At 57.5% G+C, this 100,017-nt stretch carries 88 protein-coding genes and 3 pseudogenes (1 of these 91 cut by a window edge); 36 read left to right on the top strand and 55 right to left on the bottom strand.

Annotation, left to right across the window (positions count from 1 at the left end; genetic code table 11):
- The 5 genes from PVA39_RS08655 to PVA39_RS08675 all read right to left on the bottom strand — a co-directional run.
- Positions 1–6,409: the 5' portion of a DUF3320 domain-containing protein gene (locus PVA39_RS08655; RefSeq protein ID WP_274123718.1), read on the bottom strand. It extends 218 nt beyond the left edge of the window; the window shows 6,409 of its 6,627 coding nt (coding positions 1–6,409); it begins with the start codon at positions 6,407–6,409; the stop codon falls past the left edge of the window.
- A gap of 716 nt (positions 6,410–7,125) precedes the next feature.
- Positions 7,126–7,455: a hypothetical protein gene (locus tag PVA39_RS08660; protein WP_274123719.1), complete on the bottom strand. Its 330-nt coding sequence runs from the start codon at positions 7,453–7,455 to the stop codon at positions 7,126–7,128.
- A 121-nt stretch (positions 7,456–7,576) separates the two neighbouring features.
- The gene (locus PVA39_RS08665; RefSeq protein ID WP_274123720.1) at positions 7,577–7,795 is read right to left on the bottom strand and encodes an AbrB/MazE/SpoVT family DNA-binding domain-containing protein; all 219 of its coding nucleotides are present in this window, start codon (positions 7,793–7,795) and stop codon (positions 7,577–7,579) included.
- A gap of 139 nt (positions 7,796–7,934) precedes the next feature.
- Positions 7,935–8,123: an AbrB/MazE/SpoVT family DNA-binding domain-containing protein gene (locus PVA39_RS08670; RefSeq protein WP_274123721.1), complete on the bottom strand. Its 189-nt coding sequence runs from the start codon at positions 8,121–8,123 to the stop codon at positions 7,935–7,937.
- A gap of 45 nt (positions 8,124–8,168) precedes the next feature.
- Complete coding sequence (locus tag PVA39_RS08675; RefSeq protein WP_274123722.1) at positions 8,169–8,663, bottom strand: hypothetical protein; 495 nt, start codon at positions 8,661–8,663, stop codon at positions 8,169–8,171.
- A gap of 289 nt (positions 8,664–8,952) precedes the next feature.
- Here PVA39_RS08675 and PVA39_RS08680 point away from each other — a divergent pair, with 289 nt between their 5' ends.
- Positions 8,953–9,417 (top strand): helix-turn-helix domain-containing protein, encoded by a 465-nt coding sequence (locus tag PVA39_RS08680; RefSeq protein ID WP_274123723.1) that lies wholly within the window; start codon positions 8,953–8,955, stop codon positions 9,415–9,417.
- 449 nt (positions 9,418–9,866) lie between these two features.
- Here the strand turns inward: PVA39_RS08680 and PVA39_RS08685 are convergent, their stop codons facing one another.
- On the bottom strand, positions 9,867–10,805 hold the full coding sequence (locus PVA39_RS08685) for a LysR family transcriptional regulator (RefSeq protein WP_274123724.1): 939 nt from the start codon (positions 10,803–10,805) through the stop codon (positions 9,867–9,869).
- A 132-nt stretch (positions 10,806–10,937) separates the two neighbouring features.
- On the opposite strand from PVA39_RS08685, the gene PVA39_RS08690 reads away from it, so the two are divergent.
- The 4 genes from PVA39_RS08690 to PVA39_RS08705 all read left to right on the top strand — a co-directional run bounded on the left by PVA39_RS08690 (position 10,938) and on the right by PVA39_RS08705 (position 15,222).
- Entirely contained in the window at positions 10,938–12,095 is a 1,158-nt protein-coding gene (locus PVA39_RS08690; protein ID WP_274123725.1) for a metallophosphoesterase, read from the top strand.
- Entirely contained in the window at positions 12,095–12,955 is an 861-nt protein-coding gene (locus PVA39_RS08695) for an SDR family NAD(P)-dependent oxidoreductase (protein ID WP_274123726.1), read from the top strand. The genes PVA39_RS08690 and PVA39_RS08695 overlap by 1 nt, the downstream gene beginning before the upstream one ends.
- A 126-nt stretch (positions 12,956–13,081) precedes the next feature.
- Positions 13,082–14,311 (top strand): MFS transporter, encoded by a 1,230-nt coding sequence (locus PVA39_RS08700; RefSeq protein WP_274123727.1) that lies wholly within the window; start codon positions 13,082–13,084, stop codon positions 14,309–14,311.
- 83 nt (positions 14,312–14,394) lie between these two features.
- The gene (locus PVA39_RS08705) at positions 14,395–15,222 is read left to right on the top strand and encodes an aldo/keto reductase (RefSeq protein WP_274123728.1); all 828 of its coding nucleotides are present in this window, start codon (positions 14,395–14,397) and stop codon (positions 15,220–15,222) included.
- A gap of 90 nt (positions 15,223–15,312) precedes the next feature.
- Here PVA39_RS08705 and PVA39_RS08710 read toward each other — a convergent pair whose 3' ends face one another.
- Positions 15,313–16,308, bottom strand: coding sequence for an aldo/keto reductase (locus PVA39_RS08710; RefSeq protein WP_274123729.1), 996 nt, complete (start codon positions 16,306–16,308; stop codon positions 15,313–15,315).
- 205 nt (positions 16,309–16,513) lie between these two features.
- Between PVA39_RS08710 and PVA39_RS08715 the strand changes: the two genes are divergently transcribed.
- Together PVA39_RS08715 and PVA39_RS08720 are read left to right on the top strand one after the other, a co-directional pair.
- A complete protein-coding gene (locus PVA39_RS08715; RefSeq protein WP_274123730.1) occupies positions 16,514–17,413 on the top strand; it encodes an NAD-dependent epimerase/dehydratase family protein in 900 nt (299 codons plus the stop codon).
- Between the two features lie 326 nt (positions 17,414–17,739).
- A complete protein-coding gene (locus PVA39_RS08720) occupies positions 17,740–19,080 on the top strand; it encodes an FG-GAP repeat domain-containing protein (protein WP_274123731.1) in 1,341 nt (446 codons plus the stop codon).
- 165 nt (positions 19,081–19,245) lie between these two features.
- On the opposite strand, the gene PVA39_RS08725 is transcribed toward PVA39_RS08720, so the two are convergent.
- Entirely contained in the window at positions 19,246–19,989 is a 744-nt protein-coding gene (locus tag PVA39_RS08725; RefSeq protein WP_274123732.1) for an SDR family oxidoreductase, read from the bottom strand.
- A gap of 193 nt (positions 19,990–20,182) precedes the next feature.
- Here PVA39_RS08725 and PVA39_RS08730 point away from each other — a divergent pair, with 193 nt between their 5' ends.
- On the top strand, positions 20,183–20,965 hold the full coding sequence (locus tag PVA39_RS08730) for an SDR family NAD(P)-dependent oxidoreductase (RefSeq protein WP_274123733.1): 783 nt from the start codon (positions 20,183–20,185) through the stop codon (positions 20,963–20,965).
- Between the two features lie 200 nt (positions 20,966–21,165).
- On the opposite strand, the gene PVA39_RS08735 is transcribed toward PVA39_RS08730, so the two are convergent.
- The 6 genes from PVA39_RS08735 to PVA39_RS08760 all read right to left on the bottom strand — a co-directional run bounded on the left by PVA39_RS08735 (position 21,166) and on the right by PVA39_RS08760 (position 28,556).
- Positions 21,166–21,987, bottom strand: a complete 822-nt coding sequence (locus tag PVA39_RS08735) for a hypothetical protein (RefSeq protein WP_274123734.1) — start codon at positions 21,985–21,987, stop codon at positions 21,166–21,168.
- Between the two features lie 657 nt (positions 21,988–22,644).
- The gene (locus PVA39_RS08740; RefSeq protein ID WP_274123735.1) at positions 22,645–23,103 is read right to left on the bottom strand and encodes a response regulator; all 459 of its coding nucleotides are present in this window, start codon (positions 23,101–23,103) and stop codon (positions 22,645–22,647) included.
- A 334-nt stretch (positions 23,104–23,437) separates the two neighbouring features.
- A complete protein-coding gene (locus tag PVA39_RS08745; protein ID WP_274123820.1) occupies positions 23,438–23,647 on the bottom strand; it encodes a hypothetical protein in 210 nt (69 codons plus the stop codon).
- Between the two features lie 289 nt (positions 23,648–23,936).
- Entirely contained in the window at positions 23,937–26,867 is a 2,931-nt protein-coding gene (locus tag PVA39_RS08750; RefSeq protein WP_443200948.1) for a PAS domain S-box protein, read from the bottom strand.
- A gap of 457 nt (positions 26,868–27,324) precedes the next feature.
- On the bottom strand, positions 27,325–27,735 hold the full coding sequence (locus PVA39_RS08755) for a VOC family protein (RefSeq protein ID WP_274123736.1): 411 nt from the start codon (positions 27,733–27,735) through the stop codon (positions 27,325–27,327).
- Positions 27,736–27,815: 80 nt separating this feature from the next.
- Positions 27,816–28,556, bottom strand: coding sequence for an SDR family NAD(P)-dependent oxidoreductase (locus PVA39_RS08760; RefSeq protein WP_274123737.1), 741 nt, complete (start codon positions 28,554–28,556; stop codon positions 27,816–27,818).
- A 159-nt stretch (positions 28,557–28,715) separates the two neighbouring features.
- On the opposite strand from PVA39_RS08760, the gene PVA39_RS08765 reads away from it, so the two are divergent.
- A complete protein-coding gene (locus PVA39_RS08765) occupies positions 28,716–29,315 on the top strand; it encodes a TetR/AcrR family transcriptional regulator (RefSeq protein ID WP_274123738.1) in 600 nt (199 codons plus the stop codon).
- Positions 29,316–29,346: 31 nt separating this feature from the next.
- On the opposite strand, the gene PVA39_RS08770 is transcribed toward PVA39_RS08765, so the two are convergent.
- From PVA39_RS08770 to PVA39_RS08780, 3 genes are read right to left on the bottom strand one after another with little or no spacing between them, the layout of a single operon-like run.
- A complete protein-coding gene (locus PVA39_RS08770) occupies positions 29,347–30,324 on the bottom strand; it encodes a saccharopine dehydrogenase family protein (RefSeq protein ID WP_274123739.1) in 978 nt (325 codons plus the stop codon).
- Positions 30,321–30,722, bottom strand: coding sequence for a VOC family protein (locus PVA39_RS08775; protein ID WP_274123740.1), 402 nt, complete (start codon positions 30,720–30,722; stop codon positions 30,321–30,323). The genes PVA39_RS08770 and PVA39_RS08775 overlap by 4 nt, the downstream gene beginning before the upstream one ends.
- Positions 30,723–30,739: 17 nt before the next feature.
- Positions 30,740–31,483 (bottom strand): SDR family NAD(P)-dependent oxidoreductase, encoded by a 744-nt coding sequence (locus tag PVA39_RS08780; protein ID WP_274123741.1) that lies wholly within the window; start codon positions 31,481–31,483, stop codon positions 30,740–30,742.
- Between the two features lie 138 nt (positions 31,484–31,621).
- On the opposite strand from PVA39_RS08780, the gene PVA39_RS08785 reads away from it, so the two are divergent.
- Together PVA39_RS08785 and PVA39_RS08790 are read left to right on the top strand one after the other, a co-directional pair.
- Entirely contained in the window at positions 31,622–32,512 is an 891-nt protein-coding gene (locus PVA39_RS08785; protein ID WP_274123742.1) for an AraC family transcriptional regulator, read from the top strand.
- 207 nt (positions 32,513–32,719) lie between these two features.
- Positions 32,720–33,013, top strand: a complete 294-nt coding sequence (locus PVA39_RS08790) for a hypothetical protein (protein ID WP_274123744.1) — start codon at positions 32,720–32,722, stop codon at positions 33,011–33,013.
- Between the two features lie 74 nt (positions 33,014–33,087).
- On the opposite strand, the gene PVA39_RS08795 is transcribed toward PVA39_RS08790, so the two are convergent.
- The 3 genes from PVA39_RS08795 to PVA39_RS08805 all read right to left on the bottom strand — a co-directional run bounded on the left by PVA39_RS08795 (position 33,088) and on the right by PVA39_RS08805 (position 35,692).
- On the bottom strand, positions 33,088–33,714 hold the full coding sequence (locus tag PVA39_RS08795) for an HAD family hydrolase (protein ID WP_274123746.1): 627 nt from the start codon (positions 33,712–33,714) through the stop codon (positions 33,088–33,090).
- A 57-nt stretch (positions 33,715–33,771) separates the two neighbouring features.
- Positions 33,772–34,578: a hypothetical protein gene (locus PVA39_RS08800; protein ID WP_274123747.1), complete on the bottom strand. Its 807-nt coding sequence runs from the start codon at positions 34,576–34,578 to the stop codon at positions 33,772–33,774.
- A 382-nt stretch (positions 34,579–34,960) separates the two neighbouring features.
- A complete protein-coding gene (locus tag PVA39_RS08805) occupies positions 34,961–35,692 on the bottom strand; it encodes a metallophosphoesterase (protein ID WP_274123748.1) in 732 nt (243 codons plus the stop codon).
- Between the two features lie 273 nt (positions 35,693–35,965).
- On the opposite strand from PVA39_RS08805, the gene PVA39_RS08810 reads away from it, so the two are divergent.
- Positions 35,966–36,325 (top strand): hypothetical protein, encoded by a 360-nt coding sequence (locus PVA39_RS08810; protein ID WP_274123749.1) that lies wholly within the window; start codon positions 35,966–35,968, stop codon positions 36,323–36,325.
- Between the two features lie 56 nt (positions 36,326–36,381).
- Here PVA39_RS08810 and PVA39_RS08815 read toward each other — a convergent pair whose 3' ends face one another.
- Positions 36,382–37,065: an SOS response-associated peptidase family protein gene (locus PVA39_RS08815; protein WP_274123750.1), complete on the bottom strand. Its 684-nt coding sequence runs from the start codon at positions 37,063–37,065 to the stop codon at positions 36,382–36,384.
- An 85-nt stretch (positions 37,066–37,150) separates the two neighbouring features.
- On the opposite strand from PVA39_RS08815, the gene PVA39_RS08820 reads away from it, so the two are divergent.
- Positions 37,151–40,240, top strand: a complete 3,090-nt coding sequence (locus tag PVA39_RS08820; protein WP_274123751.1) for an error-prone DNA polymerase — start codon at positions 37,151–37,153, stop codon at positions 40,238–40,240.
- A gap of 283 nt (positions 40,241–40,523) precedes the next feature.
- On the opposite strand, the gene PVA39_RS08825 is transcribed toward PVA39_RS08820, so the two are convergent.
- The 5 genes from PVA39_RS08825 to PVA39_RS08845 form a co-directional block, all read right to left on the bottom strand.
- Positions 40,524–41,531, bottom strand: a complete 1,008-nt coding sequence (locus PVA39_RS08825) for a DUF4365 domain-containing protein (RefSeq protein WP_274123752.1) — start codon at positions 41,529–41,531, stop codon at positions 40,524–40,526.
- A gap of 174 nt (positions 41,532–41,705) precedes the next feature.
- A complete protein-coding gene (locus PVA39_RS08830; RefSeq protein WP_274123753.1) occupies positions 41,706–42,674 on the bottom strand; it encodes a hypothetical protein in 969 nt (322 codons plus the stop codon).
- Between the two features lie 77 nt (positions 42,675–42,751).
- Entirely contained in the window at positions 42,752–45,172 is a 2,421-nt protein-coding gene (locus PVA39_RS08835) for an AAA family ATPase (RefSeq protein ID WP_274123754.1), read from the bottom strand.
- 527 nt (positions 45,173–45,699) lie between these two features.
- Positions 45,700–46,239, bottom strand: coding sequence for a DUF6630 family protein (locus PVA39_RS08840; RefSeq protein WP_274123755.1), 540 nt, complete (start codon positions 46,237–46,239; stop codon positions 45,700–45,702).
- An 807-nt stretch (positions 46,240–47,046) separates the two neighbouring features.
- The gene (locus PVA39_RS08845; RefSeq protein WP_274123757.1) at positions 47,047–48,021 is read right to left on the bottom strand and encodes an endonuclease; all 975 of its coding nucleotides are present in this window, start codon (positions 48,019–48,021) and stop codon (positions 47,047–47,049) included.
- Between the two features lie 162 nt (positions 48,022–48,183).
- Here PVA39_RS08845 and PVA39_RS08850 point away from each other — a divergent pair, with 162 nt between their 5' ends.
- From PVA39_RS08850 to PVA39_RS08860, 3 genes are all read left to right on the top strand, one after another.
- Positions 48,184–48,543, top strand: a complete 360-nt coding sequence (locus PVA39_RS08850) for a histone-like nucleoid-structuring protein, MvaT/MvaU family (protein WP_274123758.1) — start codon at positions 48,184–48,186, stop codon at positions 48,541–48,543.
- 537 nt (positions 48,544–49,080) lie between these two features.
- Entirely contained in the window at positions 49,081–49,314 is a 234-nt protein-coding gene (locus tag PVA39_RS08855; protein ID WP_274123759.1) for a DUF7706 family protein, read from the top strand.
- Positions 49,315–49,527: 213 nt separating this feature from the next.
- A complete protein-coding gene (locus PVA39_RS08860; RefSeq protein WP_274123760.1) occupies positions 49,528–49,962 on the top strand; it encodes a hypothetical protein in 435 nt (144 codons plus the stop codon).
- A gap of 641 nt (positions 49,963–50,603) precedes the next feature.
- Here PVA39_RS08860 and gmtX read toward each other — a convergent pair.
- The 3 genes from gmtX to PVA39_RS08875 form a co-directional block, all read right to left on the bottom strand.
- Positions 50,604–51,200: a gamma-mobile-trio protein GmtX gene (gmtX, locus tag PVA39_RS08865; protein WP_274123761.1), complete on the bottom strand. Its 597-nt coding sequence runs from the start codon at positions 51,198–51,200 to the stop codon at positions 50,604–50,606.
- Complete coding sequence (gene gmtZ / locus PVA39_RS08870; RefSeq protein ID WP_274123762.1) at positions 51,197–54,994, bottom strand: gamma-mobile-trio integrase GmtZ; 3,798 nt, start codon at positions 54,992–54,994, stop codon at positions 51,197–51,199. Before gmtZ ends, gmtX begins: the two co-directional genes overlap by 4 nt.
- A 1,091-nt stretch (positions 54,995–56,085) precedes the next feature.
- On the bottom strand, positions 56,086–57,597 hold the full coding sequence (locus PVA39_RS08875; RefSeq protein ID WP_274123763.1) for a site-specific integrase: 1,512 nt from the start codon (positions 57,595–57,597) through the stop codon (positions 56,086–56,088).
- Between the two features lie 175 nt (positions 57,598–57,772).
- Between PVA39_RS08875 and greB the strand changes: the two are divergent.
- Positions 57,773–58,102 (top strand): annotated as a pseudogene (gene greB / locus PVA39_RS08880) (transcription elongation factor GreB); the annotation flags it as partial.
- Between the two features lie 7 nt (positions 58,103–58,109).
- Here greB and PVA39_RS08885 read toward each other — a convergent pair.
- The 3 genes from PVA39_RS08885 to PVA39_RS08895 all read right to left on the bottom strand — a co-directional run bounded on the left by PVA39_RS08885 (position 58,110) and on the right by PVA39_RS08895 (position 60,572).
- Positions 58,110–58,409: a class I SAM-dependent methyltransferase gene (locus PVA39_RS08885; RefSeq protein ID WP_274123764.1), complete on the bottom strand. Its 300-nt coding sequence runs from the start codon at positions 58,407–58,409 to the stop codon at positions 58,110–58,112.
- 216 nt (positions 58,410–58,625) lie between these two features.
- Positions 58,626–59,060, bottom strand: coding sequence for a DoxX family protein (locus tag PVA39_RS08890; RefSeq protein ID WP_274123765.1), 435 nt, complete (start codon positions 59,058–59,060; stop codon positions 58,626–58,628).
- A 102-nt stretch (positions 59,061–59,162) separates the two neighbouring features.
- Positions 59,163–60,572, bottom strand: a complete 1,410-nt coding sequence (locus tag PVA39_RS08895) for a transglycosylase SLT domain-containing protein (protein ID WP_274123819.1) — start codon at positions 60,570–60,572, stop codon at positions 59,163–59,165.
- Positions 60,573–60,775: 203 nt separating this feature from the next.
- On the opposite strand from PVA39_RS08895, the gene PVA39_RS08900 reads away from it, so the two are divergent.
- From PVA39_RS08900 to PVA39_RS08910, 3 genes are all read left to right on the top strand, one after another.
- Positions 60,776–61,621: a TatD family hydrolase gene (locus tag PVA39_RS08900; protein WP_274123766.1), complete on the top strand. Its 846-nt coding sequence runs from the start codon at positions 60,776–60,778 to the stop codon at positions 61,619–61,621.
- A 138-nt stretch (positions 61,622–61,759) separates the two neighbouring features.
- Entirely contained in the window at positions 61,760–63,244 is a 1,485-nt protein-coding gene (locus tag PVA39_RS08905) for a methyl-accepting chemotaxis protein (protein ID WP_274123767.1), read from the top strand.
- A gap of 115 nt (positions 63,245–63,359) precedes the next feature.
- A complete protein-coding gene (locus tag PVA39_RS08910) occupies positions 63,360–63,578 on the top strand; it encodes a hypothetical protein (RefSeq protein WP_093504365.1) in 219 nt (72 codons plus the stop codon).
- On the opposite strand, the gene PVA39_RS08915 is transcribed toward PVA39_RS08910, so the two are convergent.
- The 9 genes and pseudogenes from PVA39_RS08915 to PVA39_RS08950 form a co-directional block, all read right to left on the bottom strand.
- Positions 63,554–64,351, bottom strand: coding sequence for an acyl-CoA thioesterase (locus tag PVA39_RS08915; protein WP_274123768.1), 798 nt, complete (start codon positions 64,349–64,351; stop codon positions 63,554–63,556). The genes PVA39_RS08910 and PVA39_RS08915 overlap by 25 nt on opposite strands.
- 95 nt (positions 64,352–64,446) lie before the next feature.
- Complete coding sequence (locus PVA39_RS08920; RefSeq protein ID WP_274123769.1) at positions 64,447–65,208, bottom strand: CHAD domain-containing protein; 762 nt, start codon at positions 65,206–65,208, stop codon at positions 64,447–64,449.
- 22 nt (positions 65,209–65,230) lie between these two features.
- Complete coding sequence (locus tag PVA39_RS08925; protein ID WP_274123770.1) at positions 65,231–67,225, bottom strand: transglutaminase TgpA family protein; 1,995 nt, start codon at positions 67,223–67,225, stop codon at positions 65,231–65,233.
- The gene (locus PVA39_RS08930) at positions 67,222–68,178 is read right to left on the bottom strand and encodes a DUF58 domain-containing protein (RefSeq protein ID WP_274123771.1); all 957 of its coding nucleotides are present in this window, start codon (positions 68,176–68,178) and stop codon (positions 67,222–67,224) included. Before PVA39_RS08930 ends, PVA39_RS08925 begins: the two co-directional genes overlap by 4 nt.
- A complete protein-coding gene (locus tag PVA39_RS08935) occupies positions 68,175–69,092 on the bottom strand; it encodes an AAA family ATPase (protein ID WP_274123772.1) in 918 nt (305 codons plus the stop codon). The genes PVA39_RS08930 and PVA39_RS08935 overlap by 4 nt, the downstream gene beginning before the upstream one ends.
- 137 nt (positions 69,093–69,229) lie before the next feature.
- A complete protein-coding gene (locus PVA39_RS23385) occupies positions 69,230–70,102 on the bottom strand; it encodes a methyl-accepting chemotaxis protein (protein ID WP_443200949.1) in 873 nt (290 codons plus the stop codon).
- A pseudogene (locus tag PVA39_RS23390) lies at positions 70,088–71,188 on the bottom strand (HAMP domain-containing protein); the annotation flags it as partial. The pseudogene PVA39_RS23390 and the gene PVA39_RS23385, both read right to left, overlap by 15 nt.
- A gap of 431 nt (positions 71,189–71,619) precedes the next feature.
- Positions 71,620–72,228 carry a flavin reductase family protein gene (locus PVA39_RS08945; RefSeq protein ID WP_274123774.1) on the bottom strand — a complete coding sequence of 203 codons (609 nt, stop codon included), beginning with the start codon at positions 72,226–72,228 and terminating at the stop codon, positions 71,620–71,622.
- Positions 72,229–72,276: 48 nt separating this feature from the next.
- On the bottom strand, positions 72,277–72,549 hold the full coding sequence (locus PVA39_RS08950; RefSeq protein ID WP_093504351.1) for a hypothetical protein: 273 nt from the start codon (positions 72,547–72,549) through the stop codon (positions 72,277–72,279).
- Positions 72,550–72,687: 138 nt separating this feature from the next.
- Between PVA39_RS08950 and PVA39_RS08955 the strand changes: the two genes are divergently transcribed.
- Positions 72,688–73,734: a patatin-like phospholipase family protein gene (locus PVA39_RS08955; RefSeq protein WP_274123776.1), complete on the top strand. Its 1,047-nt coding sequence runs from the start codon at positions 72,688–72,690 to the stop codon at positions 73,732–73,734.
- A 12-nt stretch (positions 73,735–73,746) separates the two neighbouring features.
- Here the strand turns inward: PVA39_RS08955 and PVA39_RS08960 are convergent, their stop codons facing one another.
- From PVA39_RS08960 to PVA39_RS08995, 8 genes and pseudogenes are all read right to left on the bottom strand, one after another.
- A complete protein-coding gene (locus PVA39_RS08960; protein ID WP_093504347.1) occupies positions 73,747–74,820 on the bottom strand; it encodes an AI-2E family transporter in 1,074 nt (357 codons plus the stop codon).
- Positions 74,821–74,867: 47 nt separating this feature from the next.
- Positions 74,868–75,668 (bottom strand): DUF4892 domain-containing protein, encoded by an 801-nt coding sequence (locus tag PVA39_RS08965; protein ID WP_093504345.1) that lies wholly within the window; start codon positions 75,666–75,668, stop codon positions 74,868–74,870.
- A gap of 136 nt (positions 75,669–75,804) precedes the next feature.
- Entirely contained in the window at positions 75,805–76,668 is an 864-nt protein-coding gene (locus PVA39_RS08970; RefSeq protein WP_274123778.1) for an alpha/beta fold hydrolase, read from the bottom strand.
- Positions 76,665–77,468 (bottom strand): alpha/beta fold hydrolase, encoded by an 804-nt coding sequence (locus PVA39_RS08975; RefSeq protein ID WP_093505084.1) that lies wholly within the window; start codon positions 77,466–77,468, stop codon positions 76,665–76,667. Before PVA39_RS08975 ends, PVA39_RS08970 begins: the two co-directional genes overlap by 4 nt.
- Positions 77,469–77,685: 217 nt before the next feature.
- A pseudogene (locus tag PVA39_RS08980) lies at positions 77,686–78,051 on the bottom strand (hotdog fold thioesterase); the annotation flags it as partial.
- Positions 78,052–78,084: 33 nt separating this feature from the next.
- Positions 78,085–78,546, bottom strand: a complete 462-nt coding sequence (gene sixA, locus PVA39_RS08985) for a phosphohistidine phosphatase SixA (RefSeq protein ID WP_274123779.1) — start codon at positions 78,544–78,546, stop codon at positions 78,085–78,087.
- Between the two features lie 10 nt (positions 78,547–78,556).
- Positions 78,557–78,895 carry a DUF4389 domain-containing protein gene (locus tag PVA39_RS08990; protein WP_274123780.1) on the bottom strand — a complete coding sequence of 113 codons (339 nt, stop codon included), beginning with the start codon at positions 78,893–78,895 and terminating at the stop codon, positions 78,557–78,559.
- Between the two features lie 10 nt (positions 78,896–78,905).
- Positions 78,906–79,928 (bottom strand): NAD(P)H-dependent glycerol-3-phosphate dehydrogenase, encoded by a 1,023-nt coding sequence (locus tag PVA39_RS08995; protein ID WP_093504335.1) that lies wholly within the window; start codon positions 79,926–79,928, stop codon positions 78,906–78,908.
- A 280-nt stretch (positions 79,929–80,208) separates the two neighbouring features.
- Between PVA39_RS08995 and PVA39_RS09000 the strand changes: the two genes are divergently transcribed.
- The 4 genes from PVA39_RS09000 to fabB all read left to right on the top strand — a co-directional run bounded on the left by PVA39_RS09000 (position 80,209) and on the right by fabB (position 85,069).
- A complete protein-coding gene (locus PVA39_RS09000; RefSeq protein WP_443200950.1) occupies positions 80,209–81,132 on the top strand; it encodes an ABC transporter substrate binding protein in 924 nt (307 codons plus the stop codon).
- Positions 81,129–83,036: an ATP-binding protein gene (locus PVA39_RS09005; RefSeq protein ID WP_274123782.1), complete on the top strand. Its 1,908-nt coding sequence runs from the start codon at positions 81,129–81,131 to the stop codon at positions 83,034–83,036. The genes PVA39_RS09000 and PVA39_RS09005 overlap by 4 nt, the downstream gene beginning before the upstream one ends.
- 287 nt (positions 83,037–83,323) lie before the next feature.
- Positions 83,324–83,839, top strand: a complete 516-nt coding sequence (gene fabA / locus PVA39_RS09010) for a 3-hydroxyacyl-[acyl-carrier-protein] dehydratase FabA (protein ID WP_013791679.1) — start codon at positions 83,324–83,326, stop codon at positions 83,837–83,839.
- A 12-nt stretch (positions 83,840–83,851) separates the two neighbouring features.
- Positions 83,852–85,069 carry a beta-ketoacyl-ACP synthase I gene (gene fabB / locus PVA39_RS09015; RefSeq protein WP_093504329.1) on the top strand — a complete coding sequence of 406 codons (1,218 nt, stop codon included), beginning with the start codon at positions 83,852–83,854 and terminating at the stop codon, positions 85,067–85,069.
- 60 nt (positions 85,070–85,129) lie between these two features.
- Here fabB and PVA39_RS09020 read toward each other — a convergent pair whose 3' ends face one another.
- Both PVA39_RS09020 and PVA39_RS09025 read right to left on the bottom strand, forming a co-directional pair.
- Positions 85,130–85,594, bottom strand: coding sequence for a DUF3859 domain-containing protein (locus PVA39_RS09020; RefSeq protein WP_147177547.1), 465 nt, complete (start codon positions 85,592–85,594; stop codon positions 85,130–85,132).
- A 61-nt stretch (positions 85,595–85,655) separates the two neighbouring features.
- Complete coding sequence (locus PVA39_RS09025) at positions 85,656–86,684, bottom strand: amidohydrolase family protein (protein ID WP_274123783.1); 1,029 nt, start codon at positions 86,682–86,684, stop codon at positions 85,656–85,658.
- Between the two features lie 182 nt (positions 86,685–86,866).
- Between PVA39_RS09025 and PVA39_RS09030 the strand changes: the two genes are divergently transcribed.
- The 3 genes from PVA39_RS09030 to PVA39_RS09040 all read left to right on the top strand — a co-directional run bounded on the left by PVA39_RS09030 (position 86,867) and on the right by PVA39_RS09040 (position 89,034).
- Positions 86,867–87,415, top strand: a complete 549-nt coding sequence (locus tag PVA39_RS09030; protein ID WP_274123784.1) for a sigma-70 family RNA polymerase sigma factor — start codon at positions 86,867–86,869, stop codon at positions 87,413–87,415.
- On the top strand, positions 87,412–88,122 hold the full coding sequence (locus PVA39_RS09035) for an anti-sigma factor (protein ID WP_274123785.1): 711 nt from the start codon (positions 87,412–87,414) through the stop codon (positions 88,120–88,122). Before PVA39_RS09030 ends, PVA39_RS09035 begins: the two co-directional genes overlap by 4 nt.
- Positions 88,123–88,248: 126 nt before the next feature.
- Entirely contained in the window at positions 88,249–89,034 is a 786-nt protein-coding gene (locus PVA39_RS09040; protein WP_274123786.1) for a DUF4394 domain-containing protein, read from the top strand.
- Positions 89,035–89,080: 46 nt separating this feature from the next.
- On the opposite strand, the gene PVA39_RS09045 is transcribed toward PVA39_RS09040, so the two are convergent.
- Both PVA39_RS09045 and PVA39_RS09050 read right to left on the bottom strand, forming a co-directional pair.
- Positions 89,081–89,860, bottom strand: coding sequence for a dienelactone hydrolase family protein (locus tag PVA39_RS09045; protein WP_274123787.1), 780 nt, complete (start codon positions 89,858–89,860; stop codon positions 89,081–89,083).
- A 112-nt stretch (positions 89,861–89,972) separates the two neighbouring features.
- On the bottom strand, positions 89,973–90,581 hold the full coding sequence (locus PVA39_RS09050; protein WP_274123789.1) for an FMN-dependent NADH-azoreductase: 609 nt from the start codon (positions 90,579–90,581) through the stop codon (positions 89,973–89,975).
- A 138-nt stretch (positions 90,582–90,719) separates the two neighbouring features.
- Between PVA39_RS09050 and PVA39_RS09055 the strand changes: the two genes are divergently transcribed.
- From PVA39_RS09055 to PVA39_RS09065, 3 genes are read left to right on the top strand one after another with little or no spacing between them, the layout of a single operon-like run.
- The gene (locus PVA39_RS09055) at positions 90,720–91,700 is read left to right on the top strand and encodes a LysR substrate-binding domain-containing protein (protein WP_274123790.1); all 981 of its coding nucleotides are present in this window, start codon (positions 90,720–90,722) and stop codon (positions 91,698–91,700) included.
- Positions 91,697–92,896 (top strand): MFS transporter, encoded by a 1,200-nt coding sequence (locus tag PVA39_RS09060; protein WP_274123792.1) that lies wholly within the window; start codon positions 91,697–91,699, stop codon positions 92,894–92,896. The genes PVA39_RS09055 and PVA39_RS09060 overlap by 4 nt, the downstream gene beginning before the upstream one ends.
- 11 nt (positions 92,897–92,907) lie before the next feature.
- On the top strand, positions 92,908–93,246 hold the full coding sequence (locus PVA39_RS09065; protein WP_443200951.1) for an MmcQ/YjbR family DNA-binding protein: 339 nt from the start codon (positions 92,908–92,910) through the stop codon (positions 93,244–93,246).
- On the opposite strand, the gene PVA39_RS09070 is transcribed toward PVA39_RS09065, so the two are convergent.
- Together PVA39_RS09070 and PVA39_RS09075 are read right to left on the bottom strand one after the other, a co-directional pair.
- The gene (locus tag PVA39_RS09070; protein WP_274123794.1) at positions 93,241–93,966 is read right to left on the bottom strand and encodes a cold shock and DUF1294 domain-containing protein; all 726 of its coding nucleotides are present in this window, start codon (positions 93,964–93,966) and stop codon (positions 93,241–93,243) included. The two genes, PVA39_RS09065 and PVA39_RS09070, sit on opposite strands and share 6 nt — an antisense overlap.
- A 23-nt stretch (positions 93,967–93,989) precedes the next feature.
- Positions 93,990–94,820, bottom strand: coding sequence for an undecaprenyl-diphosphate phosphatase (locus tag PVA39_RS09075; RefSeq protein WP_274123796.1), 831 nt, complete (start codon positions 94,818–94,820; stop codon positions 93,990–93,992).
- Positions 94,821–95,054: 234 nt separating this feature from the next.
- Between PVA39_RS09075 and pnuC the strand changes: the two genes are divergently transcribed.
- The 5 genes from pnuC to queD all read left to right on the top strand — a co-directional run bounded on the left by pnuC (position 95,055) and on the right by queD (position 99,718).
- Positions 95,055–95,621: a nicotinamide riboside transporter PnuC gene (gene pnuC, locus PVA39_RS09080; RefSeq protein WP_274123798.1), complete on the top strand. Its 567-nt coding sequence runs from the start codon at positions 95,055–95,057 to the stop codon at positions 95,619–95,621.
- Positions 95,618–96,148, top strand: a complete 531-nt coding sequence (locus PVA39_RS09085; RefSeq protein WP_274123799.1) for an AAA family ATPase — start codon at positions 95,618–95,620, stop codon at positions 96,146–96,148. Before pnuC ends, PVA39_RS09085 begins: the two co-directional genes overlap by 4 nt.
- A 102-nt stretch (positions 96,149–96,250) precedes the next feature.
- Entirely contained in the window at positions 96,251–98,161 is a 1,911-nt protein-coding gene (locus tag PVA39_RS09090; protein ID WP_274123801.1) for a di-heme-cytochrome C peroxidase, read from the top strand.
- On the top strand, positions 98,154–99,296 hold the full coding sequence (locus PVA39_RS09095) for a catalase family protein (protein WP_093504301.1): 1,143 nt from the start codon (positions 98,154–98,156) through the stop codon (positions 99,294–99,296). The genes PVA39_RS09090 and PVA39_RS09095 overlap by 8 nt, the downstream gene beginning before the upstream one ends.
- A gap of 65 nt (positions 99,297–99,361) precedes the next feature.
- Positions 99,362–99,718, top strand: a complete 357-nt coding sequence (queD, locus tag PVA39_RS09100) for a 6-carboxytetrahydropterin synthase QueD (protein WP_075961648.1) — start codon at positions 99,362–99,364, stop codon at positions 99,716–99,718.
- Positions 99,719–100,017 lie beyond the last annotated feature (299 nt).

Genomic DNA, 100,017 nt, shown 5'->3' on the forward strand with positions numbered 1-100,017 from the left:
TGTCAGATTCGATGTGGGCAGGCCAGAAGAATGTACCAGTCTGCTCCTCTTCGTGTGACCTGAAATGAGCACGGGCAATTTGGTCGACGCGATCACGGATGCGTGAGCCAGTTCTCACCCAGCCATGAGCTCGCGCAATACGACGTGAAAGCGCGGTATCGAGCACGGGCCCTTCTTCTGCCACCACATGAGCTACCATCTTCTGCAACGTTGCTGTGTAGCTCTCATCAAAGAACCGGTCAGGATCTACCCCCTCCACGGCCGAGGTAGGGTCTGCCTCTCTGTAAACCAGGTAGTGCGTTGGTGTATAGGCATCGTCCGTTCCATCAGCAGGTGGAGCAGATGCCGCTCTGGCGTACTTCAACTCAGGCAAGCCACCTGTAGGGTCATTGGCTTCGACAGCGTTCGCTGAGGCAACGAGAGAAACTTGATCCACCACATCAATCAACTCCGCCACAGCAGTATCGATCTTCAAGCGCTCAGACTCTTGCGACGCATCAATGACCGCTTGTTTGGCCCTGGAAGCATTAAGCAGCTCGGTAAGCTGCTGATGAACCTTCTCAGCAGTCCCAGCGGCGTCCACCCACCAGTCTGTCGACCAAATCCGGACGATATCCCACCCAAGCCCCCGCAGAACAAATTCCCTGAGCTTGTCGCGGTCTCGCGCGGTTGCGCTGCGGTGGTAGGTAGCACCATCACATTCAACGCCTGCAAGGAATCGCCCTGGAGCATCAGGGTGCACGACACCCAGATCTATTCGGAACGAAGAGACACCAATTTGGGTATGAACCTGCCAGCCCTTCTTGCTCAAAGCGGCAGCGACCGCTTCTTCGAACGGGCTATCGAATCCACCAACGCTACCGAGGTTCGCCTCTACCAATGCACGTGGCCCACGCTCGGCAAATTCGAGGAAGTGTTTAAGGTCACGAACGCCTACAGCTTGGGTACGGGCAAGATCGATGTGCTCTGGGCGCAGAGTCGAGAACAGCACCAACTCCTGACGAGCACGTGTGATGGCAACGTTAAGCCGGCGCTCGCCTCCCGGGCGGTTCATCGGCCCGAAGTTCATCGACATCACACCGGTAGCATCTTTACCGTATGTGGTCGAGAAATAGATGATGTCACGCTCATCCCCCTGGACGCTTTCCAGATTCTTGACGAACACAGGCTCAAGTTCAGACTCGGCGAAATACGGATCAAGCGACGGATCTTTCCGGCAAGCCTCATCAAGCATGTCCATGATGAGTTTCTGCTGTTCACCGTTGAACGTCACTACACCAACGGTACGGCCGCTTTGGCGGAAATCTGGTGATTGAAGGCGAGCCACAAGGTCAGCGACCAACGCTCTCGCCTCAATCAGATTGGTGCGTGAACCGCCCTTATCGTAGACACCCGCCACGGGGCACAAACGCACAGCTTTATCGGCGGTGAACGGCGATGGAAAAGTCACCAGTTTCGAGTGGTAGTAACGCTGATTCGAGAATGCGATTAGGCTTTCGTGCCGGCTACGATAGTGCCAATTCAGGTTACGCATCGGCAAATTCGCGCTGATGCATTCATCCAAAATGCTCTCAAGATCAGCCTCGACATCCTCATCGTCAGCCGTGGACTCAGCACGATCAAAGAACGAGGTAGGCGGTAGCTGTTTCGGGTCGCCCACCATCACGACTTGCCTGCCACGCGCCATTGCACCGATCGCGTCCCACACAGGAATCTGCGAAGCCTCATCGAAGATGACCAGGTCGAATGGCGTCGAGGCTGGTGGCAGGTATTGAGCGATCGAAAGAGGACTCATCAGCAAGCATGGCGTTAGTTTTGTCAGCGCCTCAGGTGCTCGGCTCATTAGCTCCCTCAAAGGGATGTGCTTGGTCTTCTTACCCATCTCATGACGCAGTAGCCCCCACTCAGATGAGCGGCTAACACTCTCCTGGCTTGGTAGGTCAGCGCACAGTCGAGCACGGAGCCAGTCCTTCGTAAGCTCGGTGAACTTGTCATCCAACGCCCGGAAGTCGCGAATACGCTGCTCATGCTCGACGCTGACGAAAGTACGAATCACTGCTTCGTTATCGACGGTGGTATTCAACCACCAGCGAGCGTAGTTCACCTCAAAGACACGACGGACTTTTCCAGAGGTGATTACTCCACTCTCCATGGCTTGCACAATCGGAGCAAGGCCGACCGCGAAGGCCTCATCTCTCACCTTGCGCCATGCACACCACGCTTTGAGCCTCGCTGCAGACGACACCACCGTTTCGCAGTTCTTCTTCAGGTCATTCAATGACAGGTGAGCAGTCTCAACAACACCCGTTTCGGTAAAGTTGCCTACCGACGTCAGATTCGACGAGCGCTCCTGAAGCAGCCTGAGCTTGTCACGCATTGCAGCGCCGGCCAGAGCGATGGCCCCTTCATGCTCCAGCAAAGCATTACCATCTCCCAGAAGCGTTTGTAGGGGCGCTTTGTAGGCAGCGATCTGCTCCGGATTCAGTGCAAGCTTGGCGATAGCAGTCGCTATCTGCCCTTGAAATGCCAGAGCCTTGCGTGCGAGCTCCAGGTTGGTTTTGAGATCACTCCAAACTGGCACCAACTCTCGCAAGTCAACTAGATCAGACAGATCACGCTCAACCGCCGCCCGCTGTTTAAGCAGAGCGAAATCGTCTTTCAGCGTTTTCCCGCAGCGCCCCTCTTCAATCTCCGGGTGGTCATCGGTGAGTCGACCGCGCTCTTCGATTGCTCGGCGTTCTGCTTGAAAGCGCAACGCCGCATTTAGGTTTTCAACGTTTGTGGCCTGCCCTCTCCAAAGATCATGGGTGCTTGCGCAAAGATCGGAAAGTGCCGCTATATCAGCATCGAGGCGCCTCAGCAAACGAAGCCGTTTCAGCTCTTCTTTCAAACCATCGCCAAGCAGGCCCTGCTCGACCAACTCCAGTCCATCATCCGCCCACTGCGATTCAGCTTTTTGAAGTCGAATTGCTTCCTGGAGCTTGATCGCTGTCGCAAGGTGTTCAGCTTCTGATTTCGGGCCCTGCCAAATAGCGAAGCACTCCTGCCCTGGCTCAAGCTCATCGACAGTACGGCGTATCGATCGGATCTGCGTCCACACCGCCAAGTCTTCACCACAATTTGCTTCACTCGGGTTCTCTTGAGAGGGAGCCAAGAGCGCTGCGATACGGCGCTTTGCGAACCACGATTTAGGCCAGAATGATTGCTCAGCCTCTTGCCACTCACGCAACAAAAGATCAACGTCTAGTGACTCAATCGCTTCACTGTAAGTGACGCTTAACTGTCGCTTGAGATCAGATATCTGCCCCAATAGCGCCACTGCGTGAGCCAGCACAACCGTGGCTCTTTCCGGCCAGGCTGGGCCAAGCTCAGAGTGCGTTGCACGGCGCTGCAGCAGCAGTTCGATACCCTGTTTCGCATCGGTAACTGCGCGCGAAGACCATAGGTCAGACAGCTTGGCATTGAGATCCCGATGCTTTTCGACCCATATGCAACCTTCACTCAGCCTAAGGGAGATGGCACGTGCATCTGGGCGAAGCGAGAATCGCCAGTCTTGTCCTGCTGCAGCTGAAAGCGCCAAGGAAAGAACGGATAAGCCCTCAAGGGCCGTTGGGCTGTATTCCGTAGCCGGAAGCCCTGCCAGCTCAACGAATCGATCTGCAGCTCGTTGCACCTCAAGAACCGCAGGCAAGACTTCACGTGCGGCCTGGACGAACTGTTGTTGCCAATGGGGTGACCATTCGGTCTGACCAACTGCATGTAGGGCATGGCCAGCAAGCTGGGCATAGTCCACAGCCTGGGCGTTCACTTCGAGACGGTCGCACAACTCACGAAGCTCGATTATCGCCTTCTGGTCGTGAGTGTCAGGCGCCCCCCAAGCAACAGGTGCGACCGCCTCTTCACCACCTGAGGTAACCGTACCGATTGCATCGTAAATAGTGTAGCCATTGCGATGGCGCCGATGGAGACGTTCAACGTAGATGTTCAGGCTGTCACGCAGGGTCGCGAGGCGCTGTGCCTCAACTTCCCATGCAGCGGAATCTACGTGCCCTTTGGCTTCCCAGGCTGATTGCAGCTGAGCAAGTACATCTGTTTTTCGAGCTTTGCTCGAATGCAGCTCCAAGCAGAACTCACCCAGACCGATCTCACGCAGTCGCCGGTAAACCACATCCAATGCCGCGATCTTTTCCGAGACGAACAGTACACGGCGCCCTTGGGCAATCGACTGAGCGATCATGTTGGAAATCGTCTGGCTCTTACCTGTGCCAGGCGGCCCAATGAGAACGAAATCCTTTCCTTTGGCTGCCGCCATCACCGCAGCAAGTTGGGATGAGTCAGATGGCAATGGACAGAAGACATCTGTCGGGCCATAGATACGATCCAGTGACTCTGGCTCCGGGAAAGGAGTATCTGAAACGAACGAGTCACGTGGCGTCTCCAGAAGGTGCTGGACTACCGGGCTTTTTCGAAGATGCTCGGCGTTCTCGGACAGATCCTTCCACATGAGGTACTTGGCAAACGAGAACATCGACAGCACGACGTCTTCGTTCAACTCCCAACTCGGGATGTCCTTGATGGCATGGCCGACTTTTTTCCAGATGCTGGCAATGTCCAGACCAGAATCGTCTCGGGGCAGATCGTGTTCAAGAGAGCCCAGGCCAAGCTCGAAGTCTTGGCGCAGCATTTCAATTAGCGTTGGATTGAAGCGCGGTTCGTCATCGTGTAGCACCATGGTGAACCCGGAGCGCGCGCTCCTGCGCTCTAGGGTGACCGGTACCAGCACTAGTGGTGCTTTGTACTTTTGCCCTGCTCTGTCCTCACGCGTCCAGCTCAGAAAACCTATGGCCAGGAACAGCGTATTAGACCCGCCTTCCTGAAGTGCAGTGCGGGCACCCCGATACAGTTCGGTCAGCCGAGCGTCCATCTCGTTGGAGGTTAAAGCGACGAAGACCTCTCTACGCCTCAACGCGTCCTCAGCGTGGCGGCGACGAACATCCTCACGTTCACGTTGCTCATAAAGAGCGCGCTCACGTGGATCAGCACCGTCCATGAGATCAGGCCGGGTCAGCAGCTTTAAGGACTGACCACTAGACAGAATGTCCTCAAGCGCACTTGGATCTGGAGACTCAAGCTTCAGTGCTCGCTTACCCATCTTGAAGTTGAGCAGGTTGTTACGAAGCGACAGGTCTAGAAGCTTGCGCTGCCAACGACCAAGGCGATCTTTGGGGTCAAGTTTCGAAAGATCTTCGACCTCCACCTCATGGGTTTCGTCAGGAATGTCGGCGCCGTCTTCAACCAGGATGAGGGGCACATCATCCAATACCTCAGCAGCGACCCGCGCAATTTGAGCCTCAGCGCTTGCTAGTGGTTTGATGCGCTGCAATCGAGCCCGACGAATATCCAGCAGCATTTCGAAGTCGCTCTCAGCGTCTTCAGCGATTTGCTTAGCACCTCGTTCAGCCGCATATGAGAATGGCGGAATCGGGTTTTGCGTGACGAGTGTGGTTTCAAAAAGCACCAATTCCTGCAGCTTCACCCGTTTGCGCACGGCTGTTACATCATCCACCAGCGCAGTCGTAAACTCTTCGGGCTTCAACCAAAGGCCCGCAAAAGCATGCCCTTTGGTGAACACAATTACAGGGTTTAGTCCGATCTGCTCCAGAGCAGCGCAGAAAAGCAGCGTGAGATCCATGCACGTGGCTAAGCCTGTATCAGCAATCTGGCTGGGGCTACGTACCTTTTGCCCGCAATACTCAAAGCTTGCGGGCGGCAACGCGTAATCTAGCTTCATCCGCGCCACAGCTCCCCAGACAGCAGAAGCTAATTGCCAAGCTCGCTTGGAGCCACCCTCATAGCCATCAAGCGACGACGATTTCTCGCTCAGACGGAGCAGCTCAGCGGTTTGCTTCAGCAAGCGCTCAACTGCCGGATCATTCGGCTGAACGAACGCTGCCGTCATGTCCGGGATGTGGCGTAGGCCACCCCATTGATTTCGAGGAAGAAGATCTACAACCTGCTCATGGCGGGCCAGCACTTTCCGGCCACCATCTGCGTCCCTGTCATCAGCCTCAAGGACGAAGGTGAAAGTCGACAGCTCAGCTTCGGTCAAGCGAGTCAACAAGGGGCCGTCTAGCACCAAGTCAAGCCCAGGAATGACCCGAAAGCTATCCGCAGCGATTTCATCGATCCGCCAGACCTTGGGCTTGAACACCTCGGGCACAGAGGACAGCGAAAGGGTTGCATTGACGAAGCGATCTTCGGTCTCGTTCGAGATGCGAAGCTCTCTAATTACAGGAATGGCGTTCTGAAAGTCCGCAAGATTCAGCTTCGCAACCAAGGTGGCGAGAATCTTCACTTCTTTAGGCGGGGTTTCTTCTTCAAGCGTGAGGGGCTGAACTTCGTCGTCCATGCGCAACCGTCCCTGTCGTAGCGCCCAAAGGAGTGCCGGAATTGGCCGGCGAGAAGGCCCCTTTTGAGCTGATGGCGAGATGATAGCTTTTCTGTCGCCACCCGTAATTAGCATTTGGTCGTTACAGGATATTGATCTTCAAAGTCGACGCCTGGATCTTCAGGGCGGAGCCAGTCGATGCTGCTCATACCCCAAAATCCGCACAGGCACCAACAGGTATCGTTATGCCCAAGCGCAGCCCGGATCGACTGCAAGGCAGGGCCGAGCATAGCCAAGCGCCATCGTGGCTAAAGCCGGCCTCCCTCGTTACGTGGTCAGCTTGGGGCCAATCCGAAAGAGCGCTTCTTCCAGCTATCGTCCACACGCTGCTGTGGACGCAGCTATCAGCAACACCCGTCCCTCAATACTCTCCGTCGCGCGGTGCAACATGATAATGCTGTTGCCATGTGACGCCGGAGGCTCTTGAAAGAGCTTGTGAGACAGTCCGTATAGCCCTAGCTGGAACCATCCTCCTTTACCTTGATGAATCAGACCGAACGAAGCCTCGGCGAACCGATCGGCTTAGCTACACAGGCAAACAATGTAGCTATGAAAAGATTGGCGAGTCATATCGCTTGTTGAATCGAAAGCCCCGAAATCGCTTAAGGTATAGGGGAAATCACCCCGAGCTCTGTAAGCGCCTTAACCCCCTCAACGCCTTCAACTCCAGCAACATCTCAATCTGTCCAGGTCGAAATCTCGCGCTTGAAGAACTCGCCTGCCTTGAACGGCATAGTTGTCACTGCCTCCAGCCCGCCGACACACCGGTTCTGAAAGCGGTCGATCTCATCCAGCCGCAGAAAGTAGCTATCGCTATAGGCCGAAAATACCATCGTCGCGGTCTCGCGCAGCTGCAGGTGCTCACGAAGCAACGCGAGCGCCATGCCCGGCCCACGCGCAGCCTCGACAGCCAAAATTAGACGATTTGGACACAGAGGCACGTCGTAGTGACCTGCTTGTTCGTCAACCTCGCGCGACGAATCAGGCTCGTCACAATCAACACTCATATGAGTCGTTTCCATCGTCTGAGTCGGCCAGTTTCACTAAGGCTCCCAAACCCCGGTAGATGTCTATCAACGACCTCATAGATCGCTCCCTGTGACCACGAGTAGCCCAGCGTGAGCACTGCTACTCCTCCCCGCATCTGTTCCAGTGCGAAACCAGCCCGTCAGTACGATCAGGGATCTCCGAAGTTTTGCTGAGCACAAGGCATTGGGCATTGCCGACGTACTCAACCAACACGTAGACGTTATCGCCAACAGCGACGTCCAGCTTTCGCATCGCTTCATCCGGAATGCGGATAGCACCCTCCCCATCCCAGTTTTCGATAGCCACTTTCCAGTTCATTTTCCTACCCTGCTCGACTAATACCACCCGACAACAACGCTAAATTTTGATCCCAACCCCCTCAAGACCCCTTTTAGTTGAAATCTGCTTAAGCGACGAACCGACATTCGCTTTAAAAACGTCCACATCTGGCCAACTCTCATGACTTCCTTTCGGCATCGCGCACTTTTTTGAGAACTATCAAATCATCAACTAGCTCAACACCTAATAAATCTCCGATGCCAACGCCCATAGCCGCAAGCATCTCTGGCGGAAGGTCAATTATGACATCACCGCTACCATCGCCAGGATCTTGGCATTTCGCTGTAGTGAGTACTTTGCGATTCATAGCTTCGTCACGTGCAAGCCTATCCGAATTGAACAGTCATAAGCGCTAAATTTTGATCCCAAATTCCTGAAAATCCCGCTGCAGAGTTTTATGGCTCAGCACGGCTGGAATCTTGAAAAAGAATCGGTAGGCATAAAAGAAAAAAACAGGCAATAGGAGAAGACCTAAGCCATAAGTTGCTATTGCAATAATTACAGACGCTGGCACCGCAGCAACAGCGAAGATTAACCCCTGCACCCTCGCTCCGCGAGTAACTTCCCGGAGCTCATCGGCATCAAAGAAAAACTCTCCCCTGCTGTTTTCAAAACCTACGACGACCGTAATCTTTTTAGAGGTCTCCTTCACGAACCAAGTCCGCGGAACGTCCTTATCATAGGCGCCTTTTTTTCTGATGTAGTCCGGGATCAGCAAAGCTTTAAAGTAAATAGTATTTCCCGATTCATCTTCGGCCCTTACTCGCTGGTAGAGCGTCGAAGAATTGCCAGTTTCGCTGTCTTTATGGTTTCTAACAGTCACGACGATTTTGCGCATTTGCGACATACAGCAATCCCTTTATCAATTTATCTGGATTCCGTGAGCAGGCAGTGACCAACTCGCCCCCTTCCGCCATAACGCCGACAGCCCTGGAATATGGAAAGGTTGCGCACCGCAGCTAGTCATCGACCACTGCCTCCGCTCGCCCATTTTTTGGAGCTGGTAGGAGGCACGCGAGCCATCCAGGCATGCGCCTGAAATCGGTGTGAAAATCGAAATCCCGCACACATGACTATATACATTTGTGAGGGCCATAACAAACACGGCATACCGTCTCCTTTTGCAGGACACGTGTATGTTGCTTCGCGATGCCTACGCCTTGACGCTCCGCTTGCTGCGGAAAAACAAGGGGTTCAAACAGCAGGATGTTTCGGCCGGCGTTGACGCGTCCTACGTCAGCCGATTGGAGCGAGGTGAGCGAGCGGTAACGATCGAAGCCAACGATTCTGTTGCGCGGGGCCTTCAGATTGCCCCGCTCACCCTCTTAGCTCTCGCACACGGCGCGCAGCGCGGGGGGTCAGCCAGAGAAGTGCTTGAAGAGGCCGTCCGAGAGCTCAGAGAGCTGGAGCTTTTCGATGTGCGATTGGACGCTGAACAGGCAGAGCTGACGCACCCACAAGCTGCCAAGGGAATTGAAACAACCAAGGCGGTTCTGACGCTCAAAGCTAAGGGCCTTAGCCAGTTGGAGGTTGCTCGCGCTCTAAATCTTTCGACCTCGACAGTGGGGCGTCACTGGTACAGACGAAATCCTCAGCAATAGGTATGTAGATCGACGGGGCAGTTGGAAACTTGCATCGCAATGGGTAGATTTGCGGGGATCACAGCCTGATCGGAGCCCCTGCCGTGCTAGTCGAATTTGACCTCAACCATAACGACCGCGACGCCCTTCTTCGTCACTGCCAGTCATTCCAACCGGCGACTGGAGATCCTAGAGAAGACGCGCGCCTGGCGGATGCGCTTGCGGCGCTTCAGGAGGCACTTGCGGAGTGCGACGCGACTAAGTCCAATATTTACGCCCCTGATTGATCTCGGTGACAACGATGAGCCTAGGCAAGGATCTGCTTGACCAGAATGGGGTTAGGCGCGGCCAATATTTGGCTTAAAAATAGTCAGTTATCCCAGCAGTTTGGCAAACTCACGCAAGCCTGCCACGCCTCTTCAGTGGCTAGCCTTGCAAGCCGAAGCCTTGCCGCCAGGCCCCTCTTCTCATCAAAGGCGTGAGGCCGATGATTCTCCAAGCCCTAACCGAAAAGAATCAACCAGCTCACGTAACCCGGGCGGCATCTGCCGACGACCTGGATAGTAGATATGAAAAGGAGGCTCAATCGGAGCCCAATCGGGAAGCACGATCTGTAGCTCGCCTCTGGCAATGTACCCCCCAACTCGTTCCTCCAGGCAGTACATGATTCCGCGATCAGCCAATGCCATCTCAATGCCGAAAGCTGTTTCGTTTACGCAAAGCTGTCCAGGTACTTCAATGCAGCGGTGCTCACCATCCTTCTCGAAATCCCAGCGGTAGATGACACCGTTGCCCATTCGAATCTGAATGCAGTTCTGGTGCTTTAAATCTTCGGGCTCGACGATCCTGGGATTGCTATTCAGGTACCTCGGAGAGGCAACCGCGACCCAACGAAGCTCCTCGCTGATCCTTACCGCGATGAAGTCCTCGGGAATCGTATCGCCGAAGCGAACGCCGGCATCGAACCCGGCAGCTACGATGTCCACCATACGATCATCTACCGCGACTTCTACGGAAACCTCAGGGTAGGCCTCCAAAAAGGGAGGCAGATATTTCGTAAACAGCAATCGAGCACCGTCACTCAAAACGTTCAGACGCAGCCTGCCCGAAGGCCTATCACGGTGGCGATCTAGCGCCGCCAGAGCCCCGCTGATTTCTGTGAATCCGATTGTGAGGCGCTTCGCCAAGGCCGCTCCGGCATCGGTAGGCGACACGGTGCGGCTGGTGCGATTAAGCAGCCTTACCCCAAGTCGCTCCTCAAGATTACGCACGGCATGGCTCAGCGCAGACGTGGTGATGCCAAGCTCCACTGCTGCCTGAGTGAAGCTCCTGAGCCTTTCCACTGCGAGAAACGAATTCAAGTCAGCCAAGTCCGCCCGAGAAAGGCGTGCTGTCGGTAATACAGGCATCTGCAGAAACTCACTGTTGATTTAGATTCAATGCTTGATGCAATGGCGCTCGACAATCATTGATAAATCATAAAGTACCATCAATTTAATTCAACAATTGATGGAAATTACACTTCTATAGGGTTCATCTGCGTGTTCCATATCTACCTCACGATTGCCTATCTATACGTGCTATGGCGCTTCGTCGTTCCGCTACCCATCACCCGAATCTGGCGTGCCGTGATCGGACTATCGCTACTCATCATTTCGAAGTACCACCTGATACTGATCGGCCTCTACGGCACGATGTTTTCGCCAGAGTTTCCGCGAGCAGCAGTGCTGTTAGCTGGCTGGCTGTTTTGCACGTTCGTGCTGCTGTTCGCTCTGGTGATCCTGGGTGACCTGGTTGGCGGGATCGTCGCGCTCGTCACCAGAAGGTCAATTGCGAAAGTCCTGGGAAGCAAGTTCAGGCTGGTCATTGCTTCGCTGGCGCTGACCCTGTCCGGCATTGGGGTTTACCAAGCGGCTCAGCTCCCGGATGTGCAGCGCCTTGACGTTGACGTGAAAGGCCTGCCCGCAGCTTTTGATGGCCTGCGGGTGGTACAGCTCACAGACCTGCATATCAGCAAAGCCTTTCAACGCGAATGGGTCGAGAAGGTGGTGGAGCGCACGAATGCGCTTAACCCCGACCTCATCCTCGTCACTGGAGACGTCATCGACGGGACGGTCGAGGCACGACGCGAAGACGTGGGCCCCCTCGCTAACCTGAAAGCCCCGCTGGGGATCATCGCGATCCCTGGCAACCACGAATATTACTTTGGAGCCGATCGCTGGATCGCCGAGCTTAACCGACTCGGAATGCGGGTTCTGGTTAACAGCCATGTCGCGCTTATGCGTGATCAAAGCTCGTTGCTGATTGCCGGCGTAACGGACGAGGCGGCTCCTGCCTTCGGCTTGGAAGGCCCAAACCTCGATCGAGCACTTAAGGGCGCTGACCGAGAGTCACCCGTCATTCTTCTAAAGCATCGCCCTGAAGGGGCGGCCCTCTCCGCAACTGAAGGAGTGAGTCTCCAGCTATCTGGGCACACCCACGGCGGAATGATCAAAGGGCTCGATCTAATCGCCCAATACGCCAACAGAGGGTTCGTGTCAGGCAAGTACGAGGTCGGGAGGTTGACGCTCTATGTCAGCAACGGCACAGCCCTCTGGAACGGCTTCCCTATTCGATTGGGCGTTCCAGCTGAAATCACTGAAATCGTGTTGCGAGCAAGCCCCGCTTCCCAACTGAAACCTAGCGAGGAGAATTCCTAATGAATCATCCAGCCATCTGCAAAAACTCGGTCGCCGTCGTCACCGGAGCAGCGTTGGGCATTGGCTACGCCATCGCCCATAAGGTTGCCAAAGAGGGAATGGATGTCGTGCTTTTCGACAAAAATTCTGTGGCGCTCAAATCTGCAGCTAGCTCGATTCGTAGAGATGCACCCGACGTGAATGTCCTCGCAATCGAAGGGGACGTCACGTCGCAAGCGGATCTACACGGACTCTACGAACAGGCATGTGAGTTCGGTCGCGTGTCCCTGCTGGTTAACAACGCGGCGATCATCACAGGGGCTGGCCCTTGGGATGGAATGTCTAAGTGGAGGACGCTCATGGAGGTTAATTTCTGGAGCGCTCTTACTCTCCAGCAGCTGTTCATAGAAACGATGTTCTCTCAGGAAGGGAATGCGGCAATCGTAAACGTCGGATCGAAGGAAGGGATAACTACACGACCTGGCAATGCGGCCTATTCAGTCTCGAAGGCCGCGATAAAGGTACTTACTGAGCAGTTAGCTCACGAGTTGCGTGAAAGGGTTGGTGACCGAATCACTGCGCACCTATTGATCCCGGGATACACCTTCACGCCGATGAATTTTCCCGACATGACCTCGTCCACCCACAAACCGGATGCCCCTTGGACTGCGGATCAAGTAGCCGATCGGCTGGTGGCGCAAATGGCTAAAGGAGAGTTCTACATTTTCTGTGAAGACAATGAGGCAAGTTGGGAGCTCGACCAGCGCCGCATGCAATGGGCTGCCGATGACCTCATCTTGAAGCGCCCTGCCCTGTCTCGCTGGCATGAGGATTACGCTGATCAATTCTCTGCCTATGTTGCAGACATAGCCCCGCAGTGAAATCCCTGTCCTGACACCTGTCTTGGTGAGATGCCACGGCATGCCTGGCATCTGCGCCCTTAAAGACAATCTCCTTTTGCTTCACCGGGCGGTGCTGTTGGCACCGTTTGGCTTAAGGCGTACTGAATGAAAAGCCACTCGAACACAGAAACATCTGCGACCCCTGCTCCAAAAATCGAAGTGCCTCATGGCGTCGGTATTGCTATCGCGATGTTGAGCCTAGGGGGCCTCTTCATTGGCACCGGCGAGTTCGCATCAATGAGCCTGCTGCCGGGGCTTGCGTCCAGCACCGGCGTATCAATTCCCGTGGCTGGGGGATACATCACAGCCTACGCACTGGGCGTGGTAATTGGCGCTCCGATGATCGCCATCCTCGCGGCACGCTGGCCTCGCAAGGCACTGTTGATCGCACTGCTTGCGCTGTTTGCAATAGGGTATGGTGCGAGTGCAGTCGCCTGGAACCATGCAAGCTTGCTCGGCGCCCGCTTCTTGGCCGGACTGCCGCATGGCGCTTACTACGGGGTAGCGTGCCTCGTTGCGGCCACGATGGTTGCTGATAACCGTAAGGCACAAGCTGCTGGGTACGTTATGGCAGGTTTGGCAGCAGCCAATGTTGTTGGGGTTCCAACTGCAACATGGATTGGTCAGTTGTTCGGATGGAGGGGCGCCTTTTCCGGCCTGGCTGCCGGTGGTGCACTAGCAATCGTACTGTTCTGGTGGCTCATTCCTTCGATTCCCAAGGATGAGAAAGCAAGCCCCAAATCTGAGCTGTCAGGCCTCAAAAGGCCTCAGCTTTGGCTCACATTAGCTACGGCATCTATCGGCTTCGGCGGGATGTTCTCGGTGTACAGCTACATCACACCGACACTTACTGAGGTAACTGGCTTCACATCCGGACAAGTGCCATTGGTTCTGGTGCTCTGGGGCGTGGGCATGATCGTGGGTAACTTGATTGGGGGCTGGTTAGCAGACCGTTCTCTGGTGCCGGCGATCTTCTACATCATGATTTGGAACGCTGTCTTCCTAGCTCTCTTCTCGATGCTGGCTTCTTCAAGCGTTGGTACCTTGGCCGTACTCTTTCTTGTAGGCTGCGGATTTGCCCTTGTACCTGCCCTGCAGGTACGCCTGATGGACGTCGCCGGTGAGGCGCAAACCTTGGCTGCAGCGCTCAATCACAGCGCGTTCAACATCTCTAACGCAGTTGGCGCGACGCTCGGTGGTCTCTCGATCGCAGGCGGCTTTGGTTGGGCGTCGACTGGCTGGGTGGGCGCTGCTCTTGCGGCGCTAGGCACCGTCTTCTTCGCCATCTCGATCAGCCTTGAGAAACGCGCCAAAGCTAAAGCAGTCGCAGCCTGAACGCATGAATCGCTCGGTAGGCGCAGTGACATTGCCCGCTCGCAGCCGGCCACAGAACAATCTCAGTGAGAGGAGATAGTGACATGGTAACGCCACAGCTGACCGTACAGCTTTCAGACGGGCATCGAATTCCACAGCTCGGCTTAGGCGTCTGGCAAGCTAGCCAGTACGAAGCGCGTCATGCCGTCGAACTAGCCATCGAGACAGGCTATCGCCACGTCGATACCGCATCGATCTACGGGAACGAGGAAGGCGTTGGTGAAGGCATCCGCAATGCGAGCGTGCCCCGCGAGCAGGTTTTTCTGACTACCAAGATCTGGAACGATGCCCAGGGCCGGGAGAATACGGCCAAAGCAATTGACGCTAGCCTGACCCGCCTCAAGGTCGATTACGTTGACCTGCTCCTCATACACTGGCCAGCACCTTCGAAGGACAAGTACGTTGAAACCTGGAAGGCGTTAATCGCAGCCCAGCAGGCAGGAAAAGCTCGATCAATTGGGGTCTCCAATTTCAATCCTGAACACCTGCATCGGCTGATTGGTGAGACAGGTGTATCACCGGTTCTGAATCAGGTGGAACTGCACCCGTTCCTACAGCAGCAGTACTTGCGAAAGCACCATGCGTCGTTAGGTATCGCGACTCAATCATGGAGTCCACTGGGTCAGGGGAGCGCGCTGACGCACTCGGGAATAGTCGGCATCGCCCAAAAGCATGGCCGAACTCCAGCACAGGTGATCATTCGGTGGCATATGGAATTGGGGCTCATCGCGATCCCCAAATCCATCACGCCCTCGCGCATCCGTGAAAACCTGGATGTATTCAACTTCTCCCTCGATGCGGCTGACCTTGCTTCGATTGAGAAAATGAATACTGGAACGCGGCTCGGCCCGGATCCGGCATCTTTCGGGTAGCCCGATTCTTACGTCTTAGAAGTGGGATGACGCCGGCAAAAGTCGCGTGCCGGCGTACCTTCCTCATCTCATTGAGCGCGCTCGCTCGGCTCAGGAAAAACCGCTCACGGCGTGAGGAACGTAGGGAGCTTCTAGTCGGCTGACCTCATCTTCGCTCAGCTCTATCTTCAACGCAGCGATCAAATCGTCGAGCTGGCCCTTCTTGCTAGCTCCGACGATGGGGGCTGACACGCCCTGTCTCGCTAATACCCAGGCCAACGCAATCTGCGCCATAGGCACGCTTCGCTCACGAGCAATCTGCTCGACGACGTCGATGACTCGACTATCTTCTGCTTCGGTGCGTTGGTAAAACGACTGCCCTGCGACATCGGTCTTCGTTCGCTCAGTCTGCTGTCCGTGAGGGCGAGTCAGCCTACCGCGCGCCATTGGGCTCCACGGAATGATGCCGACGCCCTGGTCGATGCACAGCGGAATCATCTCCCGCTCCTCCTCCCGATAAACCAGATTGAGGTGATTTTGCATCGAGACGAAGCGGCTCCATCCATTTGATGCCGCCACGTGCTGAGCTTTTGCGAATTGCCAGGCATACATGGACGACGCACCGATATAGCGAGCTTTTCCAGATTTGACGACGTCATGCAGCGCCTCCATGGTCTCCTCGATCGGTGTGTGATAGTCCCAGCGATGAATCTGGTATAGATCGACGTAGTCCGTGCCAAGCCGGGTCAGGCTTTGGTCTATAGCAGTCATGATGGCTTTGCGCGACAAGCCTCTATCGTTCGGTTTTTGGGCATCGTCCAGCATGCTTTGCGAATGAAAAACCTTGGTGGCGATGACGACCTCGTCGCGCCGGGTCATCTCCTTGAGCAACCTACCCACAATTACTTCAGAAGTGCCGGCAGAGTAGCTGTTTGCTGTGTCGAAGAAATTAATCCCCTTCTCGACGGCATGCTTGATGATTGGCCGGCTGTCATCCTCACCCAGCGTCCACGGGTGGGTACCTGCCTCAGGATCTCCGAAGGTCATGCATCCCAAGCACAGCCTAGAGATATCCAGGCCCGTGCTCCCGAGTTTGGTGAACTTCATATTCGCTTCCTCCTCATCTGCTTCGCACCATTCGTTGAGTCGCTTTTCACGTGAGAACTACGCTAGGTCATTCGACATGGCTGAACGCAGCTAGATCATTGAGCTGGTTTCAACCGCGCGTTGAGGGAGAACGAAGGGTCGTAGTAGCCCCGCCACGGTCAGTTCTAGGTACCGGCGAATGTTCGCCTTATCCCTGGAGGATCAAATGTCTAAACCAATCAAACGCGTCGCTGTTACCGGAGGCCATGGGAAGGTAGGTGCGGTACTGGTGCCCTACCTGCGTGAGCGCGGGTATGACGTTTTCGTAATCGACAAGGATGGCCCGGTTGATCCAGACGAGACCATGATGACTGCGGATCTGGAGGATTTTGGCCAGACGCTGGATGCTTTGTCATCGGTAGGCAATGACGTCTATGCCCGGGCAGAGCCTCAGGCATTCGACGCCGTCGTACACCTGGCGAGCATGCCGCATCCACGCATGATTCCAGACAGCGATGAGTTCCGAGTGAACATGATCACGACCTATAACGTTTTTGAGTCCTGCCGGCGCCTTGGGATCAAAAATATCGTCTGGTCTGCCAGTGAGGTGGCAACAGGAGTTCCCTACGACAAAACCGATGCACCGTATGTACCGGTGGACGAGGACTACCCAATGCGTGGGTACAACGTCTACTCCTTGACCAAGGTGCTCGGTGAGGAAATGGCTAGGCAGTTCTGCCTCAATGACCCATCGCTGCGAATCACGTGCCTGCGCCTGTCCAACGTCATGAACCAGGACGAGTACGCGAAGTTTGAGTCCTGGCAGGATGACCCTACTGTTCGCCTCTGGAACTTCTGGACGTATGTCGACAACCGCGACGTCGCGCAGAGCATCGAGCTCGCCCTGAAATACGATGTGCGGGGCAAGGATGAGTTCTTCATCACGAACGATGAAACGGTAATGCGAACTCCGAGCAGCGAGTTGCTTGACCTTCACTACCCAGGTATCGAACGCCGTAAGGAGATCACTGGGAACGAAGTCCTGCTTTCCAACGAGAAAGCAAAGCGCGTACTTGGATTCAAACCCGTTTATTCCTGGCTGGACGCTCTCAAGGAGCAGCAATAGTGATCTGCCTAAACTGATATCCCACTTCGCGGCAACAGCGCCCGACTATTGCCATGCACGCCTTTGGAAGCGTGCGTGGGCTGACCAGCATTCAGAGATGGCGGATCACTTCGGGCTGGGTGGCGCCATATCGCAATCTGGGCAGCGAGATAGTTTGCGGCACAGCTTTGCGGCTTGTTTCGTCACATCATCGTGACTCCCGGAAGCTGGGAAATTCCCACCCTATTTTCGCGCGGCTGAACCGGGCTCAATGAGCCGATCAGCATTTGCAGCGATTCTCAATAAGCCGTCATCGATGGCTATGTCTCTGATGGAGGTAGATCACAATGATTCATCACTTCAAAAGGAAATTCGCACTGATGGCGTCAGGCTGTCTTGGGGCGGTTGCTGTCTCGGCTCAAGAGGCTGCTCGGGATCCCGCAAGAGATGCGTTTGCGCTCATACCTGAAAAGCCATCAGCGTTCTTCGTTGATGCGACGGCGACACACGTCCCGTTAGCGCCGAGCCTGCATGCAACCGACTCAGTGTTCATCGATGTCGACAAGGATGGAGACCTGGACGTCGTAGTGTCTGTCGAGCTCGGGGTGAATCGTCTTTATCTGAATGATGGAAGCGGGAGATTGACCTATGAGCCCGACGCCTTCGGCACACAGATGCACGACAGCGAACATGTACGTGCTGCTGATCTCAATGGTGACGGCAACATGGATGTAGTATTTGTCGCTGAATCGGATGAGTACCATCAGTTGTTTCTAGGCGATGGCAAAGGCGGCTTCACTGATGCGACCGACCGCCTACCAGCAACCAGCCAGGGCAACGGGCTGGCCATCGGCGATGTGAATGGAGACAGGCTACCGGACATCGTCATAGGAAGCACTGGCGAGCTCGGCTACGGGCCAGACGCTGGGATAAAGCCTGCGCGCAATTTGCTATTCATCAACGACGCCAAGCGGCCAGGCCATTTCATCAATGCGACCGAGACACACCTGCCCAAGGCGGATGATCAGACTGAGAGTGTCGCGTTAGCTGATATGGATGGAGACGGCGATCTCGACATGGTTCTAGCTAGCCCAGCGCATCCAAATCGGTTGCTGCTCAACGATGGCAAAGGCCGATTCACTGATGCCTCCGATCGCCTCGAACTGCTGGTGCCGATGGAAACTCGCGAGGTACATGTCTTAGACGTCAATCAGGACGGCCACAATGACATCGTGTTTTTCAACATCACTAGCAACAACTTCGGTTGGGATAAAGATCCACAAACAAGGCTTCTGGTAAATGACGGCAATGGTCGTTTTCGAGATGAGACCAAGGAACGCCTTCCATCTCATCGTTTCTCAAGCTGGGCGGGCACCATCGTAGACTTCAACGGCGATGGTGCTCCAGATCTGCTCGTCGGAGCTATTCAGGTTCCTGGGTTCGTTCCCTTGCAGCTGCAGGCGTGGCAAAACGACGGCAAGGGTCATTTCAAAGATGTAACCCTTGAAGCTGTGCCAGGGATAACGGTTGGGCGCAGCTGGAGCATGGGGCAAGGCGATCTCGACGGTGACGGAAAGACCGATGTTCTGGTCGGAGGTTGGGGAACCCAGGCACGATTGCTTCTAACTGATAAAGATGGGTATCAGTCTTCGCTTCCTGCTGTGCCCCACTTAGAGCCGGCTCAGTAGTCGTAAAACTAAAAACACCACAACAGAGAGGTAGCTGCGGGCAGAGAACTCTGTCCGCCTACCTTTCTGCGCCCATGGTAGCTACGGCAGTTGCCCTGTCATCGATGAGTTAACAAGGGTGACAGCGAGCAAATGGCGGCCTTATCCAAAGGCCGCCAACCATGCTTACCAATCCTGCTTGGTCGGATGAATGACGATATCGTTGACGGTGAGATTAGCCGGCTGGTCAAGTGCATAGGCGACAGCGTCAGCAATTTGCTCGGGTGTAATCGCAATTTCATTCAGCTTTTGGGCAGCCTCGCGGCCTGCCTCATCATTCACCTTGTCGGCCCAGCCAGTATCAATAACACCAGGACTAATCATGGAGACTTGAATCCCGTTTTGGACGCCCACCTCTTTTCTCAAGCTCTCGGTGATGCCGCGAATAAAGAACTTCGTCGCGCTGTAAACCCCGCTTGAAGCGCCGACATGTAAACCCGCTACTGAGGACATGTTCAGGATCTTGCCATGCCCCTGATCGAGCATTTTAGGAAGCACAGCTGCGATCGCATTCAAGTAACCCTGGATGTTGGTGCTGATCATTTTTTCCCAATCGTCGATGGCGACATCTTTCCAATCTGAAAACAGCATCAGCCCCGCGTTATTGACCAGTGCGTCGACCTTGCCATATGTGGCCTCGGCAAATTGCACCAAGCTCTGCAGGCTTTCGCGTTTTGACACGTCAGTAATGTGATAAGACGCCTCTCCGCCAGCCTCCTTGATCTGAGTGACGATAGCCTGAAGCTTCTCTTCGTTTCGAGCTGCCAGCACGACAACCCCGCCAAGGCTTGCGATCTTGATCGCTGTCGCCGCTCCGATACCTGATGACGCGCCTGTGATTACCGTGACAGCACCTTTCAATTTGGACATATCCACTCCTGATTGGGAAAAGCTTGCCCAAATTCGGACTTCCCAAAATCGTGCTTGACCTTGCATCCAGCGACACGGAGCAATGAATAAAGCTCATGAATCAAAAGCGGGATACACACTCTCCGATGAATAGGCGTCCCCGCCCCCAATCGAGTGCGGCGTGGGGCTTTCTTGTTAAATTAGGAGAAAATACATGACTTCCAGCCGTCCTCTTGCATTGGTCACCGGAGGCTCTTCGGGAATCGGTTTTGAGCTAGCTAAACAGTTCGCCCAGAACGGGTTCGACCTAGTCATTTCTGGCTCCAGCGACAAAGTGAACAAATCTGCCGAGGCCATCCAGTCGATGGGGGTGGAGTGCTATCCGTACCAAGCGGACGCGTCCACATATGAAGGCGTTGAGGGGCTCTGGAACCACGTGCTATCCCTCGGGCGCCCTCTTGAAGCAGCGGCTCTTAACGTCGGGATTGGTCAAGGCGGAGCGTTCATCGACAACAAGCTTGAGGATGACTTCAAGCTCATCGCCATCAACATCACCGGTACGGTACATATGGCCAAGCGGGTCGCAATCCATATGGTCGCTAACAAATGCGGTCGTATCCTGATTACCTCTTCGATATCTGCGACGCAACCGACTCCTTACGAAACGGTTTACGGGCCATCTAAAGCGTTTGGGTTTTCCTTTGCCGAATCGCTGCGTGAAGAGCTGCGAGAAACAGGCGTCACCGTCACAGCTCTGCTTCCAGGTGCCACGGATAGCGAGTTCCACAAAAACGCCGGCATGGGGAACAGCAAAATCGGTGAGTCGAAGAAAAACGATAAGACCGAGGTCGCCAGACAGGGATTCGAGGCGTTGATGAACGATATTGACCACGTAGTCGGTGGCGACGAGAAAACGAAGCAACAGGCCATCGACAACCGCACCACGCCCGAAACTGTGAAAGCACAGCGCCACGCGGAGAACGCTCGCCTGAAGTAACGAACGCGAGGGATGACGGCCCTAGTGGCCGTCGTCATAGCGCGCTCCCAATGACCTCGCTCGGCAATACGTGGTGCATAATCCAACCAGATTTGTGAAGTCTGCGCCCTTTTGAGTGGAGAGCAGTGTCGACAACGATCTCTTGCAGCATGGCCCTATAGATATGAGCCATCGCGCCGGTGATCCTGGATGGTGCAGTATCATTGCAATTTTCTGCTCCGCTCGCCTTGGCGGAAGCGCTTAACTGACTCTGCAGTCATCAACCTATCTGGGCCCAAGTCCAGGACACAGTTGAGCAAGGAAGCCAGGGCGGAGTCAGACAATCTGAAGGTTGCTGGAATCAGGCCTCCACGCGCTACGGAATGCTCTTCCATCTTCGAGTAATAGGCCCTTAGAAAATCTGAGAGTCCAGGTTTTCGGCTGTCTGTCGCAGCAGCCGTTACCGGATTGTCCGCAAACACCTTTGCGCGTAGCGCGTCGGCGGCGAGCGCCTCGACGTAATCGCTCAAGGTTGGCCAGTATTTTAGATCGTACTCGTTATGCAGGACATCCAGCTCATCCTCTACATACAAGCTGAAGTGGTGGTTGTGCTCCGCCGCATCTTTAAGCACGTCGAGGACGTGATAGTGCGTCTCGCTGCTAAAGCCTGAGGTCTCTTGGAGTTCAGCGCGCCTAGAAAGGAGCCCAGCAAGCTGGCTTGCCAGCGAGGCGATCTGGCTATTTATCAAGACCAACTCTTCCCGATCCTGCCGGGCTTTAACAGCCTTTTCGGGACTCCAGCCTACAGGCAGAAATACGAGCATGTCCAAGAAGGACTCCAGCGCCCGAGGATGGCTGTGCAGCTGCTCGTAGAGTTCTTGGTACGCTTTACCGAGATCGTGACGTGTTCCGAGCATGCGCGTGATGACACGATTAGTGCTAGGCCAGATTCCGCGCTCACTATTGTATGCAAAATCTGCCTTCAGGAAGGACTCGCACTCGGCCACTGCTTTCTCATAGTTTTTCACTGGATCATCTTCCATTTTCGAACGACGCGACGAGATTAGATCCAAGAGATGAGGACGTCGGCACCTATAAGAAAATACTTTCAGTAGCCATAGGTACCTATTCGCCAGATTCCGGCGAAGCATCGGATTGGGAGGACAGGCAAAGCGAAAAACACAACATATAGTGGTATCTCAAAAAAATTGCCCTATTTTCCGAGTTATTTGAGATCAAAAGAAAAGTCGCAGCCAAAGGCTGCGAAATAACGATTCCCTATGAACGCCCTGTCGGGCTGTTCAGTAGAGTCCGCCCTCCCGCATCACCGCCTCGAAATCGCAAAAAAGCTCACCGCAAAAGCCCGTAACAACGCTGTAGAAATCGGAAGAATTCTGCAGACAACTGGACTGACCCATTGCTGCTTTTTCTTTGCCCTCAAATATATAAACTCCGTCTCGTTTAAAATTTTTTAAGGGGGGGGAGTGAAAAAACTTGGTTTACCGACGAACGGTAGCGTTGTACGGAGCTGGCCCAGCTATCGAGCACACATCACCAGCGATCACAGAAGAAGGTTCGGGTGGTGTAAGCGAGTTCTTCAGCTGGTGTAGGTGCAGACAACCTGAGACTAGCTAGCCATACGATCATTGAAGCGAACATGCATCATCTGCAGTGAGATAACACCAGCTACACCCGGCGTACTATCTAACGTGTGCGGAAATTGGAATGGAGCCAATTGGTGGGTTATTCAATTCCCCCCAGAAAATTCCCAGCTTCGACACTGCCTCAACGAAATCATCGAGGCCGAACGGCTTAATGATGAACGAGTTGACGTGCAGATCGTAGGCTTTTTGCAAATCTGAAACGCTCTGGGAATTGGTCAGAATAACCACCGGAATAGTGCGCGTCATCTCGGATTCGCGTATCACCTCCAGCACTTGAAGGCCGGTAAGATTGGGCGTTTTCACATCCAAGATGATGAGCGAGGGATTTCCGGCGTCGCGATTAGCAAAGCCGCAGCGTCGAAATAGATAGTCCAAGGCTTGTTCTCCGTCTTGGACTACTGCCACATCGTCGCCGAAGTCGTTGCGCTTTAGCGCAATCAGCGTCAATTCCAATTCACGTGGATCGTCTTCAACCAGCAATATCGAGTTCTGCATCCCAGCGCCTTAGGCAGCGGTTATAGATATGTGACCTTAAGGACGCGGTACCGTTCGACCTAACCAAAATCGGGAAGCGACACAGAGGCAAATGCGTCGTGGCGATCATGAGCCTGATCCATTGGACTAGCCTCAACGGGCATGCCCCGTATGCGCATCTCAAGGCTGTGCTGAAAAGACTGCCGACGCAGAATGACGGTGTTTCATTATTTCCCGGTCACTGGCGAGATTTTTTTAACGGCGCCAAGATTTTTTTAAAATTCGCGCACCTAGCCAAGAAAATATTAACCGAAAATGGCCGGGCAGCCGGGTTAGCCGGACGGGTGCCAAGCGACTACGAACAGCCTAGTTTGAGCTTTAGGTCACCGTAGACCGCCGTCATTAATGCACTATTTTGCATCTGCGCCTTGGACATCCGCCGGTTGGTGACGAGGTTGTACTCCTGATCAAGGCATATAATTTCCATGCCCTCCTCCGTCTCTTCCGTGAAGATTTTGTAACGCCCAGCCGTAGAGGCTCTAAGATTTTCAACACGACTGTCCATAACCCCTCCTGATAGCCCATGAGAGTGTGAACAGTCGTAAGCGGCGAACGTTTAAACTATCGCGCTGCCGTCGGTCGTGTGCTGATCGTTTTCAAGTGGTCGGTGGCCTACAGGACTGACGGACAATGCGTCGGCTTTGCATGATGAAGAGTCTCGTCTGCACTTGCGGCTCGGAGCGGCCTCCAAAACTGAGGCCGAAAAGCTCAATCTCAGCAGCCAAACGCTGCACTGGAATGCCTAAACCTCTCCACTCAGCGGTCGCCGTCAACTCACATATTTTCGAGCACGCCTACTCGGTCGCCATCAACTCCTGAACTCTCGCGGTGAGGGAGTCCACTGAAAACGGCTTTGTTATCACCTGCATACCTGGCTGCAAATGCCCATCACCGATAGCGGCATTGGCAGCGTACCCCGTGATAAACAACGTCTTCAGCCCTGGTCGAAGCTCTCTGCCAGCATCAGCCATCTGACGTCCATTCATTCCACCTGGAAGCCCTACATCGCTGATCAGCAAATCGATGTGCACATCGGAGCGCAGCACCTTGAGGCCCGCGACGCTATCGGCTGCTTCAATGACCGAATAGCCACTTTCTCTCAACGCTTCTACCAACAGCATGCGAATCGTCGGCTCGTCATCAACGACAAGGATCGTTTCCCCAATTTCAGATAGCGCGATGGCGCTGGCGTAAAGCTCCTCCCGCTCTGCGTCCACACTGCCGAAGTAGCGTGGAAGATAAATGGTAAGGGTCGTACCTACCCCCACTTCGGATTTGATACGTGCCTGCCCACCTGACTGTTTCGCAAAGCCATAGATCATCGACAACCCGAGTCCGGTGCCATGCCCTATCGGTTTCGTGGTGAAGAACGGATCAAACGCCTTGGCTACGACGTCTGGAGTCATGCCGGTGCCCGTATCCGAGACGCTTACGGCAAGGTACTGGCCCTCAGTGAGGTCGTAAGTTCGAGCAGCGTCGCGATCCATCCAACGGTTAGACACTTCGATTATGATCCGGCCCCCGTTAGGCATGGCATCCCTCGCGTTGATGCATAGGTTGAGTAGCGCGTTTTCAAGCTGGCTACTGTCTACCTTCACAGGCCAGAGCTCAGCGGCTGCGACTGTTTCGAGACTGATGCTGGGGCCCACAGTACGCTGTATGAGTTCGGTCATCCCCAGCAACAACGCATTCACGTCAGTAGGACGTGGATCAAGCGTCTGTCGCCGCGAAAATGCCAGGAGCCGGTGTGTCAGGGCAGCCGCTCTTCTAGAGGCTCCCTGAGCGGTGAGAATGTACTTCTCTAGTTCGTTCACTCGGCCTTGAGCAATACGTATGCCCATCATCTCCAGCGAGCCGGAAATGCCTGCCAGCAGGTTGTTGAAGTCGTGAGCCAAGCCACCTGTGAGCTGACCAACTGCTTCCATTTTCTGCGACTGGCGCAGCTTTTCCTCAGCCTGCATAAGGTCTGCTGTGCGTTCCGCGACTCGCTGCTCCAAGGTGTCGTTAAGCGCTCTCAACGCAGCCGTTGCGTGGTCTCGCTCATCCATAAGAGCGCGACGCTCCTCGACATCGATCAGCACACCCGGGAAGTTCAGGGCACCGCCATCAGCAGCGAGTTCGACACGCCCGTTCGCCTCAATCCAGTAGTACCTCTCGTCTGTGCGCTTCACACGGTACTGGTGGGAAAAAGCCCCGCCACGGACACTCACCTCGTCGATGGCAGAGATGAGCCCTTCTCGATCATTGGGATGAACGGTGGCGATAATTTGTTCGAGGCTGAGCCCCTGAAATCCAAGTGCTGGATCAAGTCCGAAAGCCTCTGCAAATGCCTTGTCTACCGTGAAGCGGTCAGTGGGTACATGCCAATGCCAGGTACCGATGATCGCACCGGCGGCAAGAGCAAGCTGGACACGCTCGATATTCTCGCGAGCAACTGCCTCACTGGCTTGCAAGCGATCTTGAGCATTACGTCTAGCAGTCACATCATTGAAGAAGACGCCGATCTGTCTCTCAGCGGGATCACCTACTGGAACAGCCTTTACTTCAAACCAACGCTCAAACGTATTTGCGTAATTTTCGAAGGCCAGCGGCTCACGCGTTTTAGCGACATGGCCGTAGGTATCAAACCAGAACTGCTCTAGTTCTGGTGCATACTCAGTCACCCACTTGCCACGCAAGTCGACGCCTGACTCACGCTCAAACGCCGGGTTAACCTCGATAAATCGGTAATCTACAGGACGATCTTGAGCATCGAACTTGACCTCAACGATGGCAAACGCGGTTTCGATTGTTTCGACGATTGTTCTAAAGCGCTCTTCGCTTTTGCGAAGCGCCGTTTCTGATTTTCGCCTGGATGTGAGGTCGAGCATGGCCCCAATCATGCGTTGGGCTTTGCCTTCAGCATCCCGGATTACATGACCTCGGTCGAACACTTCGGCGTAAGAGCCATCGTGGCGTTGAAAGCGGTACTCATCACTCCAGGAACTACCTTCGCCATCGATCACGCCGTGGATGGAGTGGTAGATACGATCCCTGTCATCAGGGTGAATGTGCTCCAGCCACCAATCACCGGTGGACTCCAAACCCGATACGGATTGGCCATATGCGTCGGTGAGCGCGTCGTTCCAAAGAACGTGATTGGCTGTGAGATCCCAATCCCAAATGGCATCGTTCGTCGCTTTGGCGGCCAATCGATAGCGCTCTTTGGTTTCTTGCATGGCTCGGGTATCGAGATGTTCCTCAGTACGGTCACGCAGAATCGTCATGAACCCGAGGTGCGCATGCTTTTCTGAGTAAAGCGGCATCGTTTCGCCTGATGCCCAGATCGACTGACCGTCCTTGCGCAAGTGCCAACGCTCATTCGAGGCATATCCGAATTCGACCGCGTGCCGCATCCCAGTCTCAACGAGGCCATCGTCCCGATCTTGAGCTGTATAAATTCGTGCGACGCTCTGGCCGAACATCTCCTCCGCGCTCCAGCCCATTACATGAACAGCTGCGGAGTTCCATCCGGTGATAGTGCCGGCAAGGTCGGTCAAGATAATCGCGAAGTCGACAGCGCTATCAAAAACAGCCTTCTGACGTGCTACGTCCTCAACAGAGCCCGCTTGGTCTTGGCAAGGGCTTTCATCCAGACTATCGGGCTCTACGCCGGCTCGCCTAAGGGCAGCGCGCAGTCGCTCGTTTTCGGATTCGAGCTGCTCACGGGTAAGGCTTTTCAGAATGCGGCCCTCAAGAGGAAGCGGTACAAACGGAGATTCATTAACTCAGTCAGCGACCGGTCATATGACTGGTGGATGCGAGATCCAGCATATGAGCTCCAAAGTAAGAGATTTTCTTGCTTATTTTAAGGCTTTTGCATAGGTCATGGCGATTTGCAAAATGCGGCGCTTTTACCACCCTTCGCCACCGAACGAACCGCTATCTTTAGCGCAGCATTTGATCGGGAAAAGCGATAACGACGGCAGTTCTAGGTCTACTTCTGCCGGTTGGCGACAGGCAGAAATCGGCCAGAAGCAGCCGGTCGGCGGTAGCGGTATCCGAGCCAAACCTGTCCGTAGGGGGAAGAAGCCGTCCGAAGTCTGAAGCCCTTCTACATGTCCCAAGTGAAACAAGGGGACGGCATATTGATCACGGGCCGTCCCAGCAGTGACTCGATTCAAACTAGTGCGAGGCTCAGCACTAAGCCGTTTGCTGGCAAACGGCTTCCAGATTTACTTGATCAGGGGCCAATATATAAGCGGCATAATAATCGGCGTGGTAGCGCGGCCTGATGCCAGGAGCTCCGTTATCTTGTCCGCCAGCTGCAATGGCCGCCGCATAGAACGCATCGACCGCCTCACGGCTCTGCGCGATAAGAGCAATGTGCGCCCCGTGACTGGGCACAAGCGCAGCATGCAACCATAAAAACGGCTTTCCTTCAGAACCAAAACCTAGCCGTCGAGGTATCGAACCTGGCGGATCGGCCTCGATGCTCATCAGCAACTCGATCCCAAGTGGACTGAGCGCGGCTTCGTAGAAGACTTGAGCATCCGAAATGTCCGAAACACCGAGACCCACATGGTCGATTACCGACCCAGCGAAATTCCTCATCAGGTATCTCCATAAAATGCCGCTTGATTGGCAGACTGGTAGAGCGCGTCATTAACAGCGCGTGGTCGCTAGTGCCCGTTTTAAACCTGAGATGCCCCACCGTCGGCGAACAGCTCAGCCCCATTTACATAGCTTGACGCATCGCTCGCTAGGAAGAGCGCGGCCTGACCGATCTCATCTGCCTGGCCGATCCGACCGAGCGTGCTCTTCTCGCTAAGGGCATCGATCACCTCCTGCGCGTTTTCACCCAGCACGTTGCGCAGGGACGGGGTGTCCACGGGGCCGGGGCTCAGCAGGTTGATGCGTATACCAGAACCTTTTATATCCAGAATCCAGCTACGCACCAGCGAACGGAGCGCGGCCTTGGTGGCTCCGTAGACACTCAGACCGGGCCCGGGGTTTATCGAGGCGGTCGAGCCAATGACGACGACGCTGCTTCCCTTCCCCATCAACGGCAGCGCACCTTGTACTGTGAAGATCGTGCCTTTGACATTGGTCGTGAATAACCGATCGAAGCCTGCTTCGGTGATTGCACCCAAAGGCTCGATTTCTCCCGTCCCGGCATTGGCGATCAGTACATCGATACGGCCATGCACCGCGCTGATGTGGCTGAATAGCCCGGCTAGGTCGACAGGGTTTGAAATGTCTGCGCAGACGGCGGAGGCGTTCTCGCCGAGGCTTTTAGCGGCTTGGTCGAGCTGAGGCTGGCGACGCCCGGTGATGACCAGTTTGGCGCCCTGGCTGGAGAAGGCTTCAGCGATGGCAAAACCGAGTCCCGAAGAGCCACCAGTGACCAGAACGACCTTGTTTTCAAACTGCATGAGAAGTACCTCCGAATGTGACCATGTAGTGAACACTATATAAATGAGCTGCCAGGCGCAAGTTATTTAGTGACTGCTACAAAAGCCTGTCTGGAGATACGTGATTGAAATGGATTGTAGTGATCGCTACAGTACTCAAATCGACTGTACGAGATTGCTATGAGCGAAAAACCCCGGCAACGCCGCCCAGCCTTTGACCGCGAGCAAGGGATAGCCATCGCCCAGGCGCTGTTTCATCAGCGCGGCTTTGATGCGGTCAGCCTGACCGACCTTACGGAGGCCATGAACATCAAGCCCCCGAGCTTTTACGCCGCTTATGGCAGCAAGGCCGAGCTGTTCGAGCGTGCGATGCATCGCTACGCTGGCGAAAATGCGTTGCCTCTGGACAAGCTGCTAGCGCCCGATTTGCCACCCGCAGCAGCGCTGACGTCGCTGCTTGTAGCTGCTGCGAAGCAGTACGGCAGAGATACGGCTCTGCGTGGTTGCCTGGTCACAGAGGGCTTGCGCGCGGATGATCCAGTTGCCCGCAACATGGCCGAGAAGATGGGCGAAGCCGCAGTTCAGACCATCCGCAATTACCTTGATCAGGTTTGTCCACGAGGCGCGCAAGCGCTGGCTGACTACCTATTGGTTACTTTGCGCGGGCTCTCCGCTGCAGCATGCAGTGGCATGTCCCACGAGCGTTTGATAGAAGTAGCGCAAATTGCCGGCAAAGCGATATCTAGCGAGTTAGAGGCAGACACCGCCGCTGACTCCTGAGCAAATCAACACTCCTTTACGTCTTGGCGATTTACAGATCAGTGATGGTCGTACCGGCGATACTCTCGGCGAACCCAGTCCCCAGCAGCTTCGCAGGCGTCTCAAAGCCTAGCCGTCGCTCGCCAGCCAATACCCTGCGCGCAGCCTCCACGGCAGCAAGCGGTGTGTAGGTGTAGCCGTTTACGGTCTCGATTATTGAACGTGCAACAGTGCCGTCACCGCCGGTGACTTCGGCTACTGCCCGTGCTCGATGTGCTTCGCGCTGTTGCGCATCCGGGCCCTCAGGAAGCATTGAAATATCTCCTTCAGGGATGGGATCGCCAGAGAAATGCACAAACATGGAAATGTTGGGGATGCCGGTGGAGTGCCAGGTCGTGATCAGATCACCGAAAGATAGCGGCGCACACAGTTTCGGGCCGTCACCAAAATCGAAGGATTTTGGTTGCGCAGCGGGAGTTGCAACCAACGACCCGTCAATCCGCGCCAGCAGCCCCGCACTGACAATCTCGCTGATACTAAGCGCCGAGCCACGCGATATTGTGCCTGCGACCTGCAGGGCGATTTTAATCGACTGAGGGGCATGCACTCGATGGGCAGCATGCACTGCCAGGCAGTCTGTGGGCACTACATCCCATCCGACCCCAGGGATAAGCATGACGCCCGACTCGGCTGCCTCAGCGCCCAATTGCTCAGCCAGTTCATAGACCTTGATTTCAGCCGTGATATCAAGATAGTCAACGCCAGCGTTGATACAGCTCTGCATTAACGCCTTGGCTGTCTGCGCGAAGGGCCCGGCAAAGTTCAGCAGTACCGCAACGCCATTAAGGGTTTCTGGCGTCAAGGCATCAGGCGTGAAGATTCGATACGGAACATTCAACTGGGCAGCCAGAGTGCGCAGCCTGTCCTGATTGCGCCCGGCAACGACAATGTCCAGCCCCTGCGCCGCTGCATACTTGGCAGCCATTCTCCCCATGTAGCCGGTTGCGCCGTAGATCATCAATTTCTTCATTGGGCGTGCTGCCAGTTCTTGTAAACAAATTCCAGGCTGTGCCCGTCGACATCCAGAACATTTGCGGCGTAGTAGTCCGGGTCGTAATGCAAACGTGCTCCCGGTGCGCCGTTGTCGACAGCTCCCTGGCTAATCGCGGCTGCATAAGCCGCCTCTACCTCCGCCTTGCTGCTAGCCACAAAACCGATGTGTACCGCTCGCTCCTCCACGGCGCCTTGGCGCAACCAGAAGAACATTCGGCCCTTGGCGCCGAAGCCTTTCAGATCAGGATGGCCAGGAGGGCCGTCCTTACCGTCGTAGTCCAGGCGTGTGGTGATGCCAAGTGGCACTAGCGCCGCTTCATAGAAACGGATGGATCGCTCGATATCGCTCACGGACAGGAAAATATGATCCAGCATCTCAAATCCTCAATTGTTCAGATGTTGTAGCCGCCGGCGACTTCGATGGTCTGGGCGTTGATCCAAGCGCCGTCTGCGGATAACAGCATTGCAATTACACGTGCGACATCTTCGGGCTCACCGACCCTGCCGAGCGCCGTTTGCGCAGCCAGCATTGTTTCAAACTCTTCATTCAGACCGCCGCCCAGTTCGGTACGAATGGCTCCCGGAGAAACGGCGTTCACCCGTATGCCTCGCTCGCCGAACTCCTTCGCCATGTAGCGGGTAAGCACTTCAAGACCGCCCTTGAAAGCCGCGTAAGGAGCGACACCCGGGGTGGCCACGCGGGTTGTAGCGCTGGTCAGGTTGACGATACTGGCGTTCTTTTCGAATAGTGAAAGAAGCCTCTGCGTCAGGAAAAACGGCCCCTTGAGGTGAACATTGAACAACCCGTCGAACTGCGCTTCGCTGACCGATTGCAGTGGATTGAACAATCCATAGCCCGCATTGTTGACCAAGCCTGTGAGCGTGCTGATGCCCCAGACGTCCCTCAAGGTCATCAAGACCGCTTCTCGAAAAGCGTCGAAACTGCCCACTTGGCCGACATCGAGTTCGAGCGCAGCGGCTTTACCGCCGACCTGCTCGATACTGTCTACGACCTCCGCCGCCGCTTGAGCATTGCTGTTGTAAGTCAGGATGACACCCGTGCCACGCTGGGCAATGTGCCGCGCCGTACTGGCACCGATCCCACGGCTGCCGCCGGTGATAACGATCACGCTCATGTGGTGCTCCGCTGTCGATGAAATGAGTCACCACAGTAGCGCCGCACCGTTTCGTCAACGCAGCCGTTCCTACTCAAAATTTGCCTGTTTCTGCTTTTCGCTTGTGAAGTTCATCGGTTAACGGTCAACATTCCAATCATGAAAAATCAACTGAATGAACTGCGCGCCTTAACTGCCATGGCTGAAAATCGCCGCACCGAAACGGGCATCCCGCGAGTCGCCATGGTTCAGGGCAAGATTCCCGAACACATGCTCGCTGCCGTCTATGACCCGATGATCAATCTGATCCTGCAAGGCAGCAAAACGATGACGGTGGGCGACCGCACCCTTCGGTATGACCCAGCGACGTATTTCGTGATGTCCATCGACCTGCCAGCGGTAGGGGCTGTCCACGCCGCAGAAACCGGCGAGCCCTATCTAGCCGTTAGCCTGACCCTCGACCCGACAGTGCTCGCTACATTGTTGGCTGACCTTCCGAAACCTTTGGGGAGGTATGAAAACGACCCAGGCTTTTCGGTGGCTGCCGTTACGCCAGAACTAATGGATGCCTGGGTGCGCATGCTTCGACTCATGGGCAACCCAGATGCTATTGCCGCGCTCGCTCCTGCGTACGAGCGCGAGATACTGTTTCGCGTTCTACAAGGCCCGCATGGCTGGATGTTGCGAGAGATCGCCGCACCAGACACCGCCATGGCCCGCGTGAACCTGGCCATTCAGTGGATCCGAAGAGACTTTGCCGAACCCATCAGAGTGGAAACCCTCGCGCAGAAAGCGGCCATGAGCGTCTCGGCGTTTCACCGGCATTTCAAAACCGTCACTACGCTAAGCCCATTGCAGTACCAGAAACGGGTTCGCCTGCTCCAGGCCCGAATGCTCATGGTCGCCAGCGCCAAAAGCGTCACGGCTGCCGCATTCGAGGTGGGCTATGAAAGCGCCACGCAATTCACGCGGGATTATGCACGGGTGTTCGGCCTGCCTCCTGCGCGGGATGCGGCGAGGATCTTGAGCGAAACGAGAGCAAATTCGTAACGTCGGCGAGATACGACGCTGATCAGCGTGCTGCGGACAGTGGCGGCCATTGTCGGAATCGACCACTTTCCTTAAGCCCGATTTAACTTATTTGCGAGTGACTGTTTTTGGCCGGAAGCGGACACCTGAAAATGTAGCTTTCGGGCGGCATAAGGTGTTAGTAAAGCCGCTCGTCGCTTACGAAGCGCCCCAAAGGAATGAGTGCTAATGGAACTAACACTGAACGCCGCACGAGCGTTAAGAGATGGTGGTATTGACGCCATGGCTGCCCTAGATCAGATGCTGATCCAGACCCTGAAATATCTCCCTGCAGAGCAACATGCAGATATTAAACTCGTGACAGGCCGGCTCATGGGCGCTGTCACTGAGGAAATTATTAATAAGGCGATTGCGGCATTTCCGGAGCTGAATCCGGACGACGAAACTTGGATTGCAGTAGTGAAAAGCAAAGGTCTTCAACGCCTTGGAAGTCAGCGTAGCGGCCTCCCAGGTGAGTCATGACGTTCACCTGGAGCTACCTCTCCAGGCCGCCAGCCTCTGACTCGCAGCGGCTGGCTGATATCCGAAACAGCTCCTCATGCCTGAACCACTGACTCTGCGAATTTTACGAGATCTGTAAAGTCCGCTTTGCCAGTGCGGCTTAGGTGAAGCCCAGCAATCCCCGCAGCCCTAGCCCCATCGCGATCGCATTTAATCGAGTCACCAATCATGACTACCCGATTGCCTAGGAGCTGCTGCCCCGGCTGTACGCCTAAGTCACGACAGACCGAGTGGTAGATGATTGGATTAGGCTTCATCGCGCCGATTTCGTAGCTAAACCCGTAGGCATCCAGCCCCGGTAACAACTCTCGTACAGCAGGGCCGTAGCCCGAAGCCAAGTTTGAGCACAAACCTACTTTGACGCCTGCCGACTGCAGAAGCGCAATCGCCTGCGCCGCATCCGAGCAGACCTGCATACTCGAAACCTCTGCTTCGAGCTCCTCAGCTAGGTGCTGCAGCTGCTCGTGGCTGACTCGAATGTCGAGACAGCGCGCTAACTCCTCCCACCCGAGCTCATACGTCATGATCATCTGCATATCACCGGGCCTTGGCCGGCGCCCGTGCTCCCGGCCCAAACGCAGAAGTTGCAGGTGCGGGTTGCGCCTGTCCTCGATGCTGATGACAGTTCCGAAGACATCAAAAATAACTGCTGTGGTCTTCATCGAGACTCCTGGGGGCGCCTACGCAGCTGCGGACTGATTACTGATGCAGCGAGCGCCCTAAACGCCGACGTCAGCGTGAAACCTAAGGTCGCGAAGCTCATCACTGATCGCGCTGACTGGGAGCGCGAGTAGCAAACGGATAGCAGCATGATGTGTCGCTTTCGCGGAGACGTTGAATTGCCCATCCAAAACGAGGACAGCCTGCCACTCAGGGAGGTATCCCAGCGATAGCAGCGGAAGAAAAAACGGGTCAGGACGGCGTCTGGTGCATTCGATGAGAACCTGTGTTTTCTCCAATGCCATGAAGTCGTCTCGCGCTTGTTCAAGCGTGCTTTTGAGCTCATCAGGATCCATCAGGTGGGCAAGCTGGAAAATCGTTGAGTTGCGCTCAGCTTCTACCCTGTCACCTGTATGATCTCTCTCGTCCACTGTTGCGATCGTCCTTCTGCTGCGCTGATTCGGAAGTCCGACTTTGATCAGCTTCACCTCATCTTCATTGGCAAGCTCGACATCATTCGAGAAGTCCGGTTGGCGGTCAGGATCACTACGAAACATGAGATCGACGGGGCTGATGCCATCTGAAAAATCCAGGCCATCCATAGCTTCATCAAATGCTCTCCAGCTGGCTATGAGATACAAGCTCCCCGACTGGGTGAGAAAAAGTTGGTGGCCGGTGATCACGAAACCAAAATTGATTCTTGAGCTCATCATGCGAGCGCCATCGCGAAAGCGCTTTTCTTTGTCGCCATGAACCTCACCGCATAGATGTCCATTCCAAAGATAAACCTGGCTCATGACCGCAGTTACCTGATGTTGCGAAGATAAAGTCTGCATCGCTCTAAACGCATTCAACACATCCAACATCAGTCAGATACCTAAACGTTTGGCCATCAGCACTTAAGCCTGACAGGGGTCATCTATACGTAGATACGTGATGTGCTCACACCGATCGAAGGTGCGTGGGCACATTTTCGGAGACAATGATGTAGTGATCTTTGCCACAAGCGCTCTGTACTAAGCAGAAACCTCCACGTGAAGTGAGCTTACGCACAGGTGGTGTCACTACAGTCTCGCCATTGCTGATCGATCCCGCGCAGTCCAAAAAGAGTGTACCGGCGTAACGACTGCCCACCCTCGCGGCGTTCGTCAGGTAGGCATCGATAAGCACGCCCCAGTTGATGCGCGAGGCCCTCTCGACATCAGCCGGTATGTTTTTTTCATCCACCACATCAATTCCTGGCAAAACTTAAAGATCAATTGCAAATGTAGGGCTGAAGCCCGTGTCCTCATCTGGATAGCCCCTTGGATTTGAGATCAGACGACACCCGTAAAACTTATCGTCGACTGCTTCATGCGTGTGTCCAAAAATCCAAACGTCAGCCTTGCTCACGAGTTCCGGCCAATTGTTCGAATACGCCGCACTGAGGTGATCTTGGTGCTCGCCCCCTATCAATTGCATCAGTGGGCAGTGATGAGTGACCACTATGGTTCTACCGTCAAATGGCTTCTCCAGCTCGCCTTTCAGCCAATCATAGGCAATACGATTTCGCTTAATCACGTCTGCGGGTCGCAGCTTCCGAAAGCTGTCGCCAGCCCGGATCCGCTTGTAATCGTTCATCTCACTTTGAGCTACGTGAGCTGCGGTCAACGGATCCCCTGATAGCGCAAAATCCGTCCAAGCCGTGGTGCCGAGGAAACGTACTCCTTCCCAGACAAATGCTTGGTTTTCCAACAGGTGTAAGTGTGGGGCCGCCGCTACCTGCATTTTTTCCCAGGTGCGATCAATGTGCCCGCTATAAAACTCGTGATTTCCCGCCACGAACACTGCGTGACATTTGAACGCGTCGTTTGCCCACCCTACGGCCTTCACACCCTTCCCGATGTCGCCGGCCAACACTGCGATGTCGGCATCACAGTGGGGTGGCTCGAAACCAACGCCAAACTCAAGATGAAGGTCGGAGTAAATCAATATTCTCATGTTTTTTCTTCAGGCCATTTTCAAATCGCGAATTAGCCATATATTGATGCGTGGCACTCCGACGGCGCGCGCTCGATCAACACAAAGGCGCGCCACCCGCACAAATGACTATATACATATATACGGGATTACTCAATTGCGGCTTACCTAACTCCTTCCTGAAATCCAGAGGATGGTGTCTCTGCCATGGTAAAATGCCGTAGACGTGCAGCGCCTCAGCGTATTGCTGGATCGCCACACGAGCAGATCTGCAGAAGGGAAATGGGTAGGCGAATGACTCGCAAAGAGGAACGTCTGGTATGGGCATGTGCGTTGGAATTATTTTCACTGCCCGTCCTACAAAGCTTTGTGCTGAAGAGCATCGAGTACATTCATGGTGGCAAGCCTGAATGTGATGTCCCTCGGTTTGCGAGCGCTGAGGGCATGTCGGAAGTCGCGGCCCACATCTTGGCCGACATCGAACAAGGTAAACGTCCACTTTTGCATGACTTCCGTTCATTTAATCGTGAGCATTTACGAGCATTGAAAGATGTTAGGTTTGCGATCGCATGCGAGATCCTCAGGCGTGTCCCGGATGAGAATCTCACTCCCCGCCTCTCTGATATCAAGTTTCGGGACGACTTGGGGATTTAGTTGGCACCCCACTTACACAGTTGTCTGAAGTACCAATCTTGCTGAGGCGCGCTCAATCAACATGAAGGCTCAATCAGTGCCCTGCCTTCATTTCGAACGCTTCCCACGGCACGGCTTACCGCGTGCCACGCGAACTCAGCAACCGGCAGCGCGCGCTCTAGGAGTAGTTGATCAGCTGCCTTTGAGCCAATATCCGACAGCCACTGCCTAGCGTCCTCTGCGCCGAAGACAACGGGGCGCCTATCATGAACATCGAGCATGCCGCCCTCAGAGTCAGCGGTGATGATTCTGAAGCCCTCATGCCCACCAGGCTCCACGCCCGGCTCTGAGAACTGCCCGATCGCCGGCAGAAAAAGTGGCTCATCATCAGCGCGGCGGATGAAGTACGGTTGCTTGGCCTTATCCCCCTCTACGACGCACCACTCGTACCAACCGTCTGCGCAGACTAGCGCTCGGTGTGGCCAGATCTGCCGAAAGTACTTGCTCCTGGCTGCCTTCTCCCGCGTTGCGTTGATGTCCCGCCGCGCGGGATTGGAATCCCATGCTGGCGTCCATCCCCATTTCTCCGCAGTCCAGATATAGCCGTCAGCAGTCGGCCTAATCAGATCGACTTGTGAGTGCGGAGCAACGTTGTAGCGCTCAATATCCTCGCCGGCCATGCGGCTGAGCGGGCGCGCATCCAACCCAAGTGACGCCAGATATTTTTGAACCGCTCGGTACTGAGCGAGTCGTCCGCACATCTCGATTTCCTCTCGTCGGCATCAGATTGACCCGCTTTCGGGTCAGCAGCAAAACTGTATATCCATACAGTACTACCTGCCAGTCATGAACACCTCCATCCGTCCGCCTGCCCAGTACGCCGAGCTCCACTGCCTCAGCAATTTCAGCTTTCAACGTGGCGCTTCAAGCGCCAAGGAGCTCTTCGAGAAGGCCGGCCAGCTGGGCTACGAAGCACTGGCAATCACCGACGAGTGCTCCCTGGCTGGCATCGTCCGAGCCTGGCAAGCGGCCAAGGAATCCGGCGTCCGGCTGATCACTGGGACTGAGGTGAGGCTAATTGACGGCCCGAAGCTTGTTCTTCTCGCGCAGAACGTGGCTGGATACCAACGGATCTGCGCACTCATTACAGCCGGGCGCCGACGCAGCCCTAAGGGGCAGTACGAACTCAACCAGGCGGATCTCGATGGCGATAACGATGGCGTTTTGGCTATCTGGATTCCAGGCGCGAATCGTGAGGTGGAACAGGGCCAATGGTTGGCAGCGCGCTTTCCAGGGCGGAGCTGGGTCGGTGTAGAGCTGCATAGGGATGCGGACGACGGTCAGAAGCTCAGGGAGCTGATCAGCCTGGGCAAAGCCCTCCAGATGCCCCTGGTGGCGACGGGAGACGTGCACATGCATGTGCGTGGTCGCCGGGCTCTGCAAGACACCATGACGGCCATCCGGCACCACTGCATCGTTGCTGAAGCAGGCGGACACCTGTTCCAGAATGGGGAACGACATCTCCGCCCTCTTCCCACTCTGGCCGACCTCTACCCATCAGACCTTTTAGCCGAGTCAGTTCGTATCGCCTCGCTCTGCACCTTTGACTTGAGCCAGTTGAAATACGAGTACCCACACGAAGTCGTCCCTGTGGGAAAAACGGCAGCCGCCTGGTTGCGAGAGCTGACTTATGAGGGTGCCGCGTGGCGGTGGCCGGATGGTATGTCGCCCAAGGCGCAGACCCAGATCGAAGCCGAGCTTGGCTTAATTGAAGAGCTTCAGTACGAGAGCTACTTCCTGACCGTACACGACATCGTCCGCTTCGCACGTAGCCAGAACATCCTCTGCCAGGGCCGGGGGTCAGCTGCCAACTCGGCGGTGTGTTTTGCCCTTGGCATTACCGAACTGGATCCGACCAGGATGGCCATGCTGTTCGAGCGCTTCATCTCGAAAGAGCGAAATGAGCCACCAGATATCGATGTCGACTTCGAGCACGAACGGCGCGAGGAAGTGATTCAGTACATCTTCAACCGGTATGGCCGAGAACGCGCCGCGCTGACTGCCGTGGCCAGCACCTACCATTTCGCAGGTGCAATCCGGGACGTGGCGAAAGCGCTTGGCTGGCAACCAGATCAGGTCACTGCACTAGCGAACTGCTGCGGTCGCTGGAGCGACCAGCTTCCTCCGGTTCAGCGCCTCCAAGAGGCCGGATTTGACCCGGAAAACAAGCAGGTCAGGATGGTACTGATCCTCACCGAACAGCTCGTTGGTTTCCCTCGCCATCTGTCGCAGCATCCTGGTGGTTTCGTGATCTCCGAGCATCCGCTCTCAACGCTCGTGCCTGTCGAAAATGCGGCCATGAAAGACCGCACAATCATCCAGTGGGACAAGGACGACATCGACGCCTTGGGCCTCATGAAAGTCGACGTGCTGGCACTGGGAATGTTGAGTGCCATCCGTCGCTGTCTCGATCTCCTGCGACGCTATGACCGCAGGGATCTGACGCTCGCGACTATCCCTCCTGAGGATGCGGCGACGTACCGGATGATCAGCAAGGCTGACACTCTCGGCGTGTTCCAAATCGAGTCGCGGGCACAGATGTCGATGCTGCCGCGTTTGAAGCCAAAAACTTTCTACGACTTGGTGATCGAGGTGGCCATCGTGCGGCCTGGGCCGATCGTTGGCGACATGGTTCACCCGTACCTGCGGCGTCGCAATGGTGAAGAAGAAGTGACCTATCCGAGCGAAGAGCTGCGGGATGTTTTCGAGCGCACCTTAGGTGTACCGCTTTTCCAAGAACAGGTCATGCGCCTGGCGATTGTCGCGGCGGGATACTCACCAGGTGAGGCAGATCAGCTTCGGCGATCCATGGCCGCCTGGAAGCGCCATGGTGGACTGGAGCCGCACCAGATTCGACTGCGCCAGGGCATGCTCGAACGGGGCTACAGCGAGGAGTTCGCGGCTCGCATCTTCGAGCAGATCAAGGGCTTCGGCAGCTATGGTTTTCCGGAATCGCACGCAGCGAGTTTTGCCCTGCTCACCTATGCGAGTTGCTGGCTCAAATGCCATGAGCAATCGGCTTATGCCTGCGCCCTGATCAACAGCTGGCCCATGGGTTTCTACAGCCCCGACCAAGTGCTGCAGGATGCTCGCCGGCATGGCGTTGAGATCCGTCCTGTCGACGTGACGGTGAGTGATTGGGACTGCACGTTGGAGGCGCTGGATCGACGGCTACCGGCGCTGAGGATGGGCCTGCGAATGGTCAGAGGATTAGCTGAAGCCGTGGGTAGAAGGATTGAGGTCGAGAGGGAGGCAAAGTCCTTTAGCGACGTCGGAGACCTCTGTCTGCGCGCGGATCTGGATCACAAGGCGCGCGAGCTCCTTGCCGAGGCTGATGCGCTGAAAAACCTCGCTGGGCACCGCCATGCGGCCCGGTGGGAGATCGCTGCAGTGCAGCAGCCTCTTCCTCTCTTCGCACAAGAGCCAGACGAGAAACCGGTGGCGATTCCGGAGCCCAGCGTCGTGGAAAACATGCACGCGGATTATGCGCGGACAGGCACGACATTGGGGCCGCATCCGATGTCATTGCTCAGAGCTCAACTGAACAAGATGCGTGCGAAGAGCTCGCGAGATTTGCGGGAGATGGGGGACTGTAATCACGTCACCGTGATCGGGATTGTCACCGGCAGGCAGAGGCCTTCGACGGCGAGCGGCGTGACGTTCGTGACCCTGGAAGATGAGTTCGGCATGACCAACGTGATCGTTTGGAAGGACTTGGCCGAGCAGTACCGATCAGCCCTAGTGCATTCAAAGCTGCTCCAGGTGAAGGGCAAACTGGAGGATCAAGAAGGTGTGGTGCACTTGATCGCGGGGCACCTTCAGGATCGGAGTGACTTGCTGGAGGGGCTGGATGTGAGGAGTAGGAATTTTCACTGATGCCGCCTGCGTAAAGCAATTCCCTAATACCCACTCAACCAGCAAAAATCGAAAATACACAGCCGCCAAAAGCCACTATGGAACTAGCGGCAACTCCTCAAAAATAGATGCTAAAAGGGTGTATCCATCTCCCTAAATGTATCCTTGATGGATTACTATAAGCCCGTTGTGAGAGTCCTAGTAGGGGCGGTTTCAGGTCGCGCTCCTGACCAAAATCGGAAATAGCGCATGTCGCCTCGGCGACAGTCCTAGGTCTGCCTCGAACGGGCTCTTACAACCTCGCTCAAATACCCTGTCGACGCCGAGCAACCTCATAGATCGAGTACAAGGTTCTGTCATCGCTTTCCACGCAATTAAGCGACGTGATGATGTTTCTTTCCAGAACCACCCGAACGACCGCCTCTTGTCGGTCAAAAAATGTGACCCTGGCCGTAGCTCCCTCGTAAAAGCGCTCACGCTGATTACCATTCGGTAATTGATGCGTCGTGCTAGGAGTCAATCGTTTAGGCTGAACCCCGCTAGACGACTCTAGAATTTTGCTTGCACAAGGAAGTAATAACAAAGACTGCAGCATTCGAGACTTAGATCGTCCAATGCGCGTCATATGACGCCAGCCTCTGTTGGAAACCTTTACACCTCCAAATGCTTGCGGATCAGTTTTAGATACATTCATCCAGTCTTGGTAGAAAGTGCGGCTGCGTTTATGGACACTTTGGCTGCCTGCAAAAAGCTGACACGGATGGCTAGATGACCAGGTGACGGAAGTGGGGGCCTCTATTCGCGGTAAAGCTCTGAACTCAGCCCATCGCCAGCAGAGGTTAAAGAGTTCCCCTTTTCCCTCCCAACCGTCAAGCTTGCGCCGAAGATCAAAAATCACACCCCCTGAAGCATCGAAGCTTTTAGGATTTTTAAGATCCGACCAGTAAGCCGTGGGCTCGCCTCCAGTAACTCTGGGTGGAATAACATTGATCATGATGGTAGGGCCTGGAAATGATAACCATCGCTGTCGGTGCGCCTCCAAATGCTTCTTTCCAATATTGATCTTATAGGTTGCAGTGGCTGGCAGCTTACTGATGTATCCAGTCTTAACCTGCGCAAAAATCACGTCGCCTGTGGGCCCACCATAGGCGGTTTTTTTTCTCCGCTTCGGAAGGATCAGTATATCTATACTGTTGTCGTTGTGTGCAGCGATTACCTCAATGCCACAAGCCCACTTCCCCTCAATGATCCATCTAAGCCAACTAATTCCGATTTGCCCTATGTGATTCGTGTCATGAACTTGCCTTCCCATGCGACTTTTCTCCGATTCTACCTGGGAGATTAGTTTGAACGTGACGCCCAATTGCTTGCCCCTCTGACAAGCCAACACGGGCACAACGGTACTTGTAAGTAATTATACGCATCGACTGCTATATAAATTGCATGCCAATCGAAAGAACTTGGACTCCCATGCAAATCGACTACATCAATCCATTTCGGCCACGCTCCTGCAAAAATCGCAAAGCCTATACAACTCATCGTCGGGGTCAATGTCGTGATCAAGCTGCCCGCCACATTCGACGCAGCTCAGTCCAGGGCTATTCTCCTGACACAGCGCACAAACCAACTCATCCACGATGTACGTACGGTGCCCACAATGGGAGCAGCGCTCCAGCGGAGGCTCTCCACCCTGGCTTGCGGTCAGATATAAGTCGCGAAAATGCCTTTTAACGAGAATGCTTTCCACGGTCTCCTCATAAGTAGCAACAGCATCACAACTTGTGCACTGAAACCTAGTTGCGGGAGCCTGCTCGATAGGTAGCACCGGCTTGATTAGTACTGATCTGCAGCTATCACACTGCGCTCCGAAGGCGAACTCGCCCAGCATGGGTACCGGCCACTCGATAGCTTGCAAAGCCTCCCTGCAGGCTTCCGACTCAGCTTCGAAGAATGCGTTTTGCTTGACGAGGAACGACCATACTTCAAGGCCAAGCAGTTCCACAGGACTTTGCCCGAGATGCCGAGGGGCAAATTGCTGGATTAGGTGAAATGATGCCCCCATAGCTGCAAGAAGAGCTGAAATGGGCTTGGGACTGAAGTAATGCTCAACAGCGTTACGTAGGTCGGTCAGCTCTTTGAGTTTTTTCCAGTCAATGTCATTGACTCCTAGACCTTCGAGGCGGTCGATGATGGATTGCACATCAACCGTTTTTGTACCCCTTCCAATCCAGATGGGGTTCCCATCCGCGTCTAGCCCTGGAACGACAGTCTGCTTTAGAAGCGACTCTTTTGAATCAGGTGGGCTCAATGCTTGTAGCTTGACCTTGAATAGCAACAAAAGCCCTGAAGTCAGATTGCGAAGCGCGGAAAGCGCCCGCGCATCATCCTGGGCAGCAGCCTGATAATCCTCAACCCCAAGACGAATGGATGCTACGGCATTCTCAAGCATCGACATGACATCTCTCCCCAAGCGGAATGTGGACTTAGACCGCCGGCATTTCTATTCCTCAGGCGGCTTTTGCGACGTCCAAGTCAGAACGGAATGTCAGGCGTAATTTCCCGGGTGTCAGCCTTGGCGGCAACTGCAGGAATAACTATTGGTGCTGCTGGCGGCGGACTTGTAACGATCGGAGTCGCACCTGTTTCGCCAACAGCCCCAGTGGCGACAACAAAGTCTTGAGGCGGCTGCAGCGGGGCGTTTTCACCCTCTGGATCCGCAAGCGGATCTTCGGGATCGAGGTCGACAAAGTGATCCCCCATCATCATCCGATAATGGGCCATGTGATCCATAGCCTTGAAGACCTTATAGAAGATCCTCATGTAGCTGGATGCCATGCCATCACCAATCGCAACATAGAGCTCATCAGGCGAATAATGAGATCCATCATTGACCCAGCTAATCAGTGACTGGCACTGCGTTTTCTCATGCCCCTCAAATTTTTCAATCAGCTTCTGAGTGTTAATTCCGCCGAGAATTTTGAAGTAATTCTCCAGAATTCTGCGCATCGTATTCTGAATGGTCAGCGCAGAAACCGGCGCTTTAGTTAACTCTGTCCATAGCAGCTGGTAAGACGTCCTTATGGGGTTTATGGCATAAGACTCTACGAGCGAGTAATCAGCTGGCTTGCGAATGATCCAGAACGTCTCCTCAGGCCTGGCCCTGTCTGCCTTACGCTCGGGGTGAAATGTTATTTCCTTATGGAAGTGAACGTTATGCGTCAGCACGAAAATCTGTTTCAGATTACTGCCTTTCTCACGCACTTCAGCAAACAGCTGCTTAATGAGACTGCTCACGATAAAGAGCACATCACTATCCAAGCTAGACACAGGGTCATCGATGACTACTATGCGGTCACTACTTATCCCTGACGTTGTTATACTGCCCTTCAGCAGGTGATAGAAATATAGGAATGTGACGAATGTTTTTTCGCCCTCGCTGAGCGTAGCCTTGGCATCACTTCCATTACCCCTAACAATTTTATATGCATTATCCTCACAAGCAGGATCGAGGGAAAAACTCCTAAATCCGAAGTCCTTGAGAATCTTGTTAATGGCATTGACGGTAGGTTTCACACTCGTAAGGGTTTTTTCAATCTCAGAAATTTCAACTTCTGCAGCTGTAATGTCCGACTTTGCTTTTCCCAGGCTCGTATTGATTCCCCCTATGGCTTTATCGAGAGCATTAGTCTTCTGCTCATAGTCGGTGAGCGTGCCCTTTAGCTCCACGTCGACAAGATATTTCCATACTTCACCGGCCAGCTTCTTCTGCTCAGCCGACAATCCTGCTACTAAATTATTATGTTCAGCAACTTTAACGTTGGCAGCTTCGATTAACCCAGCAATTCCCACCTGAATATCTGCAATCGTTTCAAGTTCAGCCACTGAGCTTGGGCGAGCGAGCTTGTTTTCCAAGCGCTGCCTATTAACTTGAATTATCGAGCTTAGAGCTTGAAACTCAAGATCGAGTTTTTCTTTGTCTAAGTGAGTACAGTCAGTTGCTATAATACTGCCCATCTGACTTAAGATTGAGTCTGCCGCTGCATTATAATTGGTGTGAAATTGCGATAGCGCTTTTGTATCTGACTCAAAAGTCGCATCAAAATAATCTTCGAGATTCTTTTCGAAGTCATGAGGTAACTTTTGTTGGCAAAAAGGACAATCATCATCGGTGTGCTCAAGGAATTTCATACCTTGGCGAACCCAATCGCTACTGCCAAGGGATTGAATCATCGCCGATATATTGACATCCTCCTTACCCACTATCTTCTTGGCTAGTGAAGGATCTTGCTCATAGGCTATCAAGCGGGATAAATCAAGGCTAGCAACCCCACTCATCGGAGAGGGAGCTTCACCATAAACTATCTTGGCCTTTTTCTTCAGACTCTCTAGGTCAGCCAGTGAAGAAGTGTTGTTTTTCTTCTCAAGTAGGACTTTGTTTTTGAAACTCTCTTTATTGCCCCTAACACCCGTGAATGCATCTTGGAAGTCCTCATCATGTTTTAGTTTTTGCTCCCAGCATTTTGCTACGAGCCCGGCCTCAAGAGCATTCTTTTCGGCATTTTTGCCCCCATTGCCATCCGGCCCGCCAAGCGCCTCAAGCGCCTTATTCCTGAGCTGTTCGTGACGGACTCTTTCTTTCTGAAGTTCATCAAGGCGATCAAGCTGCTCTTGCTGCGCCTGGCCTAAAGTAAACACCCCTTTAAATTGCTTGGAATCAGTGAAATTAGCAGTGATGAAGTCGTTGTTATACACATGCGCAGGTATCGGATTATTCTTCGACCAAGTCACATGGGATGTAGAGGATAACTGCGGATTGAATATCAACCGGCTGATGGTTGTCTTGCCCGCGCCATTAGCCCCATAGAAGAAGTTAATTTCCTTTAAATTCGAGAGAGTTTCGGGGGTTGTAGCGCTGTAAGTTGCAATATCGCGCAGGGAAATCGACTCGATCATGTCTCGCTTCCATGTTGAGACGGTGGCCAATTCAAGCCACAGCTGGTTAAAAATTCGGTGAGCAAGGCACTGGGAACGACAGCCTTGCTTAGGCCAGCCGCGTGATGGCGAATGGCCTTACCCAGCATAGGCTGCCTTCGGCTTTTGACAAGTTATCGAGAACGGTGCGTAGACCTGCAGTAACAGACGGCGCTTACGAGTCTGGATTAGTTGAGTTTAATCCTCAGATCGCCTGACTCGGTCGTCTTCGCCCCACACCCGCGCAACTGCTTCACCGTCCCACCTCGACCCAGGTCGACGCATGGTCGCTCGGATGCTCCTCTCATTCATTATGCACCTAACCTATTAGGGCCTGAGCGCGCCCCCACGGCTGGATAAACCGACGCGTGATGTAAATTTGCCCCTGGAAACAAATGCGAACACGAGATTGAGGGCGCCGAAAGCCGAAGCACATGCGGCAGGGTTTGTGACGCTCTCCCAAGAAACGAGAACCGTCTAGCCTTTGTCCGATCGGCTGAATTCTGCAGTCAAAAACTTTCCAGGCTGAGCCTGATATCCGCCTCTTTAGCCAACTCCGCAGTCTGTTGAACGTGCTGGGCTTCGACGACAAATCCTGCGTATTCGTCCCCACCGGTATTCATGTGCAGATACCGCATTCCATGTTTTTGCAGCCAAACATCAAACTCGGCCAGCACCTCAGGCATCGTCTTACTACCGTCGTGCGCATAGGCAAAGGGAGCCGAAATACCACTAGCCCGCACGAGAATGGGTGCCAAATACTCAAAGCTATCGAAGCCCCGAAAATCACATACCAGCAACGTGAGCTGCTCTAATTTCTGGCCACGCCGATCATCGGTCAATCCTTCGTATAGAGCCGTCTCGGGGCAGTCACCCTCTCTTAGCTTTCTCAAGATGCGCCGCTCCAGCCTGCCACGCTCCTCTGCTGGCAAGCGGACAAGCAGCAGCTCCAGCAAAGACTTCAAAGCACGAAGCTGCTCGGGCAGCCCAGGCCTCAGTGCCTTAAAGCATTCACTGTCACTAAGTTCAGTTGAGTCGGGCGGTGGCATGCTAAAGCTTCCACCAAATAGTCGATCCCATATTCCCATACGCTACACCTCACCTACAGTTGCCAGCTTTGCGAAACCCTGCGGATACCTTCCTGCAACTGGAGGAGCCATCGTCCGGTACCTCGCTGAGTACGCTGACCAACACTCGATAAGTACCCTGAAGCAGCGCCTGGCGGCTCTGGCTCAATGATACATCACCCAAGGTTTTCCAGATCCGACGAAAACGCCTGATGTCAGGCGCGTTCTCAAAGGCATTCGTGCCGTTCACCGTGCTCAGGTCAAAAACGCGGCGCCCCTCCAGCATTTGGAACAGGCCATCAGATGGCTGGAGTATGAGGCGACCACCGTGTATGCCGCCGGCAACCACAAAGCCGTCATGCGGTATCGACGAGACATTGCCCTGTGAGGGCTTTACGCTCGAAGAACTAGAGGCTTTGTACAGGGTTCTCAATCAGATCCGGGAAAGGATGATTGTTGAGGCGGAAGTACTAGAGTCACTTTGAGCATCGCACTTGGGCGTGGCCTAAGGGATCTAGGATGACAAAGGGCCTGCAGGCAAAGGCAGTCTAGCCAGCGCCAAAAGCGCGCTGTAACCCTGTTTTTTTGCACTGTAACCTCAGCAGGTTTACCGCGATAAAAAGCTGGTTTACACCCTCTTGCAAAGCCTCCGACCAGCCACACCTATACACCTTGGAGTCGCGCGCCGAGATCTCCAGTCTGAAATGAGAGCGTGAAACCAGAAAGCTTGGTCATGGGAAGCAGAGCTGTAGTGATCCAATGTAATGGGTGAAGCAAATGCGGACGCGGTCACTTACAGTTGCCTGCCTTCCGATACCCAGCATCAATCGCTTCTGCTTCAGACTCAAACGTCACCTGGTTCTTCAGAGAAACCTGGCCGTAGCTGGGACATCCAAGAGGCAAGTGATATACGTTGCTGCGGCGATTCCCAACCACATCACCTGGAGCGTGGCTGGTGTCCGCTGGAGCATTTTGAGCTTTTGCCACCTGCCGCAAAGGCGCTGCCGGCGAGCCACTCTTCAAGCCATCACCAGTTGGCTTGTAACCCAAATTCCATACTCGCTCGCCAGTCACAAAAGCATTCGAGTATCCAACGATTTTCGCGATCCGCTCGTTGCGCTCAATTTCCCAGTCGGATGGCGGGTACTGCCTACTCCAAGCGCCCAGGAGCTGCTGTTGTTGGCGCGACATGTTTAAGCCGTAGCGGTCAAACATATAGAACGTGGTGCGAGCAACGAGTCCTTTGACCTCGTCACGAGGCTCCGCAGTCCTCGCGGCAAAATCCACCCGCGTTGTGCACTGCCCGTATTGAGGCGATACATCGGGCGCCATCCCGTAGTTAAAATTCGCCCGATCTCCGTTGACCTCGCCAACTGACGGATACAGGTTGTAGAGATCAGCTTCCATCGCTCGGAAAACAGGATCAGTCGCAACGCAGTTCTTACGCCCGCCGTTCTGCCAACACTGTCTCTGATGACCAAACTGCCAGGCGGGCACAATGTGCTCCCACTCCGTCCGTTCGGCGCGGGCTCGCTGCTTCCTCGTTTCGTATCCGCATGACTCTGCATCTATTCTACCCCCGGACTTACCGACCCACTCCCATCGACATCCACAATAGAGATCACCGACAGGCCCATCGGCTTGATCAAAAAAAACCTCACGCTTTGCGACGACCTTTGCCGCACTAAAACTGGACGGAGCACCAGCGAACGATGAGGTTGCATTAAAAACCAGCAGCGCGAAAACGAGAAAAACTTGCTTCATTCGACAGCTTAATTCCAAGGATCAAGCGCGGGATTATAAGCGGACTGCCCTCCTCCCGGTCACTATTAAAAAATGCAACGGAATGTCTTTTCGCTTAGACTGTCCATTCAAACAGCAACAAACCATCGCTAGACATAATCAAAATTGTATTGGGGAGACACCATGTCCAAACTCGCAGAATTCAAAGCGCTTGAAGCCCAGATCGAAGAGCAAAAGCAGCGCCTTGCAGCCCTTCAAGGTGACGAAGGCCTAAAGAAAGAAATCGAATTTGAAAGCAAACTGCGCAAGCTGTTGGCTGAGTACAACTACTCGCTGCGCAACGTTATTGACCTGCTGGATCCTTCCGCGGGCACAGCACGCAAAGCAGCTTCAGCTAAGCCGGCTCGTCGCGAGCGCACCCTCAAGCGTTACAAGAACCCGAAGACCGGTGAGGTGGTTGAGACCAGGGGCGGCAATCACAAGGTGCTGAAGAGCTGGAAGGAAGAGCACGGTTCTGATGTTGTTGAGAGCTGGGTGCAGTGAGTGATTGATCAAAGGCCGCGAGAGCGGCCTTTTTGTTGCCTGAAAGGTTTATCCAAGACCTGAGAGTCCAGATAAATGAAGAGGCAGCGCCCGCCTCCACACCTCACTATATAGGCTTTGCTCTAAACATTGATCAGTGTCGTCCGCGAGCATCCTGATAAGCCTGATTGCCCATTCCAACTCATCACACTCACGAGATGTGCCGCCGGTGCTCCAGGTGATTGGCTCTTTGATCGATGCATCGCCTAGCCGCCCCTTACGATCTAAGCTTCGAGTGCCTTAGGATTGCCCGCAGCCATCCTGCTGCGCATATGGTGCATTATCAATATATGCCTAAATCGTATTTCATGTTTTTTTAAAATACTTCAACTATATGAAAACCACTCAAAAACAACAAGACTTGAAAGTGCGGGACTAAATAGATACCTTCCCACAGCTGCTTTAGTCCATGTGCTCTAGAAGGCATTAGCAGTTCTACTGAGCAACTTCATTGATCAATAGAAAAGCTGGAGCCGATTAAAAAAATGGTGCTTTCTCATGGGTAATCAGGTTCAACACAAGAACGTCATCGTGACTTTTAATATTGGCGGCTGCCAAACTGATGCAGAATTGAGCCACGGGGAAACTTTAGCGCTTGCTCAGTTCTTCAAGCGTCTTACTTGGAGTGAGCTACGTGGATGCGCAGAGAGTGATGAAGAGGCCTATTTAATCCGGTCGGCAGTCTCAAAGCTGCAGGACGCGATGGCGCGTGGTGGTTATGCACCGCGCTGATCCGTATTGAAGCTAGTTTCCAACATGCCTTTATATCAGTGATACCTGAATGACGTCTGATCAGCGAAATGGTGATCTGAAAATTAAACCCTCGCCCGTCATCACTTGCCGACTGGCTGTCAGCGCATCAATGCACCTGACATGAGTTTCTAGGCTCTCCGTATTGTTCCCGCGTTGATAGCTGCACGTTTCTTTGACTTCAAGGTAAAAGCGATGCTCACAGAGTCGCCCTACATCACTCACCGCGAAACCCTGCTCAACGGCAAGTACGGCACCGCCTACCTATTGCAAGAATTCCTCCTGTACCAGCTAAACCCCTGGCAATACCCGTTTGACATCGATCAGCACCGTGGCGGTTTCGATAGCCGCCACCTGCAGATCTACAAAGACATGAAGTGGTGGTACTGCTACAACGGGTCGGATTCTGCAGCATTCAAAGAGCTGGCCCATACGATTGAAGCTCGGAAGCTCAGGGAAGCCGAAGCCCTCAGGGAGAGCCTGAAGCGCCTCCGCCAGACTCGGCCTGAGGACTACCCACACGAGGAGGGAGAGGATCAGCTCAAGGCCTATCAGTTAGATATCGAACTTCATGAAATGTACTACAGGCGGTACGTGGAGAAGGGTTATCTGCAGGATTTAGGAAGCTGAACCCTCACTATGACATAGCAGATAACTGGCGATCTGTAGGAGTTACTGATTCCCGACACCTGTTTAGGGCTAGAATACCCGCCATAAATAGGTGTCCGATAACCAAGCAACGTCGTTCCTTTACGAAGCAGCACGCTCGTTAGACTGGTAGCACCGTTGGCGATGGGCGTGGTAACAAGACCGCACCACCCGCGAACGCCAAACAGAGCACTTCCACCGACTCCCGCTCACTTAGCTAATCTATCAGTGCGTAGGATTGAACTCGTCCGGCATCAGGAGAGCCATAGTCGAACCTGCCCCACACCAAGTCACATCAGAATTAACAGCAATCCTTGCATTGGAGCCGTTGTAATACGGTTTCCGTCCTCAGCTCTAAACGCCATTCCATTAGTATCTACCGTGTGGACGCCGGGCCGTTCGGTTTTAGATCTCGCAGCTCATTCCTCCAACCATCCACTCACCGTTCCAAACTAGCACAGTGCAGCAATGATCTTCCTTATTTGTGCACGCCATTTGGCGGCGACAAAGCGGACGACTTCGATATCATTGGTCATACAAGGCAACGACGAGCTGAAAAAGAATGAGGTATGTTGAATACCGTAACAAATCAAGTGCGCAACACGTCCTTTGCCGCCGCCGGCTTAAAAATACTTGAGAACCTTTCTGAGCGCTTCCAGCGTTCCAGGCTTGAAGACATTCTTCCCCTGAGAATCAACTAACGTGCCTCTCTGACCCACCTCTAGATTCCAAGCTTTGAGGAACTCATCCGAAAGAAGGTATTCGATCGCATTGCGCTCTGGATTCGTGAGCTTGAAATCATTGGCAGTTGCCAGACGATCGTCTACTCGAATCTCGGTACCTGGCGGAATAAATTCTCGAATGAGCTTTTCCGCCTCCCGGAGTTTCGATAGCGTGATATTCACCATCAGCTTGGTCTTAGGTTCTTTAATGTCTTCAACCCAAGCATCCGCGGTTCTAGGTTTGGGCGGCCGTTTCCGAGCGCCAGGACTCTCCTCAAAACACTTGATCAGCGCTCTATAACTCTCTCCGCTCGAATTATGGATGCTCTGCACTTTTGGCACACCACGTCCGGCGCCCAATCGGGATATCGTTGTATAGGAAAAATCCGTAGCTCCCCGATCAACCTGTTCCTGACACACAGCATACACAGCGTCCAGCGTGGCGCTTTTACGCGGCGATTTGGACTTAAGAGCTGCAAGTAATTCATCAGGAGTCATTGCGCTTCTTTCTCTGACAGACGTCGCTCCGCCGCGCTCAGGCTCTGAGAGTTTAGTGCCTCATCGTTCAAATCCTCGTCCTTGCACAACCTGAAAATCGGCCCGTCAGGTACTTCCAGCGCAGATGAACAAGCTGCCGAGCCCGTACCTTCGTAGGGAACTGAGATTCCAGCTGCTTGCGCCAACGTACCCAAAAAAATTGGCTTGGACTCAAGGAGTGTCTGCATCTCAGATTTTTCGATACGTTCAGCTCCGGTAAGATCTGCCAGGAGCAGCTTACCTTCAACTAACATATCTACTCGCTCCCAGCTCTTAACCCTGCCGAACAAGAATTTAGTGACCTGATTGCCAAGCAGCAATTGCTCCTTCTCAGTCAAACTGCACATCCCAGGACGCAGGTCATTCATAAGCGCCATCTTATCTAGCATCAGTGAGCGGCGCGGTACCGCAAAATCAGCAGTCGCTGACTGGAAGATAGTTGCATTAATGCACACCTCGTGGAGCTGTTGAAACAACGAGGTATCCTCGATATCGATATCAATTTCATGACTCTCTTGCACAACCAACATCAACTCAGTATCCCGAGGATTACTTTTTTCATTTCTAGAGATGATCTCTCGACACTCATTGATATGTTTAGTAAGAGCTTGGAGATCACAGAGAAACATGTCCATTTTTTTTGCGGTACTTTCTTGTTCCGACTGAAGCTTACGAATTTCCACACGTGCTCCATTACGCGCTTTCCCATCAAAGGTTACACCGGCTTGCACGAGGTCATACTCCTCCTCATCAAACTTTTGCACCTCCAGCTCAAGAACTTTGATTTGCTTATCAAAGTCAGCGTAGCGCTCTGAAAGTAACGTCATCCTCAGCGAAATCTCATTCCATTGTGAGAGTAATCCGCCGAGGAACATCGGGCCAGTGATGAAGTGTCGGCAGCGTGGGCAGTTCTGCATACCTAGGTAACCGTATGGAGTATGGAGTCGAACCTGCGTCGCCCCCACAAGGGCGCCCCCATCTTCGCAACGTCCTGCAGCATATGGGCAAATCCCATAATCCCTCACCAAGTTACTACCCGCATATCCCGAGCGCAGCATCTCCAACGCATTCTCACTTGAAGCAATCAATTGATGGCGAAGCGCGTCAACCCTACCCTGCTCGATCATATCTTGGGCAGCGTAGCTCTCTTGCTGTAGTGCCTTTTTCTCTCCCTCACCAATGCGCCTTCGGAGAGCCTCGCCACCAATTTTTGCGTAGTAAATATTCATAACGATAGAGGTGTGTCCAGCCAACTTCATGACCACTTCAATCGGTAAGCCAAACTCAAACACATACGCACTGATAAGACTGACACGCATGCTGTGAGGCGTGTACTTGGAGTCATAACGACTCAAAGTGCTATGACTCCCACCCTCCAGAAAAGTCGCGAGAACTAAATCTCTGGGCTGACTGTAATAAAGTGCCGCCGCTAGACGCTCACTTGATCTAGCTGAATATGCAGCAGGCTCTCCTTCACCGAACGCGCGAAAAAGAAAACAATTTGCACCCTTTGCAATGAGTTGCGCACGATTAAGTACAGTCCGAACGCATTTCTCCCATGGAAATGGCTCATTAATAGGGTTGTACTTCTCTTGCCACTTCCGGAGCTTAACCATCCAGTAGACTAAGGCATCTGGAGCCCAGTCAACTTTATATCCTGCACCTTGAAAACCGGTTTTGTTAGAGGTAAAATACATACCCCACCCGTTATCTCCCATTTGCATAAAGCCTTCTCTACGATGTAGAGACTTACGGGAATGTAAATAATTCGGCTTCCACCCCGCCAACTTGCCAGTGTTTTTAACCCAGACAACTTTCCCCTCGACGATGTCACCAATATAATCGTCAGCCTCCCCTGAATCGTTATATGCAATTTGGCGCCCCCGTGCTGGAATAGACACTAGAGCATATGTATGCATCCAGTACACGGGGCACCAAATAAAATATCGACCGTCACGAACCTTATATATACAATCTGGATCTTGCGGGTCAATTATCGCCTCATCAACCTCGATGTAATCTGAGTCGAAGCCCTGAATATGCCGCAATTCTGAAAAATGCTTTGCCGCTTGTGGAACGATCCATAATTTCAGATTTTCCACATACTGATATGCTAGCGCGGGCTTTACGCTTTCACTAGGACGTGCATTATCGGTGATAGTGACTGCGTGTTCCAGGTGAGCAAAAGGGTTAGATGCGTTGCCCACCCTGACATTCTCACCAGTCTCCTCATCTTCGATAGTGAGCTCAGTCTTTAGGACATGGTTTAAGTACTCGTTTACATGACGCAATAGGCTTCGCCCTACCGTTTGCGATGCCTGTTGATCAAGAAGCTCTTTGAATGGCTTAATATCGATGCCAGTCATAAATAGAAATTCATGGGCGGTCTTACCAAGCTGATAAGGCCCAATAAAATGGCGCAAAAAACGACAAAGACTAGTCTCCTTTGGCACCGCCGACCTTGTACCAACAAGCCACTCACGGATGCCTGAAACCCAGCCACGCAATTGCTCGTCGATAAAGTCGAGCGAATAGGGCTCGACTTTGCTTAGGAACCTGTGGGAATTGACCCACTCCTCATAATGAGTTTCCGGGTGCAGCGGCATGCGCAGGTCTTTTATTTCCCGCACTAGGGATCTGTATTCTTTCATCGTCCTACACCCGTGAGCAGAAGAAATTTCCCTAAGCTCTTCAAAGGTATAAGGTGGCGGTAAACCCAACACGTCTTCCCAAGACGTCCACTCGCTCTTAAATTCTTTTGATGGCTTTTTCGGATAATGCGGATACTCCCGGAGGATTTCCCGATAATGTCGAGCCGACGTTATTTTTAAATACCTTACGGCACACTTAAACTTAATGAACGAGTCAAGAATATCGGGCAATAGGTACTTATCCCAGCCGGGGAAATTTTTGTAGCGCGCGTGGGGGTATTTTGGAAGCCTAGCATCAACTCCGCAGCGCTCCTTATAGTCAGCCGCTGAGGAAAAAAAATATTGAGAGGCAACTTCCCTAGCTTCTTGCCACGTATCACACTTCAACAAATAAATACTAACGCCGCAGGCTTGTTTCCAGCCAGGCCAGTCTTGACCATAGATTTCATCTGGATGGCCCGGCATCATAGGATCTTCATGACGTCTTAACTTAAAGTCTTTCTGCCCTTTAATTCCCAGCGCCCGCAATGCTTTCTCAAACTCCTTGTAAGTCTGGTACTTACCGGCGCCCTTCCGGCTAGGGTCATACCGAAGAAACTGCGGCCATCCACCCCACTCATCCTTATACATCTTATGAGGATAACGTGGCAGTCTGGGGTCAAGCGCGTATTTCTCGCGATATACCCTTGAGTTAAAAATACCTAGAGCAATGGCTGCCTCAGACGCGGCGGCGAGATTGCTGTAATATCCGCTCTTCCTTGCGAAAAAATCATCATGACCTGGATAGCTGCTACCATAAAACTTTCTGGGATTAGCGGGCAGTTTAGGATCCTCGTGCCGTCGCTTGCTGTACTGAGAAAAGTTTTTTACACCCAAGGCGAGAACGACGGCTTTTGCTTCCTCAACGCTCTGATAGAGCGAACGACACCCACTAGTGAATGCCCCCCAGCCGGGATACTCATCCCCATAATGCAATGATGGGCTTACTGGTAACCCTGGATACTCGTGCCGTCTTGCGCGGTAATCTGCGAGACTATTAGGTTTCATCTTTGCTACAGCAGCAATGGCATCTTCCAATGACAACCATACTTTTTTACGAGACATAAGAACCCTAATCCAGCCAGCAAAGACCAGAGAATTAATTAATGATTAGGAACTAAGAAAATCTAACTAGGCACAAGTAGCCCAGCAGAGCGGATGAAATTAAAAAACAACTTCTAAATTTGGCAGCGAAGATCTCATGCTTCTTAAAACCAAATCATGCACACCGGACATTTTTGCCAAGCAAGTTCGCTGACCCGGAACAAACCTAACATCACTATCTACTAGTTTTCCAACATTTTTTTTCTGGCCGGCCGAGCATACCTGCAGGCCTCTATTTTCAGGCCCTCTTTTTTTTAAGAGTTGCCTTCTCCTGTTTTTACGCAAGATTTGCGTTGAAAATTTTGCTTGGAGCACTGAGACCGACCTCGTTGAATTCAGAATTGCCCGAGCAATTCCAAATCCAGCGAAGGTGCCCAAAAAGCTCAGATTGTCGTCGGATGAGGGGGAAATGCGGTTCGACCACATGTCCAATGATCGCTCATGACGACTTTTACTTTTTTTCTAGTCAGCGGACGGACAGCCTAGGTTTACGGCTTCGGGTTAGCTCTAATTCAAATTGAGATTGCTTGGCCTTTCATGGCAATGCTGGTTGGAGCCCTACGATATAGCGCCTACCTGGCATACCTCGGCTCGCAGTTGCAAAGCCGAGCGGTAACCTTAGGGGAACTACCAATTCTGAATTGGATGTCGGAACCACCCGATACCGGCTGCGTGACTCCAGAGTGATTCGGACACGCGCTTATGCACACCGCAAGCGGGAGGGTGCTAGAATGGAGGAATTTACACCAGCGCTTGGTGATCTAATGTTTAGTCACCAACATACCATCGATTCGAAAAACAGCAATTAGATACAATGCCTGGATTGAAAAACAAATGACGTCCAGATCTAAAGCAAAGGTACTTGACGGCACCTCGTTCCATAATTCTAAATCACTCGCCCCAGTCAAACCAATTTGCGAGGATGGGCATCTGATCTCGAATGACCTGATATAGTTGTGAATTGCCAGCCCCTTCTCGACTTGAGCAGATTCGCTCATCGACCAAGCTGACGAGGAAAGCCACCGATACTTAGATCGGCATAAAAAATCCTTTTACCACCATTTCCGCCCGGCCTTTCGCTCGCACTCTTCCATTTTCTCTCGGACATCATCCTCAGTAGGCTCCAAATAAACCGCGCTGGACTCGATGTTCCTGTGGTGCATAGCATTCTTGATTTCGAGCCTGGTGATACCTGGAAGTTTTCCTAAGCGATATCCGTAAGCGTGGCGATGCCCATGCTCGGATGTTCCTAACATCTTATTGTGGGGAAGACCGATACGATTCACAGCAGCCCTGTGTAACTCTCTAAAATTTTTGAGCGTTTCGGGGTTCCCGCTAGAGTTGGTGAAGGCATAAGGATGATTCCCGCCTTTAGGTGGCTCGACCCGCTGATGTTCCAGATAAAGATAAAACGTCGCCATGAACTCTTTAGCCTTGCCAATTGGACAAAACTGCACAGTGAGGTAGTTATCTCCAGATTCATTGAGCAGAGGAGCTTTCCACCCTGCATGCATTGCCTGGGAGCGTGGAACTTCAGTACGAGGCACCATTCCGAACTCGTGCAACAAGTACTCGCGACGATTTTTATATCTATCATCAGGGCTCTTACCCAATGACGGATGATAGATTCTGACAATCAACTCACCACGCTTCCAATCCATTACGAAATCTTGAAGATAAAGCTGAAACACCTCACTTTTCCGCACACCACCATAATGAAGCAAAAGAGTAATTGCTCTTCCCTTGTAATCGATGAAATCGTGCTCGGTAAAAGTTTGTGAACCTGCGTTGACCAGTTGAGCATTACTTTTCACGGATGTCGCGTTCTGAAACGTCTTCTCTCTTAGATCAGCACCATCTTCAATGTGCACGTTTTCGTACGTGGCACACAAATGGGTGATTTTGGCGGGATCTGAGGACTTTGGCTTCCGCACCCAGCCGTTAACCATCAAATTATCAATTTCGCTTTCAGGAAACCGCTTTGTAGGCCTTCTAAGACTGTTCAGCTGTCGTGAAAATTTAATAGACCTGACTGTCTTCGCATTCTCCACAGCCTGCGCCCGATCACTTAGGTGGCTCAGGAAAACATGACTTTCCTTATTGAAGTAGGCGCACCAGTTCAAGCGCTCTTCAGTGTGGGTGGCTTTCCGAAAAGGGTTTGCCCTACGGGTATTATACTCAGGTTGTTCTGCAAGCCAGTCAGTGTAAGACGTTAGGTGCGCGAGTATTCCAAGATAATCCTCCTCTGAACGAGGTGACCAATAGAGCCCACTCGGATCACTGAGGGTATCTGCGTCGATGGTTCCGTACATCAGAGCACGGACACAACCACGTAAAAGATCTTCTGTGCTATCAAAATAGCCTTCGTTCGCGTTCATGTACTCGATAAGCTTACGAACAGCAAACGCGCTCTTCTCCTTCCAAGATTCACTTCTCCCCCGAATCGATAGATAGCGCAGATGAGAAATCAGCAGTCCATCCTGGGTCAGCGTGCCAGGCAATTTCTGGCGCACCCCAGTCCTGTCACTTCGATAGCTCGTCTTCACCTGGACTACGTACGCCATGTCTAGGCCCCTTTAGCGGGAACACCCGTGTTCGATTGATTTTCGCTCATAGAGCAATACTACATAGTAGTTAGTATTCGGAGCTTGCCGTGAATTTTACGGTGATTAGACCTTCCTTTATGGACTCGCGCCAAGCTAGCGGCAGAAAGGTAGTAGGTTTGGGTATCGGTGCTAATACACCTACGGCAAGAAAATGCTGCGCGAAATCGACAGCCGCGTGCGCTTTCTGACCAAGCGTCTGGAGAAGCTCAAGGTGGTGGATACCCGCCCCAGCGACCCGGACAAGGTGTATTTCGGCGCCTGGGTCACCATGGAGGACGAAGACGGCGTTGAGGCGCGCTACCGCATCGTCGGCCCCGACGAGCTCGACCTCAAACAGAACCTGATCAGCATCGACTCGCCGCTGGCCCGCGCGCTGGTCGGCAAGGGTCTGGACGCCGAAGTGCGGGTGCAGACGCCGACCGGCGACAAGTATTGGTACATCGTCGCCATCGACTATCCGTAAGCCAGGTTCAGCGCAGCGTAATCAGCCCCTGTCGGGCGACGCGCGTCAACTGGCCGAGCGCCTCGGCACTCGGTCGTTGCAGCACGGCGAAGTCGAAGCTGTTATCGGCGAAGCGCTGCAGCGACTCGCCCTCTTCGGCGAACTGCACGAGAAAGGCACGCTGGCCTTCGCGGCGTACGGGCCAACCATCCAGATAGCGCAGAAGCGTCGGCTGATGAACGCCACCCAAGAGAATGCGCGGGTTGCGGCGAACCAGTCGGGTAGTGATGGGAAGGATACGAATGTGTGCAGCCTGGGAGCAGCTCATGGTGTTTGTCTCCGCCTCGCAAATCCCGCTGGGCAGCGGTGGAGGCAACACCGAACCAGCGCTTTAGCGGAATTTCAGGACTCGATGAAGAATCCCTGAGGCGCCCCGCAAGTAGCTGTCTAAATCGGCGCAAGTGGTAATCCTAGAGACTTGCCGCTGAGCCTGTCAACAAGCAGAAAAGCCCGCATCAGCGGGCTTTCTCGAATGGCGCGGTGATCAACCGGCGATGCGCTTGTCCAGCGACAGACGCCCGGCGCCCTCGATCAGCAGGGCCAGCGTGGCAGCCAGCAGCGACAGAGCGAACTCGTAGCCATTATTGGCCATGAAGAAGCCATTGCCGATATGCACCGAGAAGATCGCCACCAGCATGGTGAACGCCAGCACCGCCGACGCCGGGCGCACCAGCAGGCCGATGACCAGCGCCAGGCCACCGAAGAACTCGGCGCTCCCGGCCATCAGGGCCATCAGGTAACCCGGCGCCAGGCCGATGCTCTCCATCCACTGGGCGACGCCCGCCAGGCCGTAGCCACCGAACCAGCCGAACAGCTTCTGCGAGCCATGGGCCATAAAGGTGATGCCGACCAGCACGCGCAGGACGGTCAAGCCGAAGCCGGCACGGGTGGTTGCCAGGGATTTGATAAAGGCGTTCATGGTGGGACGATCCTGTGCTAGGTGAGTGAGATGGCGGCATATTAATTCAACAATCAAATATGAATAGCGAATAAAACCGCTACAACCGATCCATTTATTAGATTAATTGCGAGCGCTCACCTTTTGCGCAGGCTCCAGCGAATAACGCTCACGCGCGTAAGCCAGGTAATACTTGTTCACCGCGTTGACGTAGCTGACCACGCCCATGCCCAGCTGCTCCATGGCCACCCGCTCGACCTGAAAGAACCACTGATCCGGGTTCAGACCGCGCCGCCGCGCCTCGGCGCGAAGGCTCTGCACGCGCTGCGGCCCGAGGTTGTAGCCGGCCAGCACAAAGGCCATGCGCTCGCGCTCGTTGAGCCGCGGACTGTTGAAGAAGCCACGGCGAATCTTGGCCAGGTACTTGGCACTGGCCTGAACGTTGTTCTCGATGAGTGAGATGTCGCTGATACCCACGCTGCGCGCCGCGGCGGGGGTGATCTGCATCAGGCCGGTGGCGCCGCTGCTGCCGCGGGCCGTGGGGTTGAGAGTCGATTCCTTGAAGGCCAGCGCCGCCAGCGCGAGCCAGTCGAAATCATGCTGCTCGGCGTAACGCTGCAAAACCGGTCGCACCCGTTCCAGGCGCTGACGCTCGGCGCGGCCCATGGGCGAATGCACTTTGTAAAGACGCCGGTAGACGCGCTGGAAGGCGGTGTCCTGATCATCGGGCGCCCGGTAACCTTCCAGAAAGCGATCGACGCTGGCACTGAGCATTGGCGCATCGCGGCGCATGTACCAGCGCATATCGCCCTGATCATCGAGCACCAGATGGCGATCAACACGCAGCTTGGGCATCACTTTGGCCCAGCGCTCGGCAATCGGCAGCTCCGCGGCGGTGAAATCGAAAATGCCGGCCTGGACCATTTCCAGCACGTCCTCCACCGCGAGAGTCGGGTCCACCCACTCGACCAGGATGGGCGGCAGCTTGCGCTCGGCGAGCTTGAGGTTGATGTCGTGCAGGGCGTCCTTGGCGACGCTGCCAACCGGCAGCGACAGGCTGCGGCCGGATAGCTGCTCGAGCCGCTGATAGCGGCGGTTGCCCTGGCGCGCCACGATCACCACCGGCACATCGCGACGTATCGCTTCGCTGGCCAGTACGTTGCTTCCCTTGCCGCTGAGTAGCTCGCCGGGTGCAACCAGGTCGCCCTCGCCGCGCTGTAGGGCGGCGAGCAGCTGATCCTTGGCTTTGGGAATCAGCTTCAGGCGCAGGGTGCGCCCGTCACGGGCATTGCGATTGAGGTACTGCTCCAGCGCGCGCAGGCGCTGATACTCGACACCGATGCTCTGCCCTTTCACCTCGCCGGAGCTATTACGGCTCTGGTTGACCAACACGCGCAGCTCGCCGGACTTACGGATGCCTGGCAGATCCCGCTGCGCAGCCGGGCTGGTGACCTCCAGCGGGCCGGCGATGCGCGCCACTGCCGGCAGCGGCAGCGAGAGCAACAGGCAAATAACGAGAAGGACGCGCAATATCGATGCTCCGATAGCGAAAAACTGGCTGGCCGCCAGGGGCGATGATTCGGGAAACCGGTGCTAGCGCGGGAGAAGCTGCAAAGTCAGCACCAAAGGCTATTTTCAACTTCACGAATCGACCACAAGTTTTTGTAATTGTTAGCTTTTTATTGAAGATAAAAAGCTCTGCTATGCTGCGCCCTCTCGTTTCACAGGGTCACACCATGCAACTCATCGACATCGGCGTCAATCTGACTCACGCAAGCTTCGACGATCAGCACGTCGCCGTGCTCGAACGCGCCTCCGGTGCCGGCGTCTTCCAACTGGTGTTGACGGGCACCAGCCTGGCCGAAAGCGACCATGCGCTGAGCCTGTGCCTGAAGTTGGATGAGCGCGGTGAGCGGCTCTTCAGCACCGCCGGCGTGCATCCCCATCACGCCAGGCACTGGAACAGCGACGACAGCAAACGCCTGCGCGCCCTGCTTGCCGAGCCTCAGGTCCGGGCCGTGGGCGAATGCGGTCTGGATTTCAATCGTGACTTCTCGCCCCGCCCGCTGCAGGAAAAGTCTCTGGAAGAGCAACTGAGCCTGGCTGCCGACCTGCAGATGCCGGTATTTCTCCATGAGCGCGACGCCCACCCGCGCTTCGTACAGATTCTGCGCGACTACCGAGACCGCCTGCCGGCCGCCGTGGTGCACTGCTTTACGGGCGAGCAGCGTGCGCTATTTGACTATCTGGATCTGGATCTGCATATCGGCATCACCGGCTGGATCTGTGACGAGCGCCGTGGAGCACACCTGCACCCGCTAGTGAAGGAAATTCCCGCCGGCCGCCTGATGCTGGAAAGCGATGCGCCCTACCTGCTACCCCGCAGCCTGCGCCCGAAACCCAAGGGTGGTCGCAATGAGCCGGCGTTTCTGCCCGAGGTGCTACGCGAGGTGGCGCTGCATCGCTGCGAATCCCAGGACGAAGTGGCCAGGCACACCACGGCCTGCGCCCGCGCGTTCTTCGGCCTGCCGGCAATCGCCGAGCCGAGCGACGAGCAATCAGGCGATTGGGATTACCGCTGATCGGCTTGCGCCGGCATCACGGCGGTTGAACAGCCCACAGGCCGGCTGCTCTTGACCCATATCAAGGGATGGTTGATTTGCCCATGAAAGAATAATGGCGCCTTGCCAGCAATTCATTCATGTCGAGAGCAAAAAAACATGCCCGTCTGGATCCGCGATATCTCCCTGAAACACAAGTTCTGGGCGGTCAATGCCGTCGCCTTTATCACCACCCTGCTGCTGGTGCTGTTCGCCATGCTTCAGGAGCAGGACACCTTTACCCAGGCCGCCCGTGCCAATGCTCAGCAGCAGGCGCAACTGTTGGCTGCCTGGCCGGTTGACCAACCAATCCCCGCGACCGCAGGTTTGCTTACCTTCAAAACTGGTGAAGCACCGAAACTGCCCGACGGCGTTGATGCGACGCCGTTAAAAGCCGCTCGCGGCTGGGTCGCCTTGGAACATGACACCCTGTTTGGCAGCGACCCGCTGCTCGGCGCTCAAGTCATCGAGCGCGGCGCCGAGCAGCGTATCGCCGTGCTGGCCAGCGGACGCAGCCTGGCCCAGGTGTTCGCCGAGCGCGCCGGCCATTACGCCCTGGCGGTGGCCGTGCTGATGCTTGCCCTGCTGGCCGCCTCGCAGCTGCTGATCCGTTTTCTGCTTACCCACCTCAACACCCTCAAGGACGTAATGCTGCACGTCGAGAAGAGCGGTGACCTGTCTGCTCGTGTACCGCTGCAAAGCCGCGACGAGGTCGGACAGATGGCTGGCGCCTTCAACGCCATGCAGGACGGCTACCAGCGGGTGGTCGGCGCGGTGATCCAGGCCGCATCACAGCTCGACGAAGGCACCGCTCGGCTGGCGCAAGGTATGCAGGCAGTGCGTCAAGGCATGCTCGGCCAGCAGAGTGAAACCGATCAGGCGGCCACGGCGATCAACGAGATGTCGACCACCGTGCACCATATCGCCGAACACGCCGCCACCACCCGCGACCAGTCGCAGACCGCCGACCAGCTCGCCGGAGTTGGCCAGAGCGTGGTCACCGGCGTGGTGGACGCCATCACCGGGCTATCCAGCGGTGTGCGGCAGACGGCGAACCTGATCGAACAGGTGGCCGCCGACAGCCAGAAGATCGGCAGCATGGTCGGCGTCATCCACGGCATTGCCGAACAGACCAACCTGCTGGCGCTCAATGCGGCCATCGAAGCGGCGCGGGCCGGTGAAATGGGCCGCGGCTTCGCCGTCGTGGCAGATGAGGTGCGCAACCTGGCCAAGCGGGTGCAGGACTCCACCAACGAAATCACCGGCATGATCGGCACACTGCAGATCGGCACCCGCGATGCGGTGGCGTTCATGCAGGAGAGTTCGCTCAAGGCCGACGACTGCGTACGCGCCGCCCATGAAGCCGGCGACGCGCTGGCAGCGATCACCGGCGCGGTGGCGCAAATGCGCGAAAGCAACACGCAAATCGCCGTTGCAGCCGAGCAACAGAGCCAGGTTGCCGAGGAAATGACACGTTCGGTGATCGGTATCCGCGACGTTACCGAACAGACCGTCGAGCAGACCCTGCAGTCGGCCACCACTAGCAGCCAGTTGGCGGAGCTGGCTGGCGAACTGTCGCGGGCCATCCGCCAGCTCAAAACCTGAATACGGAGGATCGCTTGGCAGATAGTAGAAAGCCTATCTGCCGTATAGCGCGGATCAATTCGCGACCTCACGGGCCGCGCCATAGACTGACTCCATCTGATGCAGGAGACAGACCATGAATACCCAAGCCGCTACCCTCGCCCGCCAAACCGAATCGCTGGACATGCCGATGCTGGCCATTGCCCTGCCGCTGCTGCTGGTCTCACTGGTGCTAGCGGGCAGTGGCGCTGGCGCCCTGTCCCTGGCGCTGTCCGGCCTCGGCGCCATCGCTGCCTACACTCTAGCGCGCCAGGCGCTGCTGGCCAGCGATCAGGCGAAAACCGTTACCGTCTGACGGCTGATGGCCAGCAAGTGGCCGTCCGCGCTCCACAGCCCCGCCGCTATGTGCCCGTAGCCATCGCTGGCCTGTTCGATCTCGGCGCGATAGAGGCACCACTGATCAACGGTGACCGAACTCAGCGGCTGGATGAACTCGATGGTCCAGGTGAGCGAACTGCCAGGCGCCGGCTTGCTGAGTAGCGACAGCACGGCCGGCGGCCAGGCATCGACCAGTGCCAGCAGGTGCGCCTCGTCGAGCATCTGGCTCGGCGCCTGATCGCGAAAACGTACCCAGCCGCCCATCTCTCGAGAAGGATTGCCACTGAACGGCATACCACCCAGGCCCCAGCGCATCTCCAGATGCCGGGTGAATTCCGGCGTGACCTTCGCGATGTATGGAAACCCCTGACTCTGTTCGGGCGCCTTGATCACCGGCGCAGGCAACGCCTGCACGCTGACCGAAGACTGGCGCGGTGTTCCGAAGCTGCCCTGAATCAGGGTGACCACCTCGCCGTTCTGCACGGCGCGCCCCAGCACCTGGCTCACCGCCGAACCGGAGCGCAGCACCTCGGCCTCGAAGCTCACTGCCACGCCCGGCGTGGCCGGCGCCACGAAGGTGATCGCCAGCGAGCGTGGCAGCCTGTCGGCAGGCACCTTGCTGCGCATAACCGCATACACCAGCGCCGCCATCAGGCCACCGAAAGTCGTACGCCCCTGGGCCCAATCCGGGCCAATCGTCAGCGCCTCTGGCGAGCGCTGTACCTGCTCCAGTAACTCGACGAAATCCATGCTCACCTCGCTTGCCGTTCAGCCGATGGTAAGAGACTGGCGGCACTACCGCGAGCCTCTCGCAGGCGGCAGTTCGGCCATTGTCCCGGCTGGATTTATTGCAGCGCTGCCAGCAGGCGTGCCTGGATCGCCTGTGCGGTGCTCTCGGCCGTCTTCATCGACTCGCTCCAGGCGGGGATGAAAGCCCGCAGATCCGGCTCGCGCTCGGCGGTCGCCAGCCACTGAAAATGGTCGTGCCAGTCGCCGAGGGCTGCCTGGCCTTTCTTGAGCAGCTTCAATTGCGCGGCAGAGAGCGACGAAAGTTGCGGATAAGCCTCGGCGGTATAACGCACGCGCTTGATCAGCAGCCGCACCTGATGGGGATCATGCTCGGCATCGCCCAGGGCCTCGACCAGCTTGGCGCGCTGCTTGCGCAGGTAACGGCATACCTGCTTGTGCAAATTCTCGAGTTCTCCACTGGCTTGTTGAGCAGTCAACTCCTGCGGCCACTCATCCAGGGCGCGAAACAGCGCTGGCAAGGCTCGGCTACCCAGCACCAGCGCATCGCCCTTGCGGCGCTGCACCAGGCGTCGATCCGCGGCGGCGTGCTCATCACTGGCACGCAGGGTGGCGATCAGCACTTCCAGGTCACGTAACGGGCCAGTCAGTTGCCCGAGCTCGGCGGCTCGGCGCTGCAACGACTCGCTACCCGCGGCGCCCTTGAGCGGCTTGAGCAGACTGCGCAAGCGGCGCAGGCAGACTCGCAGATCGTGCAGCGCTTCCTCATCGGTCTGCGCCTGTAAACGCTCGCGACAGGCATAGAGCGCGATCTGCAGGCGCAGCACTTCGCTGCGCAACGTACCGACAAAACCACTCATCACAGAACTCCTGAAAAACCGCTCAAGGGGATCGACTCCAGCGCCAGGGCAATTGGCGGCGCAATGTCTTCAGCTGCCGTAACAGCGCCTGGGAGGATACAGTTTGGCCCGCGTAACGTTGCGCTTCGAAAGCCTCGCTAAAGGCGTGAATGGCATCCGCCTGTTGGGGCAGCGCTTCAGCCGCACGCCGGGCGAACGCCCGCGGGCCCTCGCCGGCCTGGCGTCGTATGCCGTGCTGGGCCAACAATTGCTCGAAGCGCTGAAAGATGCGTAGCGTAGGGTCGCGCTCGACGCGCCAGGGTTTGAACAACCACAGCGACAACAGCCCCAGCAGCAAACCGCCACCGCCGACCAGGGCAAAAATCAGCCGACCGGCATCGACCTGGCCGAACCAGCGCTGCAGAAGTTCGAACTGCTGCGCCCCCTGGTAACCGAGTACCCAGCGCTGCCAGCCGTAGTTGAGCTCGTCCCAGGCCATGCGCAGCTCGTTGAGCCAGGTCAGGTTGCGGTAACGCAAGGGCGAGAACGGCGAGTCGGTGAGAAAGCTCTGCTCGCCCGCCAGAGCCTGCTCCAGCCCCTGCTCGATGCGCTCGGGAGCGACCTGAAAGGTCGGGTCAACGCTGGTCCAGCCCGTTTCCGGCAACCAGTATTCGACCCAGGCATGGGCGTCGAACTGGCGGACCTGCACGTAGTTGCCGCTGCTACCGAGCTCGCCGCCCTGATAACCGGCCACCACGCGGCTGGGAATACCCGCCGCGCGCAGCACGAAGACCATGGCGCCAGCGTAATGGGCGCAGAAGCCACTGCGCGTCTCGAACAGAAACTCATCGATGGAGTCAGCGCCCAGGGTGGCTGGCGTCAAGGTGTAGACGTAGGGCTGGCGGTTGAAATGGCTGAGCAGCGCCTCGACCAGTTGCTGGTCCTGCGGATACTGGCGGCGCAATTCCTGGGCCCAGGCGCGACTACGGGCATTACCCTCAGGTGGCAGGCGCAGCAGCGACTTCATACGGTTCGCCGGCAGCTGCGGCTCACGCAACGCATCTGGCCAGGAGCTGACGTCATAGAGCAGCGCGCGATCCACCGGGCGAACGCGCTGCAGGCGGAAGTCGCCCATTTGCCGGGTGCCTTGCAGGTCGGTCTGCGCCACATCGAGGCCGAACAGCCAGGGCCGTGTGGTGGGCTGCATCACCACGCTGTAGCGCAGCGCCTCGCCGCGGGGCTGCCACTGCGGCGCCGGCGAGAACTGTTCAAGCGACGACTGCGACCAGCGCCGGCCATCGAAATAATCGAGCGTCAGTGCGCGCCAGTACAGTTCGCTGCGTGCCGGCACGCGGCCCTCGAAGCTGGCGCGAAAAGCCAGTTCGCCAGAGCGGGTCAGCTCGGCGATATCGCCAGGCGCCATGCTGTCGGCCAACCCGGTGACGGCGCCGCGCTCGTTGGGCACCGGTAGCGACCACAGCGGCCCCAGCCGCGGAAAGAACAGAAACAGCAGCAGCATCAGCGGCAGCGCCTGCAGCAGCAAGCTGGCCGACAGACGCAGCGTACGCCACGGCCGCGTCGCCGTGCCGCTCTGCTGCAAACCGATCAACGCCGCCAGCAGAGCGCACACCGGCAGCAGGCTGAACAGCGCAACGAGCATGCCGTCATCGAACAGGTAAGCAGTCACCACCACGAAGAAGCCGAGAAAGATCACCACCAGTGCATCGCGGCGCGTGCGCATCTCCAGCAACTTGAGGCAGAACGCCGCGACCAGCAGCACGACGCCGCCATCCAGCCCGACCAGAGTGCCGCGCGACAGGAACACCCCAGCCGCCGCCAACACGATCAGGCCGATACGCACGATGAGGCTGGGGTAGCCGGCGCGCATGCGGAAAATCTGGATGCGCCACGCCGCACAGCCCAGCCACAGGCCGATCACCCAGATCGGCAGGTGAAAGGCATGGGGCAGGATGACCAGCGCCTGGGCGACCAGCAGCCAGGTCAGGCTGATTCGCGGAATGCCGGCGATGCTGCTCATGCTCGCGCTCCATGCAGGGCCAGCGCACGCAGGCATTGTTCGCGGTGGCGTTCGCCGATGGCCACCGGCAGTGATTCGTTCGGCAGTTGCAGGGCGAACGGCTGCCGACGCTCGGAGAGCACCAGTACCCAGTGACAGAGCAGCGACAAACGGCTTTCCAGGTCGCCGGTGAGCGCGTCGAAATCCAGCAGCAGGTCACGGCCGCTCTGGGCGGCAAAATCCTTGACCAACAGCCCTTGACCTCGCGAATAGGCCTTCCAGTGCATCCGCCGGCGTGAGTCGCCGGGCTGATAGGTGCGCAACCCCTGAAAGTCATCGCTGCCCTGCCCCTGGCTGACCAGTCCGGCCTGCTCGTCATCCTCACCGCCGCCAGCCGCCATTGGCAACTCGCCCTCCAGTGGCCGCGGATAGACCAGCACCGCCTGATCGAGATCAACGTGGCTCCAGGCAACCAGCAACCCCAGCGGGAAACGGCTTTCCACCCGCAGGCGGCCAGGCTGCAGCCAGCCACGGCGCTGAGTCTGCAGAGCCAGCTCGCACTCGACCGAGCCCTGCGCCGGTACGTCCTGCTGCTGCAGCTCGGCCGGAGGCCAGCCCAGGGCGATGGCCTCATGGGCGCGGCCGCGGCTCTCCAGGCGTACCCGCAGCCGCGCCGCCTCGCCGGCGAATACCGCGCCGGCGCCACCGGCGTGCAGGACCAGCCCGGCCATGTTTCGATAGGTATGCAGGATGGTCACCACGAACACCGAACCGAGCAGGAAGGTCAGTCCGTAGGCCAGGCTGCTTTGGTAATTGATGGCAGCCAGCAGCATGACCAGCAATGCGAACAGAAACGCCACACCCACGCGGCTCGGCAGGATGAAGATGCGCCGCTGATTAAGCTGCACACTGCCTGCCGCCGGTATGCGCCTGGCCAGCCAGCGATCCCAGCGCTGCCTGAGGGCACCGGTCAAAGCGCCGGCACCTCGCGCAGCAGCCACTGCACCAGCGCGCCACCACCATGCCCGGCGGGGTCGGCCTGGTCACGAAGGCGGTGCCCGGCCACCGACGGCAGTACGGCCTGCACATCCTCGGGAATCACATAATCGCGCTCGGCCAATAGCGCCCAGGCACGTGCCGCGGCCAGCAGCGCCAGGCTGCCGCGTGGTGACAGGCCCCAGGCGAACTGCGGCTGGGTGCGGGTGGCCTCGACCAGACGCAGCACGTAATCGACCAAGGCATCACTGACGCGAACCTTGGGCACTTCGGCTTGCAGCTTCGCCAGCTCCGCGTGATCGAGTACCGCGTCCAGCGTCGGCAGTACCAAGCGACGCGGCTCACCCAACAGCAGGGCCTTTTCCGCGGCGCGGGCTGGATAGCCCAGCGACAGGCGCATCAGAAAGCGGTCCAGCTGCGACTCCGGCAACGCGAAGGTGCCACTCTGGCTGATCGGGTTCTGGGTGGCGATGACGAAAAAGGGATCGGGCAGCGGGCGCGTCGCACCCTCGATGGTCACCTGGCCCTCTTCCATGGCCTCCAGTAGCGCGCTCTGGCTCTTCGGCGTAGCGCGGTTGATCTCGTCCGCCAGGACCAGCTCGGCGAACACCGGGCCGGGGTGGAACAGGAACTGTCCGCTGTCCTTGTCGAACACCGAGGTGCCAAGTATGTCGCCAGGCAACAGATCGGAAGTGAACTGGATACGCTGAAAGCTCAGCCCAAGCACCTTGGCCAGAGCGTGGCTCAAGGTAGTCTTGCCCATGCCGGGCAAATCCTCGATCAGCAGGTGACCGCGGGCCAGCAGACAGGTCAGCGCCAGGCGAACCTGCGCCTCCTTGCCGAGCAGTACCTGGTTGATGGTATCCAGGCAGGCATCCAGTTTCGTGTGCATCGTCCACTCCTCAGGCAAGTGGCTCGATGCTACTGACCGGAAGGCGGCGGGCAAAGCGTTACGTAATGTTTGCTGACGAAACTGTGTGCCAGGCCCACACCTGGTACTGATCGTGTGAAAGCCGCAGTGCAGAGCGGCTAGAGACGAAAGTGCGCGGCCATGCCCTGCAATTCACGGCTCAGCGCCGCCAATTGCTGGCTGGAGCCGGCGTTCTCGTCCATGGCCGCAGCGGATTGCTCGCCCAGATCGCGAATCGAGGTGACGCTGCGGTTGATGTCCTCGGCCACCGCAGTCTGCTCCTCAGCGGCGGCGGCGATCTGCTGGTTCATGCCGTGGATCACTGCGACGGAATCGGCAATCCCGGCCAGGGCCTGCTGGGTATGCCGAGCGTCATGCACCACCTGCTCGACCAGTTCATCGCTCTGGCGCATATCGGCAACCGAACGGATGGCGCCGGCGCGCAGCGTGCCCAGCAGGCCTTCGATCTCCTCGGTGGATTGCTGGGTACGCCGCGCCAGCGCACGTACCTCGTCGGCCACCACCGCGAACCCACGCCCCTGCTCACCCGCCCGCGCCGCCTCGATGGCCGCGTTGAGCGCCAGCAGGTTGGTCTGCTGGGCCACGCTCTTGATGACTTCCAGCACCGCATCGATATTGCGGGTGTCCTGGCTGAGCTGTTCGATGCCTTGCCGGGTGACGGCCATGGCCGCGACCAGTTGCTCGATACGCTGCAGGGTCGCCCGTACCACTTCGCTGCCGGCATCGACCCGCGAATCGGCCTGAGCGGTGGAGACAGCGGCCTGTTCGGCATTCTGCGCCACCTCGTGAACCGTCGCCGCCATCTGCGTGATCGCGGTAGCCACCAAATCGGTCTCCTCCTTCTGGCCACTGACACCCTGACGCGCCTGCTCTGTGACCGACGACAAGGTCTGCGCCGAGGTGGAAAGCTGCGCCACGCCATCCTGCAAGCGCCCGACCATGGTACGCAGATCCCGCGACATACCCTGCATGGCCAGCAGCAACTGGCCGATCTCGTCGCTGCGCTGCACCTCGATATCAGCGCTCAGATCACCGGCAGCAATGCGCTGCGCCACGGCAGTGACCTGCTTGAGTGGCCTCACGATCACTCGGGTAATGATCAGCGTCGCCAGCAGGCCGACCACCAGGGCCGCCGCCGCGGCAACCAGAATCAGCAGCGCACTGGTGCGCACCAGGGTATGCACGGCGGCCTTCTGCTGGGCATAGGCCTGGCTGACCAGCTCGACCACCTTGTCGGCCCGCTCGACCAGCTTGGCGTGCTCTTGCTGTTGCTGCTGCAACAGCCCGGTGTACTCCTGCAGCCGCTGGTTGAAAGAGTCGATATTACCGACCACCTCGGCCAGCACCGAGCGATACCCCGGATCACGCAACGCATCACGCAACTCGGCGGCCTGTTTTTGCGCATCGACAGCTTCCTGGATGGCGGTAGTCGGCACCTCGCCGCTGCTGCGGCTGTTTTCCAGCAGCACGCGGGCCTGCTCCAGGGCTTGTAGAAGCAACACATGTACCTTGCCGATGCTGCCGGCCTGGGTGATGGAGTCGGCGCCTTCGGTTCCCTGGCTGTCCTTGAGGGAGTAAACGCCGTCTTCGGCCAAACCGTCCTTGAGCAGATCCAGGCTGTTGGCCGCACCGACCACCAGCCATTTGGCGGCATCCAGAGACAGGCGCATATTGTCGCTCTGCTCCACATAGCGGTCGAAGACCTGCACGTACTCGGCGATATCACCGTCGACCTGCTGCAAGGCCTGACGCTCGTCGCCAGCCACCTGCTCGCTGAACTGCGCCACCTGCTCACGAATCGCCTGCGCCTGCTCGTGCAGGTGCTGGGTCTGGGCGGCATCACCGGTGATGATGAAGGCCTGCTCGGTACGGCGCATCTGCGCGACCTTGTCGTTGATGTCGCTGAAATGCTCGAGCAGGGTAAAACGCGCCCCAACATCACGCAACGCAAAGAACCCGGTAGCCGCCACTACCAGGGTGAGCACCAGCACCACCCCGAAGCCCATGGACAATTTGGCCGCCGTCGCCAGACTGGCCAAGCCGCGAAGAGAAACCATTGTCGACCCTCTCGTGCTGGGCGGATGCCCTCATGCTCGCAACAGTGAGGCACGCAACTAATGGCGACAAGCCAGCAGCGAGGCGTCAGGTGGTTTTGACTAAAAAGATGTCGTTTTCAGAATGTTGCTGGTTATCGGAGAACAGGTCGGGCGAAAGCAGCACATCGCAATCACCAAGGCGGCGGCTCTAGAGTCGGGCTGCACCTTGGCTAGCCGGCATCGGCGGGACAATCATACGATGCACATCGCCTGCTAGGTCGACAGCAGCTCCGAGCGCGACACGCTGTTGCTGACCAGCCGCGATTGATTCGACGGCTACCGCATCTGTTACCGGCACGCTCACCTGCAGGCGGGTCGCGAGGCGCTGGCGCAAATCAGCACCCAGGCCAATGAGCGCACGCCGCGCTCACGGGTCGAACTCCACTAATAGATCAGAGCGGGCGTTGCAGATCGAAGGTATCGCGGGTGCGGCTGTAGGCAGCGCCACCCAAGCGACCGACCAGATCAAGACGTTGCGGGTCGACGCGCCCTTTCTCGTTGAGCACCTCGTCACTGATATGCGCCAGCAGCACTTCGGCGAAGATCAGATGATGATTGGGCTGCGCCTGCGGATAGCCCATGATCTGCGCGACGCGGCACTCGAATGCCACCGCAGCGCCTTTCACCCGCGGCGGTGCAACGCGCGTGCTCGCCAGCGAGTCGATGCCGCAATGCACGAACTCACTGGTGCTGCGCGGCAGGATCGCTGCGCTGGCGTTCATGGCTTCTGCTTGGGCGAAACAGACCAGGTGAATGACCAGCTCGCCGGTTTCCTGAGCATTGCGCAGGGTGTCTTTCAATGCGCCGTCGTCACGGTTGCCGACGTTGACCATCAACGTCGCCGGCTCGTCACTGATCACCTGAAAGAAGCTGAAGGGGGCGAGATTGGTTACCCCCTCGCTGGAAATGCTGGACACCCAGGCAATGGGCCTGGGTGTCACGGTGGACGCGAGCCAGCGGTAGCGATCCAGCGGGGTCAGGTCAGCGAAATCGAGCAGCATGAGGGTCTCCGGCAGTCAGGTTGACGCCAGCTTACTCCAGTACACGACTCAACGGCCTGCTCGGGACTCGCGAATATAGAAACGCGCCTTCTCGGACTTGTCGGTACAGCCACGATAGGCTTCGAACTGCTGCTGGGTCTTCGCCGCGGTCATCAACGAGGCCGCTTTGGAGTAGCTGACCGTGCCGGCAAAACCTTCGGCCTTGGCCAGATCCAGTTCACGCCAGGCAGCATCGAGTTGGGTTGCACAACTATCGCGGTAGGTCGTGGTCGCTGAGCAGCCCGCCAACAGCGCAATCGGTAAAAGAATCCAGGCTTTCATGTCGCATACTCCAGAGGTTGGCCGGCAATCAGGTCACCGGTGTTGTTTATGACGATAGGCTAGAGAAAAAGTGCCACTATCAGCGTGCTGCACAGCGCAAATTGCGTTGCCGTTGCAGTACGAATCAGGGAGAGCTGGATGAGCAAGAAAGTGGCTTTGGTACTGGGTTCGGGCGGCGCGCGTGGTTACGCGCATATTGGCGTCATCGAAGAGCTGGAAGCACGTGGCTACGAGATCGGCTGCATTGCCGGTTGCTCGATGGGGGCGGTGGTCGGCGGCATCTACGCCGCCGGCAAGCTCAAGGATTACAGCGACTGGACGCAGAGCCTGGACTATCTAGATGTGTTGCGCCTGCTGGATGTCAGCTTTCGCCTGGGTGCCATCCGCGGCGAGAAGGTGTTCGGGCGCATTCGCGATATCGTCGGCGAGATTAACATCGAGTCATTGAACATCCCGTTCACGGCAGTGGCCACCGACCTCACCAACCAGCAGGAAATCTGGTTTCAGGAAGGCTGCCTGCATCAGGCGATGCGCGCCTCGGCGGCGATTCCCAGCCTGTTTACCCCGGTCATTCAGGGCAAGCGCATGCTGGTCGATGGCGGCCTGCTCAATCCCTTGCCCATCGTGCCGGTGGTCTCGAGCCACTGCGACCTGATCATCGCCGTGAACCTCAACTCGGCCCATCAGCAGCACTATCAGTTGCCCGTCATCGAACGCCCCGCTGCCCTGAAGGGCCGCTTCGACCAAATGATGACATCGCTGGGCTCACGGCTACCGTCGCTGCGCCGCAAGGGCGGTGAGGACGATCCATTGCTTCTCCAAGGCGCTGCGCTGCCCGAAGCGCCGGAGCAGCCGGACCTCTGGCTGCAGGAGCCGGCGAACCCTCACGGCCAACAACCGGCCGCTGCTCCACAAGACGACAGCGTCCCCAAATCGGCAAGTGGTTCGCGGGTCGCACAGATGGCAGGCCCGGCATCGCTGCTGGAGTTGATCAACCAGAGTTTCGAGGTGATGCAGACGTCGCTGTCGCAATACAAGATCGCCGGTTATCCGCCGGATATCCTGATCAACGTGCCCAAACGCGTGTGCCGCTTCTTCGAGTTCTACAAGGCGCCGGAACTGATCATGCTGGGCCGGCAGATCGCTCGCGATACCCTCGATAAATACGAGCGCGGCGACCGTTGAGCCGACTCGCCCTCACAACGGCGGCCGGCGCTCCTCACGGGGCGGCAGGCCAGCCGGTGCTTTGTGAGCGACCCAGTCGCTGAGCAGGCTGTAGGCGACGGCCAGCAGAGTCGGGCCGAGGAATAGCCCCATGAAGCCGAAGGCCAGGATGCCGCCGAACACGCCGAGCAGCACCACCACCAGCGGCAGGTTGCCGCCGCGGCTGATCAAGTAGGGTTTGAGGATGTTGTCCACGCCGCTGATGATGAAGAAGCCCCAGATGCCCAGGAAGATCGCCATGCCGATCTCGCCCTGCCAGATCAGCCAGCCTACCGCCGGCCCCCAGACCAGAGGCGGCACCATGATCAGGCTGCAGGCGAAGGTCAGCACACCGAGCACCAGCGCACCAGGAATGCCCGCGATCATGAACCCGATATAGGCCAGCAGCGCCTGCGCCACCGCAGTACCGATCACCCCGTTGACCACCCGCTGTACCGTACCGGCGACCAGCTCGAGGTAATGCTGGGCGCGCTCACCGATCAGCCGCTCAAGCAGGCTTTCGACGAAGGCAGCCAGACGCGGGCCGTCACGATAAAAGAAGAACACCAGGATCAGGCTCAAGGCCAGTTCCAGGAAGCCGCCGCCGATCTTGGCGCTGCGTACCAGCAGGAAGTTGCCGACCTGCCCAAGATAGGGCTGCACCGTGGCGAACAGTGCCGATCCCTGCTGATCCAGGGTTTCCCAGATACTCACTAGGCGGTCGCCGACCAGGGGCACAGAGGCCAGCCAGCCTGGCGGTGGCGGCAGGCCATCGACCTGAAAGTCCTTGAGCATTGCGGTGGCGTCACGGATATGGTCGGCGAGATTAAAGCCCAGCATCACCAGCGGCACCGCCACCAGCACGATCCACACGCCGGTCAGCAAGGCGGCGGCAACCGACTGCCGGCCTTTCAATACACGGGTCAGCCAGCGCATGACAGGCCAGCTGGCGAAGGACAGCACGGCCGCCCAGAACAGCGCGGACCAGAACGGCGCCAGCACCCAAAGGCTGGCACCCAGTAGCCCCAGGAGCAGGATCTGCACCAGCAAGCGGTCGTTATTCGGCATTTTTCAGAACTTCCAGCAAACCAGACTCAGGCCTAACGCAGGCGCGCTCAACGTAGCACGTCGATACGCAAACCGTCGCCGGTGCTTTCGCCGATCTCTAAGCGTGCGGCCCTGACCTGATCGTCGATCAACGCCTCACGCCAGGCCTCGGCATTCACCCCGGACAGGCTGACCCGCAAGGTGCTGTCGAGGTTGAGGCTGCGCGCCAGCACCTCCGCCCACTCGGGGCTGGGTTGGTCCCGTTCGGGCATGCGCAGCGTGCCAGTGCTCTTGAGTTGCCGAGAAAGAGTCGCCGGGGTCGGCAGCACCTTGGCCAACGGCTGCCCGGCCTTGAGCAGCTCGGCATGCAGGTAAGCACGGCGATTGCCGCGGGTGATGCTGTAAAGCGCCACCAGGCTGTCATGGCGCGGCTCGGCCAGGCGCAGCAAGGCGTAGGCCTGCTGGTCATCCGAGCCATAGAGTGTGGAATTGCCGAATACCGAGTTAGCCCACAGGCTGCTGGAGCCGCATTCGCGACCCTGACACCAGTACAGCAACTGAGCATCCTGATCCTGTAATGCCTCGCGAGCCTGAGTGAACACCTCATTGGCGCTGTGGGTTCCCGGCAACTCATAGGTAACGGCGGTAAGCGCGCCTTGCACCAGCACTTCACGCTCGTAACGCAGGCGCCCGCTGATGCGGCGTACGGTTCCCTGGGGATACACGCGCTCCTGCTCAGCCTCTTCCTTGAAGGTGACAATTTCACTGCCGGCGAAACGCGGCAACACATCGAGATCGCGGCTACCAGCCACATCGGCGCCGGCCAGAGGGCTGACGAGCATCAGCGCGAACAGGTAGCTCAGACGCATGCCGATCCCCCGATAGCAGCAGGCATTTGCAAGTAAGCAGGCAAGGTGGGCAGCGCATCCGGCGCGACGGTGAACAGGTCGGTCATGCAGATCTCCATGGCAGTGCCCGACACCTTTCCCCAGTTGCCACGGGCCGTCAAGGCGCGCTAAGGAATGCTTTGAAACAGTCTGCTACGAGTTGTGCACCCTGCTCGTCATCCAGATGCAGATGGTGACCGCCGGGCCGGCGTTCGACGCTGATTTCGGTCTGCGCAAGCAAGTCAGCCAGACCATCCCGTGTCGCCAGCAGCCCTTGTTCGGCCAGCACCAGGCAGGTCGGGCAGCGCAGCGCGGTGACGAACGCCTGCGCGTGGGCCTGGGTCAGCCGCAGGGGCGTGGCTAGGGTCAGGCGGCTGTCGGTGCGCCAGGTCAGCCCGCCCTGCACCGACATCAGGCCGCGCTGCGCCAACAACATCGCCGCCTCGAAACTGACGTGTCCGACACCGCGCTGGCGCACCTGGGCAGCTCGCTCGATGTCGGGATAGACCGGCTTGCGCTTGGCGGACAAGGTCAGGCGGCCACGCAGCGATTCCGCCAGGGTAGCGACTGCGCCATCGGCCTCGACGGTGGGCGGCACCAGCCCGTCGATCAGCGCCAGGCGCTGCACGCGCTCGGGAAAGGTGGCCGCCAGCAGCACCGAAACGATGGCACCCATGGAATGCCCAAGCAGGCTGAAGCGGGGCCAACCAAGCTGCTCGGCGACCAGCAGTACGTCGTGCACGTAGTCCCACAGGGCATAACCGGTACCCGATGGGCGATGAGCCGAATGACCGTGCCCGGCAAAATCCACGGCGACGATACGCATGCCCGCCAATTTGGGAGCCAGCCGCGCGAAAGTCGCCGCATTGTCGAGCCAGCCATGCAGGGCGATGACCGGATGTCCATCGGGCGGCCCATAGACTTGAGCGGTCAGCTCGATATGCGGTAGGTGCAAGCGTATTTCTTCGGGGATACAGGTCACTGCATCGTCTCGCGAGGTTGCTGCCAGCGGGCGAACAGGCGCCGAAGCAACTGCGCAGTGGCATCCGGGTGTTCGAGGGGGAACATATGCCCGCCGGGCATGATCAGAAATTCGCCGCGTGGCGCCCTTCGTGCCATGCGCCCGTGGTGGGCGAGCACAACACGGCTCTCGGCGCCTTTTACAAGCGCCAGCGGCACCTTGAGTTGTTGCGGCCGCCCCGGGCTGATATGCGGCACGCTCCGATAGATGCTCATCTCGGTAGCGGCCTCGAAACGCAGGCGCAGGCCCTCTTCACCCGGGTGAAGACCGTGCTCGACATAGGCGTCCAGGCATTCAGGGTCGAAGCGGCTGAACAGCGTACGCTCAGCGAAGTAACGACGCGCCTCATGGCCGTCGACAAAGGCCTCGCGCCGCCCCTGGGTACGCCCGGCTGGGGTGAGCCGGTCGATAAAGCCGAACCGCTTGGCCGCGTGAATCACCAACTGGTCGACGCGGCTGAGCACCGGCGAGTCGAGCATGACCACGCCCTGATACAGATCCGGGCGAAGCAACGCCGCATGATAATGCAGCACACCGCCCAGCGAGTGGCCTACGCCCCACACCGGCCCAGCGCACTGTTCGAGATGGTGAATCAGCTCGTCGACCAGGTTGCTCCAGTTGTCATTCACTGGGAAGCGCGGGTCATGGGCATGCTGCGCCAGGTGCTGCACCTGGTACTCCGGCGCCAACGCCGCGAACAGCTTGCGGTAGGTGGCCGAAGGAAAACCGTTGGCGTGGGCGAAGAAGATGAGCTGATCCATGGCAATCGCACAGGTGGCAGGCAGTGCTGGGATTGTCAGCCAGCCTTGCCAGGCCGACAACGCCTGTAACGGTCAGGAAGCACGACGCTCCGGCCAACCCTGCTCCGGCGCTTAGAGCCTGTTCAAAGTCTCGCGAGCTAGAGCAATGCAAGGCGAAAACAGGCGAGGACGCGGAGTTTACGAGCTGTAAATGAGCAGTCCGAGCCTGTTTTTAACCGCCGCTCAGGCGAATATCCCAGACATGGGTGGTGCGGCCCAGGTGCACAACTTTGGCCACCGCCTTGACGCGCCCACTGCGCAGCCCACGCAGGTGGTTGGCATTGACCTCCAGGCCCACGCAGAAGAACTTCTCGGTGTCGATGCACTGGTAGCTGGCCGTGGAACCCAGGCTCTCGGCCAGCACCACTGAGGCGCCACCATGCAGCAGGCCGTGGGGCTGATGGGTCCGCGAATCGACGGCCATGCTGGCGGTGATCGACTCGTCATCGAAGGCTTCGAAACGGATGTCCAAGAGCTCACCGATGGTATTGCGCTGGGCGGCATTAAGTTCGTCGAGGTTGGGTGTCTGACGCCAGATGCTCATGGTCGATCCTTCTTGTTGTTGTGGGTGGGCTGATCAATGCAGCTCAGGGTGCGCCAGCAACTGCAGGGGCATCAGCCCGGCAATCAGGTCCTCGCCTTCGAGCAGTGCCAGACTGGCCGTATGCATCGCCAGTGGCTGCTGACGATGGCCATGCACCAGCAGGCCACCCAGGGCGCCAATGAAGGGCTGGTGAGAAACCAGCAGCAATTCAGTTCCGGACAATTGCTGCAGCCTGGCAAGGCTGTCACGCGGATCGCTGTCCGGTGTCAGCCAGGGCACGGTTTGCACAGGCGCCTGCAAGGCCAATGCGTCGTGCACCAGCGCAGCCGTCTGCTGGGCCCTCACATAGGGGCTAACCAGAATGGCAGGCGAACGACCACGCAGATGTTCGAGGGCTTGGCACACTTCGTCACGGCCATGGGCCGTCAGCTCACGGGCAGCATCGCTACCCGCCTGGGCCTGGGCCTGGCCGTGGCGCAACAACCAGAGCTTCATGCCGGCTGGCTCATAGTTTCGGCTCCTCGTCGCGGACCGGATGTGGCGCTGGCGGCACGCGATGGGCAGCCTCGCCTTGCGCAGGGCGGGCAGCCGGCCAGTCGGCGAACGGCCAGGGCTTGGTTTCGGTGTTGAAGGTGCCGAAGCGGCCGATCTGCGCCAAGTACTGGCTGAGGCTGTCACCGAAGCTCAGCAAGCCGGCGTTCGGCGCGCCATAGATCAAGCGATAGATGAGCTGCAGCAACACAACGCCGGCCAGCAGCAGCTCGGCCAGTTGCCAGACGAACATAAACAGCAGCATCCAGACGAGACGCAGGCCGATGGGCTCGCCCTTGGAGTGATCACTCATAAGATTGTCCTCAGAAATCCGTGGCTGAAATGAAGTCGACATCGGTCTTGGGCTCGGCGCGCATCAGTGCCTGGATCACCTGGTCGAGGGTGCGCCCTTCGAACAGAATGGCGTGCAACCCGGCCACCAGCGGCATGTACACCTGCAGCTCTTCGGCCTTGGCCTTGAGCACCTTGATGGTATTGACGCCTTCGGCCACCTCGCCAAGACGATCGACAGCCTCCTGCAGGCTCAGCCCCTCACCCAAGGCGAACCCGACCTGATAGTTGCGGCTTTTCGGTGAAGAGCAGGTAACGATCAGATCGCCCACCCCGGCCAGGCCCAGGAAGGTCATGGGATTGGCGCCCAAGTGCACGGCGAACCGAGTCATCTCTGCTAGCGCCCGGGTGATCAACATGCTTTTGGTGTTCTCGCCCATGCCCAACGCTGCCGCCATACCGGCCATAATGGCGTAGACGTTCTTCAGCGCACCACCCAACTCGACGCCGAAACGATCGGCACTGGCATAGACCCTAAACGTACGTCCGTGTAGCACTTCCTGCACGCGGCGGCAAAGCTCTTCGTCTTCACTGGCAACCACGGTGGCGGTCAGGGTGTGTGCGGCGATTTCCTTGGCCAGATTCGGCCCCGACAGCACGCCGATGCGCGCCTTTGGCGCGACCTCTTCGATGATTTGGCTCATCAGTTTGAAGGTCTGCGCCTCGATGCCCTTGGTGGTGCTGACCAATAGCTTGCCGGCCAGCAATCCCGACACAGGCTGCAACACTTGGCGCAAGGCAGAAGACGGCAGCGCCACGAAAGCCAACTCACAGGCTGTGAGTACCGCCGGCAGGTCGGTGGTCGGTTCTACACCGTCGAGCACTTTGACGCCCTTGAGGTAACGCGGATTTTCGCGCTGTGTACGAATGGCCTCAGCCTGTACGGGGTCGCGCATCCAGTGCAGAACGCGGTAGCCGTTCTGCGCCAGCAGGTTCGCAATGGCGGTTCCGAAGCTGCCGCCACCCAATACCGCGATAGGTTGCTGTTGAGTCATGACCAGTCCGTTGTGCTATGCAAGTGGCGGGCATTATACGGCTCGCGATTGTTACGGCCAGTCTGCGTAGCCGCTCTATTGCCCACGAACAAGCGCGAGACAGCCGCTATTTCGGCAATTGCTGGCTGGCAAGGTGCCGCAGCTCGGTTAACATGCCTGCTCTACGCGAACAGGGCCGTTGCGTGACTTCCTTCACCACTATTGATAACCCTATGTTGCTGGTGGCCTCCTGTATTTGTGCTGGCCATACCTCGTGTCGCCTGTCGGTTTCACTGCCCGGATGAGTTTTCAAAGAACGCGTGTTCATGCCCGCTACCGGACCTGGCTATGCCGAGCGCTGGTCACGCTGTGCGTGCTGCACACACCAGTGCGAGCAGCTGAGCTGCTGCTCAGCACAGCAGGCGACACCTCCACCCTGCAGCATTTCGCAAGCGCGTTGGCCAAAAGCCGCCCGGCCGACCGCCTTCGCGTCGTGCCCCTGAACGACATGCCGCCGCTCGACCAGCTCGGCGACGATACGCGTCTAATCCTGTTCGGCAAACCCGCTCTGAACTGGCGCCTCACAACCCCCAAAGGCCCACCGACACTCGTGCTTCAGGTCAGCAAGACCGACGCACGCGAAATCCTTGGCAAGCGTCATCCAGCGGAGTTCAGCGTGCTCTGGCAAGATCCGGCGCCGCGCCGCCAGTTGCGTCTGCTCAAGCTTCTACTGCCAAACGCCCCACGCGTGGGCGTGCTGCACGACCCGCACAGCGCATTTCTGATCGAAGAACTACACCAGGCGGCCAGTGAACTGGGGCTCAAGATCGTCGCAAGCAGTTGGCAGGATACGCGGGACAACAAAGCGGTGATCAATCTGCTGAGAGCAAGCGATGTACTGCTCGCTATCGCCGATGACGACCTCTACAACTCGATGACCGCCAAGACTCTGCTGTTGACCAGCTACAGCCAGCAGCACGCGTTGATCGGACCGAGTGCAGGCTTCGTTCGCGCGGGCAGCCTGGCCACGACCTACAGCGATCAAAGCGACCAGCTGGCCACACTCAACCAATTGTTGGATCAGCCGCCAGCACGTTGGCCGGCGGGGGCTTATTCGCAAACATTCAAGGTACTCGGCAACCCTCAGGTGGCCCGCGCGCTGGGAATCACCTTGCCTAGCGATGCGGAACTCGCCCGGCACCTATCTCAAGGAGAAACGCCATGAAGTTGTGGCGAGGCTGGAACATCCACGTCCACACCCAACTCATCAGCGTCGGGCCTGCGCTGCTGCTGACCCTGTTGCTGACTGGATTTCTGACCTTCAATCGCCTGCAGGATCTGCGCGCTGAGATCAACCATACTGGCCAGTTGATCGCCAGCCAGTTGGCGCCTGCCACCGAGTACGGGGTCATTTCCGGCAATCGCCGTATGCTGGAATCCCTGCTGCAGGCAACCCTCAAGACGCCCCACGTACGCTTCATCGAGGTACGCGATCGTGACGAGAACATCCTCGCGTACCTCGAACAACCCGATCATGCGCAAACCGGCAATGGCCAACTGGACATCTTCCAGGCGCCCATCCAGCAACAGCAGGTAGACCTGGGCGGTGATTTCGTCGAGGAGCAGGCACGTGCTGTTGACGCACCTGGCATCGGTTACCTGGGCCGCGTGGTGGTGGGCATGTCCAGCGATGCCTTCAATTCCCGGCAGCAGGAAATCCTTCTCAAGGTCGCTGCGCTGGTGCTCTTCGCCCTGTTGCTAACCTTTGTCCTGGCAAGGCGCCTGGCTGGGCGGCTGTCCAGACCCCTGAGCGAAATGAGCGAAGCCGTTACCGCGATCCAGGCTGGCAACTACCAGGCAGGTCTTCCCGAAGTCGGCGGCGGCGAGTTGGCGACCCTGGCCCGCCACATCAATGACCTGGCCAACGGGCTGCAGAACGCCGCTCAGGAGCAGCAACAGGCCATGACCCTGCTGATCAAGGCGCGAGAGGAATCGGACCTGGCCAATCGCGCCAAATCCGACTTCCTGGCCATGATGAGCCACGAGCTGCGCACGCCCATGAACGGCGTGCTCGGCATGCTGCAATTGCTCGACACCACCGAAATGAACGACGAGCAACGCGAGTACGCGGCCCTGGCCATGGAGTCCACCGAGCACCTGCTCAAGGTGATCAACGATATTCTCGACTTCTCGCGCATCGAGCGTGGTGCTCTGGAGCTGGAGCTGATCAGCTTCAACCTGCCGACGCTGCTCAAGTCCGCCCTGCAGGCTTTCCAGCACAGCGCCCAGCAGCGTGGCCTGCAGTTGCGCCTGGAACTCGACGATGCGCTGCCGGCGCCGCAGGTACAGGGCGACCCAACCCGCTTGCGGCAGATTCTGGTCAACCTGATCGGCAACGCCCTGAAATTCACCGAGCGCGGCGAAGTACGCGTCGAAGCCCATTGGCAGGCGCTGGACAACCAGGTGCTGTGGTTTACCTGCCAGGTGCACGACACCGGCATCGGCATCAGCGCCGAGCGCCTGGACACCATGTTCGATGCCTTCCAGCAGGCCGACAACTCCATATCCCGCCGCTACGGCGGCACCGGCCTGGGTCTGCCCATCGCGCGCACCCTTGCCGAATGCATGGGCGGCACGCTGACCGCACGAAGCGAGCTCGGCCGCGGCTCCTGCTTCACTCTGGAAATTCCGCTGCCCTTCTCTGCCCAGCAGCCGCAGTTGCCCGTTCACCCTACCGTCAGCACGCCTTCTTCGCCGGTCGAGCGCTCAGTACTTTTGGTAGAAGACAATGCGGTGAACCAGACCGTGATCGAGGCCATGCTGCGTAGCCTGGGCTATCAGGTCGAGCTGGTGGTCGACGGCGCCCAGGCCGTCAATGCGGTCGAGCGCAAAACGTTCGCCGCCGTGCTGATGGATTGTCGCCTGCCTATCATGGACGGCTACGAGGCTACTCGGCGTATCCGTGACCTGGGTGCCAAGGGCCGTTTACCCATCATCGCCCTCACCGCGAACGCCCTGCAGGGTGACCGCGAGGCCTGCCTGCAAGCCGGAATGAACGATTACCTCGCCAAGCCGTTCAAACGCATGGAGCTGCAGGAAGTGCTCGAACGCTGGCTATCGGTGACCTGACGCTGTTGTACCGCCGTCATGCGAAATCCCACCTCACGTGGGATCGCAATACTCGCAACCTCTAGTCAGATAGGCGAAAATACTGCACGCTTGTTGGTTGAAGTGGGCATCAAAGGGGCATCTGTGACACCATTGCCGCCTGCAGAGTACAACTGTACTCACCACACTGTGACTTTCACCACAACGCAACAGTCTATGACTAGGCTGCTGGCAGTCGCATCACTCATGCGCAGCCGGCCAGGACGATTTACCCAGCCGAGGCGCGTGGGGATTATTGAGGAGCTCGCATGACCAAACAAAACGCCTTCACCCAGGAAGATCTGTTGCGCTGCAGCCGCGGCGAACTGTTCGGCCCGGGTAATGCGCAACTGCCCGCCCCCAACATGTTGATGATCGACCGGATCGTCCACATCAGCGAAACGGGCGGCAAGTACGGCAAAGGCGAAATTGTCGCAGAGCTCGATATCAATCCTGACCTGTGGTTCTTCGGCTGCCACTTCGAAGGTGACCCGGTGATGCCAGGCTGCCTGGGCCTCGATGCCATGTGGCAGCTGGTCGGCTTCTTCCTCGGCTGGCAGGGTAACCCCGGCCGTGGTCGCGCCCTGGGTTCGGGCGAAGTGAAATTCTTCGGTCAGGTTCTGCCGACCGCCAAGAAGGTCACCTACAACATCCATATCAAACGCACCATCACCCGTTCGCTGATCCTGGCGATCGCCGATGGCACCGTGAGTGTCGATGGTCGCGAGATCTACAGTGCCGAAAGCCTGCGCGTCGGCCTGTTCACTTCCACCGACAGTTTCTAAAGGATCCTTTCCATGCGTCGCGTCGTTATTACCGGTCTAGGCATCGTTTCCTGCCTGGGCAATGACAAAGAAACCGTCTCCGCCAACCTTCGCGCTGGCCGCCCCGGTATCCGCTTCAATCCGGAATACGCCGAGAAGGGTCTGCGCAGCCACGTATCGGGCTCCGTCGACCTGAACCTGGAAGAGTTGATCGACCGCAAGCTGTTCCGCTTCATGGGTGATGCCGCTGCCTACGCCTACCTGGCGATGGAGCAGGCGATCAAGGATTCCGGCCTCAGCGAAGAGCAGGTATCGAACCCGCGTACCGGCCTGATCGCCGGCTCCGGCGGCGCCTCCACGCTGAACCAGATGGAAGCCATCGACACCCTGCGCGAGAAAGGCGTCAAGCGTGTTGGTCCCTACCGCGTTACCCGCACCATGGGCAGCACCGTATCGGCCTGCCTGGCGACTCCGTTCAAGATCAAGGGCGTCAACTTCTCGATCTCCTCGGCGTGCGCGACCAGCGCCCACTGCATCGGCCAGGCCATGGAGCAGATCCAGCTCGGCAAGCAGGACGTGGTCTTTGCCGGTGGTGGCGAGGAAGAGCACTGGAGCCAGAGCTGCCTGTTCGACGCCATGGGCGCCCTCTCCACTCAGTACAACGACACCCCGGAAAAAGCCTCGCGCGCCTACGATGCCAACCGTGACGGTTTCGTCATCGCTGGCGGCGGCGGCATGGTCGTGGTCGAGGAGCTGGAGCACGCTCTGGCTCGCGGCGCGAAGATCTACGCGGAAATCGTCGGCTATGGCGCGACTTCCGATGGCTACGACATGGTTGCCCCGAGCGGCGAAGGCGCGGTGCGCTGTATGCAGCAGGCGCTGGCCACCGTCGACAGCCCGATCGACTACCTCAACACCCACGGCACCTCGACTCCGGTCGGCGACGTCGCGGAAATCAAGGGTATTCGTGAAGTGTTCGCAGGCAACGCCCCGGCCATCAGCTCCACCAAGAGCCTGTCGGGTCACAGCCTGGGCGCCGCTGGCGTGCACGAGGCGATCTACTGCCTGCTGATGATGGAAGGCAACTTCATCACCGCCTCGGCCAACATCGAAGAGCTGGACCCGGCGGTCGCTGACCTGCCGATCCTGCGCGAGACTCGCGAGAACGCCAAGCTGGACACCATCATGTCCAACAGCTTCGGCTTCGGTGGCACTAACGCCACCCTGGTCCTCAAGCGCTGGGCCAACTGATCGGTTGCCTGCAATAAAAAACGGCGCCCTAGGGCGCCGTTTTTTATTGCCCGACGGTTCTCAGCGCACGTCGAAGCGCTGCTCGGCCAGCTTACGGTCGCCCTGGAACAGCAGAAAATGCCACTCCCCTGGCACCACTTCGTTGTTCTCGGAAAACTCGAAGGCCATGACATCGTGAGGTGCATCGGGTACCAGCTTCTGGGTCACCACGAACTTGTCGTGGCGCTGGCCATCGGCGCCGATCACGCCCGGAGTGAGATACAGCAGCGTCAACGGCTCACCGTCAGCCGTCTTGCCGCTCAGGGTGTAACGCATGCCGAACTTGGTGCCGAGCTTGGCGGGCACCACGCTGGTGTGCTCGATCTGCTGGTTGGACTGGCTCAATACCCGCTCCCCCGGCTGGAAATCCTTGTGCTGGCTGATGAAGACGCCGTACTCGACAGGACCCTGCACCTTCACCTCAGCCTGAACTAGCCCGGCTGCCAGCAGCAACGCCGTCATCGTCGCGAATCGAAACTGTTGCATCTCACGCTCCTGTTTTGGAATGGCGCGAGGCTATGACGCGGCGATGACAGCCTGATGACAATCAGCGCGAAGCGGGCAGCGACTCCTGTACCTTGCGCGGCAGGATGGACAGGAAGTTGTCGCGGGCGACCTTGTGAGCGACCTCCTCGGGCAACGCATCGAGGAAGCGGTCGAAGCCGTGCATGTATTCGCCCATGCTGTCGAAGCGGCCGACCACGTCGGAGCCGACCATGAAGCGATCGGGGTAGCGCTCGACCAGCTTTACCCATTTGGGGTCCGGCTTGCCGCTCTCATCGGTCAGGTAGGGCCTGAGCATGGTCCACGACAGGTCGATGTACAGATTGGGGTAACTCTCCAGCATGCGCGCCAGGGTGTCGTAGAGAAAATCCAGTTTCTCCTGATGGCGGTGAATTTCCATGCTGGTGCCGGCGTGGGCCCAGATGAAGCGCACATGGGGATGATTGCGCAGCGGCTCCTCGATCTCCTGCAGATACAGCGGATTGCGCTCGCGCTTGGATGTGATGTTGGAGTGCATCATCACCGGTAGGTCGTACTCGGCAGCCAGGTGATAGACACGTGTCATGGCCTCGTTATTGGCTCGCGGCGTGCTGCCCTCGATCAGCGAGGTGAGGTCGTCATGGCGGGTAAATACTTCGCCAATGCCCTGCCACAGCCCAGGGTCTAGCTCCAGCATGCGACGAATATGGGAGTCGGAGTTCTTGTCGTTGGGGTTGAAGCCGGACAGGAACGGGTGAAAGCGGTGACGCTGCGCCTCGGGCACCTGTTTGTAGGCGTGGGCGATCAGCACGTCGGTGGCGCTGTACCAATAGGCAGCGGCATCGTCACCGGCGTAATAGCGTGGGCGCTTGGGTTCGTCCTCATGCCATTTCTTGGCCACCGGAATGCCCGAGAACATCACATGGTCGACCCTGGACTCATCCATGCGTTTGAGCAGCATGTCCATGCCGACGCTTTCCTGGAAGAAATCCACGTAATGCAGGTGGGCGTCGCTGTAGCGATAGTCTCGCGCCTCGGCGAAACCGACCAAAAGCCCCGCAGACAATAGAAAACCCAGGCGAATCAGACGCATGTAGACGCTCCTCTGTCACTGAGCAGCATAGACTGTGGCCGCTTCGCTCGAGTTCAGGCTATTGGCAGCCGCTGCCCCACCGTTGCCGAGACTAATTGTTTCATTGCCGGCACATCCAAACGGCCTGCTCTCGGGTATAACCCTTGCCACCCTCAGGACGCAGCCCAGCACAGGACGACGGCATGTCTGACCCGATGTTCGATTACAACCATACCCTGGAAGCCTGCGCGCGCCGTGACGAGCGCGCCTTTCAGGCGCTGTATCGCCAAGAGTCGGCGCAGATGCTCGGGCTGGCCATCAGCCTGCTGGGCCAGCGCGATGCTGCCGAGGACTGCCTGCATGATGCCTTCGTGCAGATCTGGCGCAATGCGGGGCGCTTTCAGCGTGCGCTGGGCGGCGGCCGAGCCTGGATCTACAGCATTCTGCGCTATCGCGCACTGAATCAATTGCGCCAGCGCGGCCGCACGGTGGCACTGGTCGACGACATCGCCGAACAGCTGATTGACGACAGCCCATCGGCTGCTCAGCAGCACGAACAGCAGTCGGACAGGCGCCATTTGCGCGGGTGCCTACAAAAGCTTGAGCGGCCGCGGCGTCATCCGGTTCTGCTGGCGTTCTATCGAGGTCTGACCCACGAGCAGATCGCCGAGCGCCTGAGCACACCACTGGGCACCATCAAAGGGCGCATTCGCAGCGGCTTGCGCGCATTGCAGGAGTGTTTGCAACGATGATCAGCACTGACCCCGCAGAACGCCGTGCACTTATCGGTGAATACGTTCTTGGCCTGCTTGAACAGGAACAGGCTGCCGAAATTGCCGAGCTGATCGAGCGCGACCCCCAGGCTGCCGAGATGGCTCTGCAATGGGAGCAGCATTTTCTCGAACTCAGTGACAGGCTCGAACCCAGCTCGCCCTCACCTGGACTCTGGCCGCGCATCCAGCAGACTCTCAATCTGAATCAACAAACGAGCGCCTGGCAGCAGTGGTGGTCAAACCTCAATGCCTGGCGCCTGACCAGTGCTGCCTTGGCACTCGCGCTGATCGCCGCTTTGCTGCCTATGCCGTGGCAGGCCGATACGCCTGGGCCTTCGGCGATCTATACCGCTGTACTGCAGCCGCCAGGCGAAGCCGCAGCACCGGGCTGGGTGGTGCATATCGATGCGACCGGCACCTTGCTGCTGAAGCCTCTGCGTGACGACCAGGTTGCGGCAGACCGCTCGGTACAGTTCTGGACGCTCGTCGATCCGAAGGATGGCCCCCGCTCTCTCGGCCTGGTCGAGCCGGGCGAACGCCTGACGCTCACGGCTGAACAGATTGGCGCGGTACGCGCCGGCCAGCTGTTCGAGCTGACCCTGGAGCCAGCTGGTGGCTCGCCACTGAGCAGACCTACTGGCGAGGTGCTGTATATCGGTCGCGCGGTGACGGCAGCGCTGAACTGATGTAAGCAGATGTGTCTGGCGACATCTGCCTGGCGATCTCGGGGGTATGGATAACAGGTGCTTAACCACGGTACCTGGATGCCAGCGCGAAGAATCCTTCGCGCCTTACCCATAGAGAGGACGCTCATGAATATTTCCAAGAAAGTGCTCGGTATCGCCATCACCGCCGCAGCTCTGGGCTGTGCCACTGCCAATGCCGATGATCTGCTGGCCCTGAGTGCAGATGGCAAACTGCTCCACATCGACACCAAGACCCTTACCGTCGCTTCCGATATGAAACTAAGCGGTGTTTCCAGTCTGCGCGGAATCGATATTCGCCCAGGTAATGGCTCGCTCTATGGCGTAGATGACGCCGGCCAGCTCTACACCATCGATACCAAGAGCGGCGCAGCCACCAAGGCCGCTACGCTCAGCCAAGCGCTACCGGGCATGGGCCAGGCTGTGGTCGACTTCAACCCGGTCGCCGACCGCCTGCGCTTGCTGGCGGCCGATGGCACCAGCCTGCGCGTCAATGTCGAGAGCGGTGAGGTGGTAGTGGACGGCAAGGTCGCCTATGCGAAGGATGGTCCGTACGCTGGCAAGACGCCCAAGGTATTAGCCGGTGCCTACACCAACGCCTACAAGGGCGCCGAGAAAACTGCGCTGTACACCGTCGACCTGGCGACCGGCAACCTGATGCTGCAGAACCCGCCAAATGATGGCATCCAGCAAGTGGTTGGCAAGATCGCCGATAACCTGAACAGCGCCGCGCTGGACATCAAGAGCGATGGCAAGGGCGGCAATACCGCCTATTTGCTGACCGGTACCACGCTGCACAAGGTCGATCTGGAAACGGGCAAGAGCACAGCCCTGGGCGAGATCAAGAACCTGCCCGACGACATCATCGACATTGCAGTTGTGCCAGCCAAATAACCCGAAAAAGGGGAAGACCGCACGGCCTTCCCCTCTCTGTTTCGCGTTACTCGAACACCTCATCGAGCAGATTGTTCATCGCCTTGAATGCACGCGCTGCAACTAATGGATGGTACTGATTGCTGCCTGGCGTATTGGCCAGCGGATCGGTGAACGAATGCACCGCACCACCGTAGCTGACCAGTTGCCAGTCCACCTTGGCAGCCTTCATTTCCGCCTCGAACCCATCGACCTGAGCCGGCGGCACGGCCGGATCATCCGCACCATGCAGCACCAGCACCGGCGCCTTGATGTTATTGGCGTCAGCGGGGTTGGGTGTGTCCAGGTTGCCATGGAAGGACACGAAGGCTTTCAGCGGAGCACCCGAGCGGGCCAGTTCGAGAACCGTGCCACCGCCAAAGCAGAAGCCGATCGCGCCCAGCTTGGCGGTGTTCAGGGCGACCTGGCTAGTTTGTGCCTTGAGCACCTCGACAGCCGCCTGAGCACGCTTGCGCATCAGCGCGCGGTCGCTGCGCACGGTGGTGGCAGCCTGCTTGGCTTCGTCGGCATTGCTGGGGCGGATACTCTTGCCGTACATATCGGCCACGAATACCACGTACTTGTCGCCAGCAGCACGGGCGGCCTTCTCGGCAGAGGCGTCGGTGACACCCAGCCAGTTGGGCACCATCAGCAAACCGGGACGCGGTTCGCTGATCGCGTCGTCGTACACCAGCTTGCCTTCGAACGGCTGGCCGTCGATCTCGTAGGGGACGTTCTTGACTACCACACCCGCTTCCGCCAGCCCGGCAAGGCCCAGCAACGCTGCCGACAACAGTGATTTCCTCATGGCATGACTCCCTCGTGTCTGTATCCAGTGACTGCAGCCGATGCTGCGCCTGGCAAACAAGGAAGCACATTTACGGCGCCGGGGAAACCCGACGCCGCCAGCAGGTGCTCGGTCAGGCAGCTTCGAACAGACCGTCGATCTGTGCCTGAGCGCCACGCAGAGCATTGGCTTTAGGCTCGTCGCCGTAAGCCAGGCCTTCGGCACGCACCACTTCGATGTCGGTGATGCCCAGGAAATTCAGAACCAGAATCAGGTAGTCCTCGTGAGCCTTGCCGCTGGCTTGCCCAGCATGGATACCGCCGGCGGTGGAAACGATCACCACTTTCTTGCCGCCAGCCAGACCTTGCGGGCCATTCTCAGTGTAGGAGAAGGTCTTGCCGGCGACCGCAATACGGTCGATCCAGGCCTTGAGCTGGGTCGGCACGGTGAAGTTGTACATCGGCGCGCCGATCACGATGGCATCGGCCGCCAGGAATTCTTCCAGGGTCGCTTCGGCCAGGGCCACTTCGTGAGCCTGGGCGGCGTCGCGCAGCTCGGCCGGAGTACCGCCGGCAACAAAGCTGGCAGCAGACAGATGACTTAGCGCATCGCTGGCCAGGTCGCGGTAAGTGACCTCGACATTGGCCTCGCTATTTTTCCAGGCGTGGGTTACGGCAGCGCTGAGCTGGCGAGAAGCGGAAGCGTCGCCAAGAATGCTGGAATCGATGTGCAGAAGTTTCATGAAGGTCTCCTTGAAAGAAGTCAGTGACTGTTCGATGGGTTAATCCTACCAATGGAGCCAATCGCTGATTAGGCGGTAAAAATGCGATGATGCGTTCCACCAATGGGACAAACGTATTTTGCGTAACTCGGAGCCTTCATGCAGGACCTCAACGACCTGATGTATTTCGCCAAGGTGGTCGAGCACCGCGGCTTCAGCGCGGCCGGGCAGCAGTTGGGCATTCCCAAATCGCGGCTGTCACGGCGGGTGGCCGAGCTGGAGGCTCGCCTGGGCGTGCGCCTGCTGCAACGCACCACCCGCAAGCTGGCGCTGACCGAAACCGGTGAGCGCTACCTGCGCCATTGCCAGGCGATGCTGCTCGAAGCCGAGCAGGCGCAGGAGGCAGTGGCTTCGCTAAGCAGCGAACCACGCGGGCGGGTGCGTATGTCCTGCCCGGTGGAAATGGCACGCGCCGGTCTGCATCCGGTAATCACCAGCTTTCTGGTCAAGTACCCGCTGGTGCAGCTCGATGTGGTGCTGACCAACCGCCGCGTCGATCTGTTGCAGGAAGGCATCGACGTCGCACTGCGCGTGCGTGACCAGAGCGATGAGGATCCCTCGCTGATTGCTCGTCAGTTGGCGCCCGCCTCTGCCTATCTGGTGGCTGCGCCAGCGCTGCTGCATGGACTGGAGATCCGCACGCCCGAAGATTTGCAACAGCTTCCGGCGCTGGGCGCGGCGGCCAGCGACAGGCGTATCCATCATCTGCTCAGAAACTCAGCCGGTGTGCGACGTGAAGTGGCGCTGGAAGCACGCCTGAGCATTGAAGACTTCGATATCCGCCGGGAGGCCGCTCTGCAGGGGCTGGGCTTCACCATGCTGCCGCACACCAAATGCGTGACCGATCTGCAGGCAGGCCGCCTGGTGCGCCTGCTCCCGGACTGGAACCTGCCCGGCGGGCACCTGCAGGTCGTCTACCCTCACCGGCGCGGCATGCTGCCAGCCGTGCGCGCCTGGCTCGAGCATATGATCCAGGCCAGCAGCGAGGGCTGGCTGATGCCTGGAACGGACCTGGCTCGCACAGAGTCAGACCAACCTGATAACGTTATCTCCCACTCCACCGCACAGGACACCCGATGACCACCCGCAAGCCCCAGGCACCCGGCCAGACCGCGCGAATTCTAGCCGTGGTGTTCTTCACCTTCATCGGCTTTCTCTGCGTGGGCCTGCCCCTGGCGGTACTACCCGGTTTCGTGCTCAACGACCTGGGTTATGGCTCGGTGATGGCGGGCCTGGTAATCAGCCTGCAGTACCTCGTCACCCTGGTTTCACGGCCAATCACGGGGATGCTGATCGACCGGATCGGCCCCAAGCGCGCGGTGGTCTACGGTCTGGGCGGTACCCTGGGTAGCGGCGTGCTGACCCTGGCGGCGACCAGCCTGCATGAGGCATCCAGCGCGATAGGCCTGGGCCTGTTGCTGGCCGGGCGTGTGGCCCTGGGCATTTCCCAGGCGCTGATCGGTACCGGTTCGATCACCTGGGGCATCGGCCGGGTCGGCGCCGAGAACACCGCACGGGTGATTTCCTGGAACGGCATCGCCTCCTACGGCGCCATCGCCATCGGCGCCCCACTGGGCGTGCTGATGGTCTCGACCCTGGGCCTGTGGAGCATCGGCGCAGCCATCACCCTGCTCTGCGTCGGTGCGCTATGGGTGGCGCGGGACAAACCGGCCATCCCGGTCATTCAGGGCAAGCGCCTGCCGTTTCACAACGTCTTTCTGGCCATCGCCCCCAACGGGCTGGCGCTGGCCCTGGGCTCCATCGGTTTCGGCACCCTGGCGACCTTCGTCACCCTGTATTACGCGAGCCTCGGCTGGGAACACGCCGCCTATTGCCTGAGCGCCTTCGGCCTGGCCTTCATCGCCGCGCGGCTGTTGTTCGCCGGCGCCATCGAGCGGCGCGGCGGCTATCGGGTCGCGACCGTGTGCCTGGCAATCGAAACCATTGGTCTGTTGCTGCTGTGGATCGCACCGATCCCGGCTCTGGCCCTGTGTGGCGCAGCGCTGACCGGCTTCGGCCTGTCGCTGGTGTATCCGGCGCTTGGCGTCGAGGCGATCGGCAACATTCCAGCGGCCAGCCGCAGTTCGGCACTGGGCGCCTACGCGCTGTTCTTCGATCTGGCGTTGGGCGTGGCCGGCCCCCTGATGGGCCTGATCGCCACCGCCTACGATTATGGCGCGGTGTTTCTCGCCTCGGGCTTGCTGTCGCTGCTTGGCCTGGGGCTGAGCCTGTTACTGCTACGCCGTGCCGAGCGGCCGAAGGCGGTGCAGCCGTGACCCGTGACGAAATGATCGCCTTCTGCCTGCAACTGCCAGGCGCGCGCGTCGATTACAAGTGGGGCAGCAACCAGGTGTTCTCAGTCGCACACAACAAGATGTTCGCCATCCTCGATTTTCTCGGTGACAACCTGGCCTTCAAGGTGGATGCTGCGCTGTTTCTGGGTTTCACCGATCGCCCCGGTATTCGCCCGGCGCCCTACCTCGCCCGCGCCCACTGGATCAGCATGAATGGCAGCCAACCGCCGCTGGGTGACGAGGAGCTGCGCGATCTGCTGACCCGCTCCCACCAACTGGTGGTGCGGCGCCTGCCACGCAAGCAGCAGGTCGGCCTGCTGCTCGATCTATAGCAGGCTGCGCAACCAACCGCTGGTGTAGGCACCACCTAGCAAGAGCTGATCGATCCAGACCAGTTGGTGCAGCGCCACGATGGCCCAGAAAACCAACTGGTAGGACGCCTTGCGCGTCTTGTGCCGAAAGGTTTGCTGAGCCACTAGGGCTCCCGGCCAGCCCCCAGCCAGTTCGACCAGATGCAAGGTGTTTTCCGGCGTGCGCTGGCGGCCCTGCTGGGCGCTGTTCTTGTCGTGCCAGTAGAGGAAGAAGCACAGCACGCTGACCACGGGATAGACCAACGTCGTCCATACCATTCCGTTAGCCAGCCAACGCAGTGCGCCGAACACAGGGAGTAGACACAGCACGGCGAAAACCAGCCATTTGGCGAGCGGATTGCGCACTGCGGCCGCTGGCCGACGAGCGCCGCGCGCAGTTGGCCTGGCAGCCTTCGTGTTTGGCCTGCCTGCGTTGGGCTTGGCGGTAGTCGGCTTGACGCGAATCTGCGGCTGATCGATCGCCAGTTCACCGGCCAGGCGCACATGCTCGGCGCGCAAGCGGCCCTTGTCGTCGCGCCCGGCCACGAACAGCACCTGGTCCCCGGCAGTGGGCCGACGATCACCACGCATCGCCGAAATGTGCGCGAACACGTCGGTTCCACCGGCAACGGGCTGAATGAACCCGAAGCCCTTGTCATCGTCCCAGCGTTTGATGCGGCCCGCCTGCTCCCTTCTCTGCATATGCGTCCTTGACGGCTGGGCGATCAGCCCTCCGCCGTGATCCAGTCGATCCAGCCGAACTGCCAGGTGGCCAGAATCAATAGGCCGAAGGCAATTCGGTACCAGGCGAATACCGCGTAACTGTGGTTGGCGATGAATACCAGCAGCGCACGCACCGTCAGCATGGCGACAATGAAGGTGGTGACGAAACCGATGGCGAATAGCGGCAGATCGCTCAGTTGCAGGATATCCCGGTACTTGTAGAGCGAGTACACCGTGGCGGCGACCATGGTCGGCATCGCAAGGAAGAACGAGAACTCGGTGGCTGCCTTGCGCGACAGGCCGAACAGCAGGCCGCCGATGATGGTCGAGCCGGAGCGTGAAGTGCCCGGAATCAATGCCAGGCACTGGGCGAAGCCGACCTTGAGAGCCAGCTTCCAGTCCATGTCGTCGACCGTTTCGGCGACGATGCGGTGCTGACGCTTCTCGGCCCAGAGCATGACCACGCCACCGATGACCAGCGCGGCGCTGACCGTGATCGGGTTGAACAGCCAGTGCTCGATGAGATCGGCGAACAGCAGGCCGAGCACCACCGCCGGAAAGAACGCGATCATCAGGTTGACGGTGAAACGCCGGGCCATGGGATCGCTGCCCAGGCCGGTAACCACCGACAGGATGCGCTGACGAAACTCCCACATCACCGCAAGGATGGCGCCAAGCTGGATGATGATCTTGAAGGCCGTGGCGCGCTCGCCGTTGAAATCCAGCAAGTCACCGACCACGATCAGGTGCCCGGTGCTGGAAATGGGCAGAAATTCGGTGAGACCTTCAACGATACCCAGAATCAGCGCCTGAAAAGCGAGCCAACTGTCCATCGAAACTCCTCGGAAAGGTGCCAGATGAACTGGCTGTAAAGGGATTGTTTCTCGGACTGGAGGCGCTGGAGGAGGTTCCAGCGGGGCCGAAAAAAGCGGCAGTTATAAATCACTCGCATGCAATTTCAAAACGCTATCAAAGCGAAATTGTCACTTTCCTGTCAGTCGATCGATCTCCCAGGCGCCACAAGCGCTAGAATGCGCGCCCGCCCAACCTTCACAAGCTGAGGTTCCATGTCACCGCTCGAAGTCTGCGCCTCGTTGCTCGGCCTGATCGCCGTCTGGCTGACCGTGCGGCAGAACCCCTGGTGCTGGCCGATCGGGCTGGTCATGGTGGCGCTCTACGCTTGGGTGTTCTTCGAGGCCAAGCTCTACTCCAACACGCTGCTGCAATGCGTCTACGCCGCCCTGCAGCTTTACGGCTGGTGGCACTGGACGCGTGGCGACCGCCCCGACGAGCGCCTGCAGGTATCGAGCCTGAACCTGTGCCAGACCCTTTCAGGACTCGCCCTGGGCGTGCTCGGTTCGGCCGTGCTGGGCCTGCTGATGATGAGCTACACCGATGCCAGCGCGCCCTGGCAGGATGCGACCCTGTGCGCTTTCAGCCTCGTCGCGCAACTGTGGATGGCCAAGAAGCGTTTGCAGTGCTGGACGCTGTGGATCGTCCTCGACGTGCTGTTCGTCGTGCTGTTCATCGATCAGGCGCTGTACCTTACCGCTGTGCTGTACGCTCTGTTCACCCTGCTGGCCTGTCATGGCTGGCTGACCTGGCGGCGCGAGCTGCGCGCGGCGCGCCCATGAACGTCCTGGTGCTGACCGGCCCGGAATCGACCGGCAAGAGCAGGCTGGCGAACGAGCTGCAGCAGCGCTTCGGCGGTATCGTGGTCGGTGAATACGTGCGCCACTTCATCGACACGCAGCAACGCGATACCTGCTACGCCGATATTTCCACCATCGCCCACGGTCAGCTCGCCTGGGAAGATGCAGCCCGCGAGCAACGCCCTCACCTGCTGATCCTCGACACCCACCTGCTCAGCAACATTCTTTGGAGCCGCACGCTGTTCGGTGATTGCCCGGAGTGGATGGAGCCCGCCCTGCTGGCCCGGGAATATCACCTGCATCTGCTGCTCGACCCGCGCGGCGTGGAATGGGTAGGCGATGGCCAGCGCTGCCAGCCGGATCTGGCGGAGCGCCTGGCCTTTCACCAGGGCTGCGCGCAGTGGCTCCAAGCCAACGGCCAGAACGTCGTGGACATCGCCGGTAGCTGGCATGAACGCCAGCGCGCAGCAGTGGGCTGTGTGGCCAGCTGGCTGGGCGTCGGCACCTAGCCCAAGCTGAATTTGTTCGCCAGTTGCGCGTGGCATCTTGCCATTAAGTGACGGCATGGGCATAAAGGGGGACGACTGGAAGAACGCCACAAGGACGTCCCGATGCGCCTGATTCGCCGCGCGCTGAAACTCATCGCTCTGCTCGTGCTGACCGCCCTGCTGGTCATCCTCTATTACATCGTCAATCCCAACCTACCGGCTTACACGCCGGCGAAAAAGGTCCATTACCTGGGACAATGGAGCGAACAGCAGCGCCAGTTCTATTACTACACACCTCAGGGCACTACGGTAAAAGACCTGCATTACGACTGGTTCACCGCCTTGGAAATGCCATTCGGCAAGGCCAAGTTCGCCCACCCCGATTACCTCGCGCGCTTCGGCTTTCTCACCCAACCCGGCCAACAGGCCACGGCCCTGAATCCCGGCAACCTGCCTGTAGGCTTCGCCCGCCATCAGGACGACGAAAGCGGCGTGCAGTACCTGGACATCACCTGCGCCGCCTGCCATACCGGCGAGCTGCGCTATAAGGGCCAGGCGGTACGTATCGACGGTGGCGCAGCGCTGCACTCGCTGGCCTCCACCGTGCCGACGCTCAAGGGCGGCAGCTTCGGTCAGGCCCTGGGTATGAGCATGGCGTTCACCTACTACAACCCGCTGAAATTCCGTCGCTTCGCCCATGAAGTACTGGGCGAGCATTACGAGCGCGACTACGACAGGCTGCGTGTGGAGTTCAAGCAGGTGCTCGATCGCCTGTTGAGCACCGCCTACAACGACTGGCACCGCGGCCTCTACCCGACCGAGGAAGGCTTTGGCCGTACCGACGCCTTCGGCCGTATCGCCAACACGGTATTTGGCGACAGTATCGATGCTGCCAACTACCGCGTGGCCGATGCGCCGGTCAGCTATCCCCATCTGTGGGATATCTGGAAGTTCGACTGGGTACAATGGAACGGCTCGGCCATGCAGCCCATGGCCCGCAACGTCGGCGAGGCACTGGGGGTTGGCGCTACCCTGCAACTGCTCGACGAAAACGGGCGCCCGGTGCCACACGATCAGCGCTACGCGTCCAGCGTGCGTATCAACGACCTTTATCAATTGGAAGAAGCCCTCAAACACCTGCAGCCGCCAACCTGGCCGGAAAAGGTCTTTGGCAAGATCGACCTGCCGCTCGCCAGCCGTGGACGCGCCCTATTCCAAGAAAACTGCGCCCTCTGCCACGCACCGAAGGTGGTTCCGCCAGATCATCGCATGGCACCTGATCGCGACCCCGAGTGGTACATGCAAGTCGTCGACACGTCCATCGTGGGTACCGACTCCACCACCGCCGACAATATCGCCGACCACCGTTTCGACATCCGCAAGCTGGGCTGGAAGAAAGCCGAGCTGGCGAGGCTGGACGTGAAGCTGTTCAGCAACAGCCTCGATAAGATCGATTTCAGCGCCATCTCCACTGCCGAGGCGCTGGCCTATGTCACCGCCTACGTTGAAGACCGTGCCTATCGCGACAAGGGGATCACGCCCGAGCAGCGCAAACGCATGGACGGTTATGGCCTGCCCATTGGCGTGCAGGAGATTCGCGGCTACAAACCCCGTCCGCTGGATGGCATCTGGGCCACGCCGCCCTTCCTGCACAACGGCTCGGTGCCAACGCTGTTTCATCTGCTGTCGCCGATATCGGAGCGGCCCAGCAGCTTCTGGGTGGGCAACTTCGAATTCGATCCAAAGCATGTGGGCTTCGTCAGCGACAAGTTCCCAGGCGGTTTCCTGCTCGATACACGCATCAAGGGCAATGGCAACGGCGGCCATGAATTCCGCGATGGCTGCCGTAACGATGGCGTCATCGGCCGTGGCCTGCAGCCGGAGGAGCGCTGGGCGCTGGTCGAATACCTGAAGGTGCTGGGTAATCCGGCGCTGGAAAACCAGTTGAGCGACGTGCCGGCCAAACCCTGGAATCCCGGGCAGAACTGCCAAGGCAGCGTGAATGCAAATCGCAAGGAGTCCAACGATGCTTAAACGATTCTGGCTGTGGCTCGGACGCCTACTGAGCAGAACGCTGGTCACCCTGCTGGTCGTCGGCCTGGGTGGCTGGGCCGTGGGCAGCGCCTATTACAGCTGGAAGTTTTCCGGCCCGGTTTCCAGCGAAGAGCAGATTCCAGCCAATGAGGCCGCCTACACGGCTGGCATCATCGAAGACGCCATTCGCGTCGTCGAGCAGCACCGTGACAATACTCGCGTGCTGCGTGACGCCCACGCCAAGGCCCACGGCTGCGTGAAGGCAGAAGTGACGGTCAAGGCAGATCTTGATGAAAGCCTGCGCTACGGCGTGCTCGCCGAACCAGGCAAAACCTGGCAGGCATGGATGCGCCTGTCCAACGGCAACGCCTATCCGCAATTCGACCGCGCTCGCGATGCCCGGGGCATGGCCATCAAGCTACTCGACGTGCCGGGCGCCAAGCTGATGAACAATCAACGCAGTGCTGGCGATCAGGACTTCGTGATGTTCAATCACCCCGCGTTCTTCGTACGTGACGTGGCGGAGTACCGCAGTAACTTCGCCGCACAAGCGGACGGCAAGAAAGCCCTGGCCTTCTTTCCGAGCTGGGATCCGCGAACCTGGGAGATTCGTCACCTGATCATCGCCCTGAAAACCCTGTCCCCCGCCCCTGCCAGCCCGGTGGAAACCACTTACAATTCCATCGCTCCGTTCAAGCTGGGGCCGCACAACATCAAGTATCGGGTCATTCCAACACCGGAAAACTGCCCGGCTTACGCCATTCCCAAGCCCAATACCGATCTGCCCAACTTCCTGCGCAGCGCCCTCTATCAGCAGCTTTCCCTGGATCGTATGCCGGCTTGCTTCGCCTTGCAGGTGCAGCAGCAGAACCCGGATTACTACATGCCGATCGAAGACCCCAGCGTAGAGTGGGACGAGAAGATCGCGCCGTTCGAGACCGTCGCCGACATACGTCTGCCAGCTCAGGACTTCGATAGTTCGGAGCAGAATCTGTTCTGCGACAACCTGTCGTTCAACCCATGGCACGCCCTGCCCGAACACCGCCCGATCGGTGGCATCAACCGGTTGCGCAAGGCAGTGTACGAGGCCGTGAGTGTCTATCGTCACGATCGCAACGCTGCGCTGGGCCAGTAAGCCCCTACAGGTTGCAGCAGGCTGCTAGAATCGCAGCCTGTTTGCCCGTAGAAAAGAGATTGGCCTTGGAACTGTTTAAAGAATTCATCTTCGAAGCCGCCCACCGGCTGCCCCACGTCCCCGAAGGCCACAAGTGCGGTCGCCTGCATGGCCATTCGTTCCGCATCGCGGTCTACATCGAGGGCGAAGTCGATCCGTATACCGGCTGGATTCGTGATTTCTCGGAGATCAAAGCCATCTTCAAGCCGATCTACGAGCAGCTCGACCACAACTACCTCAACGACATCCCCGGCCTGGAAAACCCGACCAGCGAAATACTCGCCAAATGGGTATGGCAACAGCTCAAGCCGTTGCTGCCGGAGCTGTCGCGAATCCGTATCCATGAGACCTGCACCAGCGGTTGCGAATATCGCGGCGACTAAAACGACCTTGCTTCCGCTATTTCACTGGGGAAGAGACAAGGCAGAAATGACAAAGCCCGCGCTATGCGGGCTTTTGTTGTTTCTGAGCCAAGATCATCCTGGGCATTGATATGCTCGGCTGGCGTGGTCCATGCCAAGTAGGTCATTTGGGAATGGCGACAAACTCGCACCAGCTCCCCGGGTTACGCCTTCTGCTAACCCAGGCTACTTACCTCTAGCAACTTATCGCTACGGTACGGCCTTTACGGCTGCCTCTTACGTAGCCTGCGGTAGAGCGAAGCGAAACCCAGGTCAGCGTG

Source organism: Pseudomonas sp. CNPSo 3701 (assembly GCF_028674975.1).
Taxonomy (GTDB): domain Bacteria; phylum Pseudomonadota; class Gammaproteobacteria; order Pseudomonadales; family Pseudomonadaceae; genus Aquipseudomonas; species Aquipseudomonas straminea.

Coding starts and splice junctions, on each gene's coding strand:
- PVA39_RS08890 (WP_274123765.1), bottom strand. CDS start 59,060: ATGAACGCCTTTATCAAATCCCTGGCAACCACCCGTGCCGGCTTCGGC.
- gmtZ (WP_274123762.1), bottom strand. CDS start 54,994: ATGTCTCGTAAAAAAGTATGGTTGTCATTGGAAGATGCCATTGCTGCT.
- PVA39_RS08905 (WP_274123767.1), top strand. CDS start 61,760: ATGCCCGTCTGGATCCGCGATATCTCCCTGAAACACAAGTTCTGGGCG.
- PVA39_RS09025 (WP_274123783.1), bottom strand. CDS start 86,684: ATGCGTCTGATTCGCCTGGGTTTTCTATTGTCTGCGGGGCTTTTGGTC.
- PVA39_RS09040 (WP_274123786.1), top strand. CDS start 88,249: ATGAATATTTCCAAGAAAGTGCTCGGTATCGCCATCACCGCCGCAGCT.
- PVA39_RS08935 (WP_274123772.1), bottom strand. CDS start 69,092: ATGCACACGAAACTGGATGCCTGCCTGGATACCATCAACCAGGTACTG.
- PVA39_RS08855 (WP_274123759.1), top strand. CDS start 49,081: ATGGGTAATCAGGTTCAACACAAGAACGTCATCGTGACTTTTAATATT.
- PVA39_RS09075 (WP_274123796.1), bottom strand. CDS start 94,820: ATGGACAGTTGGCTCGCTTTTCAGGCGCTGATTCTGGGTATCGTTGAA.
- pnuC (WP_274123798.1), top strand. CDS start 95,055: ATGTCACCGCTCGAAGTCTGCGCCTCGTTGCTCGGCCTGATCGCCGTC.
- PVA39_RS09090 (WP_274123801.1), top strand. CDS start 96,251: ATGCGCCTGATTCGCCGCGCGCTGAAACTCATCGCTCTGCTCGTGCTG.
- PVA39_RS08705 (WP_274123728.1), top strand. CDS start 14,395: ATGGTAACGCCACAGCTGACCGTACAGCTTTCAGACGGGCATCGAATT.
- PVA39_RS08965 (WP_093504345.1), bottom strand. CDS start 75,668: ATGCGTCTGAGCTACCTGTTCGCGCTGATGCTCGTCAGCCCTCTGGCC.
- PVA39_RS08850 (WP_274123758.1), top strand. CDS start 48,184: ATGTCCAAACTCGCAGAATTCAAAGCGCTTGAAGCCCAGATCGAAGAG.
- PVA39_RS08960 (WP_093504347.1), bottom strand. CDS start 74,820: ATGCCGAATAACGACCGCTTGCTGGTGCAGATCCTGCTCCTGGGGCTA.
- PVA39_RS08975 (WP_093505084.1), bottom strand. CDS start 77,468: ATGGATCAGCTCATCTTCTTCGCCCACGCCAACGGTTTTCCTTCGGCC.
- PVA39_RS08805 (WP_274123748.1), bottom strand. CDS start 35,692: ATGAGAATATTGATTTACTCCGACCTTCATCTTGAGTTTGGCGTTGGT.
- PVA39_RS08765 (WP_274123738.1), top strand. CDS start 28,716: ATGAGCGAAAAACCCCGGCAACGCCGCCCAGCCTTTGACCGCGAGCAA.
- fabB (WP_093504329.1), top strand. CDS start 83,852: ATGCGTCGCGTCGTTATTACCGGTCTAGGCATCGTTTCCTGCCTGGGC.
- gmtX (WP_274123761.1), bottom strand. CDS start 51,200: ATGACTCCTGATGAATTACTTGCAGCTCTTAAGTCCAAATCGCCGCGT.
- PVA39_RS09095 (WP_093504301.1), top strand. CDS start 98,154: ATGCTTAAACGATTCTGGCTGTGGCTCGGACGCCTACTGAGCAGAACG.
- PVA39_RS08810 (WP_274123749.1), top strand. CDS start 35,966: ATGACTCGCAAAGAGGAACGTCTGGTATGGGCATGTGCGTTGGAATTA.
- PVA39_RS08725 (WP_274123732.1), bottom strand. CDS start 19,989: ATGTCCAAATTGAAAGGTGCTGTCACGGTAATCACAGGCGCGTCATCA.
- PVA39_RS08820 (WP_274123751.1), top strand. CDS start 37,151: ATGAACACCTCCATCCGTCCGCCTGCCCAGTACGCCGAGCTCCACTGC.
- PVA39_RS08710 (WP_274123729.1), bottom strand. CDS start 16,308: ATGAAGTTCACCAAACTCGGGAGCACGGGCCTGGATATCTCTAGGCTG.
- PVA39_RS08845 (WP_274123757.1), bottom strand. CDS start 48,021: ATGAAGCAAGTTTTTCTCGTTTTCGCGCTGCTGGTTTTTAATGCAACC.
- PVA39_RS08925 (WP_274123770.1), bottom strand. CDS start 67,225: ATGAGCAGCATCGCCGGCATTCCGCGAATCAGCCTGACCTGGCTGCTG.
- PVA39_RS08665 (WP_274123720.1), bottom strand. CDS start 7,795: ATGAACTGGAAAGTGGCTATCGAAAACTGGGATGGGGAGGGTGCTATC.
- PVA39_RS08990 (WP_274123780.1), bottom strand. CDS start 78,895: ATGAGTGATCACTCCAAGGGCGAGCCCATCGGCCTGCGTCTCGTCTGG.
- PVA39_RS08835 (WP_274123754.1), bottom strand. CDS start 45,172: ATGATCGAGTCGATTTCCCTGCGCGATATTGCAACTTACAGCGCTACA.
- PVA39_RS08920 (WP_274123769.1), bottom strand. CDS start 65,208: ATGAGTGGTTTTGTCGGTACGTTGCGCAGCGAAGTGCTGCGCCTGCAG.
- PVA39_RS08915 (WP_274123768.1), bottom strand. CDS start 64,351: ATGGATTTCGTCGAGTTACTGGAGCAGGTACAGCGCTCGCCAGAGGCG.
- PVA39_RS08780 (WP_274123741.1), bottom strand. CDS start 31,483: ATGAGCGTGATCGTTATCACCGGCGGCAGCCGTGGGATCGGTGCCAGT.
- PVA39_RS09030 (WP_274123784.1), top strand. CDS start 86,867: ATGTCTGACCCGATGTTCGATTACAACCATACCCTGGAAGCCTGCGCG.
- PVA39_RS09060 (WP_274123792.1), top strand. CDS start 91,697: ATGACCACCCGCAAGCCCCAGGCACCCGGCCAGACCGCGCGAATTCTA.
- PVA39_RS08790 (WP_274123744.1), top strand. CDS start 32,720: ATGGAACTAACACTGAACGCCGCACGAGCGTTAAGAGATGGTGGTATT.
- PVA39_RS23385 (WP_443200949.1), bottom strand. CDS start 70,102: ATGCAGGGTATGTCGCGGGATCTGCGTACCATGGTCGGGCGCTTGCAG.
- sixA (WP_274123779.1), bottom strand. CDS start 78,546: ATGAAGCTCTGGTTGTTGCGCCACGGCCAGGCCCAGGCCCAGGCGGGT.
- PVA39_RS09035 (WP_274123785.1), top strand. CDS start 87,412: ATGATCAGCACTGACCCCGCAGAACGCCGTGCACTTATCGGTGAATAC.
- PVA39_RS08660 (WP_274123719.1), bottom strand. CDS start 7,455: ATGAGTGTTGATTGTGACGAGCCTGATTCGTCGCGCGAGGTTGACGAA.
- PVA39_RS08675 (WP_274123722.1), bottom strand. CDS start 8,663: ATGTCGCAAATGCGCAAAATCGTCGTGACTGTTAGAAACCATAAAGAC.
- PVA39_RS08755 (WP_274123736.1), bottom strand. CDS start 27,735: ATGAGGAATTTCGCTGGGTCGGTAATCGACCATGTGGGTCTCGGTGTT.
- PVA39_RS08910 (WP_093504365.1), top strand. CDS start 63,360: ATGAATACCCAAGCCGCTACCCTCGCCCGCCAAACCGAATCGCTGGAC.
- PVA39_RS08955 (WP_274123776.1), top strand. CDS start 72,688: ATGAGCAAGAAAGTGGCTTTGGTACTGGGTTCGGGCGGCGCGCGTGGT.
- PVA39_RS08735 (WP_274123734.1), bottom strand. CDS start 21,987: ATGGAAGATGATCCAGTGAAAAACTATGAGAAAGCAGTGGCCGAGTGC.
- PVA39_RS08700 (WP_274123727.1), top strand. CDS start 13,082: ATGAAAAGCCACTCGAACACAGAAACATCTGCGACCCCTGCTCCAAAA.
- PVA39_RS09000 (WP_443200950.1), top strand. CDS start 80,209: ATGAGTTTTCAAAGAACGCGTGTTCATGCCCGCTACCGGACCTGGCTA.
- PVA39_RS08685 (WP_274123724.1), bottom strand. CDS start 10,805: ATGCCTGTATTACCGACAGCACGCCTTTCTCGGGCGGACTTGGCTGAC.
- PVA39_RS08695 (WP_274123726.1), top strand. CDS start 12,095: ATGAATCATCCAGCCATCTGCAAAAACTCGGTCGCCGTCGTCACCGGA.
- PVA39_RS08720 (WP_274123731.1), top strand. CDS start 17,740: ATGATTCATCACTTCAAAAGGAAATTCGCACTGATGGCGTCAGGCTGT.
- PVA39_RS08680 (WP_274123723.1), top strand. CDS start 8,953: ATGTTGCTTCGCGATGCCTACGCCTTGACGCTCCGCTTGCTGCGGAAA.
- PVA39_RS08740 (WP_274123735.1), bottom strand. CDS start 23,103: ATGCAGAACTCGATATTGCTGGTTGAAGACGATCCACGTGAATTGGAA.
- PVA39_RS08860 (WP_274123760.1), top strand. CDS start 49,528: ATGCTCACAGAGTCGCCCTACATCACTCACCGCGAAACCCTGCTCAAC.
- PVA39_RS08875 (WP_274123763.1), bottom strand. CDS start 57,597: ATGGCGTACGTAGTCCAGGTGAAGACGAGCTATCGAAGTGACAGGACT.
- PVA39_RS08885 (WP_274123764.1), bottom strand. CDS start 58,409: ATGAGCTGCTCCCAGGCTGCACACATTCGTATCCTTCCCATCACTACC.
- PVA39_RS08830 (WP_274123753.1), bottom strand. CDS start 42,674: ATGTCGATGCTTGAGAATGCCGTAGCATCCATTCGTCTTGGGGTTGAG.
- PVA39_RS09020 (WP_147177547.1), bottom strand. CDS start 85,594: ATGCAACAGTTTCGATTCGCGACGATGACGGCGTTGCTGCTGGCAGCC.
- PVA39_RS08840 (WP_274123755.1), bottom strand. CDS start 46,239: ATGCCACCGCCCGACTCAACTGAACTTAGTGACAGTGAATGCTTTAAG.
- PVA39_RS09065 (WP_443200951.1), top strand. CDS start 92,908: ATGATCGCCTTCTGCCTGCAACTGCCAGGCGCGCGCGTCGATTACAAG.
- PVA39_RS08945 (WP_274123774.1), bottom strand. CDS start 72,228: ATGCTGCTCGATTTCGCTGACCTGACCCCGCTGGATCGCTACCGCTGG.
- PVA39_RS09005 (WP_274123782.1), top strand. CDS start 81,129: ATGAAGTTGTGGCGAGGCTGGAACATCCACGTCCACACCCAACTCATC.
- PVA39_RS08900 (WP_274123766.1), top strand. CDS start 60,776: ATGCAACTCATCGACATCGGCGTCAATCTGACTCACGCAAGCTTCGAC.
- PVA39_RS08770 (WP_274123739.1), bottom strand. CDS start 30,324: ATGAAGAAATTGATGATCTACGGCGCAACCGGCTACATGGGGAGAATG.
- PVA39_RS09045 (WP_274123787.1), bottom strand. CDS start 89,860: ATGAGGAAATCACTGTTGTCGGCAGCGTTGCTGGGCCTTGCCGGGCTG.
- PVA39_RS08825 (WP_274123752.1), bottom strand. CDS start 41,531: ATGGGAAGGCAAGTTCATGACACGAATCACATAGGGCAAATCGGAATT.
- PVA39_RS09055 (WP_274123790.1), top strand. CDS start 90,720: ATGCAGGACCTCAACGACCTGATGTATTTCGCCAAGGTGGTCGAGCAC.
- PVA39_RS09050 (WP_274123789.1), bottom strand. CDS start 90,581: ATGAAACTTCTGCACATCGATTCCAGCATTCTTGGCGACGCTTCCGCT.
- PVA39_RS08815 (WP_274123750.1), bottom strand. CDS start 37,065: ATGTGCGGACGACTCGCTCAGTACCGAGCGGTTCAAAAATATCTGGCG.
- PVA39_RS08730 (WP_274123733.1), top strand. CDS start 20,183: ATGACTTCCAGCCGTCCTCTTGCATTGGTCACCGGAGGCTCTTCGGGA.
- PVA39_RS09085 (WP_274123799.1), top strand. CDS start 95,618: ATGAACGTCCTGGTGCTGACCGGCCCGGAATCGACCGGCAAGAGCAGG.
- PVA39_RS08785 (WP_274123742.1), top strand. CDS start 31,622: ATGAAAAATCAACTGAATGAACTGCGCGCCTTAACTGCCATGGCTGAA.
- PVA39_RS08715 (WP_274123730.1), top strand. CDS start 16,514: ATGTCTAAACCAATCAAACGCGTCGCTGTTACCGGAGGCCATGGGAAG.
- PVA39_RS08775 (WP_274123740.1), bottom strand. CDS start 30,722: ATGCTGGATCATATTTTCCTGTCCGTGAGCGATATCGAGCGATCCATC.
- PVA39_RS08670 (WP_274123721.1), bottom strand. CDS start 8,123: ATGAATCGCAAAGTACTCACTACAGCGAAATGCCAAGATCCTGGCGAT.
- PVA39_RS08760 (WP_274123737.1), bottom strand. CDS start 28,556: ATGCAGTTTGAAAACAAGGTCGTTCTGGTCACTGGTGGCTCTTCGGGA.
- PVA39_RS08795 (WP_274123746.1), bottom strand. CDS start 33,714: ATGAAGACCACAGCAGTTATTTTTGATGTCTTCGGAACTGTCATCAGC.
- PVA39_RS08745 (WP_274123820.1), bottom strand. CDS start 23,647: ATGGACAGTCGTGTTGAAAATCTTAGAGCCTCTACGGCTGGGCGTTAC.
- fabA (WP_013791679.1), top strand. CDS start 83,324: ATGACCAAACAAAACGCCTTCACCCAGGAAGATCTGTTGCGCTGCAGC.
- PVA39_RS08995 (WP_093504335.1), bottom strand. CDS start 79,928: ATGACTCAACAGCAACCTATCGCGGTATTGGGTGGCGGCAGCTTCGGA.
- PVA39_RS08950 (WP_093504351.1), bottom strand. CDS start 72,549: ATGAAAGCCTGGATTCTTTTACCGATTGCGCTGTTGGCGGGCTGCTCA.
- PVA39_RS08800 (WP_274123747.1), bottom strand. CDS start 34,578: ATGTTGGATGTGTTGAATGCGTTTAGAGCGATGCAGACTTTATCTTCG.
- PVA39_RS09070 (WP_274123794.1), bottom strand. CDS start 93,966: ATGCAGAGAAGGGAGCAGGCGGGCCGCATCAAACGCTGGGACGATGAC.